This is a genomic window from Microbacterium sp. SA39, assembly GCF_000967865.1.
GTDB lineage: Bacteria > Actinomycetota > Actinomycetes > Actinomycetales > Microbacteriaceae > Microbacterium.
This window is the reverse complement of record NZ_JXRU01000031.1, coordinates 112905-206251: the sequence shown is the minus strand read 5'-3', so window position 1 is coordinate 206251 and position 93347 is coordinate 112905. Positions and strand designations below refer to the sequence as shown.

Here is a 93347-nt window from a genome sequence, read left to right as displayed (position 1 = left end):
TACGAATCGGAGACCCAACGACGCGCTGCCCTACCGGGCTGGATCCACTTCTACAATCATCACAGGCACCACTCCGCCGTCGGAGCCCCACCCATCAGCAGACTCAACAACCTGCCTGGACATCACAGCTAGTCCGGCGAGCAGCGCGATGACGCCGGAGACAGCCAAAGCCACGCGGATGGACTTGAAGAACGACTTCGTATCGGACAGTGGTTCGGACATGATGTGGACCCTTTCTGAGAGAATCCTGTGGGGATGCCCTCAGGGTAGCGCTCCGCGTTCGTCCGTGGGGGAGTACTCGGCCACGGCGTCTCAGATGGTCACCCCGTGACGCCCGGTGACGTGGAAGGATCATCTCGTGACTGCCGTGGACGACGCCCGCATTCGCGAGCTGGTCGTGATGCGGAAGGTGCGGGACCGCATCGACCGTGAGTATGCACGGCCGCTCGACGTCGAGGCGTTGGCCAGGGGAGTGCACATGTCCGCCGGGCATCTGAGCCGCCGGTTCAGGGAGACGTACGGGGAGTCTCCGTACTCGTATCTCATGACCCGCCGCATCGAGCGTGCGATGGCGTTGCTCCGTCGCGGGGACCTCAGCGTGACCGATGTCTGCTTCGAAGTCGGATGCTCATCGCTCGGCACCTTCAGCACGCGCTTCACCGAGCTGGTCGGTGTCTCACCCCGGGTGTACCGTGAACGCGCCGCCGACATCGCCGGCATCCCATCGTTCCAAGCAAAGCACGTGACCAGACCGATCAGGAATCGAGAAGCGCCGCGCACCGACGCGGACCTAGCGTGAACATCATGAAGATCAGCATCCACTACGCCTTCCTTCCACACACCGACGCCGACGCCGCGCTCGGGTTCTATCGAGACGCGCTCGGGTTCGAGGTGCGCAACGACGTCGGCTACGACGGGCTGCGCTGGCTCACGGTCGGACCGGCGGGGCAGCCCGAGACGTCGATCGTGCTGCATCCGCCGGCGACCGACCCCGGCATCACCGACACAGAGCGCCAGACGATCCTCGAGCTCATCGCGAAGGGGAGCTACGGAGCGCTCACCCTCGCGAGCGACGATCTCGACGGTCTGTTCGAACGCCTTGTCGAGACCGGTGCCGACGTCGTTCAGGAGCCGATGGACCAGCCCTACGGGGTGCGCGACTGCGCTTTCCGCGACCCAGCCGGCAACCTGCTGCGTATCAACCAGGCCGGCTGAACGTCAGCCCTGACAACGAAGGACTCCGATGATCTCCGCCGACCATCCCGCAGACAATCATGACCTGATTCGCGTGCAGGGCGCCCGCGAGAACAACCTGAAGGATGTCAGCGTCGACATCCCGAAACGTCGGCTCACCGTCTTCACAGGGGTGTCCGGGTCGGGCAAGAGCTCACTGGTGTTCGACACGATCGCCGCGGAATCGCGACGCATGATCGACGAGACCTACAGCGCGTTCGTGCAGGGGTTCATGCCGTCGGTTCCGCGCCCGGACGTGGATGTGCTCGAGGGTCTGACGACGGCGATCATCGTCGACCAGGAGCGTCTCGGCGCGAACCCCCGGTCGACCGTGGGTACGGTGACCGATGCGAACGCGATGCTGCGCATCCTGTTCAGCAAGCTCGGCACGCCGTACATCGGCGGCCCGACGGCGTTCTCGTTCAACATCCCCACCCAGCGGGCGAGCGGCGTGATGACGGGCCCGGGCGGCGAGAAGAAGATCGTGAAGGACGCGATTTACCTCGGCGGCATGTGCCCGCGCTGCGAGGGGAGGGGATCGGTGTCCGACCTCGACCTCGCACAGATCGTCGATGAGTCGAAGTCGCTCGACGAGGGCGCGATCATGGTTCCGGGCTACACCCCGGACGGATGGATGGTGAAGGGCTTCTCCGCATCCGGGTTCTACCCCGCTGACAAGCCGGTCGCCGAGTTCACCGAGAAGCAGCGCCATCTTCTTCTCTACGGCGAGGTGACGAAGGTCAAGATCTCGGGCATCAACATGACCTACGAGGGGCTGATCCCCAAGATCACCAAGTCGATGCTGTCGAAGGACCTCGACGCCCTGCAGCCGCACGTCCGCTCCTTCGTCGAGCGGGTCGCCACCTTCGCAGTGTGCCCGGAGTGCGACGGCACGCGCCTGACCGAGGGCGCACGATCATCGAAGATCAAGGGGATCAGCATCGCCGATGCCTGTCGGATGCAGGTGACCGACCTCGCCGCGTGGGTTCGGGACCTCGATCTTCCCGGCGCAGGGCCCCTCCTCGAGGCGCTCAGCGCGAATCTCGATGCGTTCGTGACACTCGGACTCGGTTATCTGACTCTGGAGCGGCCGTCGGGGACGCTGTCCGGGGGAGAGGCGCAGCGTATCAAGATGCTGCGCCACCTCGGTTCCTCACTCACCGACATCACCTACGTGTTCGACGAGCCCACCATCGGGCTCCACCCGCATGACATCCAGCGGATGAACACCCTGCTGCTGAAGCTCCGCGACAAGGGGAACACGGTGCTCGTCGTCGAGCACAAGCCCGAGACGATCGCGATCGGCGATCACGTGGTCGATCTCGGCCCCGGCGCCGGCAGCGCCGGAGGAGAGATCTGCTTCGAGGGCACGGTCGACGGTCTCAAGTCCAGCGGCACGCGGACCGGCGCGCATCTGGACGATCGTGCCCAGTTGAAGGATGCCGTGCGTGCGAGCGACGGAGCCATCGAGGTGCGCGGGGCGACAGCGAACAATCTGCAGAACGTCGATGTCGACATCCCCACCGGCGTGCTCACCGTCGTGACCGGTGTCGCCGGCTCGGGTAAGAGCTCGCTCATCCATGGGTCCGTGTCGCGCCGGGACGGCGTGGTGGCGATCGATCAGGGCGCGATCAAGGGATCTCGACGGAGCAACCCCGCGACCTATACCGGGATGCTCGAGCCCATCCGCAAGGCGTTCGCGAAGGCGAACGGCGTGAAGCCGGCCCTGTTCAGTGCGAACTCCGAGGGCGCGTGTCCGACCTGCAAGGGCGCCGGGGTGATCATCACCGAACTCGGATTCATGGATACGATCGAGACACCGTGCGAGGACTGCGGCGGCAAGCGGTTCCAGGCAGCTGTGCTCGAGTACAAGCTGGCAGGCAAGGACATCACCGAGGTGTTGGACCTCCCGGTGTCGGAAGCGTTGGTGTTCTTCTCGGACGGCGAGGCGAAGATCCCCGCTGTGACGGCGGTGCTCAGCCGGCTCGACGATGTCGGTCTCGGGTACCTGTCTCTCGGGCAGCCGCTGTCGACGCTCTCCGGCGGAGAGCGACAGCGGATGAAGCTCGCGATCCAGATGGGGGAGAAGGGCGACATCTACGTGCTCGACGAGCCCACGACCGGTCTTCATCTCGCGGACGTCGACAAGATACTCGGGCTGCTCGATCGGCTGGTCGATTCCGGCAAGACGGTGATCGTCATCGAGCACCATCAGGCCGTGATGGCGCACGCGGATTGGATCATCGACATCGGCCCGGGAGCTGGACATGATGGCGGGAAAGTCGTTTTCGAAGGCATCCCGAGCGATTTGGTATCCCAAAAATCCACGCTGACGGGGGAGCACCTCGCGGAGTACGTCAGGGGGTGAGTCGAACTCAGCTCAATGGCCCATTCCGAGGCGCCCCAGGGTTCCGGTGCGATTTCGTATCCAAAATCAAATCACGTCGGCGGCTACGTTCGGTGCGGAACGCGGAACGTCCCCACTCCGGTAGCGTCGACGCATGACTGGGTCATGCCGAGTCGAGACCCTCGTCGCGCTGACAGACTCCGATGCGGTGACAATCGAACGTCTGCTCCGGCAGCTGTCATCGTCGGCCATGTTCGACCGGCCCAGGATCGAGTGGAAGCTGAATCACGATGCCACCGAGCTGTTGGTCGCTCGGCTGAAAAGTGTGATCGTCGGCAGGGCGTCGGCCGTTGCACGCGGACTTCGATCGCTGGAATTGACATCGCGCCCATACCAAGAGGCTGCTCTGCGTCTTTACGCATCGGTGGGATTCGTTCCCAGAGACACCAACGTGCTGCGTTACACGCCGTGACGACGATGGGCACCTGACTGAAGTCAGACAGCTGGCTGTTCCACCAGAGCTAGTTCTGAGATAAGCCGATAATGCACATTATGTCAGTTTGAGTGGAAGATCTGCCTCATGTCGGTCGCTCCCCGCCGTGTCTCGGGTGGCGCGAACCGTGGGATCGGCACAGTCGGCGAACCCCAGAGGTGCTTCGAGACCCCTCACCGCACGGTCGTAGACGGGGTCGTAGTGCGGCAATCCTCGGGGATTGTCCGGATCAACCGAGAGCGTTGCGCTTCCGGCGCCCCCGGGGACGGTCGCATCGTCCGCGACCAGCGAGCTCGCAAGCCAGACACCCGCAGCAGTCGCCGTGACACCCGCTCCTGCGGCGATGAGGAAGCGCCGACGGGTATGCGCAGGGGGCTGCGCGCCGGAGTCGGGCATCTGGGGGTGCGGCATCCGCCTAATCAACACGCGCCGCACACTCCCCGGCGACCATCGCCCACGATCATGCAGTGGTGGACGATACGCGATAGCGCAGATGGACCTCGCTCGCGAACGCGGAGGTGTGCACGCGCTCGAGCCGCATGGACTTGCTCAGCCCCGCGAACAGCGACACGCCAGCGCCGAGCAGGATCGGCACGACGTGCAGCGCGATCTCGTCGACGAGGCCCTTCTCCAGGCACTGCCGAGAGACGCTGCCGCCGAGCACGCTCACCCACTTCTCCCCCGCTGCGCCCTTCGCTGTCGCCAGGGCTGCGGCTACATCTTCGACGACGAAATGGTAGATGATCCCGTTCCTCTCGATCGGCTCATGTGTGCTGTGTGTCAAGAGGAACACCGGCACCCCGAGGACGCCGCCGTACGGAATCTCGCCGTCCTCGATCGTCTGCGTCTTGTTCGCTCCGCCGACCACCGCGCCGATGTCTTCGACGATTCGGGCGACGATCGCCTCGTCCGCCGGATCGACCGGAAAACCATTCATCCACTCGACTCCCCCGTCCGTGTCAGCTATGAAGCCGTCCAGCGAGACCGTGGCGTGCACCAGTACCTTCGACATCGCTTCCTCCTGAAAGAGTTCGAACCAAGTGGTGAGTTATTCGACTCACCACTCGCACGCTATCCCCATTCACGTCATGAGTCAACCGACTCACCTTTACGGCATACTGGTGGAATGCCCCGCGAAATCTCCGCGTACCACCGCCAAGTGGCTGCCGACAATCGGGCCGCGATCCTCGAGGCGGCTACCGGCCTGTTCCTCGAGCACGGCTATGACCGCACGTCCCTCGCGAAGGTCGCCGATCGGGCCGGCGTATCGAAGGCCACCCTGTTCAAACAATTTCCGACCAAGGCCGAGCTCTTCGCGGCGATGGTGCTCGGAGCGGGCGACTCGGAGGTCTCAGAAGTTCCCGACCCTCCTGCCGGGGAATTTCACGCCGGCCTGCTCGGCCTGGGAATGGCATACGCGGAACTTCTCGCCCAGCCTCGGATCACGGACCTCATCCGCGCGGTGATCACCGAATCGGCTCGGTTTCCGGAGCTTCGCGCGCAGACCTTCGACTTCGGAACCCTCCCTGTGCTTCGCGCGCTGAGGAAGTTTCTCGAGGCTGCCGACGCGCGGGGCGAGGCGCGGGTCGACGACTTCGATGTGGCGGCGGCGCAGTTCCTCGGCATGATCGCGAACGTGGTGTTCTGGCCGCGCCTCGTCCACGTCGGCTGGTCCCTCACGGATGAAGAGGTCCGCCGCACCGTCGACGAGGCCACCCGGACAATCGTCGCTCGCTACGCCCTGTAGCCCGCGAGGAAGAGATCGATCGCACGCTCCACGGATGGCGCCGGACTACTGCGACGCCCAGGCTCCGAGTTCGTTTCCGCTGGGGTCGGCGAAGTGCAGACGCCGACCACCCGGGAACTCGTACGGCAGCTGCAGGATCGTGCCGCCCGCGGCGGCGATGCCGTCCATGGTCGCGTCGAGATCGTCCGAGTAAAGCAGGACGAGCGGCCCCCGGACGGTCTCGGTTCGTCGGCGACGAGAAGCCCGCCCACCTCGCCGTCGCCGTCTGGCGACGCGATGCCGGCATAACCCGGGCCGTAGTCGACGAAGGACCAGCCGAAGGCTTCGGTGTAGAACCGGGTCGCCGCGGCGAGGTCCGTCACGACGAGCTCGACGTAGTCGAGGGAGTGATGTACAGGTGGAGGCGTCATGCGACCACTGTAGTCACCGCGTCCGACACCAGCGCCGTGCGAGTTGCCCCTCGACCACAGGAGTAGCGTGGAACGGTGCCGCAGATCCCCCGCTCCCCCGTGTCGACCCCGGAGTGGCGGGCGTGGCTGGTCTGGACGGTGGGTGTCTCGGCATACGTCCTCGCGATCACCAACCGCACTTCGCTCGGCGCCGTCGGCGTCGAGGCGGCGGATCGCTTCCAGGCCGATGCCTCGACCCTCGCGCTCTTCGCGGTCGTGCAGCTGGCCGTCTACGGCGGCATGCAGATCCCGATCGGCGTCCTGCTCGACCGATACGGCTCGCGACCGATCATGACGATCGGCATGCTCCTGATGGCGGCAGGGCAGCTGACCATGGCCCTCTCCCCCAGCGTCGGCATCGCGATCATCGCACGCGTCCTGCTCGGCGCCGGCGATGCCGCCATCTTCCCGGCAGTGCTCCGACTCGTCGCTACCTGGTTCCCGGCGCAACGCGGTCCGATCATGGTGCAGTTCACCGGCATCGTCGGCCAGTCCGGACAGCTGATCGCTCTCGTCCCGCTCGCCGCCCTGTTGCACGCGACGACCTGGACCATCACGTTCGGCAGCATCGCCGGCCTCGGAGTGCTGTTCGCGATCCTCGTCTTCCTGATCGTCCGCAATCATCCGCCTGAGCGCACCGCCGACGTCACCGTGAACACCGACACTGGGGTCATCCGCGTCGTGACGTCGGCGATCGACACCGGCGTCGGCATCCGCGCGGCCTGGGCGCACCCCGGCACGAGACTCGCTTTCTGGTCGCACTTCACCGCCCCGTTCGCCGGCACCGCGTTCGTGCTCCTCTGGGGGATGCCGTTCCTGACTGCCGCACAGGGACTCGACACCGCCCATGCCGCCGGGATGATCTCGTTGTACGTCATCGTAGGCATGGTTCTCGGCCCGGTGATCGGAGACCTCTCCCGCCGCCTTCCGAACCACCGTTCGCTCGCCCTCGTCCTGCCGGCGGTGGGCATGCAGATGCTGGCGTGGATCGTCGTCCTCGCTCTGCCCGAACCCGCGCCGCTGTGGCTCCTCTACGTGCTCGCGGTGGCACTGGCGACCGGCGGCCCCGCGTCGATGATCGCGTTCGACCATGCCCGCACCCACAATCCCTCGCACCGGCTGAGCACGGCGACCGGAGTGACCAACGCGGGCGGATTCATCGCCGCGCTCATCGCGATCTTCCTGATCGGTCTGGTCCTCGATCTGCAGGGTGCAGGCACGCCCGAGACGTACACTCTCGACGCGTTCCGCATCGCCTTCCTCATGCCGATCCCCCTCTGGATCCTCGGCGTTACGTTCATCCTCATCGAGCGCAAGCGCACCCGCATCCGGATGGGCCTCGATCCCGAGCGGCGTCGCTGAGCGCTCATAGACTGAAGCATGGCTTCCGGCTTCACGTTCTCCGCTGACACCTCCCGCGTCGACCGAGCTCGGGTGCACGCCTGGCTGAGCGAGCAGGCATACTGGGCTGCCGGACGACCTCGTGAGCTGCAGGATGCCGCGATCGACGCATCCCGCAACTACAGCGTGTGGGACTCAGAGGGCGCGCAGGTCGCCTACGCGCGCGTCGTGACGGATGCCGTCACCTTCGCCTGGCTGTGCGACGTCTTCGTCGACGAGAAGGCGCGTGGCAACGGGGTCGCGAAGATGCTCATCGAGGGCGTCATCGCGGATCTCCAACCGCTCCCGGTGAAGAGGATCCTGCTGGCTACCGCCGATGCGCACGGTCTGTACGCCCGGTACGGCTTCGCCCCCTCGGAGAATCCGAACCGGTACATGATCAAGCACATGGCCGGCGCCTGATCCTCAGCGCCGCAGCGGCGTCCATCCCGGCGGCAGAGGGCCGTCGAATGCCGCGCGCTCGCGATCGATCAGCGCCGACCAGCCCTGTGCCTCCCCCGGCGTGTCGAACGCACCGCGGGCGAGACGCAGCCCGACGTCATCGTGATGCATGCGCGGCGCGCCGCCGCGGCGGACAGAGGCACGTACGCTCCAGGCATCATCCGCATATCCCCCGCCGCGGAACACGCGATAGTCGTCGTAGCGCGCCGGATCGAGCAGGTCCCAGCACCACTCCCACACGTTGCCGAGGGTATCGAACAGGCCGTGCAGGTTCGGGATCTTCCCTCCCACGTTCTGCGGCGCGCTGACGCCGTCGGCGCTCGTCCACGCGGCATCCGCGAGCGGCGCGTAGTGCGGTCCGACCGAGCCGGCCCGGCAGGCGTGCTCCCACTCCGACTCCGTGGGCAGGCGATAGCCGTCTGCCCTGACATCCCAGCTCACGTCCTCGCCGTCGAACAGGTAGACGGGATCGAGACCTTCCCACTCGGATGCCGCGTTGCAGAAGTGCACCGCGCGCAGCCAGCTGAGGTCGACGGCGGGGCGGGACGGATGCCGGAACGGAATCCCGAGCACGTCCGCCAGCTGCTCCTCGGTGACCGCGTATACGCCGATCTCGAACGGCTCGAGCTCGACGGTGCGCTGGAGCTTCCGGCGTGCGTCGTGCAGCGTGACCGACCCCGCGGGCAGCCAGGCCATCTCGATGTCGGTCACGCGCTCAGCTCGCGCCGAGGGAGCCCGAGGGAACGCGCTCGACCCACGTCGGGTACTTCGCGCCCCGCCCATCACCCGACGAGGTCCGGGTCACGCGGCGGCGCACCCAGGGGCCGACATGCTGCCGGTAGTACGCGATTCCGGACGGGCCCTTCCCGCCGCGCTCGCTCGGCGCCCACCACGTCTCCGGGGGTGCGAAACCCAGAGCATGGATCACCCGAGCAGCGACGCGGTGATGTCCGGCCGCATTCATGTGCAGGCGGTCCTCCGACCAATAGGCACCCTGGGCGAGCTCGCGGTCAGGCCAGTTCAGGGCACGGATCACGTCTGGCCGGTTCTCGACCCGACGAAGCACGGCTTCGGACAGCAGGTCGCCGCGACGCTGAACGAGCGAACCCATGGGCAGCTGGCCGCTCGGATTCGCGCCGGAGAGCATGATCATCGTGACGCCCTCCTCATCGCACCGCCGCAGAACACGGCTGAAGGCGTCGGCGATGTGCTCGAGGTCGGTGCGCGGACGCAGCATGTCGTTGCCACCCCCGTTGAACGAGAGGTGCGTGGGGCGCAGCGCGAGCGCCGGCTCCAGCTGCTGCTCGACGATCGGCCAGGCGAGCTTGCCGCGGATGGCGAGATTCGCATACTGGATCGGATGCCCCGCCGCGTCGGCCCAGCCCTGAGCTGCGAGATCCGCCCAGCCGCGCTCCCGGCCGTCGGGCAGGACGTCGCCCACCCCTTCCGTGAAGGAGTCTCCGATCGCCACGAAACGCACATCTGCCACCGCACAAGCCTATTCCCGTGCACGGACGTCGCGGCGCGTCAGCGATCGTCGAGTGCCACTCCGCCGCGATCGGCGAGACCCCACGCCGCGGCAGCCGCCACGATGAAACATGCCGCGAAGACGACGAACAGCAGCGGGGTGCCACCGGCGACGAGCAGCACCGGCACCGAGAGCGGCGCGACGATCGACGCGATGCGCCCGACACCGGCAGCCCATCCCGCGCCGGTTCCTCGGAGCGATGTCGGATAGGTCTCCGGCGTGACGGCATACAGGGCGCCCCACGCGCCGAGGTTGAAGAACGACAGCGCCATGCCGGACGCGATGATCGCGAACTCCGTCGTCGCAGTGCCGAAGAACACGGCGGCGACGGCCGATCCGACGAGGAACACGGACAGGGTCGCGCGGCGCCCCCAGACCTCGATGAGCCAGGCGGCGACCGCGTAGCCCGGCAGCTGCGCCAGCGTGATGATCAGGGTGAAGCCGAAGGATCTGACGAGATCGAACCCTGCATCCAGCAAGATGCTGGGGATCCAGATGAATGCCCCGTAGTACGCGAAGTTCACGCACAGCCACACCAGCCACAAGCACAGCGTCCGGACGCGGAACTCGCTGTTCCAGAGCGTCTGCAACCGCGCGCGGGCCGTGACGGCGATCGCGCGCGACGGCGGCTCCTTCCGGATGGCCGGGGCCGCGACGAGTCCGGCATCCGCTTCGAACGCCGAGACGATGCGGTCGGCTTCGGCGATGCGTCCGCGCGAGGCGAGCCAGCGCGGAGACTCCGGCAACCCCCAGCGGACGACGAGCGCATAGATCGCCGGGATGGCTCCGAGCGCGAATGCCCAGCGCCATCCGGCATCGGATGCCGGGATCACGAAGTAGCCGATGAGGGCCGACACGGTCCATCCGACCGCCCAGAACGCCTCGAGGATCACGATGAGCCTGCCCCGGATGCGGGCCGGCGCGAACTCGCTGACGTAGGTCGAGGCGACCGGCAGCTCAGCGCCGAGACCGAGGCCGACGAAGAACCGCAGCACAAGCAGAGCCGCGATCCCGCCCACGAGAGCGCTGGCGCCCGTCGCGATCCCGTAGATCAGCAAGGTGATCGCGAAGACCTGACGTCGACCGAGCCGGTCGGCCAGGAGTCCGCCGAGGGTCGCTCCGATCGCCATGCCGAGGAAACCGATCGACGCGATCCAGCCGGCATCCGTCTTCGTCAGGTCCCACTGCTGCGTGAGCGCCGCGAGGACGAACGAGATGAGTCCGACATCCATCGCGTCTAGCGCCCAGCCGATTCCGGAGCCGCTGAGGACGCGGAAGTGACGACGGGTGAAGGGCAGATCGTCGAGACGTTCGGCGAGCGACGCGCGGCTCGGCAGGACGGAGTTGGCCATGACCTCATCGTAGGACCGCGCGACGGCGCCCGGCCCTACGATGACGGCTCAGTTCCGCTCAGCCAAGAGCTTGCGCACCCGCGGGATCACCTCGGTGCCGTAGAGCTCGATGCTGCGCATCATGGCCTCGTGCGACAGGGTGCCGGTGGCGTACTTGAGATCGAAGCGTCCGAGCCCGAGCGTCGTGACCGTGTCGGCGATCTTCGCGGCGACGCGATCCGGCGAACCCGCGTAGATGGCGCCCTCGGGACCGACGTCGTTCTGGAACCGCGCCCGGCTGTAGGCCGGCCAGCCGCGCTCACCGCCGATCGTGTTGTTCATCGCCTCGAAGCCGGAGTACGCGGCATCCCACGCCTCGGCATCCGTCTCGGCGATGTGCCCGGGCGAGTGCACCGACACGGGATGGGATGTGGTCCCAAAGGATGCGACAGAGCGGTGATAGAGGTCGACGAACGGCTTGAATCGTCCCGCCGGTCCCCCGATGATCGCGAGCATCAGGCCGAGTCCGTGCCGTGCGACGCGCACGACCGATTCCGGGCTGCCGCCCACGCCTACCCAGGTGCGCAGGCCGTTCTCGGTCTTCGGGAAGACGTTCGCGTTCTCCAGCGAGGCGCGCATCGTGCCGGACCAGGTGACCGGCTCCTCCTTGAGGAGTTCGGTGAACAGCTCGAGCTTCTGCTCGAAGAGCGCCTCGTAGTCGCGCAGGTCAAAGCCGAACAGGGGGAACGACTCGATGAACGAGCCGCGTCCGAGCACCACCTCGGCGCGTCCGCCCGACAGTGCGTCGAGCGTCGCGAACCGCTCGAAGACCCGCACCGGGTCGTCGGAGGACAGCACGGTGACGGCCGTGCCGAGGCGGATGTGCTCCGTGCGCGCAGCTATCGCCGCGAGCACCATCTCGGGCGCCGAGACCGCGAACTCGGAGCGGTGGTGCTCCCCCACCCCGAAGAAGTCCACGCCGACGCTGTCGGCCAGCTCAGCCTGCGCCACGACGTTGCGGATCGTCTGCGCAGCGGTGAGAAGCTCGCCGTCGGCGTCTCGCGTGATGTCGCCGAAGGTGTCCAGCCCGAATTCGATGCTCATGTCATCCCTTTCCATTCAGGTGAATGAACAGTGCTCGGCTTCGCGGCATTCCCGCCGGACCGTCGCGTCAGCGCGGCAGAAGCGAGCTGCGCAGAGTGTCGAGTCCGACGCCGCCAAGATCGAGCGCGCGCTTGTGGAACTCCTTGAACGAGAAGGACTCCCCCTCCGCAGCGCGCACCGCATCGCGGATCTGCTCCCAGATGCGCTGTCCGACCTTGTAGGACGGCGCCTGTCCCGGCCAGCCGAGGTAGCGGTTCACCTCGAACTGCACGAACTGGTCCGACATGTTGACGTTGCTGCGCATGAACTCGAGAGCGTAGGCCGCGTCCCACGTGCCGGTTCCGTCGAGCCGGGGCTTGCCGAGGTGCACGCCGATGTCGAGAACCACCCGGGCCGCGCGCATGCGCTGGCCGTCGAGCATTCCCAGGCGGTCGGCGGGATCGTCGAGGTAGCCCAGCTGCTCCATGAGCCGCTCGGCGTACAGCGCCCAGCCCTCGGCATGACCCGAGGTGCCCGCGAGAAGTCGACGCCACGAGTTGAGTTCGGCGCGGTTGTAGACGGCCTGCGCGATCTGCAGGTGGTGCCCGGGCACGCCTTCGTGGAAGACCGTCGTCAGCTCGCGCCAGGTATCGAACTCGGTGACGCCCTCGGGGACCGACCACCACATCCGTCCGGGACGGGAGAAGTCGTCCGTCGGACCGGTGTAGTAGATCCCGCCCTCCTGGGTGGGCGCGATCATGCACTCGATTGTGCGGATGGCCTCGGGGATGTCGAAGTGCGATGCTCCGAGCTCGGCGACCGCGCGGTCGCTGGTCTCTTGCATCCACTTCTGGAGGGCGTCGGTGCCGACGAGCTTGCGGGCGGGGTCCGACTCCAGGTGAGCGACGGCTTCCTCGACGGATGCGCCGGGCAGGATCTCGTTCGCGATCGCCGTCTGCTCGGCGACCATACGCGCGAGCTCCTCGCGGCCCCACTCGTAGGTCTCGTCCAGGTCGATCGTGGCACCGAGGAAGCGACGAGAGTTGAGAGCGTAGAGCTCTCGTCCCACGGCGTCGTCGTCGTCCGCGACGGGCGCGAGTTCCTCAGCGAGGAAACGACGGAGCTCGTCGTACGCCACCCGTGCCGCCGCAGAGTTGTCGGCCAGCGTGCGCGCGAGGGATGCCGGAAGCTGTCCCTGGTCGGGACCACCCTCCGCGACGAAGGCCGCGAAGAATCCGTCGTCCGCCGTGTAGCGATCGATCTGAGTCGCGACCTCGACGACCTGACGCCGTGCCGGAGTGACGCCTTCGGCGATCCCCTGCCGCAGGGTCTCGGTGTAACCGCGGAGTGCGTCCGGCACAGCGGCGAGGCGCGTCGCGATCACACTCCAGTCGTCGGTGGTCGCGGTCGGCATCAGGTCGAACGCGGAGCGCACGTCCTGGGCGGCGGAGGCGATCACATTGAGGTCGCGCAGATGCCACTTCGCGTCGTGGAGCTCGAGGTCGAGACGGAGTTCCGCGCTCAGGTCGGTCTTGGTGACCTCGTCGATGGCATCCACGGGCTCGAGCGCCGACAGCTGATCGAGCGTCGCGCGGGTCGCCGCAGCGATCTCCTCATGACCGGCAGGGCTGAGGTCTCCGAAACGATCGTTGACCTCGTCCCGACCGATGTACGTGCCGAGGGTCGGTGCGAGGACAGCAATCGTGTCGACCCATTCATCGGCGACCTTGTCGATGGCAGACGGAGTGCGAGGAGCTGAAGTCATCCCTTCAGCCTAATCCCCGGCATCCGTTCGATATATCGGTTCTCCGCGCCGCCGGATCAGTGCGCCGCCTCGTTCCAGTCCGCGCCACGACCGACCTGCACGTCGAGGGGCACCCGCAGGTCTGCGGCGTCTCCCATGCGCAGCCGCACGATCTTCTCTACCGCGTCCCACTCGCCCGGGGCGACCTCGATCATGAGTTCGTCGTGGATCTGCAGCAGCGCGCGCGAGGACAGCTTCTCGGTGCGCAGGTCGTCGTGGATGTGCAGCAGCGCGATCTTCATGATGTCGGCCGCGCTGCCTTGGATCGGAGCGTTGAGCGCAGCCCGCTCGGCGTTCTCGCGCAGCACCCGGTTGGGGCTCGCCAGATCGGGGAACGGCCGACGGCGACCGAAGATCGTCTCGGTGTAGCCGACCTCTTTCGCCTTCATGACGGAGGCCCGCAGATAGTCGCGCACGGCTCCGAACCGCGCGAAGTACTCGACCATCAGCTGCTTCGCCTCGGACTGTTCGATGCGCAGCTGCTTGGAGAGGCCGAAGGCCGAGAGACCGTAGACGAGGCCGTACGACATCGCCTTCACCTTGGTGCGCATCGCCGAGGTGACTTCGCTCGGGTCCACACCGAACACCCGGGCACCGACGAAGCGGTGCAGGTCTTCGCCGCTGTTGAACGCCTCGATCAGTCCTTCGTCGCCGGAGAGGTGCGCCATGATCCGCATCTCGATCTGCGAGTAGTCCGCCGTGAGCAGGGCCTCGTATCCCTCCCCCACCTGGAACGCGCTGCGGATGCGGCGCGACTCCTCGGTGCGCACCGGGATGTTCTGCAGGTTCGGATCGGTGCTGGAGAGTCGCCCGGTCTGGCTCCCGGTCTGCACGTACGTCGTGTGCACGCGGTGGTCCGCGCCGATCGCCGTGTCGAGCGACTCGATGATCTGCCGCAGCTTCGTCGCCTCGCGGTGCTGCAGCAGGAGGCTCAGGAACGGATGCGGGTGCGTCTCCTGCAGATCGGCCAGAGCCGCAGCGTCTGTCGAGTAGCCAGACTTCGTCTTGCGGGTCTTCGGCAGCTGCAGGTCGTCGAACAGCACCTCCTGCAGCTGCTTGGGCGAGCCGAGATTGAATTCTCGGCCGATGGCGGAGAATGCCTCCTGGGCCAGCCCCTCGGCGCGGATGGCGAGTTCGCCGGAGAACGTCGAGAGAACCTCGTGCGAGACCGAGACGCCGGCGAACTCCATGTCGGCGAGGGTGATCAGCGTCGGCAGCTCGATGTCGTCGAGCACCTTGGCCACCGACTCCGGGATGTCTTCTCGGAGCGCGTTCGCGACGCGGATCGCGAACCAGGCCTCCTGCGAGGGGGTGGCGCCCTCGGTCTCGGGGACCAGCTGCGAAGGGTCGGCTTCCGGGAGCTTCTCACCGAGATAGCGCTCGACGAGATCGGCGAGCGTCTTGTCGGGGAAGCTCGGCCGCAGCAGCCAGCCCGCGAGGCTCGTGTCGTACGAGAGGCCGGCGAGGCGGATGTCCTGGCGCAGCAGCGTCTTCACCTGAGGCTTCGCGTCGTGCAGCACCTTGGGGCTCGCGGACTCGATCCAGTCGCGCAGCGCGTCGGCCGCGGCATCCGTCCAATCGGACTCCCGCAGGTCGGTGGCGGTCGCGACGCCGATGCGGACGGGCGCGCCACCCTGCGTGGTGATGCGCAGAGCGACGTCACCCTCCTGTGCCGCTGCCCACGCCGCGAGGTCGGCGGGAGCGACCTCGACGGGCTCGGGAAGGACGACGGCGGATGCCGGATCGTCTGCGACCTCGCCGGCCCCGACCGCCTCGAACACGCGAGGAAGCAGAGTGCGGAACTCGAGACGGGCGAAGATGTCGCGCACGGCCTGCGCATCGATCGGCGTCACCGCGAGATCGCCCGGGCCGAAGGGGAGCTCGACGTCGCGGAGCAGACGGTTCAGCCTGCGATTGCGCCGGACATCGTCGATGTGATCGCGCAGGTTGCCGCCAACCACGCCCTTGATCTCCCCCGCGCGATCGAGCAGCTCGTCGAGCGTGCCGAACTGGGTGAGCCACTTGACGGCGGTCTTCTCCCCCACCTTCGGCACGCCGGGCAGGTTGTCGCTGGTCTCGCCGACCAGTGCGGCGATGTCGGGGTACTGCTCCGGGCGCACGCCGTAGCGCTCCTCGACCGTGGTCGGGTCGTAGCGCTTCAGCTGCGAGACGCCCTGCACGTTCGGGTACAGGAGGGTGACCTTGTCGGTCACGAGCTGGATGCTGTCGCGATCGCCGGACACGACCAGCACGTCGAAACCCTGCTCGGCACCCTGCGTGGAGAGGGTCGCGAGGATGTCGTCGGCCTCGAAGCCCTCTTTCGTGAGCACCGGGATCGACATCGCGGCGAGGCAGTCCTGAAGGAGGGGGATCTGGCCGCGGAACTCCTGCGGCGTCTCGGACCGCGTCGCCTTGTACTCGGGATACTCGTCGGTGCGGAACGAATGACGCGAGGTGTCGAAGGCGATCGCCATATGCGTCGGCTTCTCTGCCTTGATGAGGTTCACCAGCATCGACAGGAAGCCGTAGATGGCGTTCGTATGCTGGTTGTCTTTCGTCGTGAAGTTCTCGACCGGAAGGGCGAAGAAGGCACGGTAGGCGAGCGAATGGCCGTCGACGACCATGAGGGTAGGCTTTGCGGAGTCCGTCACCCTGTCAGCCTAACGAGGACGACAGACACCCGCTGAGGAGGATTCATGAGCGACGTCTCGACGAGCGAAGGACTCGACTGGGCGACGGCCAGAGGGATGGGCGCACTCGCCCAGAAGATGGGCATGGAGTTCCTCGAGTTCAGCCTCGAGCGCTGCGTCGCCACGTTGCCGGTGGAGGGGAACACGCAACCCGTCGGACTCATGCACGGCGGCGCATACGTCGTGCTCGGCGAGTCGCTGGGCTCGATGGCCGCGAATCTGCACGCGGGACCGGGACGCCTCGCCGTCGGGGTCGACATCAACGCGACGCACACGCGCTCCGCCACCTCGGGTGCAGTGACCGGTGTCTGCACCCCCGTGCATCTCGGTCGCAGCATCACGGTGCACGAGATCGTCGTCACCGATGATCAGGGTCGCCGCTGCTCGACCATCCGCATCACGAACATGATCAAGCCCGCGCCCGAAGCCGGCTGACGCGCGACGCCGCCTGCCACCGGGGCCATCAGATCTCATGCTCCCAGAACGACCATGAACGCGTCCACGCGGCGCTGAACGCGTGGTCTCGTTCGAGGATGGCGATACGAGCGTTCAAGTCCTCGACCGTCGTGGGTTCCTGCATCTCCCACCGCTCTGGCGGATCGGCCACGAGTCCGATGTCCACGAGCCAGCCGATCCTGAGTTCGATCCGCTGCTCGGTGCCGTCCTCTTCGACGAAGGGGATGTCGACCACATCCGTGTCGTGCCTCTTCGCCAGCATCAGGGCGTATCGGCTCACGGCATCCGCGATGTCGTCTCCGGTGCGGAATGCGCCGAACGATGTGATTATCCGTTTCATGGGAGCCCCCGCGCTCGCTCAGATCGAAAGCGTCGGGGTCCGGGGCGCTGTCTGACGAGTCTACCGACGAGCGCCGCCGCGAGGGGTGCCCTTGACAGACGGAATCGGAGAACCTAGTCCAGCGACAGACGGCGATCGACGATCCGCCGCGCCACGTCGCTGAGCCGCTCGCCATGAGATCGGGCGTAGTTGCGGATGAGCGTGAAGGCCTCGTCGATCGCGACGCCCTGTGTGAACGAGACGACGCCCTTCGCCTGCTCGATCACGACACGACTGTTGAGTGCATGCTCCAGTTGTCCGCTGAGGGCTTCCGTCTCGCGGAGCGCCCGCTCATGGAGGATGCCGATGGTCGCGATATCTGCGAGAGCGCGGGCCACGACGAGGTCATCGTCGTCAAGGGTCCTGTGTCCGTCGCTGAGCAGCGTCAGCGACCCGATCGTCTTATCGCGCAGCCGCAGAGGAATGGAGACGATCCCGGTGAAGCCCGAAGCGACCGCGCTCCTGCGGAAGGCGTCCCACGCCGGCTCGAGAGTGTCGAAGTCCCACACGGCCACGGTCGACCCGGTGCGATAGCTCGTCGTGGCCGGACCTTGGGATCCGAGCAGAAGCGCCTCGACGATCCCGCCGGCCTCGCTGGTCGACGCGACGAGCTCGAGGTCACCGGCGGCGTCGGCGAGCAGGAGCCCCGCCGCCGACACATCCAGCTCGGCACGACAGGTGTCGACCAGCTCCTGCATGAGCTCGACCACGTCGTAGTCGTCCACCAGGGTGTCGGCGAGTTGCGTGAAGGTGCGCAGGAGTCGCCGGTCGCGATCGATCGCCTTCATGATCCGACCTCGATCGCTCCGCGGTCCTTCGTGAAGATCAGGCGTCCGGCGAGCACGTCGTCAGCCACAGACATCACGCTGCTCTCGGTCGCGAAAGCGCGACTCTGCAGCAGCAGGAGCGCGTCCTCGGCGTCGATGTCGAGCTGCGCCAGTACCACCCCGGTCGCCTGATGCACCTGACGCCGGGAGAACGGGGACAGAGTCGTCTCGTCCTGGAACTCCGTCGCCGCGATGCTGTCGCGCAGTACGCGTCGCGCGACCGCCGAGGCGAGAGCGCTCGCATGGCGGGTCTGCTCCCCGTCGAGGTCGAGGGGCACGCGCGAATAGAGATCGACGGCACCGAAGCGGAGACTCCCGAGTGTGAGCGGGAAGGCGAAGATCGACGCGATGTCTCGATCCTGCACCGCGCGCCCGAACGCCGGCCACCGCGCCGGGCCGCGAGCACCGCGGAGATCGGTCTCCTTCACGGGCGCGGCAAGTCGCAGCGCATCCCAGCACGGCCCCTCGCCCAGGTCGAACTGGAGCTCGTCCAGCCAGGCAGACGAGGTGTCGGTCGCGGACACCGTCTGGCTCCCGAGGAAGTCACCGAGCGTGGAGACGGATGCGCCCGTCACGGGCAGCACCGCGAGAAAGGAATGCGGCAGGGCCTTCACGTCGGTCGTCGGGTCATCGACACTGACCATCGCCATCCGGAATGCGTCTTCCACGGCATCCTCCCTTCTTCATTCACGCTAGCGCCGATCGCCGTCGTCCTCCAGCAGCTTCTGGAACAGCAGGTGATCCTGCCACTCCCCTGCGATCTGCAGGTACCGCGGCGCGAAGCCGATCTGTTCGAAGCCGTTCGAGGCGAGCACGCGTTGCGAACCGAGGTTGTGCACGAGCGTGGCCGCCTGCAGCCGATGCAGCCGGAGCTCTGTCCGCGCGTGGCGAGCGATGTGGCCGACCGCCCGGGTGGCGATCCCCCGCCCCTGCAGCGAGGCGTCCACCCAGTACCCGAGATCAGCGCTCCAGAACGCCCCGCGAACGATGTTGTTGAGGTTCATCCGTCCGCGGATCTCACCGTCGACGGATTCGATGACGAAGCGGATGCTGCGCCCCGACGCGGCATCCGAGACGCACTGCTGCGCGTGATGCTCCTGCGACGCTTCCGTGAAGAAGGCTACCGTGCGGGTCGGCTCCCACGGAGCGAGATGCTCACGGTTCGCGAGATAGGCACGCGCCAAGGCTGCACCGTCGCCGAGGCGTACCGGCCGCAGGATGTGCTCGGCGTCGAGCCGAAACACCCTTACTTCTTGGGCGCGAGCTGCTCGATGATCGCCTTGGCGACGTCCTGCATCGTCAGGCGACGATCCATAGACGCCTTCTGGATCCAGCGGAAGGCCTCGGGCTCGCTGAGCCCCATCTTCTCGTTGAGCAGGCCCTTGGCGCGGTCGACGAGCTTGCGGGTCTCGAAGCGCTCGACCATGTCGGCCACTTCGGCCTCGAGCGTGATGATCTGCTCGTGACGCGCGAGGGCGATCTCGATGGCAGGAAGCAGGTCGTTCGGGGTGAACGGCTTGACGACGTACGCGAGAGCGCCGGCTTCGCTCGCCCGCTCCACGAGCTCCTTCTGGCTGAAAGCGGTCAGCAGCACGACCGGGGCGATGTTGCCCTTGTGCAGCTTCTCGGCGGCGCTGATGCCGTCGAGCTGCGGCATCTTGACGTCCATGATGACGAGGTCGGGGCGCAGCTCGGTCGCGAGAGCGACAGCGGTCTCGCCATCACCGGCCTCACCGACGACATCGAAGCCGTTGTCGCGGAGGATCTCGACGATGTCGAGACGGATCAGCGATTCGTCTTCGGCGACGACGACGCGTCGCGGAGCGGATGCCGTGGGCTGCTCAGGCTGTTCTTCGTGCTCTGTCACAGAACCATCCTAGTGGAGCAGCCCCGTGACCGGCGGCGGCCCGGCGCTCGGTCCGGATCTCCTGCGCTAAAGTCGAAGGCGCGACACACGAGCCGGCGTGGCGGAATGGCAGACGCGGAGCACTCAAAATGCTTTGTCCGAAAGGGCGTGTGGGTTCGAGTCCCACCGCCGGCACACCTCAGTCAACCCCCTGTCACCCCGTCGAGGAGGTATCTAGCCTCGGCGCATGGCAGACATCTCAGTGGGCGATCGGGTCAGTTGGAACACGTCGCAGGGACGCACCCGCGGACGCGCCGTCGAGCGCAAGACGCGCGACTTCACCTTCGCGGATCAGAAGTTCACGGCATCCGACGATGAGCCGTCGTTCATAGTGGAGTCGGAGAAGTCCGGCGACAAGGCGGCTCACCGCGGCTCGGCTCTGCGCAAGCTGAAGTCGTAGCCGCGTCTGCGCGGCTACTCCGCCAGCACCGCCAGTTCCGCCAGCACCCGCGGATGCGCCAGGATGCGGAAGTGTCCCCCGGTGTCGAGCAGCACGTTCTTCGCGCCTGCCAGCTCGCTGCCCTCGGGGATGTGCGGATCGAATTGGGCGTAGATCGAGACGATCCGTGCGTTGACGGTGAGTTGCCGGGCGAGGCTGACGATGGAAGGGTCCTCCGGTGCGAACGCTCGGAGCGTCCCCACCGGGAACAATCGCGCGTACCGTGATCCGCCGAACGGCGTCGCGACGGCGAGCATCGATCGCACCCGTCCCGCCGCTCGTCCTGTCATGGCGAGCTTGCCGGCCAGGCCGCCCTTGCTGTGCGCGACGAGGATCACATCGTGCAGATCGTGCTTCTCGAGGAAGTCGGTCACGCTCTCCGCCATCTCCGCCACCGGACCCTGGTTCCTGCGTAGTGCGTCGACCACGTGAACGGGGTGGCCCCGCTCATGCAGGGCCGTGATCAGCGGCTGCATGAACCTCCAGGTCTCGTACACCCCGGGGAGCACCACGATGTGCGCTGCCTCGCCCGACGTGAAAGAACGCGCGTCGGCGCGATCGACCGTCGCTCGGACCTGCCAGTACCCGGCATACGCGTAGTCGGCGAGCCACCAGGCCGCGGCCTTCAACGGATTGATGATGCGCCCTCCGCCTCGGTCCTGGCGTGCATCTGCGCGGCATCCGGCCAGGCGCCCTTCGTATGGAACAGGATGCTGTTCGCCACGGCGCGCGGCGCCGACTGCTGGACGACATGATGGTGGTGAGGAATCTCGACCAGCCGTGACACTCGCGCCGAGTCCCGGAGACGGCGGCACCAGTCCCGCCCCGCGATCGGGTCTCTGCCGCCGCGCATCACGAGGACGGGAACCGTCAGGCCCCGGACCCGCTTCTCCGTCGGATACGCGAGCATGTGGCGCACCTGGCGGAGGTACCACGGAACGCCGCAGCGAAGGTAGTCGGTGAAGACGACGGTGTTGATCGACGGGCTTTCACCGAACGTGTCCATCGCCAGCCCACTCGCCTGCGCGGGCAGGGAACGGTGCCGCTCATCGGCGACGGGGCCGATCATCACGACCGCCGAAACGGCATCCGGTCGATGCAGGGCCGCTTCGACCACCCATTGCGCTCCCATCGAGTGCCCGATGAGGACCGCGCGACTCTCACCGAGGGTGGCGACGGCGTCGGCGAGTGCCCGGCCCAAGCTCATCACGTCGACCTCAGCATCGGCCGGAGGCTTCGGAAGGCCGGCGAACCCGGGGAGGTCGATCGAGACCACGCGGGTGGACTCGGCCAGCACGGCGTGCAGCCGGGACAGGTAGCGATGCGACATGCCGATCCCGTGCACCAGCACCATCAGCGGACGGGTGGACCCCGGCGGGCGCGGGCTCTCGATCAGGCCGAAGGCGAGTCCGGAGATGTCGATACGGCGGCGCTCTGAACTCATACGGCGAACCTACTCGACGCCTCCCACAGGCGGCAGCGGGTTGACTCGTGCCGACGGGCCGGTCACTTTCCTGAGGAACGCGGCATTCCCGGGAACAGCAGGAGAGGCGGGACCGAAGTCCCGCCCCTCTCAGCTGTCTGTCACCGGATCAGACGGTGGCTTCCTTGTAGATCGGCGCGGCGCCGTTCACGGCGTCGCCCACCTTGTGCACGCGGATGTCATTGGTCGAGCCGACGATTCCAGGAGGGGAGCCCGAGATCACGACGACCTTGTCCCCTTCCGCGGCGAGACCGTTGCTCAGCAGATAGTCATCGACCTGCAGGTACATGAGGTCGGTGTGCCGCACCATGTCGACGAGGGTCGACTGGATGCCCCACGTCAGAGCCATACGGCGGCGGATGTCGGGCTCCGGCGTGAACGCCAGCATCGGGATGCGTGAGCGCAGACGCGAGAGACGACGTGCGGAGTCACCCGATTGCGTGAACACGCAGAGGAACTTCGCGTCGACGAACTCGGCGACCTCGAGGGCGGCGAGGGTGATCGCGCCACCCTGGGTGCGCGGCTTGGTGGTGAGCTTCGCGATGCGCTCCAGGCCGTGCTCCTCGGTCGACTCGATGATGCGCGCCATCGTCTCGACGACCACGACCGGGTAGTCGCCCACGCTGGTCTCGCCAGAGAGCATGACCGCATCGGCGCCGTCGAGCACCGCGTTCGCGACGTCGGACGTCTCGGCACGCGTCGGGACGGGGCTGTTGATCATCGACTCGAGCATCTGCGTCGCGACGATGACCGGCTTGGCCATGCGGCGGGCGATCTCGACGGCACGCTTCTGCACGATCGGCACGGCCTCGAGCGGGAGCTCGACACCGAGGTCGCCGCGGGCGACCATGATCGAGTCGAAGGCGTCGATGATCTCTTCGAGCGCGTCGACGGCCTGGGGCTTCTCGACCTTGGCGATGACGGGGACCCTGACGCCTTCCTCGGCCATGATCTCGTGCACGCGGGTGACGTCGGACGCGTTGCGCACGAACGACAGCGCGATCAGGTCGGCACCGATGCGGAGACCCCAGCGGAGGTCGTCCTCATCCTTCTCGCTCAGAGCGGGGACGTTGACGGCGACACCGGGAAGGTTGATGCCCTTGTTGTTGGACACGGCGCCGGCCACGATGACCTTGGTGGTGACGACGACGCCGTCGGTCTCGATGACCTCGACGCGGACCTTGCCGTCATCGATGAGGAGGAAGTCGCCGGGGTTGACGTCTTGGGGCAGGCCCTTGAACGTCGTGCCGCAGATCTCCTTGTTGCCGATGATGTCTTCGGTGGTGATCTTGAAGATGTCGCCCTTGGCGAGCTCGTACGGACCGTTCTCGAACTTGCCGAGACGGATCTTCGGGCCCTGCAGGTCGACGAGGATGGCGACGGCGCGACCGGCGTCGTCGGCAGCCCGGCGCACGTTGGCGTAGTTGTTCTCGTGCACGGAGTAGTCACCGTGGCTGAGGTTCAGTCGGGCGACGTCCACTCCCGCATCGATCAGTGCGCGCACGGTCTCATACGTGGAAGTGGCGGGGCCCAGGGTGGCGACGATTTTCGCGCGTCTCAACAGATTCTCCAGAGTGAAGTGGGGGAAGGTAAATCAGGCGAGTGCCGCCGCTCAGCCTACGCGGGCTGGAGTCCGATCGCGACATCATGCGGGCGCACGGGCTCGGGCAGCACGGTGGTCCCCATCAGGAACCGGTCCACGTTGGCCGCGGCGGCGCGTCCCTCCGCGATGGCCCAGACGATGAGCGACTGTCCGCGACCGGCGTCGCCGGCGACGAACACACCGGGCACCGTCGACTCGTAGGTGGTTTCGCGACGGAACGCTCCGCGGTCGGTCACCTGCGGGAGGGTCTCCTCGGTGTAGCCCTCCTGCTCCGGTCCGGTGAAGCCCATCGCGATGAGCACGAGGTCGGCGGGGATCTCGCGCTCGGTGCCGCTCTTGGGCACCCGTCGTCCGTCGATGTACTCGGTCTCGGCGACGCGGAGCGCGCGCACCTCTCCGACATCGTTCGACAGGAACTCGACGGTGGAGGCGAGGAACATCCGCTCTCCGCCTTCCTCGTGCGCGGACGCCATCTCGAACAGGGTCGGCATCATCGGCCACGGCTGGTGGTCGGGACGCTCGGAGGCGGGCTGCTTGCCGATCGCGAGGTTGGTCACGCTCAGCGCGCCCTGGCGGTGCGCGGTGCCGATGCAGTCGGCCCCGGTGTCACCGCCGCCGATGACGATGACGTGCTTGCCCTCTGCGGTGATCTGATTGGTGACCTTGTCGCCGGCGACGGCGTGGTTCGACTCGACGAGGTACTCCATGGCGAAGTGCACGCCGTCGAGGTCGCGTCCGGGGATCGCCAGGTCGCGCGGCACCGTGGCGCCGGTGGCGATGACCACCGCGTCGTAGCGCGCGCGCAGGTCGGCCCAGGAGATGTCCCGGCCGATCTCGACGCCCGCGCGGAAGCGGGTGCCCTCCTCCTGCATCTGGCGGAGACGTGTCTCCAGCTGCCCCTTCTCCATCTTGAAGTCCGGGATGCCGTAGCGGAGCAGTCCGCCGATGCGGTCGTCGCGCTCGAACACCGCGACCGTGTGACCGGCGCGGGTGAGCTGCTGCGCAGCGGCGAGGCCTGCGGGTCCGGAGCCGACGACCGCGACCGTCTTACCGGTGAGGCGCTCGGGCGGCTCGGGCTCGACCCACCCCTTGGCGAAGGCCTCGTCGATGATCGAGACCTCGATCTGCTTGATCGTGACGGCCGGCTGGTTGATGCCGAGCACGCACGAGCTCTCGCAGGGCGCGGGGCAGAGGCGACCGGTGAACTCCGGGAAGTTGTTGGTCGCGTGCAGGCGCTCGATCGCCGCGCGCCCCTCTCCGCGCCAGGTCAGGTCGTTCCACTCCGGGATGAGGTTGCCCAGCGGGCAGCCGGAGTGGCAGAACGGCACGCCGCAGTCCATGCAGCGCCCGGCCTGGCGCTGCAGCACGGCCTTGTCGCCGCGCTCGTAGACCTCTTTCCAGTCCATGATGCGCACCGGCACCGGACGTCGTGCGGGAAGCTCCCGCTCGGTCACCTTCAGAAAGCCTTTGGGATCAGCCACCGGTCACCTCCAGGATGCGGTTCCACACGATGTCGCCGTCGGGATCGATCCCTTCGGCCACTGCTTCCTCCCGCATGCTCCGCACAGCGGCGAAGTCTCGGGGAAGCACCTTCACGAACTCCGCTGCGGACTTCTCGAAGTCCTCCAGCAGAGCGGATGCCCGGGGCGATGCGGTGCGCTCGACGTGAGCGGTCAGCAGGCTCCGCAGCACCTCGAGGTCGGCGCGGTCGAGAGGCTCGAGGAGGAGCTCTCCGCTGCCCAACGACTGCGCGTTCACCTTGGCGGTGTCCAGAGCGTGCACGTACGCGACGCCACCGGACATCCCGGCGCCGAAGTTGCGGCCCGTGGATCCGAGGATCACGGCGAGCCCGCCGGTCATGTACTCGAGCGCGTGGTCTCCCACACCTTCGACGACCGCGGTAGCTCCGGAGTTGCGCACGAGGAACCGCTCCCCCACGACACCCGAGATGAACATCGTTCCCGACGTCGCCCCGTAGCCGATGACGTTGCCGGCGATCACGTTCTCATGCGGCGCGATCGACGAGCCACGAGGCGGACGGATCGTGATGTCGCCGCCGGACAGGCCCTTGCCGACGTAGTCGTTGGCGTCGCCCTCCAGGCGGAGCACGATCCCCGGCGGCAGGAAGGCGCCGAGCGACTGCCCGGCGGTTCCATGCAGAGTGACGTCGATGGTCTCCTTGGGAAGCCCCGCCGCGCCGTGCCGCGAGGTGACCTGGTGGCCGAGCATCGTGCCGACGGCGCGTTCGGTGTTCGCGATCGGAAGCTCGACGACTACGGGCTCGCCGTTCAGCAGCGCACCCTTCGCGATGTCGATCAGCTGCACGTCGAAGTGCTTCTCGAGCTCGTGGTCCTGGGGACGGCCGCTGCGACGCGGCTCTCCTGCGGGGAAGACCGGGCCTTCCAGCACCGGGCTGAGGTCGAGGCCGTCGGCCTTCCAGTGGTCGACCGCGGCGTTCATCTCGATGAGGTCGGCACGTCCGACGATCTCGTCGATCGAGCGGTAGCCGAGCTCGGAGAGGATCTCGCGCACCTCCTCCGCGATGAACTCCATGAAGTTGACGACGAACTCCGGCTTGCCCGTGAACCGCTCGCGGAGCGCCGGGTTCTGGGTCGCGACGCCCACCGGGCACGTGTCCAGGTGGCAGACGCGCATCATGATGCATCCGCTGACCACGAGCGGAGCCGTGGCGAAGCCGAACTCCTCGGCACCGAGCAGCGCGCCGATGATCACGTCGCGGCCGGTCTTGAGCTGACCGTCGACCTGCACGACCACGCGGTCGCGCATGCCGTTGAGCATCAGCGTCTGCTGGGTCTCGGCCAGGCCGAGCTCCCACGGCGTACCCGCGTGCTTGAGCGAGTTCAGGGGGCTCGCGCCGGTTCCGCCGTCGTGTCCGGAGACGAGGATGACGTCGCTGAGCGCCTTCGCCACACCGGCCGACACTGCACCGATCCCGGACTGGCTCACGAGCTTGGTGTGGATCCGCGCCTCGGGGTTGGCCCTCTTCAGATCGAAGATCAGCTGCTTGAGATCTTCGATCGAGTAGATGTCGTGGTGCGGGGGCGGCGAGATGAGACCGACGCCGGCGGTCGCGTGGCGCGTACGAGCCACCCACGGATAGACCTTGGTCGGCGGCAGCTGCCCGCCCTCGCCGGGCTTGGCACCCTGCGCGAGCTTGATCTGGATGTCCTCCGCCTCGGTGAGGTAGAGGCTCGTGACGCCGAACCGGCCGGAGGCCACCTGCTTGATGGCACTGCGGCGCTCGGGGTCGACCAGACGATTGGCGTCCTCTCCGCCCTCGCCGGTGTTCGACTTGCCGCCGATCCGGTTCATCGCGATCGCGAGCGTCTCGTGCGCCTCCTGGGAGATGGAGCCGTAGCTCATCGCACCGGTCGAGAAGCGCTTGACGATCGCCGACACCGGCTCTACCTCGTCCAGCGGGACGGGCTTGCGGGTGCCGGTGCGCAGGCTGAAGAGCCCGCGCAGGGTCTTCAGCTCTGCCGCCTGATCGTCGACCATCTTCGTGTACTCGCGGAAGATGTCGTAACGACGCGTCCGGGTGGCGTGCTGCAGCTTGAAGACGGTCTCCGGGTTGAAAAGGTGCGGCGAACCGTCGCGGCGCCACTGGTACTCGCCGCCGGTCCACAGGCGCTCATGCGCCCGCGCCGCGGCATCCTCCGGGTACGCGTAGTCGTGGCGGGCCTGGTTCTCGGCGAAGATCTCCTCGATGCCGATACCGCCGAGCTTCGACTCGGTGCGGGTGAAGTAGGCGTCGATGAAGGCCTGGCTGAGACCGACGGCCTCGAACACCTGCGCGCCGGCGTACGACGACACGGTGGAGATGCCCATCTTCGACATGATCTTGAGCACGCCCTTGCCGAGCGCGTAGATCAGGTTCTTGACGGCCTTCTCCGGCGTGATGCCGGTGATGTAGCCGGTGCGCACCAGGTGCTCGACCGTCTCCATCGCGAGGTAGGGGTTGACCGCCGACGCCCCATAGCCGATCAACGTCGCGACGTGGTGCACCTCGCGGACGTCGCCCGCCTCGACGATGAGACCGACCTTCATGCGGTTCTCTCGGCGGATCAGGTGGTGATGAATCGCCGAGACCATGAGCAGCGACGGGATCGGAGTCAGATCCTTGTTCGAGTCGCGGTCGGACAGGATGATGAACTCCGCGCCGTTCTCGATCGCCTCGTCGACTTCGGCGCACATCTCGGTGAGCCGGTCGGCGAGAGACTCGGGACCCGAATCGAAGTGGTACAGGCCACGGATGGTGACGCTCGACCGGTCGGGAAGGGCCTTGTCGATATGGCGGATCTTCGCGAGCTCGTCGTTGTCGATGACCGGGAAGTCGAGCGACACCGTGCGCGTGTGCTCGGGACCCCACGACAGCAGGTTGCTCTCCGGTCCGAGACCGAGCTTGAGGCTCGTGACGACCTCTTCGCGGATCGAGTCCAGCGGCGGGTTCGTCACCTGCGCGAACTGCTGGGTGAAGTAGTCGAACAGCAGGCGCGGTCGCTTGCTGAGCACCGCGATCGGGGTGTCGGATCCCATCGCTCCGAGGGGCTCGACGCCGTTCTGCCCCATCGGGGTCAGCAGGATGCGGATCTCTTCCTCGGTGTATCCGAACGTCCGCTGACGGCGCGTGATCGACGCCGGCGGATGCACGATGTGCTCGCGCTCCGGGAGGTCGGCGAGACGTACCGCTCCGGCATCCAGCCATTCCTGCCACGGGTGCATCGTGGACAGGTCGCGCTTGATCTCCTCGTCCTCGACGATGCGCCGTTGGGCCGTGTCGACGAGGAACATCTTGCCCGGCTGCAGGCGGCCGCGGCGCTTGATGCGCTCGGGCTCGAACGTGAGGACGCCGGTCTCCGAGCCGATGACCACGAGTCCGTCGGTGGTCTCGGTCCAGCGGCCGGGGCGGAGGCCGTTCCGGTCGAGGGTCGCGCCGACGAGGGTGCCGTCGGTGAAGATGAGCGCGGCGGGTCCGTCCCACGGCTCCATCTGGTTCGAATGGTACTCGTAGAACGAGCGCAGCTCCGGCGTGATGTCGGCCTGCTTCTCGTACGCTTCCGGCACCATCATCATGATCGCGTGCGGGAGGCTGCGACCGGTGAGGCTCAGGAGCTCGAGCACCTCGTCGAACGAGGCGGAGTCGCTGGCGCCGTCGGTGCAGATCGGGAGGAGCGGCGCGACGTCGCCGAGCAGCTCGGACTCGAGCTGCGACTGGCGCGCGCGCATCCAGTTGCGGTTTCCGCCCACGGTGTTGATCTCGCCGTTGTGGGCGAGCATCCGCAGCGGCTGCGCCAAGGGCCACGACGGGAACGTGTTGGTCGAGTAGCGGGAGTGGACGACGGCGAGCTCCGACGCGAAGCGCTCGTCCTGCAGGTCGGGGTAGAACGGCTCGAGCTGGAGGGTCGTGACCATGCCCTTGTACCCGAGGGTGCGGCTGGACAGCGAGACGAAGTAGGCGCCGAGCTCGTGACCTGCGCGCTTGCGCAGCCGGTAGGCGACACGGTCCAGCGCGATCCCGGTGAGCGGAGCCTGCGCGTGGGTCGCGCCTCCTGCGCTCACGAAGAGCTGCTCGAAGGCCGGACGCGCCTCGTCGGCGAGCCTGCCGAGGTTCTCGTTGGCCGTCGGGACCACGCGCCACCCGAGGACTCGCAGGCCTTCGGCGCGGGCGATCTTCTCGATGCCGGCCTTCTGCTCGCGGCGGACGCTCGAATCCCGCGGCAGGAAGGCGAGCCCGACGGCGTACTCCCCCACCGGTGGCAGCTCGAAGTCCACGACCGCGCGCAGGAACTCGTCGGGCATCTGCGTGAGGATGCCCGCGCCATCACCGGTTCCGGCATCCGACCCGATCGCACCGCGGTGCTCGAGGTTGCGCAGCGCTTGCAGGGCGAGCGCGATGATGTCGTGTCCTGCCGTGCCACGCAGCGTCGCCACCATGGCGAGGCCGCAGGCGTCCTTCTCGAACGCCGGGTTGTACATGCCCTGCTTGGCCGGGAGGTTCAACCCGACCGGTGCGCGGAGGTCGCTCGATGCCATGCGGTACCGTCCTCAGATCTTCAGAGATGACCCGGGGACGTCATTGGCCGGGTGAATGCGGTGGGTCCTCGCGGACGGGAGGCTACCGGGTGCCTTCCGCGTCCGCGGGAGCGATGCTTGTGGCGCTGGCTCCTGCGGTGACTTCTTCGGCCGGAGGCTCACTCACGTCCACGAAATCGGGGGGATTGTCCTGCGATTCTACATCAGCGCCTTCGTCGCTCCGGCCGCGGCCCGGCTGATAGGGCGAGGGCTCGAGCCCGGGGTGGCGGCGCGTCTGCACGATGAGGATCGCGATGCCGACCACGATGCCGATGATGGCGGCCCAGACGTTGCTGCGGAGTCCGAGGATGATCTCGCTCGGATCGATGCGGATCGACTCCCAGACGACGCGCCCTGCGCTGTACCAGATGAGGTAGATCGCGAACAGGCGACCCCACTGGAAGAAGAGCTTGCGGCCGAGCCACAGCAGCACGATCACGCCGAGGCCGTTCCAGAGAACCTCGTAGAGGAACGTGGGGTGGAACAGCGTGCCCTCGGGCAGCCCGGGCGGGAAGGCAGAGTTGTCGGACGGGATCTCCAGCCCCCAGGGCAGGTCGGTGGGGAGGCCGTACAGCTCCTTGTTGAACCAGTTGCCGAAGCGGCCCATGGCCTGCGCCAGCAGGAGGCCGGGCGCGAGCGCGTCGGCGAACGTCCAGAAGCGGATGCCCGTCCAGCGGCATCCGAGGTACGCGCCGACAGCACCGCCGATGAGCGCACCGAAGATGGCGATGCCGCCCTCCCAGATCGCCCAGACCGAGCCGGGTTCGAACGGGTTCCAGGTGTTCTTGCCCTCGCCGAAGTAGAAGTTCGGGTGGGTCAGCACGTGGAAGATTCGCGCACCGATGATCGCGAGCGGCACGGCGAGGATCGAGATGTCGATCACGACCCACGGCTCCGCACCGCGCTTGGTCAGACGGTGGTTCGTGAGCAACGCGGCGACGATGATGCCGGCGATGATGCACAGCGCGTAGAAGTGGATCCGGACGGGCCCCAGGTCGATGTACGACACGGGAGGGCTCGGGATGCTGGTGAGCACGCCGTTGATGGTGCTGTGAAGCGCGAGAGGCATGAGTGCGATTCTAGTTCTCGTGATCGGGGCGTGCCGACGAGGTGCCGGAGGCCAGGTTTCGGGTGACTTCGACGAGTGCCGGGATGCCGCCGTCGCGCAGCGCGCGGACGAGGGCGGTACCGACGATGGCGCCGTCGGCGTACTCCGAGACACCGGCGATCTGGTCGGCGGTGGAGATGCCGATTCCGACGCAGGCGCGCACGGCGCCGTGCTCGCGGAGGCGGGCGACGAGAGTACGAGCTGCGCGATCGAGCTCGGTGCGCTCCCCCGTGATGCCCATGGTCGACACCGTGTAGACGAAGCCGGTCGAGGACTTCACGACGAGAGCGAGACGCTCGTCCGTCGACGTCGGGGCCGCGAGGAACACCCGGTCGAGGCCGGTGCGCTCGCTCGCCGCGATCCACTCGCCGGCCACGTCGGGAGTGATGTCCGGCGTGATGAGACCGGCGCCGCCGGCGGCGAGCAGGTCGTCGGCATAACGGTCCACGCCGTACTGCATCACCGGGTTCCAGTACGTCATGACCAGCACGGGGACGTCGGTCGCGGCGGTGATCGTGCGCACGGCCGTGAACAGGTCGGCCGTCTTGAAGCCGGCGGACAGAGCGGCGGTCGTCGCCTCCTGGATGACGGCGCCGTCCATCACCGGATCGCTGTACGGCGGACCGAGCTCGATGATGTCGACGCCGTTCTCGGCGAGGGCGATGGCAGCCTGGATGCTCGTCTCGAGGTCGGGGAAACCGATGGGCAGGTATCCGACGAACGCGCTGCGTCCGGCGTCGTGCGCGCGGGCGATCGCGTCTTCCACACGGCTCACAGCTGCGGCTCCCCCTTCGAGACGAGCTCCTCCGTGGGACTCTCGTCGGCGACGTCGTGTTCCAGAGCCTCGCGGTCGTACAGCTCGAAGTATCGCGCGGCGGTGTCCATGTCCTTGTCGCCGCGGCCGGAGAGGCAGATGGCGATGATGGCATCCGGCCCGAGATCGCGACCGACACGCAACGCACCGGCAAGGGCGTGCGCCGACTCGATCGCCGGAATGATGCCCTCGGTGCGGCTCAGCAGACGGAGCGCCTGCATGGCCTCGTCGTCGGTGGCCGGGATGTATTCGGCCCGCCCGATGTCGGAGAGCCAGGAGTGCTCGGGTCCGACACCCGGGTAATCGAGTCCGGCGGATATCGAGTGCGATTCGACGGTCTGACCGTCTTCGTCCTGCAGCACGTAGGTGCGTGAGCCGTGCAACACGCCGGGGCGACCGCGCTCGATGGACGCCGCATGGCGGGCGGTGTCGACGCCGTCGCCCGCCGCCTCGACGCCGTACAGCTTCACGCCTTCGTCGTCGAGGAACGCGTCGAACATGCCGATCGCGTTCGAGCCGCCGCCGACGCAGGCGAACACGGCGTCGGGAAGGCTGCCGACCTCGTCCAGCAGCTGGGCGCGGGCCTCTTCGCCGATGATCTTCTGGAAGTCGCGCACCATGGCGGGGAACGGGTGGGGCCCCGCGGCGGTGCCGAAGATGTAGTTGGTCGTCTCGACGGATGCCACCCAGTCGCGGTAGGCGTCGTTGATCGCGTCCTTGAGCGTGCGCGACCCGGACGTCACGGCCACGACCTCGGCGCCGAGCAGGCGCATGCGGGCGACGTTGAGCGCCTGACGCTCGGTGTCGACCTCGCCCATGTAGATCGTGCATTCCAGACCGAACAGAGCGGCGGCGGTCGCTGTGGCCACACCGTGCTGACCGGCGCCGGTCTCGGCGATGACACGGGTCTTGCCCAGCCGCTTGGTGAGCAAGGCCTGACCGAGGACGTTGTTGATCTTGTGCGAGCCGGTGTGGTTCAGGTCCTCGCGCTTGAGGAACACCCGGGCTCCCCCGGCGTGCTCGGCGAACCGCTTCACCTCGGTGATCGCAGAGGGGCGCCCGGCGTAGGTGCTCAGCAAGTGGGCGAGCTCGGCGCGGAACTCCGGATCCGCCACAGCCGCCTCGTACGCCACCGTCAGCTCGTCGATCGCGGCGATCAGCGACTCGGGCATGTAGCGCCCGCCGAAGTCGCCGAAGTAGGGACCGTGCTGGTCACGCAGGCTCACTTCGTCTCGCTCCGCTCGCTCAGTACGTCGCACGATGCCTCCAGGAAGCTCTTCAGGGTGGCGACGGGATCGCCGGTGACCAGCGCCTCGCCGATCAGGACGACATCGGCACCGGCGGAGCGGTAGTGCACGACGTCCGCCGGCGTGAGGACAGCCGACTCGGCGATCTTCACGGCCGTGTCGGGGATGCGCTCGACGAGCCGGCCGAACAAGTCGCGGTCGAGCTCGAGGGTCTTCAGGTCGCGGGCGTTGACACCGATCAGCGGGGCGCCGAGGTCGATCGCCGCCTCCAGCTCATCGTCGGAATGGGTCTCCACGAGCGGGGTCATGCCGAGCTCGCCGATGAAGCCGAAGAGATCCTGCAGAACCGCTGGCTCGATCCCCGCGACGATCAGGAGCACGAGATCGGCTCCGGCCGCACGGGCTTCGAGCACCTGGTAGCGGGTGGCGATGAAATCCTTGCGCAGCACGGGCAGCGACACGCGTGCGGTCACGGCCTCGAGGTCGGCGAGACTGCCGCCGAACCGGCGTTCCTCGGTCAGCACGCTGATCGCGGAGGCTCCGCCTGTCTCGTACAGCGAGGCCTGCAGTGCGGGGTCGGGGATGTCGGCGAGAGCGCCGCGCGACGGGCTGGCGCGCTTCACCTCGGCGATGATCTTCACCTGGTCGGCCGGCGCGAGGAACGACAGCGCATTCTTCGCGGCGGGACGCGCGAGGGCTTCTCGTTCCACGACCGCGAGCGGCCGGTCCAGAGAGCGACGCTCGGCGTCTGAGACAGCGCCGGCCGTCAGGTCGGCGAGAACCACTAGTGGGCCTTCGGCGAGTACTTGGGGCCCTTCACGCCGTAGCCGGCCTTCGACAGCGCCCAGCCCACGAGCGCGCCGATCGGGATGAGCGCGGAGGATATCCAGACAAGGGTCGGCGCCTCGAAGCAGAACGCGACGGTGCCGGCGGTGAAGCCGACGAGCATGATCACGACAGCGGTCCAGGCCGCAGGCGAGTGTCCGTGGCCGGGGTCGGCGATCGGGTTGGTCATGTTCTCCTCCGGGGGACGACGTGCGGGGCTGGTTCAGTCTATCGGGGTCACCGCGTGGGGTCGGTTCCGCGGGACAGCTCGTCCCAGGAATCGACCGCGTCCACGGGACCTTCGTGCTGCGCGGCTTCCGCGTCGGTACGGTAGCGCCGACCGCCCGCCTTCCAGCCCCGCCAGGTCAGCAGGACGAAGACGGACGCCGCGAGCAGGATGACCCAGCCGATCAGGGCGATGATCGGCCAGGCTGTGGGGACCACCTCCTGCACCATGTCCTGGAGCGCTGCTTCGCCCGCGAGCCCTGTCGCCTCGGCCACGGCCGGACCCACGGAACCGATGGGCGATGCGAGCATCTGAACGGTCGACCAACCCAGCAGAACGGAGGCCGCGCCGGCCAGCACCGCGAACACCACGCGGACGATCGGTGCGGCGATCGAGAGGGCGGCGCCGAGGGCCAGCACCGCGAGGCTCAGTGGCGCGAGCAGGACGAGGGCAGACGCGCCGGGGACGAGGATCGCCGCACCGGCATCCGCTCTTTCCACCGTCAGCCACGTCTGGGTCGACGAGATGATGCCGATGGCACCGGCGAGCAGGAAGCCCGAGACCGAGAGGGAACGACCGCGCTGCGCGAGGCTCACTGCTCTCCCGCTCCCACGGCAGCCTCGAGGTCGTGCGTGTCGAAGCATGTGTGCGTGCCGGTGTGGCAGGCGGGTCCGGTCTGCGCCACCTTGAGAAGGATGGCGTCTCCGTCGCAGTCGAGGCGCGCCTCGTGCACGACCTGGATGTTGCCGGACGTGTCGCCCTTCCGCCAGTAGATCTGTCGGGATCGTGACCAGTAGGTCGCGCGCCCTGTCGTCAGGGTGCGGCGCAGTGCCTCGGCGTCGACCCAGGCGAGCATCAGCACCTCCTGGGTGTCCCACTGCTGAACAATCGCCGGCGCGAGGCCGTCATCGTTGAAGGCGACCTGTGCGATGCGTTCCTCGATCGAAGTCACCGGACCAGCACTCCTTCCGCGCGCAGCGCGTCCTTGACGTCTCCGACGGTGAGCGCTCCGGTGTGGAACACGCTCGCCGCGAGCACGGCATCCGCTCCAGCCTTGATCGCCGGCGCGAAATCGGCGGCCTTGCCGGCGCCGCCGGAGGCGATCACCGGTACCGATGCGATCTCGCGCATAAGGCCCACGAGCTCGAGGTCGAAGCCATCCCGTGTGCCGTCCGCATCGATCGAGTTCACGAGGAGTTCGCCGGCACCGCGTTCGACGGCCTCCCGCGCCCATGCGACCGCGTCGAGCGTCGTGAGGGTGCGGCCGCCGTGGGTGGTGACGACGAATCCAGAGGGGGTGATGTCGGCGCGCTTCACATCGAGGGAGAGCACCAGCACCTGCGCGCCGAAGCGGTCGGCGATCTCGCCGACCAGGTCGGGACGCGCGATGGCCGCCGAGTTCACGCCCACCTTGTCGGCGCCGACCGAGAGCAGCCGCGCCACGTCATCGACGCTGCGCACTCCCCCGCCGACGGTCAGCGGCACGAAGACCTGCTCGGCCGTGCGCTGCACCACGTCGTAGGTCGTGGCCCGCGCATCGACGGTGGCAGTGACGTCAAGGAAGGTGATCTCATCCGCTCCCTGCGCGGCGTAGTGCCGCGCGAGCTCGACCGGGTCGCCCATGTCGCGGAGGTTCTCGAAGTTGACGCCCTTGACGACGCGTCCGTCGGCGACGTCCAGACACGGGATCACGCGGCTGGCGAGAGTCATCAGAGTCTCGCGTTGTGGATGGCGGTGACGAGGATCGCGCGGGCGCCGAGCGCGTAGAGCTCGTCCATCACGTGATTGACCCTGGTGCGCGCGACCATGACCCGCACGGCGACCCACTCCGGGTCCCGCAGCGGCGACACGGTCGGCGACTCCACACCGCCGGCGATCTTGACGGCGTCATCGAGCAGAGCCACCGGCAGGTCGTAGTCGATCATGACGAAGCGGCGGGCGACCATGACACCGCGCAGTCGACGCAGCAGTGTCTCCGACCCGTCGGCATCCGCGGGACCGGCTATGAGCACGGCCTCGGACTCGAGGATCACGGGGCCGAACACGTCGAGACCCGCCTGACGGAGCGTGGTGCCGGTCTCGACCACGTCGGCGACGGCATCCGCCACGCCCAGGCGCACGGCGGACTCCACCGCGCCGTCGAGCGGAACGAGGTCCACCGCGATGCCGCGCTCGTCGAGGAAGGCGTCGACGAGGCCCGGGTACGAGGTCGCGATGCGCAGACCGTCGAGCTGGGACACGTCGGTGTACCGGCCGGAGGGTGCGGCGAAGCGGAACGTGGAACCGGCGAAGCCGAGCGCCTCGATCTCGCGCGCTCCCGGCATCCGGGCGTCGAGGAGCAGGTCCCGACCCGTGATGCCGACGTCGATGGCACCGGACCCCACGTAGGTCGCGATGTCCTTCGGACGGAGGAAGAAGAATTCGACGTCGTTCTCGGCGTCGACGACGTGCAGGGTCTTCGGGTCACGGCGACCGGCGTAGCCGGCCTCCGCAAGCATGTCGGCGGCGGTCTCGGAGAGCGAGCCCTTGTTGGGAACAGCGATGCGCAGCATGGATGGCTTTCAGTTCGAGGGGATCGGAACGGAGCGCATCACAGATGTCGGTAGACGTCCTGCAGGCTGAGACCTTTCGCGATCATCATGACCTGCAGGTGGTACAGCAGCTGGGAGATCTCTTCGGCGGCTTCGTCGTCGGATTCGTACTCCGACGCCATCCACACCTCCGCGGCCTCTTCGACGATCTTCTTTCCGATCGTGTGCACGCCGGCGTCGAGCTCCGCGACGGTTCCGGAGCCCTCGGGTCGGGTCTCGGCCTTGGCGCTGAGCTCGGCGAACAGCTCGTCGAAAGTCTTCACCCGTCCAGGCTACCGGCTCGCGCGCGGTCCCTGAGCCGGGTGACGGCCGCCTCGATGTCGTCTGCACCGAAGACCGCGGATCCGGCGACGAAGGTGTCGGCGCCGGCCGCTGCGGCCATCTCGATCGTGCTGTCCGAGATGCCGCCGTCGACCTGCAACCACACCTGCGAGCCGCGGCGACGCGCCTCATCGGCCAGGGCGCGTAGCTTCGGCATGGTCTCGGGCATGAAGCCCTGCCCGCCGAAGCCCGGCTCCACGGTCATGACGAGGATCTGATCGAACTCCTCGAGGACGGAATAGAGACCGTCGGCGGGGGTGTCGGGCTTGATCGCGATCCCGGCCCGGGCTCCGATGTCACGGAGCCTGCGCGCGAGGGAGATCGGATCGGCCGCCGCCTCGAGGTGGAAGGTGACGCTCGCCGCGCCGAGCTCCGCATAGCCGGGTGCCCACTGATCGGGGTCGGTGATCATCAGGTGCACGTCCAGCGGGATGGGACTCGTCGCCTGAATGCGCTCGACCATCTGCGGGCCGAACGTGAGGTTGGGCACGAAGTGGTTGTCCATCACGTCGACATGCGCGAAGTCGGCCGTCGCGATCTTGGCGAGATCGGCCTGCATGTTGACGAAATCGGCGGCCAGGATGCTGGGGTTGATGCGCGGGGCGCTGGGGAGTTCCACGGTCCTAGTCTTCCTTCGCTGTCGTGTTCGGCGAGTCCGCGCGCCGGAGCAGCGCGAGGAACATGGCGTCGGTGCCATGACGGTGCGGCCAGAGCTGCGCGCTCCCGTTCGTCTGCCGCCCGTCGACGGCGAGATCGATCGGCGACTCGGCGAGGCCGGCGATCACCGCGCGCGCGTCGAGCTCGCTGATGTCGGTCCGGTCGCGCAGCACCTCCTGCACGACGCCGACGGTCTCGGCGAGGTGCGGAGAGCACGTGACGTACGCCACGATCCCGCCGGGTGCGAGGGCGTCCAGCGCGGCGGTGAGCAGATCCACCTGCAGCGGCACCAGGTCGGCAACGTCGGCCGGGGACTTCCGCCACCGCGCCTCCGGACGCCGACGGAGAGCCCCGAGCCCCGTGCACGGGGCATCGACCAGGATCCGATCGAACTCCCCTGCCCGCTGCGCCGCCAGCACGCGACCGTCCTGCTCGTGGACGACGACGTCACCGGGCACGGCGCGCAGAGCGTTCCGCACCAGCCGCGCCCGCGTCGGGACGACCTCGTTGGCCTCGAGCACGACGTCATGCCGGCGTGCGATCGCGGCGAGGAGCGCGGTCTTGCCGCCGGGGCCAGCACACAGGTCGAGCCACCGCTCCCCCGCGCGGATCGGCGTGGCCCCCGCCAGAGCGAGTGCGACGAGCTGCGAGCCCTCGTCCTGCACGCGGACCGTGCCGCCGGACGCCTCGACGGAGCGACGCGGATCGCCGCCCGGTGATCCGAACGCTGTGGCGGCGTAGGGGCGGCGGGGCTCGGCCGGCTCCGCGAGGCCCGGCAGCGCGACGAGCGTCACCTCGGGTGAGGCGTTGTCGGCCTCGAGCAGGGCCTCGAGCTCGTCCGCACGACCCTCCGCCGCGAGAGCGCGCCGCAGGGCCCGGATGATCCAGACCGGATGGGCCGACCGAAGTGCGAGCCGCTCGTCGTCGGAGCGTGCATCCTGCTCGATCCGCTCCTGCCATTGGCCGGGCGTCTCCCGCGCGATACGGCGCAGCACCGCGTTGGTGAAGCTCGATGCGCCGCGACCGGCGGCGATCGCGACCAGGTTCACCGACTCGTTCACCGCCGCGTGAGAGGCCACCCGGGTCGCGAGCAACTGGTGCACGGCGAGGCGGAGCGCGTCCAGGACGGCCGGATCGATGCCGTCCGTCGCGCGGTCGGCCGCCGTGGCGATGATGGCGTCGTAGAGGCCCCTGCGACGGAGCGTGCCGTAGGTCAGCTCGGTGGCGAGGGCCGCGTCCTGCGGGGTGAGCCCCGCCTCGGCGATGGCCGTCGGCAGCAGCAGGTTGGCGTAGGCGTCGGAGTCCGACACGGCGCGCAGCACGTCGTAGGCGACACGACGAGCCGGCTGCACCGAGCGGTCAGGACCGCGCCGTGCCGCGCGCTCTGCGTCGTGCGTGGGGCGGGCGCCCCCGCCTGATCGCGCCGGATTCCGACGCGGCGGTCGTCCGTGATCCGAGTGGCTCATGATCCGGCACGCAGCCCTTCCGTGTCACGCTGGCCCCGCCACCAGTCGACGGCGTTCATCGCTCCCTTGCCCGCCGGCTGGACGCGCGTGACGGCGAGCGGAGCGGATGCCGTGCCGACGAGCAGTTCTGATCTCCCGGCGACGATCTGACCGGGCTCGAGGGGGTCGGCGTCATGCGCCGGCGCCGCTTCGAGGATCTTGAGGCGCTGCCCGGCGACTGTGGTGTGTGCACCGGGTTCAGGAGTGACGCCGCGGAAACGAGCGAACACCTGGTCGAGAGACTGCGACCAGTCGAGCAGGCCGTCGGCGAGCGTCAGCTTGGGGGCGAGCGTCGGCTCTCCCTGCTGGGGAACGCTGCGGGCGCTGCCGTCCGCGATGCCTGCGACGACCTCGGCCGTCAGGTCGGCACCGTCCTGCGCCAGGGTCTTCAGCGCCTGATCCGCGGTGGCGGTCGGCGCGATGTCGATGGTGCGCATGGCGAAGACATCGCCGGCGTCCAGTTCCGGGACGAGCTGGAACACGCTCGCTCCGAGCTCCTGATCCCCCGCGATCAGCGCGCGCTGCACCGGGGCGGCTCCGCGCCACGCGGGCAGCAGCGAGAAGTGCAGGTTGATCCAACCGGCATCCGGAGCGGAGAGCAGCGGTTCGCGCACGAGGCCGCCGTACGCGACGACCACCCCGAGTTCCGGCCGCAGCGCGGTGATCTTCCCCGTGGCGTCCTCGTCGAGGCGCGCCGCACGGATCACGGGCAGCCCCAGCTCTTCGGCGGCCTGCGCGACCGGCGAAGGCGTCAGGACGCGCTTGCGGCCGAGTGGCGCATCGGGACGGGTCACGACCGCGACGACGTCGTGCAGCGTCGCCAATCGTTTCAGGGTGGGCACGGCAGCAGCGGGTGTGCCGGCGAAGACGAGGCGCATGAAGGTTCTCCGGAAGGGTCAGAGCTCTGGATCGAGGATATCGAGGCGCACGCTGAGGGTGCTCTTCGTGTTGCGTGCCCTGCCGCGGCGTCCGCTGACCGCCTCGGCGACCACCGCGGCACGCAGGACCGTGGCGACGCGGCTCCCCGCACCGTACTCGAAGCGCACCAGGGCGCGCACGCGAGGGGGGAGGTCATCGGAATCGACGGGGACGGGACCGAGGACCGCGTCGGACGGCAGTGCGAGCTCACCGAGCGCGATGAGGGCGCGGGAGACGGCCGCGGCAGAACCTTCGACGAGCGCCACCCGTGTCGTGGGCGGCATGTGCAGGGGCGCCCTGCTGTCGAGCTCGGATCGCGCGTATCCCGCCTGGTTCCAGGTTGCGAGAGCCAGCCCGACGGCGCCGCTCACGCCGACGAGGTGGATCGGCGCGCCCGGCGCTGCGAGGGCGGCGGCGTTGGACCACCAGCGCAGGCAGGCCTCGCCGACGCGGAGGTCAGGGGCCTGCAGCATCCGCGGTCCGTCGAGGAGCACCACGGCGCGATATCCGCCGACCGCGAGCGGCTCCGCGCCGCGGGTGGCGACGACCAGGGCGGGCTTCGCGTCGACTCGATCGACCGGATGGGCCCCGTCTGCCACGATCACCCGGATGCCGGCGAACGCGCGACCGAGCTCGTCTGCGGTCCGCTCACTCCCGGACGACGCGAGTCGGAGCTTCGTCGACGAGCACGCCGGGCACGCCCACGCCTGAGCACTGCGCCCGCACCACCCGCAGACAGGGACGGCGCCGCGGTGCCGGGCGCCCAAGGGACCACCGCAATGCGGGCACCGCGCCGGCGCACGGCATTCGGCGCAGACGAGCGAGGGCGAGAACCCCGGTCGTGACACCTGCACCAGCACCGGACCTTCGGCGGCGGCGTTGCGTGCCGCGAGGAACGCCGAGGACGGCATGCGCTGCGCCGTGGGCTGGTCCATCTCCTGCGGGGTGCTGAGCACCACCTTGGGAAGCACGCGGCGCTTCGCACGGACATCCCGCAGCCAGCCGTGGGCGACCAGCCGTTCCACGTCGGTCGTGCGGGTGTGTCCGGCGAACAGCAGGGCGGACTGCTCGAGCTCCTGTCGGAGCAGCGCCGCGTCCCGCGCGTTGACGTAGGGCGCGAGCTGTTCACCGAGCAGGGGATCGCCGTCGTCCCAGATCGCGACGAGACCCGCCTCGACGGGGGCGTACACGGCGGATCGGTTGCCGACCACGATGCAGGGCGCCTCCTCGAGGGTTCGGAGGAAGCCGCGGTAGCGATCGGGGTTCGTCTGACGGGAGTCGTATCGGACGACCGACTCCGCCGGGACGAGCGCGTCGAGCGCGGTCAGCAGGCGATCGAGGTCACGGTGGTCGGGCACGATGAGGATCGTCGACCGGCCCGAGGCAAGGGTGTGCGCGGCCGCGGCGGCGAGGAGCTCGGTCCAGGCCTCTCCCCCGTTCCGAAGCTGCGGGATGGCCTCGACCGCGGCCCGGCCCGCATCGTCCAGCACCGCCACCAGCCCGTCGTAGTCGTCGAGGACCGTACGGGCTCGCTCCGCCGACTCCTCCTCCACCGTCGGCACGGGGCTGTCCCGGGTCCACGCCTTCTCGACGCGCACCTGTCGCTTGGGGATCACCAGCCGCAGCACATCGGAGGCAGAGCCGGCAGCCCGATCGGCGACACGACGAGCGAGTCTGTTCAACCGCTCGGGCAGGACGGCGACCTCGGAGACGACGCTGTCTACCGCGGACAGGGGGCGGTCGGCATCATCCTCGGTGTCGATGTCGACGATGTATCCGTCGATCACCCGCCCGGCAGTCCGCAGGGGCACGCGCACGCGCACGCCGAGCGGGACATCGCCGAACTCCGCAGGAAGTGCGTAGTCGAACAGGCGGTCGAGCTGCGGCAGCGGCGAGTCGAGGAGCACGCGCGCGATGCGCCGGCTCTCGGAAGTCATCAGGACCGGGGCCCCATCAGAGTCCGGCGGCGCGGCGCAGCTCTTCCACGCGGTCGGTCCGCTCCCAGGTGAAGTCCGGCAGCTCGCGGCCGAAGTGGCCGTAGGCCGCGGTCTGCGCGTAGATGGGGCGCAGCAGGTCGAGCTGTTCGATGATCGCCTGCGGACGCAGGTCGAAGACCTTCTCGATCGCCGCGATGATCGCCTCATCGGTCACCTTGCCGGTGCCGAAGGTCTCGACGTACAGCCCCACCGGGCGTGCGACGCCGATCGCGTAGGCGACCTGCACCTCGAGACGGTCGGCGAGACCGGCCGCCACGGCGTTCTTCGCGACCCAGCGAGTGGCGTACGCGCCGGAGCGGTCGACCTTCGACGGATCCTTGCCGCTGAACGCGCCCCCGCCGTGGCGGGCTGCCCCGCCGTAGGTGTCGATGATGATCTTGCGGCCGGTGAGGCCCGCATCGCCCTTCGGGCCGCCCGTGACGAAGGGCCCCGCGGGGTTGATGTAGTGCGTCACGTCGCCGAGATCGAGGCCCGTCGTCGCGAGGATCGGGTCGATCACGTGCTCGCGCACCTGCGCCTTCAACTCGTCCTGCGAGATCTCGGGGTGGTGCTGCGTGGAGAGGACGATGGCGTCGACGGTCTTCGGCGTGAAGCCGTCGTAGCCGAGGGTCACCTGCGTCTTGCCGTCGGGGCGGAGGAAGGGCAGCAGGCCGCTGCGACGCACCTCGGTGAGGCGCTCCGCGATGCGGTGAGCCGTCCACGCGGCCATCGGCATGAGCTGCGGGGTCTCGTTCGTGGCGAAGCCGAACATGATGCCCTGATCGCCGGCACCGAGCCCATCGAGCGGATCGATCGAGGATCCGTCCCGATGCTCCTGTGCGTTGTCGACGCCGTGCGCGATGTCGGACGACTGCTCGCCGACCGACACGCTGACACCGCACGAGTCGCCGTCGAAGCCGGTCTCGCTGGACGTGTAGCCGATCCCGTTGACGACCTGCCGGACGATGGTGGGGATGTCGACGTACGCCTCGGTGCGGATCTCTCCGGCGACGTGCACGAGCCCGGTGGTGACCAGCGTCTCCACCGCGACGCGCGAACCCGGGTCTTTCGCGAGGAGCCCGTCGAGGATGCTGTCCGAGATCTGGTCGCAGATCTTGTCCGGATGCCCCTCGGTGACGGACTCGGACGTGAACAGACGCAGGGCGCTCATCGATGCTCCAGAACGGGGACGGACGGTGGGAGGGGTGATGCCCCCATTCTGGACCGTGCCGCCGACAGTGCGGCGGTCACGATCGGGAATGTCACTCTGCGTGACGCAGGCGGAGCTTGTCCTCGTTGATCTCGTGCAGCGCGATCGTGAGCGGCTTGTCCTCGACGGACGAGTCGACGAGCGGGCCGACGTTGTCGAAGAGGTTGCCCTCGTGCAGGTCCGAGTAGTAGTCGTTGATCTGACGCGCGCGCTTGGCGGCGTAGATCACGAGCTCGTACTTCGAGTCGACGCGGTCGAGCAGGTTGTCGATGGGGGGATCGATGATGCCGTTGGTGTGGTGTCCGGCCATGGTGGGACCTCCAGATCAGGCGACGGATTCGTCGCGAAGACGGTGCAATAGGCGCGCGAGGTGACTCAGCGCGCAGAGCCTGAGGACAATTCTACGACCTCGCGGGCCGCAGCGGCGACGTCCTCGTTCACGATGAGGTGATCGAACTCGTTCTGAGCCGCCAGTTCCACCTTCGCCGTGCGCAGTCGCCTTGCCCTCTCCTCGGCCTCTTCCGTGCCGCGGCCGACCAGTCGCTGCACGAGTTCGTCCCAGCTCGGCGGGAGCAGGAAGATGAGGGTCGCGTCCGGCTCGGCGCGGCGCACCTGACGCGCACCCTGCAGGTCGATTTCGAGAAGAACCGTCTTGCCCTCAGCGAGAGCGGCATCGATCGGCGCACGCGGCGTGCCGTACCGCGAGCGGTTGTGCACCACAGCGTGCTCGAGCAGCTCGTCGTCGGCAATCAGCCGATCGAACTCGGCGTCGTCCACGAAGTAGTAGTGGACCCCGTCGATCTCGCCGGGACGCGGCGGGCGCGTCGTCGCCGACACCGAGAGGTGGATCTCCGGGTTGTGCTCGCGGATGTGCGCCGCGACCGTGCCCTTGCCGACGGCGGTCGGACCGGCCAGCACGAGCAGCCGGCTGCGTGCCCCCCGCGGCTCGAGGACGGGGAAGCGGCCGTCGAGCCACTCCTCGAGCACGACGCGCTGACGGGCGCCGAGACCGCCGAGGCGCTTGACCGGTGAGATGTGCAGCTCATCCAGGACGCGATCGCGCTTTCCGGCACCGATGGCGGGCAGAGCGAGGAGGAAGTCGGTGATCCGCATCGAGCCCTCGACCGAATCCGCATCCGCCGTCGCACGGTGCAGCACAGTCTGGGGCGTCACGACGCGCATGGTCAGGTCGCGCTTGAGCGATGCCCTGGCGCGTCTCCGTTCCACGGCTCGGCGGGCGGCCGCAGCGCGGTCGACCTCGGGGACGGTCCGACGCGATTCAGGCACTGACGACCTCCCGGTATTCGGCGGCACGTGCATCGATCGCCGCCCCCAGTCCTGCGGGACCCGCGGAGAGGATGCTGCGGCTCTCGCTCGCGATCACTGCTCCCGACATCGCCCCGAACCGCGCACGCAGCTCAGCCGGCGTCGCGCCCTGGGTTCCGAACCCGGGGGCCAGGATGGGTGCGACGGGCGCGAACGGCGCGATACCGGCGTGTGCCCAGTCCACGGTGGCGCCGATGACGAAGCCGAAGCTCCCCCACGCGCCGGCATCCGATGCGGCTCGATTGCGCTCAGACACGTGGGCGATGATCTCCGCAGAGACGGTGGCCCCGGATGCCCCGATCGCACGCTGCAGGCCTGCGGCCTCCGGATTGCTGGTCGCGGCGAGCACGAAGAGTCCCTTGCCGTGCGTCGAGGCGAGGTCGAACGCGCCGGCGAGGGCGCCCACCCCGAGGAAGGGGTTCACGGTGAGCGCGTCGGACTCCAACGGCGACCCGGGGGTCAGCCACGCCGCGGCGTAGTCGTCCATGGTCGAGCCGATGTCGCCGCGCTTGGCGTCGGCGATCACGAGCAGGCCGGCCGCACGCGCGGCCGCGATCACCTCTTCGAGTGCCGCGATGCCCGCCGATCCGAACCGCTCGAAGAACGACACCTGCGGCTTGACGACGCCGACTCGGCCGGCCGCCGCCTCCACGACGCGCAAGCCGAACTCGCGCACTCCGCCGGCATCGCCGGTCAGTCCCCACGCCGCGAGGAGCGCGGCATGCGGGTCGATCCCGACGCAGAGCGGACCCTGCGTACGCAGGGTCTCGCTCATCCGCTCGCCGAAGGTCTGTGTCACAGCGCGGCCGCCCGGTCGATCGCGTACTCCTGGAGGCTCTTGACCTGGAAGCCCTCGTGCGCGGCATCCATCCCGCTCACGGCGGCGCCCAGCACGGCCATGGTCGTGAACAGCGCCTTGTCGGCGGCGACCGCCGCCGCACGGATCTCGTAGCCGTCCGCTCGCGCCGCGCCGCCCGACGGCGTGTTGACCACGATGTCGATGGACCCCTCGTTGATGAGGTCGACGATGTTCGTCGCTCCGGACTCCTGGGTGGCGCTGTACTTCTCGACGACGGTCACCGCGATGCCGTTGCGCGACAGTATCTCGGCGGTGCCCTCGGTGGCCACGATCGTGAAACCGAGCTGCTGGAGGCGGTGTGCGGGCAGGATGACGGCGCGCTTGTCCGAGTCCGCGACCGAGATGAACACGGTCCCCGACGTTGGCATGCCGCCGTAGGCCGCCGCCTGGCTCTTCGCGAACGCCGTCGGGAAGTCGCGGTCGATGCCCATGACCTCACCGGTCGAGCGCATCTCCGGACCGAGGATCGAATCCACCGTCTTGCCGTCGGCGGTGCGGAAGCGCTTGAACGGCAGCACGGCCTCCTTCACCGAGACGGGCGCATCGAGCGGGACGCGCGATCCGTCCTGCTGGGGAAGCATGCCCTCGGCGCGCAGCTCGGCGATCGTGGTGCCGGTCATCACTCGGCTCGCCGCCTTCGCCATCGGAATGCCGAGTGCCTTCGACACGAACGGCACGGTACGGCTCGCACGCGGGTTGGCCTCGATCACGTAGAGCACGCCTGCGCTGATCGCGAACTGCACGTTCAGCAGACCGCGCACGCCCACGCCCTTCGCGATGGCGAGCGTCGCCTCACGCACCCGATCGACGTCGGTGCGGCCGAGCGACACAGGCGGCAGTGTGCAGCTGGAGTCACCGGAGTGGATGCCGGCCTCTTCCAGGTGCTCCATGACGCCGCCGATGAACAGCTCGTGCCCGTCGTAGAGCGCATCGACATCGAGCTCGATCGCGTCGTCCAGGAAGCGGTCGACGAGCAGAGGCTTGCCCTCCTCGATGATCACCTCGCCCGCGGTCCGGACGAAGTAGTCGCGCAGCGAGGCGGTGTCGTAGACGATCTCCATGCCGCGACCGCCGAGCACGAAGCTCGGACGCACCAGCACCGGGTAACCGATCTCCTCGGCGATGCGCACCGCGCCGTCGGCGTCGATCGCCGTGCCGTTGCGCGGGGCCACGAGACCGGCCTCATCGAGCAGGCGGGAGAAGAGCTCGCGCTCCTCCGCGAGGTCGATGGCCGCCGGGCTCGTGCCCAGCACCTGGTAGCCGGCTGCCTCGATGCCCTTGGCCAGGCCGAGCGGGGTCTGACCGCCCAGCTGGCAGACGACGCCGAGGATCGTGCCGCTGGCGGCTTCGGCGTCGAGCACCTCGAGCACGTCTTCGAGCGTCAGCGGCTCGAAGTACAGGCGGTCGGACGTGTCGTAGTCGGTCGAGACCGTCTCGGGGTTGCAGTTGATCATGACGGTCTCGAATCCGGCATCCGACAGCGCGAAGGACGCGTGCACGCAGGAGTAGTCGAACTCGACGCCCTGGCCGATGCGGTTGGGACCGGAGCCGATGATGACGACCTTGGTGCGCTCCGAGGGCTCGACCTCGGTCTCGAAGTCGTAGCTCGAGTAGTGGTACGGCGTGAGCGCGGGGAACTCCCCGGCGCAGGTGTCGACCGTCTTGTACACCGGGCGGATGCCCAGGCCGTGACGGATGCCGCGCACCTCGGGCTCCGTGGTGCCGCGGAGCTCGGCGAGCTGCGCATCGGAGAAGCCGTGCTCCTTGGCGTAGCGGAGCGTCGCGGCATCCAGCTCGGGCGCCGTGCGCACGATCTCGGCGACCTCGTTGATCAGCACGATCTGGTCGAGGAACCACGGGTCGATCGCCGTCGCGTCGAACGCCTGCTCGACAGTCGCGCCCTTGCGCAGCGCCTGCTGCAGCGTGACGATGCGGCCGTCCGTGGGGATCTTCGCGATCTCGAGCAACTCGTCGACCGTGCGGTCCTCTGTGCCCCAGTGGAAGCTCGAGCCGCGCTTCTCCAGAGACCGGAGGGCCTTCTGCAGCGCCGTGGCGTAGTTGCGGCCGATGGCCATCGCCTCGCCGACCGACTTCATGGTCGTGGTGAGCGTGGCGTCGGCGGCCGGGAACTTCTCGAACGCGAAGCGCGGAACCTTCACCACGACGTAGTCGAGCGTGGGCTCGAAGCTCGCCGGGGTGACGCCGGTGATGTCGTTCGGGATCTCGTCGAGGCGGTAGCCGAGTGCGAGCTTCGCGGCGAGCTTCGCGATCGGGAAGCCGGTCGCCTTCGACGCGAGCGCGCTCGAGCGCGAGACGCGCGGATTCATCTCGATCACGATGATGCGGCCGTTCGCGGGATCGACCGCGAACTGGATGTTGCAGCCGCCGGTGTCGACGCCCACCGCGCGGATGATGTCGATGCCGATGTCGCGCATCTTCTGGTACTCGCGGTCCGTGAGGGTCAGCGCCGGGGCCACCGTGATCGAGTCTCCGGTGTGCACGCCGACGGGGTCGACATTCTCGATCGAGCAGACGACGACCGTGTTGTCGGCCGTGTCGCGCATGAGTTCGAGCTCGTACTCCTTCCAGCCGAGGATGGACTCCTCCAGAAGCACCTCGGTGGTCGGTGAGTCGCGGAGGCCGGCCCCGGCGATGCGACGCAGGTCGTTCTCGTCGTAGGCGAAGCCGGAACCGAGGCCGCCCATCGTGAAGCTCGGGCGCACGACCAGCGGGTAGCCGAGCTCGCCGGCCGCTGCCAGCACCTCGTCCATCGTGTGGGCGATGCGGCTGTCGGCCACGTCCGCCCCGGCATCCAGGACGAGCTGCTTGAAGATCTGGCGATCCTCGCCCTTGTTGATCGCCTCGAAGCTCGCGCCGATGAGCTCGACGTCGTATTTCTCGAGGATCCCGTGGTTGTGCAGCTCGATCGCGGCGTTGAGCGCCGTCTGACCACCGAGCGTCGGAAGGATCGCATCAGGGCGTTCCTTCGCGATGATCGTCTCGATGACCTGCCAGGTGATCGGCTCGATGTACGTCGCATCCGCGAAGTCGGGATCGGTCATGATCGTCGCGGGGTTGGAGTTCACCAGGATGACCCGGACGCCCTCCTCGCGGAGCACGCGGCACGCCTGGGTGCCGGAGTAGTCGAACTCGCAGGCCTGGCCGATGACGATCGGGCCGGAACCGATGACGAGGACGGAATTGATGTCGTCGCGCTTGGGCATTACTTGCTGTCCTTCTGCGTCGCGACCACGAGGTCACGGAACCGGTCGAAGAGGTAGTTGGCGTCGTGCGGGCCGGCGGCGGCCTCGGGGTGGTACTGCACCGAGAAGGCCGGGATGTCGAGCGCGCGGAGGCCCTCGACCACGTTGTCGTTGAGCCCGACGTGGCTGACCTCGACCTTGCCGTAGCCGTGCGGGCTGTCGAACGAGCCCTCGAGGGGCGCCTCGACCGCGAAGCCGTGGTTGTGCGCGGTGATCTCCACGCGCCCCGTGGTCTTGTCGAGGACCGGCTGGTTGATGCCGCGATGGCCGAACGGCAGCTTGTACGTGCCGAGACCCAGCGCCCGGCCGAGCAGCTGGTTGCCGAAGCAGATCCCGAAGAACGGGAGCCCGTCGTCGAGCACCGAGCGGAGCAGTTCGACGTGATCGCCGGATGCCGCGGGGTCGCCGGGGCCGTTGGAGTAGAAGACCGCGACCGGGTCGATCGAGCGGATGTCGTCGATCGTCACGCTCTGCGGAAGCACATGCACCTCGAAGCCGCGGGCGGCGAGGTTGTCGATCGTGGCCTGCTTCACGCCGAGATCGAGCACGGCCAGGTTGCCTATCTTCTCCCCTATCGCCGTCGTGATCTCGGCGACATCCACCGACACCTCGGCGGAGAGGTTCCGACCGGCCATCTGGGGCGCTTCGCGGACGATCCGCAACTGTTCATCGGCGTCGAGCTCGGCATCCGAACCGGAGAAGATCCCCCCGCGCATGGAGCCCGCCGAGCGGATGTGGCGGGTGATCGACCGGGTGTCGATGCCGCTGATGCCGACGATCCCGTCTTTCACGAGGATCTCGTCGAGCGAGGCGTTCGCGCGCCAGTTCGACACGACACGCGAAGGGTCGCGGACGATGTAGCCGGCGACCCAGATGCGCCGAGACTCGGTGTCCTCGTCGTTCATGCCGGTGTTGCCGATGTGCGGCGCCGTCTGCAGCACGATCTGGCCTGCGTACGACGGGTCGGTGAGCGTCTCCTGGTAGCCGGACATTCCGGTGGCGAACACCACCTCGCCGAGGCTGCGACCGCGCGCTCCGTAGGCGCGACCGGTGTGACGGGTGCCGTCTTCCAGGACGAGGACGGCGGTTTCGGGCAGGGAGGTCATCGTGTGGCTCCTGTGTCGGGGGCGGCGCTGTCGTGCGAAGGCGTGACGAGCCGCTGCAGTTCAGAGATGAGGGTGTCGGGGTCGCCCGTGGTCAGGCGCAGATACGAGTCCACGACGGTGTCGTCGTCGGCGTTCCAGGCGACGCGGATCAGTCCGCCGCGCTCGACCACTCGATCGATCGTCACGGTGGCCCGGTCGACCTGCACCAGACGGCTGCTGGCGAGGAAGACCGTCGGCGAACCGTCGAGGCAGAGGGCGATGCCGCGATCCGTCGTCGCCAGCTCGCCTCGGGCGCGATACGTCAGCGGCGAGACCGCCAGGCGCTCCAGCGGCTGATCGTGACGCGTGGTCGAGACGTAGAGCACCTCGTCGCGCCGCGCGACCTCCGCGTGCTCGGGGACGCCGAGGGGCGCGGTGAGACCGGAGTCGCGTCGCAACCGTCGTCGCCAGGCGAACAGCATCGCGAGCAGCATGAGGACGGCCACGGCGATCATGACCGCGATGGCGAGTTCGCGGCTCACGCGTTCAGCTCCTCGACCAGGATGCCGCCGTCGACCGTGAGCCGTCCGCCGTGCACCGTGAACTGCACACGACCGGGCAGCGCCCGCCCGAGGTAGGGCGAGTTCACGCTGCGACCATGCAGGTCCGCCTCGGTGAACACCCCGTCGACGGACGCGTCGTAGAGCGTGATCTGCGCAGGGCGCCCGACCTCGAGAGGCGTGCCGTGGCCCGCGAGTCGACCGATTCGGGCAGGGGCGGCGCTCATGACCCTGGCCACGTCGGACCAGCCGATCAGCCCGGTCTGCACCATCGACTGGTGCACGACGCGCAGCGCGCTCTCGAGTCCGACCATGCCGTTCGCCGCCGCCTGCCACTCGCAGGCCTTGTGCTCGCTCGGGTGCGGGGCGTGATCCGTGGCGACGATGTCGATCGTGCCGTCGGCGAGCCCTTCCCGCACGGCGAGAACGTCTTCCTCCCGACGGAGCGGCGGATTGACCTTGTAGCGGGCGTCGTATCCGCGGACCAGTTCGTCCGTCAGCAGCAGATGATGCGGCGTGACCTCGGCCGTGACGGCGATGCCGCGCTTCTTGGCCCAGCGGATGATGTCGACCGAGCCGGCCGTGGAGAGGTGGCACACGTGCAGCCGTGAGCCGACGTGCTCGGCCAGCAGCACGTCACGCGCGATTATCGACTCCTCGGCGACCGCGGGCCAGCCGGCGAGTCCGAGCTCTGCCGAGACGGTGCCCTCGTTCATCTGGGCTCCCTCGGTGAGACGCGGGTCCTGTGCGTGCTGCGCGATCACTCCGTCGAAGGACTTCACGTACTCGAGCGCGCGACGCATGATGAGCGGGTCGAACACGCAGAAGCCGTCGTCGCTGAAGACGCGCACTTGCGCTCGCGAGCCCGCCATCGCGCCGAGCTCGGCGAGACGGTCGCCCTTCTGACCGACCGTGACCGCGCCGATCGGCTGCACCGTGGCGTAGCCGGCGGCCTCGCCGAGAGCGAGTTCCTGCTCGACGACGCCAGCGGTGTCGGCGACCGGAGAGGTGTTCGGCATGGCGAACACAGCGGTGAAACCGCCCGCCGCCGCCGCCCTGGTGCCGGTGAGGATGGTCTCGGATGCTTCGTAGCCGGGCTCGCGCAGATGCGTGTGCAGATCGACGAGCCCCGGCAGCGCGACGAGCCCGTCGGCGTCGATGACACGGGCACCCGTCCGGCTCAGGCCGGAGCCGATCTCGGTGATGGCACCGCCCTCGATGATGATGTCGGCGCTCTCCGCACCGAGCAGCCGTGCGCCGGTGATGACGAGGGTCTCGCTCACAGGTCTCCCCCTCGTTCGTCGTCTCGTTCGCCTGCCAGGAGCAGGTACAGCACCGCCATGCGCACGGATACTCCGTTCGCAACCTGTTCCAGCACCGTCGAGCGGGTGGAATCAGCTGCTGCGGAGGAGATCTCCAGCCCGCGGTTCATGGGTCCGGGGTGCATCACAATGCTACCGTCCGGAAGGCTGGCCACACGCCGTGCGTCGAGACCCCAGCGGCGCGAATACTCCCGCTCAGTCGGGAAATACGCGGCGTTCATCCGTTCCAGCTGGATACGCAGCATCATCACCGCGTAGGGGTCCGTGGCCAGCGCCTCGTCGAGGTCGTAGACGACACGGACGGGCCAGAGCGACACGTTCTGCGGGACCAGCGTGGGCGGCGCCACCAGTGTGACCTCGGCGCCCAGCGTGGTGAGCAGCCACACGTTCGAGCGGGCGACCCGCGAGTGCAGCACATCCCCGACGATCACGACCCGGAGACCGGCGAGGTCACGCCCGCGACTGTCCGCGCCGAAACGGCGCTTGCGGATCGTGAAGGCGTCGAGCAGCGCCTGCGTCGGATGCTCGTGCGTGCCGTCACCGGCGTTCACCACGCCGGCCGAGATCCAGCCGCTGGTCGCGAGAGTCTGCGGAGCGCCGGAGCCGGGATGCCGGATGACGACGGCATCCGCTCCGATCGCCTCCAGTGTCTGAGCCGTGTCCTTCAGGCTCTCCCCCTTCGAGACGCTCGATCCCTTGGCGGCGAAGTTGATGACGTCTGCCGAGAGCCGCTTGGCGGCTGCCTCGAACGAGATGCGAGTGCGCGTCGAGTCCTCGAAGAAGAGGTTCACGACCGTCTTGCCGCGCAGCGTCGGGAGCTTCTTCACCTCACGCGACTGCGTGTCGGACATGTCCTCCGCGATGTCGAGGATGCGCAGGGCGGTCGCCCTGTCGAGCGTGCGGGTATCGAGAAGATGCCTCATTCGCCGATCGCCACCTCGTCGGCCCCGTCGTTCTCGAGGAGGCGCACGTTGACGCGCTCGGAGCGCGCGGAGGGGATGTTCTTGCCGATGAAGTCGGGCCGGATCGGGAGCTCGCGGTGGCCGCGGTCCACGAGGATCGCGAGCCGCACGACGGCGGGGCGTCCGATCGACTGGATCGCGTCGAGGGCGGCGCGGATGCTGCGACCGGAGAAGAGCACGTCATCGACGAGGACGACCGTCTTCCCGTCGATCCCGCCATCGGGGATGTCGGTGGGATGCGGCGACCGGGTGGGATGCTTCGACAGGTCGTCCCGGAAGAGCGTCACGTCGAGAGCACCGACCGCGACCGGGGTCTGGGCGATCTCTCCGATCAGTCGCGCGAGGCGGTGGGCGAGAGTTACGCCGCGGGTCGGAATGCCCAGCAGGACGAGGTTCTCAGCCCCTCGATTCGACTCGAGGATCTCGTGCGCGATACGGGTCAACGCCCGCGATACGTCGGCTTCGTGCAGCACGATGCGTGCGCTCATCAGCCGCTCCCTTCTCCGCCTCACAGGACGGTGTTAAAGGTTGCTTGTCCCGCCAGTCTATCCGAGCAGGTCAGACTCCGACGACCTCGACGCCCCGCGAACGTGCCACGTCGGCGAGTCGACGGTCGAAGGTGGCGAGGGTGGCGCCGAACGATTCCGCTGTAGCGAGGACGGCGCAGTCAGGAAGCTTCATCGATGAAGCAGCCCGCAGGCGGGCGATCCGCACGGGCTCGTCGACACTCTCCTCTCGCCGAAGCAGTCCGAGCGAATCGATCCTCGCAAGGTCCTCTCGCTCGGTGCCCACCCGCGCAGGATGCACCAGCGCTTCTGCAAGGGTCAGGGGATGGATCAGGAGATCGTCCTCGGTATCAAGGATCTCGAACGCGGCGTCTCGATGAACGTCTTCGACGGCCAGGTGCGCGATGAGCACCCCGGCATCCAGGACGATCACTCCGGCCAGTCCTTTCGGAGTTCTTCGAGATACCCGGGAGGGTAGGCGATCGTCCCACGCGTCGCTTCGAGCGCCGCCCGTCGCGCCGCCCTCTTCGCCGACCGCTTGGCTGCCAGCGTTTCAGCGCCGAGCCCGGCGAGTCTTGCGACGAGCTCTGACTTCGGCAAGCCGGGCCACTCCGTCTCCGCGAGTTCCAGCGCATCGCGAAGGTGCACGGTCTGCGTGACCTGGATCCGCGTCAACGTTGTAGGCATGACGCAAGAGTACCACCGATCAGCTGCGGTGGTACAGGTCAACTGGCTTCCTGCAGCACCGGGTCGGTGACGTCGTCGATCTTCGTCGACCGGATCGGGTGGCCGCTGGTCGACAGGCACCGGCCGGTCTTCAGGTCCCACTTCCAGTCGTGCATGCTGCAGGTGAGCACGCCGTCCTCGTCGACCTTGCCGGTCTTCGTGAGGTCCGCGCGAAGGTGCGGGCACCGGCGCTGCACGACCCAGGCGCCGACCTGGGCATCCTCGGTCTGGTCGGTCTGCTCTTGGTACCAGTTCTCGACGTACTCGATGCGGTCGACGGAGAGGCACTTGAGGAACGTGGTCAGGAACTCGTTGAACTTGCCGCTGCGGCCGACCTGGAACTGCATCGACAGGAAGATCGAGTTCGACCAGTCGATCTCCCGGTCGCGGATGTTCGTCGACACGAGATCGGCGGGGATCGTGTACCAGTAGATGCACTCCTCCCCCGCGTATTCACGGACCTTGGCGCGCGGGAAGTCGACGACCATGTCGAGCTCGCCGATCTGGAAGCGCACGGCTCCGCCGACGCCGAGGCGGATGGTGCGCGACTTCTTCAGCAGCGGCTCCCACCACGCCTTCAACGTCTCGAGCATCTCGGCCGGCGGGATGATCTCCGCGCGGGAGGCCTCCTCGTCGCGGATCTCCTGCTGACGGCTCGCGCGCTGCGACTCGAGGTAGTCCCATTTCTCGTCGAAGATGTGGGCGATCTCGGCATCCGTGTACAGCGACTGCTCGGTGGTGACGGAGGGGCCTTCGACGGTGACGACCGTGCCAGGGACGAAGAGGTGCCCGTCGTACTGCGGAGCCAGCTCCTTCATGTGAGCGAGGAACTGCTTCTGATCGGTGAAGATCGACTCGCCGTTGCGGCCCACGCCGTTGAAGTCGAAGAGGTCGTCTCGCAGGAACATCGGCGGACCGGCCATCGGGAAGACATGCGTCGCGTCGACCTTCTCGATGTAGTACATGGCGCGCTTGTTCTGCGCGTCACGCTTGAGCTTTGCGAAGTTCTGCTTGGCATCGAGCGGCAGGTCATAGACCATCGGCCACCAGATCGCCCCGGACACCTGCGTGAAGTAGGCGTCGGGCTTGCCGAAGCCCAGCAGTTTCTCGAGATCCAGCGGATGCGAGTCGTTCTGATTCAGCACCGATGCGGTGCCGTCGTCGACGCTCAGCGACGAGTCGCCGATGGGGCCGTCGCTCGGCGCGCGCAGCGGCGTGATCATGATCTTGAGGTCGCCGCGCTGGATGATCTCCCCCGCCGGGGCGTAGGTGATGTTCGTGTAGCCGAGCGCGCGGATGTCGCGCTCGAGGTCGTCGATCGGATACTCCGGCAGAAGGACCTCGATGTCCTTGCGGACGTATCGCTCGAGCAGCCTTGGATCGAAATGGTCCCGGTGCCGGTGCGAGATGTAAAGGAAGTCGGCGTCACGTCCGAAGCGCTCCCAGTCGAGTCCGCGGTTGTCGGGGAATGGGAACCAGGAGCCGAAGAACGAGGGTCCGAGGACGGGGTCGCAGATGATGTTCCCGCCGACCGTCTCGATGAACATCCCGGCGTGGCCGAGTCCCGTGATCCGCATTGCATTCCTCTCGAAAGTGAACCGTCCGATTCTATCGGCGGCCCCCTGGGCGCTGGCGGAGACCAGCCGTGAGTAATGACTCAGTCGTCGAAGAGCCCGCGGATGTCGTCCGCGGTGAGAGACCTCGCGAACAGTTCCTCGTCGTCCATCACCGCTGTGAACAGGCGCGCCTTGCGCTGCTGGAGCTCGCGCACCTTCTCCTCGATCGTCCCTGACGCGATCATCCGATAGACGAAGACCTGGCTGGTCTGGCCGATGCGATGGGTGCGGTCGATCGCCTGCGCCTCCGCCGCGGGGTTCCACCAGGGATCGAGCAGGAACACGTAATCGGCTTCCGTGAGCGTGAGGCCGAACCCGCCGGCCTTGAGGCTGATGAGGAAGACGACCTGCTGTCCCGCTCTGAACCCGTCGACGACGTCCTGCCGGCGGCGCGTGGATCCGTCGAGATGGGCGTAGGGGATGCCGGCGGCATCGAGGCGCGCGGCAGCGAGGTCCAGGAACGACGTGAACTGGCTGAAGACCAGCGCCCGGTGCCCCTCCGCCTGCAGTTCGATGACCCGCTCGAGCAGCGTGTCGAGCTTGCTGGAGCCGATGTCGGCATCTGCCTCGTCGACGAGTTCGGGTGCGAGGCTCAGCATCCGCAACAGGGTCAGCGAACGGAACACGATGAACCGGTTCCGGTCGAGGTCGTCGATCAGGCCCAGCACCTTCTGCCGCTCGCGCTGCAGCACGATGTCGTAGACCGCACGATGCGCGGGGCTCAGCTCGACCTCGAGCACCTGCTCCTGCTTGGGCGGGAGATCGGACGCGACGAGCTCCTTGGTGCGCCTCAGCATCAATGGGCGGATTCGACGGCGCAGCTGCGCCAGGCGCCGCTGGCGGAACTCGCCGCCCTCCTCGTTCTCGGGGACCTTGCCCTTCTCGATCGGCTGGATGTAGCGATCGCGGAACTTCCGCGCTGAGGGGAAGAGCCCGGGTGCCGCGAGCTTCAGTAGGGACCACAGCTCGGAGAGGCTGTTCTCCATCGGGGTTCCGGTGACCGCGTACGTGACATCGGCGCGGAAGGTCGCGATGGCGCGATGGAGCTTGGTCTTCGGGTTCTTGACGAATTGCGCCTCGTCGAGGATGAGACCCGCCCACTCGATCCTTCCGAACTCCTGCTCGTCGAGGCGCGCGACCGTGTAGGAGCTCACGACGATGTCGACGGATGCCGCGGCGTCGGCGAGCACGCCGCCGCGGGTGCCGCTCGTGGTGTCGACGATCGCGACCCGGAGTTCCGGGGTGAACCGCCGGGCCTCCGTCTTCCACGTGCTCAGGACCGAGGTGGGAGCCAGCACGAGGAACGGCCGCTTCTCCCCCGTGTCGCGGGTGTGCTGGACGAAGGCCAGCAGTTGCAGGGTCTTTCCCAACCCCATGTCGTCGGCGAGGATGCCGCCGAGCCTGTGGCGCCACAGGAAGACGAGCCAGTCGAAACCCGACTTCTGATACGGACGGAGCTCCGCATCGACGGACGCGGGCAGCGGCGTAGCCGGCACACCGGTCGCCGCGCGCAGCCCTTCGGCGGTCGAACGCCAGCTCACGGCCGGCTGCGACTCGTCGGCGAGGTCCTCGAACTCCTCCCAGAGATCGGTCTGATACCGGCTGATACGCGGTCCCGTCTCCCACTCGCCGAGCTCCCCCGCCTCCTCGATGAGCTCGCGAAGGCGATCCAGGGCGGGGTGACTCAGTGAGAAGTATCCGCCGTCGGAGAGGAGCAGCTTCTTCTTGCCCCGACTGAGCGCGGTGAACAACGGACCGAACGGGATGTTCCTCCCGTCGATGGTCACGATGATGCCGAGATCGAACCAGTCGGCGTCCGTCGACTCGACGGTGGTCACCTTGACCTCGGGATCGCCCTGCAGCTCGCGGTACGCCTTTCGCGCACCGGTCGTGACGACTCGCACCCCGGCCGACTCGAGCGCAGGGACCACCTGGGCGACGAAGGCCGCCGCGTCTATGTCGTGGAAGGAACCCGCGGGCGAGAACCGCTTCGTGGTGTGCTCCTGCCAGACGGTCTCGAGCGCCGCCCGTCTCACTGCTTCGGCCGCCGGGTCGCGCACGGCGGCCGGACTCGAAGCGAACGGTACCGTCCCGAACCCCCGGTAGTCCCAGGTGAACGAATAGCTGACGACGTCACCCGTCTCGAAGGCGACGTCCAGAACAGGCTCGGGCGCGGGGATCTCCGGGAGAGACACGTCGCCGACGGTCTGAACGGTCGCGCGTCGCGCGAGAAGCGGGTACGCCTCCGCGACGAACGCCGTCTCCTCGTCAGCCGGGATGACGAGCGGCCGCTGCGCATCGAGCAGTGCGCGCACCTGCTCGCTGAGCGCGACCTCGGCGAGGGTGATCCGCATCCGGCTGCCGACCAGGACGGCGGAGTACACGCCGGTGCGCCCGATCGGATGCACGTCGCTCGCGGCGACGGTTGCGCCATCGACCGTGACCAAGGCCGCGACGGTCAGCGCTCCGGTCTCGTCGCGAGCGATCGTCGCTGTGACGTCGGCCGTCTCGGCGAGGTGGACCGTCGCGGTCTTCTGGCTCGCGACCAGCGGGATGCCCAAGTCGGCACCGGCACGCAGATGCGACCACAGCAGCCCTGACTCGATCTGATCCACGACGAGCCAGTCACCGGCATTGCCGGAGAGCAGCGAGTCGCGCGAGATGCTGAGCAGGTCGCCGAACCACCGGGTCTGGAGCCGGCCGAACTGGGCGACGTCGCGCCGCACGAGGTCCCAACCCGCCTGGCCCTGGATCCATGCCCCGGTCTGCTGGCTGCGCATGAGCGGGCGGATCGCGAGAAGAAGCTCGCCCGTCGATCTGGCGAGGTCGCGGGGAGTCGCCGGGCGAACCGCGCGAGGAGCCCAGTGGTTGTCGCCACGAGGTGCACGGTGGCGCAGTTCGACGCCGAGCGCGAGCGGACGAGTCTGCGCCGCGGCGGTCGTCGCCACCAACGCGCGCCATGACAGCGCGGTCGGCTCGACGAGCGCGGGAGCCGGGGCGACGGACTCGACGGTCCTCGCGCCGTCCTGCTGCGCGTACGAGTGCACGTTCGAGGCGAGCAGCGCTGCGACGACGTGCTTGCACGCCGAGCGCACGGGACAGGAGCAGCGCGTCGAGCGGACGTGCCTCTTGCCGTTCGATGACACGAAGCCCACCTCGACGAGATACTCCGCGTCGTTGCTGCCCTTCACATGGGCTTCGAGCGCCTGCCGATCCTCATCCCAATCGAGGTCGAGGACGTTGCCCTCACGGAAGTAGGCGAGGCCCCGCGCGTAACCACCGGCATCCGTGATCTGCATCAGGTCGCGGAGGTCGACGCGGGGAGCGGGCATGCCGACATCCTTCTCGCGGCATCCGACATGCGTGCCGCGACGCGGGTGGATCAGGAGGCGCGGGACACCCTCGCGAGGACGCCGTGCACGAACGCGCCGGAATCGTCGGTGGAGAACTCCTTCGCGAGTTCGACCGCTTCATCGATGGCCACAGCCGTGGGCACCTCGTCGTTGTGCAGGATCTCCCAGACGCCGATGCGCAGCAGAGCGCGATCGACCGCCGGCATCCGCTCGATCTTCCAATCACGGCTGTGCGTCGTGATCTGCTCGTCGATCTCGTCGCGCTGGTCGATGATGCCGTCGACGATCTCTCTGGCGTAGAGCCAGGAGGCCTCTCGCGACGGCTCGCTCGCTGCGCGCTTCGCCTCGGCGGCCAGGGTCACCGAGAGATCATCGCCGCGGACGTCGGCGGAGAACAGGATGTCGAGAGCGCGCTTTCGCGCCTTCGTGCGGGCGCTCACGCCTTACTTCTCGCGACCGAGGTAGTCACCCGTGCGGGTGTCGACCTTGATCTTCGTTCCGGTCTCGACGAACAGCGGAACCTGCATCTCGTAGCCCGTCTCGACCGTCGCGGGCTTCGTGCCGGCGGAGGAACGGTCGCCCTGCAGACCGGGCTCCGAGTAGGTCACTTCGAGGATGACCGACGCCGGGAGGTCGATGTACAGCGGGTTGCCGTTGTTGAGGGCGATGGTGACCTGCTGGTTCTCGAGCAGGAAGTTCTTCGCATCCCCCACGGTCGCCGCAGGCACGGTGATCTGGTCGTAGTCGGAGGTGTCCATGAACACGAAGCTGTCACCGTCCGCGTACAGGTACGTGAAGTCACGACGATCGACGTTCTCGATCTCGATCTTGGCGCCGGCGTTGTAGGTGCGGTCGACGACCTTGCCCGACACGACGTTCTTCAGCTTGGTCCGCACGAAGGCGCCGCCCTTGCCGGGCTTGACGTGCTGGAACTCGATGACGTTCCAGAGCTGTCCGTCGATGCTGAGAACGACGCCGTTCTTGATGTCTGCGGTAGATGCCATGCGCTGAGAGTTCCGTTCCTGAGTCTGTGGGTCCGGCCTCTCCCCCGCGATTCAGGCAGGGCCGACAGTCGATTCTACGGGATACCGGACGCCGAGCCCGATTCTGCTCTGCTGCGTCGGGGCTCAGAACCGCGCGATGAGCTCGCGCACGGCATCCGCGTACCCGTCGACGCCGCGACCGATGACCCGCACCGCCGCGACATCGTGGAGGTACGAGTGGTGGCGGAACTCCTCGCGCGCGTACACGTCGGAGATGTGCACCTCGGCGAAGGGCAGTGAGACTCCGGTGAGCGCGTCGCGAAGCACGACCGATGTGTGCGTGAGTCCGCCGGGATTGATCACGATGCCGGCGCAGTCCGCGCGAGCCTCGTGGATCGCATCGATGAGGACGCCCTCGTGGTTGCTCTGAATCGCCCGCACCTGGTAGCCCAGCGATTCGGCGACCTCGGCCGTGAGCCGCTCGACATCGGCGAGCGTGGATGTGCCGTACATCTCGGGCTCGCGGGTGCCGAGCAGGTTGAGGTTCGGCCCGTTGACCAGGAGCAGCCGCGCGTTCGTCGTCACGGTGACACCCTATCCGCGGGGGTGAGCGAGCGACTCGTCCGGACGATCGTCACGCACCGACCTCCTGATAGGCCGCGAAGAGCAGGGATTCGTCCGGAGCCTGCAGCACGGTGGGCTTGCCGATGTCGTCGAGCAGGATGAACCGCAGCATCCCGCCACGGCTCTTCTTGTCGCGCTGCATCGTGGCGAGCAGCTGCGGCCAGGCGCCCGCGCGATACGACGTCGGCAGGCCGAGCGATTCCAGGATCGTGCGGTGCCGCTCCGCCGCGGCATCGGACAGACGGCCGGCGAGCCGCGAGAGCTCGGCGGCGTAGAGCATGCCGATCGAGATCGCCGCGCCGTGCCGCCATTTGTAACGCTCGGCGTGCTCGATCGCGTGGCCGAGCGTGTGGCCGTAGTTGAGGATCTCGCGGAGCCCCGCCTCGCGGAAGTCGTCCGAGACGACCTCGGCCTTCATGTCGATCGCCAGCTCGACGGCGCGACGGAACTCATCGGTCGTCGTGTCCACGGACCTTGCGGGATCCGCCTCGATGATGTCGAGGATCTCGGGTGCCCAGATGAACCCGGCCTTCACCACCTCCGCGAAACCGGCCGTGGCTTCGTTCGGACTCAGGCTGGCCAACTCGTCGAGGTCGCCGACGACAGCCGCGGGCGCCCAGAAGGCACCGACCATGTTCTTGCCTTCGGCGGTGTTGATGCCTGTCTTACCGCCCACTGCGGCGTCGACGAGGCCGAGCACGGTCGTGGGCACCTGCACGAGTTGCACGCCGCGCAACCAGGTCGCCGCGACGAAGCCAGCGAGGTCGGTCACCGCTCCCCCGCCGTAGCCCACCACCGCGTCGCTGCGGGTGAAGTCCGCCTGGCCCATGACCTGCCAACAGAACGCGGCGACCTCGATGCGCTTGCCCTGCTCCGCGTCGGGGACCTCGGCCAGCAGCACCTCGCGCGGGCCGTTCTCCGTGTCGGCGAGCAGCCGTTCCCGCAGCTCGGCCGCGCGTGCCGCCAGCGTCGGCGGGTGCACGACCAGGATCTTGCGGACGGTCGGCGCGAGCGCGGCGGACACCCGATCCAGCACACCTCGTCCGATGGTGATGTCGTAGGCGTCGTTCCCGGTCACGCTGATGGTCGTCGTGCTCATCGCTGCTCTCTCCTCCATGCCACGATCTCGTCGGCAATCCTCTGCATCGGCCGACGCGACGTGTCGAACGTCGTCGAGGCCACCTCGTCGTACCAGTCCCGGCGCTCGTCGAGGATCCGCACCCACCGCTCGAGCGGGTCCTCCCCCGCGAGCAGAGGGCGGTTGTTCCCGCGAATGCGGTCCGCGACCGCGTCTGCGCTCACAGTGAGGAAGACGACCGGATGCTGTCGCAACATCTCTCGCGTGCCGGCATCCGTGACCGCTCCGCCGCCGAGGGAGATCACGCCGCCCTCCGAGAGAGCGGCAGCAACGGCGGCACGCTCCAGCTCGCGGAAGTGGGTTTCCCCGTGCGCGGCGAAGATCGCCGGTATCGGGCCGTGCTGCGCGACGATGCGCTTGTCGGTGTCGATGAATCCGACACCGAGTCTGCGGGCCACGCGCCGGCCGACACTGGTCTTGCCGGCGGCCATCGGGCCGACCAGCACCAGCGTGAGCGGATCAGCCTCGCTCGTCATGCGCGATGAGCGCCGCCTCGGACGCGGGCGTGGTGCGAAGCTCCGCAGGGATGGCGGCGAGGTACCCGTCGAGGTTGCGACGCGTCTCACGGACGCTGTCACCGCCGAACTTCTCCAGCACCGCGTTCGCGAGCTCGACGGCGACCATGGCCTCGGCGACGACGCCCGCTGCGGGGACGGCGCAGACGTCGGAGCGCTGGTGGTGCGCGGTCGCGTCCTCGCCGGTGGCGACGTCGATCGTGCGCAGCGCGTGCGGGACGGTGGCGATGGGCTTCATCCCGGCACGCACCCGAAGAACGGTGCCGGTGGACATGCCGCCCTCCGTGCCGCCGGCGCGGTCGGAACCGCGCGAGATCCCGTCCGTGGTCGCGAACAGCTCGTCATGGGCCGCAGACCCGCGTCGGCGCGTGGTCTCGAAACCGTCACCGACCTCGACGCCCTTGATGGCCTGGATGCTCATCAGTGCCTGCGCGAGACGCGCGTCCAGGCGGCGGTCCCAGTGCACGTGAGAGCCGAGTCCCGGCGGGAGTCCGTAGGCGAGCACCTCGACGATGCCGCCGAGGGTGTCGCCGTCCTTCTTGGCATCGTCGACCTCGGCGACCATCAGCGCAGAGGTGGCGGTGTCGAAGCACCGCAGCGGATCGGCATCCAGCGCATCGACATCGTCGGGCGTCGGCAGCGCCGAGCCCTCGGGCACGCGAACGGGACCGATCGAGAGTGTGTGGCTCACCAGACGGATGCCGAGCTCGCTGAGGAAGGAGCGTGCCAGCGCGCCGAGCGCGACCCGGGCGGCCGTCTCTCGGGCACTCGCGCGCTCGAGGATCGGTCGCGCCTCGTCGAAGTCGTACTTCTGCATGCCCACGAGATCGGCGTGGCCGGGTCGGGGACGCGTGAGCGGGGCGCTGCGTCCGCGCGACTTGTCAGTAAGCTCGACGGGCTCGGGGTTCATGACCTCGATCCACTTCGGCCACTCGGTGTTGCCGATGCGCAGCGCGATCGGGCTGCCGAGCGTCTTCCCGTGACGTACGCCACCCGAGATCGACAGCTCGTCCTGCTCGAACTTCATGCGCGAGCCGCGGCCGTAACCGAGCTTGCGACGGGCGAGGTCGGCCTGGATGGCCTCGGAGGACACCGGGACGCCGGAGGGCAGACCCTCCATGACGGCGATCAGTTCTGGGCCGTGCGATTCGCCGGCCGTGAGCACGCGGAGCATTGCTCCAGTCTCCCATGCGATCGGGGCGGTCTGGTGCCGCGTGTCGTCGGGTCCGTGCGGTTCAGAGCACGGAGTGGTTCAGAGTACGAGTGGTTCAGAGTGCGGCGCGCATGGCCGCTAGGACCTCGGCCTCATCCGCCAGCGGGACGAGCGGGTCGCCGTGACGGAAGATCCTGATCTGTCGCACCGCCTGATGGAGCAGCATCCCGAGCCCGGAGACGACGGTGCCTTCGCCCCAGGCGACAGCGAGTGCCGAGGGCCAGGGGGCATAGGCCGCATCGAAGAGCGTGCCGCCGCGGGCGGACAGCAGCGCAGCCGTCTCCGGCGGAAGCGCGGTTCCGCTCGGGAGCGTCGCGATCGTCAGCTCGGCAGCGAGGGCAGGCTCTCCGAGCGGCCGCGCGTCGACGCGCACGCCCGCATGCGCGCCCAGCGCGACGAGTCCCGCGGCGCGATCGGGCCTGCGGGCCGCCACCTCGATCCGCTCTGCTCCGATTTCGGTCGCCGCGACGAGAGCGGATGCCGCCGTGGCGCCCGCACCGAGGATGCGGACGCTGCCCACCTCGGCGATGCCGGCTTCGCGCAACGCATCGATGATCCCGCCGACATCCGTGTTGAATCCCGCGATGATCTCGCCGAGCAGAAGCGTGTTGACCGCGCCCGTCAGCTCGGCGTGCGCATCACGCCTCGTCGATGCGCGGAATGCCGCCTCCTTCAACGGCATCGTCAAGGAGAGGCCCCGCCAGCTCGAGTCGAGCCCGCTCAGCGCCGGAGCGAAGCCGCTCGCCGTGACCTGTCGACGCCCGTACTCCCAGTCGAGGCCGAGCACGCGGTACGCGGCCGCGTGCAGGTCCGGGGACTTCGAGTGCGCGATCGGGTCTCCCCAGACGGCCAGACGGGTGACGGTCACTGTCTCAGCAGCCGCCGTCGGGATTGGCGCGGCACCATTCCCGCCACTTCTCCACTCCCTGCTCGTGCTCGGCCAGGGTCTCGGAGAACTGGGTCTCCCCCGTGGCCAGATTGATCGTGACGAAGTAGATCCATGGGCCGTCGGCCGGGTTCATCGCCGCGTCGATCGCCGCGTAGCTCGGGCTCGCGATCGGGGTGACCGGGAGTCCTGTGTTGACGTACGTGTTCCAGGGGTTGTCCTCCGCGAGAGCCTCGGCCGAGCTCGACACGACTCCTTCGTGGAGCGAGCCGTAGCCGTACTGCGCCGTCGAGTCCATCTGCAGCAGCATGTCGATATCGAGACGGTTCTGAATCACGCGCGAGACCTTGGCGAAGTCGTCGAGACGTCCCTCGCGCTGGATGATCGAGGCGATGGTCAGCACGCGCTGGCCGTCTGCTTCGGGGACGCCGGCCTCCGCGAGCGCTTCTCGGGTGCGATCGACCATCCGCTGGATGACCTGCGCGGCGGTCACCTCCGGATCGAACGTGTACACCGCCGGGAACAGCCACCCCTCGAGGCTCTGCGCGGTGACACCGTACACCGACGGGTCCGCGACCGCCGCCTCGAAGTCTGCGAGCGGAAGGCCCAGGGTCTCCGCCATGCCCGGGAGGGAGGACTCGATCGTTCCGCCCTCGGTGACGGACACGGCGTTCTCGAGCTTGTTCGCATCGTCCTCGAGCGCCGCGAGGGCGGCCTCCGCCGTCATCTTCTCCTGCAATCGATAGACACCGGGGTAGAAGGTCACCGCGAGGTTCTCGCCGACGAGGTAGTCGTAGAACACGTCCTCGCTCCGGGTCACCCCGGCCTCGAAGAGAGCCGTCGACACCGGTCCGCCGGTGTCACCCTCCTTGATCGTGACGAGGGTCTCGCCGGTCGCGATGCCGGCCTCCCAATCCTTCGGCGCACCCCAGCCCATCGCCTCGCTGATCTTGTCGCCGTAGGTGTTCCAGACCCAGAGACCCCCGGCGGCGATACCGCCGAAGATCACGAGCACGATGATCAGGGCGATCAGACAGCCCTTGCGCCGCTTCTTCTTGGGGCCCTTGGCGACGACGTGATCGTCGGGTGCAGCGAAGAGATCGTCCAGTCCGCCGCCCAAAGGGGGCGCAGGATCGGATGCCGAGGATGCGGTCGCCGTCGCCGTCGCCGGCGCAGAAGCGGCAGCGGGAACGGCGTCATCGACGGCGAAGAGGGCCTCTGCCCCGCCATGCTCGCGCCGTGTCGGCTCGCCGTCTTCCGACGCTGCATCCGATGAGTCCGTCTGGGCCGGATCCAGCGGTCCCGAGGGCTGACCGGCCGCCTCACGGGCCGCGCGGCGGGATCCCGGCGTCGGCGCGCTGTTGTCGACGGTCGGGATCTGACGCGTCGGGGTGGGAAGGTTCTCGAACAGGTCGCCCAGGCGGGCGTCCGGATCGTGCTGAGGGGAAGCACTCTCACGTTCGGACATGTTCAGGCGGGCTCCTCGTCAACCGGGATGATGGCACCGGCCGGGTTTCCGGTGCTCTTCTCCGTGTCGATCGCCTGCTGCAGAAGCACAACGGCGGCGACCTGATCCACAATGCTACGAGACTTCTTCTGTGAGCGCCCGGAGGAACGCAGTGCCGCGTGGGCGCTGACGGTGCTGAGACGCTCGTCCACCAGCCGTACGGGCACGCCGCTGCGCTGCTGCAGAGTCGCCGCGAACTCGCGCGCGTCCGTCGTCGACGCGGTGTCGTCTCCACGCATGTTCACCGGAAGCCCGACGACGAACTCGAGGAGGTCGAGGTCTCCCGCGATCTCCAGGATGCGGTCGATCGACGATTCTCCGCGCGGAACCGTCTCCACGGGAACCGCCAGCATCCCGTCCGGGTCGCATCGCGCCACTCCGACACGGGCTCGACCGACGTCGATGCCGAGGCGCACCCCGCGGCGGAACCCGCTCACGCTGCGCGCAGCTCCTGGGCGATGGACTCCAGCGCCGCAGGCAGCGCCGAGGAGTTCGTGCCGCCGCCCTGGGCCACGTCATCACGTCCGCCGCCACCGCCGCCGAGCACGCCCGCGGCGCGCTTGGCGAGCACGCCGGCCTTCGCGCCCGCCCTGCGGGCGGCGTCGTTGGTCGCGACCACCACGACGGGCCGACCGTTGACGATGGCGCCGAGTGCGACGACCGATGCCTCGGACCCGAGACGGTCGCGCACGCCGATCACGAGTTCGCGCACATCGTCGGCGGATGCCACGTCGCCCAGTGACTGCGCGGCGAGGTGGAAGGCTCCGACACGTTGCGCGGCATCCGCGACAGCCGGAACCTGACCGGCACGCTCTTTGGCCTCGAACTGCGCGATGCGCTTCTCCGCGGCCTTGAGGCTCGCCGCGAGATCGGCGATCCGCTCGGGCAGCTGCTCCCGTGGGGTCTTCAACGACGCAGTGAGCTGCGAGACGAGCGCACGCTCCGCCGCGAGCTCGCGGAACGCATCCGCGCCGACGAGCGCCTCGATCCGCCGGTTGGATGCTCCGACCGACGACTCTCCGACGACGCTGACCAGCCCGATCTCGGCGCTCGTGCCGACGTGGGTTCCGGCGCACAGCTCGCGAGACCAGGGGCCCCCGATGTCGACCATTCGCACGACGTCGCCGTACTTCTCGCCGAAGAGCGCCATGGCCCCGGCTTCCTTCGCCTCGTCGAGCGAAACGATGCGCGTGGTCACTTCGAGGGCGTCCTGCACGGCACGGTTCGCGATCTCCTCGATCTCGGAACGCGTCTCGCCGGAGAGTGCCTGCGACCAGGAGAAGTCGAAGCGCATGTAGCCGGCGCGGTTGAGGGAACCGGCCTGCGTGGCCGTCGGGCCGAGGGTGTCGCGGAGTGCCGCGTGCACGAGGTGCGTGGCAGAGTGCGCCTGACGGGCCGCTCGGCGGTTCGCGGCGTCCACGACGGTGGTCGCCGCATCGTCCACAGCGACCGTGCCGCGCGTGACCTCGACGGTGTGACTGATCAGTCCCGGTACGGGGCGCTGCACATCGAGCACCTCGAGCTCGAAGCCCGGGCCGACGATCGTCCCCTTGTCGGCGACCTGACCGCCCGACTCCGCGTAGAGAGTGGTCTCGGCGAGGACGACCTCGGCGATCTGTCCCTCGGATGCGCTGCGCACGACGGCGCCATCGACGAGGATGCCGAGGACGCGGGACTCGACTTCGAGGGCCGTGTAGCCGTCGAAGCCGGTTTCCCCGAGCGAGCGCAGGTCGCGATAGACGGAGACATCGGCGAGCTGACGCTTGCGGTTGCGCGCGTCGGCCTTGGCTCGCTGGCGCTGCTCCTGCATGAGCGAGTCGAAGGCCGCGCGGTCGACGTCGAGGCCGGCCTCTTCCGCCACCTCGAGCGTCAGGTCGATCGGGAAGCCATAGGTGTCGTGCAGGAGGAAGGCCTCCGGGCCGCTGAGCGTCATCCCTCCGCCCTGCTTCGTCTGGTCGAGAGCCAGATCGAGGATGGTGGAACCGGACGCGAGCGTGCGACGGAAGGTCTCCTCCTCCGCCATCGCCGAGGCCGACAGCGTCGACCAGTCCTTCTCGAGCACCGGGTAGGCGGACTTCATCGCGTCGCGCGACGTGGCGAAGAGCTCGGCGAACACGGGCTCATCCACGCCGAGGAGGCGCATGGAGCGCACCGTGCGGCGCATCAGGCGGCGCAGGATGTAGCCTCGCCCCTCGTTCGAGGGACGCACGCCGTCGGAGAGCAGCATGAGCGAGGAGCGCACGTGATCCGCGATGACACGGAAGCGCACGTCGTCCTCATGCGAGGCGCCGTAGCGGCGACCGGAGAGCTCGACGGCGCGGTCGAGGACCGGGCGCACCTGATCGCTCTCGTACATGTTGTCGACGCCCTGCTTGAGGAACGCGACGCGCTCGAGCCCCATGCCCGTGTCGATGTTCTTCTGCGGCAGCTCTCCGACGATGTCGAACTCGGTCTTGCCTCGGATGTTCTCGATGAAGTCCTGCATGAACACGAGGTTCCAGATCTCCAGGAACCGCGAGTCGTCGGCGGCGGGGCCGCCATCCTTGCCGTAGGCCGGGCCGCGGTCGAAGAAGATCTCAGAATCCGGGCCGCCCGGACCCGGCTGGCCGGTGTTCCAGTAGTTGTCCGCACGTCCCAGGCGCTGGATGCGCTCGGGCTTCAGCCCGATGATGTCGCGCCAGATGGCTTCGGCCTCGTCGTCCGTCTCGTAGACGGTGACCCAGAGGTCTCTCTCGTCGAAGCCCAGACCGCCGTCGCTCTCCGAGCTGGTCAGCAGCTCCCACGCGTAGCGGATGGCTCCCTCTTTGAAGTAGTCACCGAAGGACCAGTTGCCGAGCATCTGGAAGAACGTGCCGTGGCGTGCCGTCCGGCCGACTTCCTCGATGTCGTTCGTGCGGATGCACTTCTGCAGGTCCGCGAGACGAGGATGCGGAGCGGGGACGACGCCCGTGAGGTACGGGATCATCGGAACCATGCCGGCGACCGTGAACAGAAGGGTGGGATCGTCGCTGACCAGAGAGGCCGACGGGACGATGACATGGTCGTTCTTCTCGAAGAAGTCGAGGTAACGCTGCGCGATCTCCGCAGTTTTCATAGAGTGCCGGGTGTCCTTGCGTGAGGATGCCGCACCGGGGCGCGGCGTTGGTTCAGTTGTCGCCCGGCTCCGTGAGCCGTGCCTCCTGCTCGCGGTAGGCGTCGCCGAGGGCTGCGGTGAACCCGTTGATCCGGGCGTCCACCTCGGCGAGGATGTCGTGACCACGCGGGTCCTTGTCCATGAAATGAGCCACGACGAAGCCGCCGATCAGGCCGATCAGGAACCACCGCATGTTCTTCATGTCACCATCCTTGACCTTGTCCGCGAAGGCGCGGTCTCTCCATCGTAGGCCGAAACGACAGAAGGCGTCGGGTCACCCCGACGCCTTCTGCGATTCGCTGGAACGCTGGATCAGCGAGCTGCGTAGTACTCGACGACGAGCTGCACTTCACAGGTCACGGGGACCTCGGCGCGCTTCGGACGACGGAGCAGACGCGCCTGGAGCTTGTCGAGCTCGACCTCGAGGTAGCCCGGAACCGGGGGAAGCACCTCGGCGTGACCGCCGGCTGCTGCCACCTGGAAGGGCTCGGTGCCCTCGCTCTTGGGCTTGACGTGGATGAGCTGGCCCGGCTTCACGCGGAACGACGGGCGGTCGACGAGCTGGCCGTCGACGAGGATGTGACGGTGCACGACGAGCTGGCGAGCCTGTGCGGTGGTGCGGGCGAAGCCCGAACGCACGACGAGCGCGTCGAGACGCATCTCGAGGAGCTCGACCAGGTTCTCACCGGTCAGGCCGTCCTGACGACGTGCCTCGTTGAACGTGTTGCGCATCTGCTTCTCGCGGATGCCGTACTGCTCGCGCAGACGCTGCTTCTCACGCAGACGGACGGCGTAGTCGCTGTCTGCCTTGCGCTTCGTGCGGCCGTGCTCACCCGGAGCGTAGGGACGCTTCTCGAGGTAGCGGGCGGCCTTCGGGGTGAGCGGGATGCCGAGGGCACGGCTGAGCCGGACCTTGCGGCGGTCCTGGGACTTCGTGGTCACGAAGTTTTCCTTCCGATGACGTGGTCGCGTCTTTCACGACTCACGGACGTATCGTCCGCGTTCTGCCTGAGGGCGCACGCCGGGGCGCCGTGAAGGTGGGGTGTGAACGAGGAGATGCCCGAAAACTCGGTTTCGAGCCGCTCAAGTCTAACAGATCGCCGGATGCGTCAACGATCACCCAGGATGCGGCGGATCCGCTCGAGCCGCGCGGCCACGTCACGCTCCGCCCCGAGCGACTTCGGTTCGTAGTAACGCCGACCGTCGAGCTCGTCCGGCAGATACTGCTGCGGCACGATGCCGTACTCGCTGTCGTGCGAGTAGACGTAGCCCTTGCCGTGCCCGAGCCGCTTGGCGCCCGGGTAATGCGCGTCGCGCAGGTGCAGGGGCACACGCCCGAAGCCGCCCTTGCGGATGTCGGCGATCGCGGCATCGATACCGACGTAGGCGGCGTTGGACTTCGCGGTCGTGGCGAGGTACACCGTGGCCTCGGCGAGCGGGATCCGCCCCTCCGGCATCCCGATGAAGGCCACGGCGTCGGCGGCGGCGACCGCGATCACGAGACCCTGCGGGTCGGCGAGCCCGACATCCTCGGATGCCGAGATCACCAGCCGGCGGGCGATGAAGCGGGGGTCCTCCCCCGCTTCGATCATGCGCGCGAGGTAGTGCAGTGCCGCGTCGGGGTCGGACCCCCTGATCGACTTGATGAACGCGCTGATGACGTCGTAGTGCTCGTCGCCCTGACGGTCGTAGCGCAGCAGCGCCTTGTCGACGGCCTGAGAGACGTCGTCGGCGGAGACGGTCGGCACGGCGGCCTCGCCGGCATCCTTATTCTTCTTCTTCCCGCCGGCTTTCGCCTCGGTGGAGTGCGAGACGGCGACGGCGGCCGCCGCCTCGAGGGCGGTGAGCGCTCGGCGCGCGTCTCCGGAGGAGAGTCGGATGAGCGCGACGCGCGCCTCGTCGCTCAGCACGACGGAACTGTTGAGACCGCGGGCATCCGTCACCGCCCGGTCGATCAGCACGCCGATGTCATCGTCGGTGAGCAGCTGCAGAGTGAGCAGCAGAGACCGCGACAGCAGCGGGGAGATCACCGAGAAGGAAGGGTTCTCGGTCGTCGCGGCGATCAGGATCACCCAGCCGTTCTCGACACCCGGGAGCAGCGCATCCTGCTGCGCCTTGGTGAACCGGTGGATCTCATCGAGGAAGAGGATCGTCGTCTGCCCGTAGAGGTCTCGCTGGGTGATCGCCTCCTGCATCACCTCGCGTACGTCTTTCACCCCTGCGGTGACCGCGGAGAGCTCGACGAACCGGCGTCCGGAGGAGCGCGCGATGGCCTGCGCCAGTGTGGTCTTCCCGGTGCCGGGCGGCCCCCACAGGATCATCGAGACCCCGCCGGGCGACGTCGCATCCGGGTCGGCCAGCGCGACGATGGGTGATCCCGCGCGAAGCAGATGCCGTTGTCCCGCGACCTCGTCGAGCGAGATGGGGCGCATGCGCACGGCGAGGGGCGTCTGCCCGGAGAGCAGCGCGGCAGGAGACGTCATCGTTCCAGGCTACTGGCGGGTCCCGACACTCAGTCCCCGCTCAACGCCGCGGTCCGCCGACGGTAGGCTCTGAGGCGACGTCGCGCACAGTGGCAGGGATGGGAGATCGAGGCATGGCCGCACGCGGTTCGAGGAGCACGAGGCAGGAGCGCGTTCAGGCTGAACGCCGCACACGCCTGCACACCGCGCGCACGATCTGGCACCAGGGGCAGATCCGCCGCCGAACTCGTGACAACGTCGTGGCAGCGGTCGTCGGCTCCCTGATCGTGCTCGCCGCCATCGGCAGTCAGGTCGTGCACGCCCAGGTCACCGCACCGGAGCCCACGCCGACGCCGACCGTCGAGCCCTCGACCTCACCTTCCGAGGCACCGACCGAGACGCCGATGCCCATCCCCTCCGACACTCCCGCCGCGGAGTAGCGCGCCGCTTCGTCAGTACTCCAAAACGGCGAGGCGGTATCCGCGCTTGACCACGGTCTGCACGAGCTCCGCGCCGCACAGCGACTCCCGCAGCCGCGCCACGGCGACCTCGACCGCGTGACCGTTGCGGTCCCCGCCCGGTAGCACCCGGGCGATCTCTGCTCGCGAGAGTACGCGTCCTCCGGCCATGAAGAGCGCCTCGATGAGTCCCGCTGCAGTGCGCGACAACGGCAGGAAGCGCGCATCGAGCAGCACGCCGCCGCTGCGCACCTCGAGTCGTCCGGCATCCGTCTCCACCGACGGCGCGCGACCTCCGCCGAAGTGCGCGATCACGCAGCGCGCGAGAGAGCCGAGGCGTCCGCGGTCGGCGATCGTCGTCGGCAGACCGGCCGCCACGAGCGGGCCGGCCGTGATGGGCCCGACGGCCGCGAGGAGCAGCCTTCCGGCCGCCGCACGACGACGGATGTCGTCGAGCACTCCGGCTTCCTCCGCGACGGCGAGCCAGGATGCCGCGCCCGGGGCCGAGGTGAACAACACGGCGTCCGCTTCGCCTGCCCCCGCCTGCCGGGCGGACCGGCGGACGACCTCGGGGTCCGGGGGCGGACCCCAGCGATAGACGGTCACGCTCACGACCTCCGCGCCCGCCTCGGCCAGAAGCTCGTCGAGCCCGTCGGAGCCTGCGCCATGGTGCTGCACCACGATCCGCTTCCCGGAGATCCCGGAAGCGAGCAGGTACTCCCCGACCTCGGCCGACGTCTCCGACTCCGCGACCCAGTCGGCGGCGAAGCCGGCCTGCTGGATCGCGCCATGGGCCTTGGGGCCGCGGGCGACGAAGTGCGCGCCGCGCAGAGCGGCCACGATGCCCTCGTCGAGACCGTGCTCGTGCGCGGCGTCCATCCATCCCCGGAATCCGACGCCGGTGGTGACGACGACGATGTCCGGCGGTGCGGCGATGAGCTGTTCGGTCCGGCGCATCAGCTCGACGTCGTCGGCGTTGGCGACGATGCTCAACGCCGGTGCGCGATGCACCTGCGCGCCTCGCCGTTCGAGCGCGGTGGCGAGATCGACCGAGCGGCGGTCGGCAGCGACGATGATCGTGCAGCCCGCGAGGGCGGAGTCGAGCGTGGGTGTGTTCGTCACGCGGAGCTCTCCGCGAACTGGTGCGATGTCGGCAGGAGGAGGCCGGCGCGGGCGACGTCGCCGATCACGATCACGGCGGGATTGGTCACCTCCGCGTCGCTCGCGTCAGCCACGATGGCGCCGAGGGTGCTCCGCACGGTCCGCTGCCGCGCCGTATGCCCGTTCTCGACGATCGCGACCGGGCGGTCGGCGGGGATGCCGTGATGGAGCGCGGCCTCGACCAGACGCGGAAGCGCCGCGACGCCCATCAGCACCACCGTGGTCACCGACCTGTCGGCGAGCGATGCCAGCGTGCTGTCGGTGAACGGCCCCTGACCGTTCACCACGTGAAGAGCGGATGCCACCCCTCGATGCGTCACCGGGATGCCGGCCGCCTGCGGAACCGAGATCGCGCTGCTCACTCCGGGAGTCACTGACACGGGGATCCCCGCCGCCTCGCACGCGAGCACCTCCTCGCCTCCCCGGCCGAGGACGAAGGGGTCGCCGCCCTTCAGACGGACCACTCGCTTTCCTGCGCGCGCGTGGTCCACGAGCAACGCGTTGATCTGTGCCTGCGGAACCGGGTGGTGGCCGGGGCGCTTGCCGACATCGATGACGATGACGTGGGGCGCGAGCTGCGTGCGCACCTCGTCGGCGGGTCCGAGCCGATCGGCGACCACCACGTCGGCCTCCGCGAGCAGGCGATGCGCACGGAGGGTCATCAGATCCGCAGGTCCCGGGCCACCGCCGACGAGATCGACGCGCCCCACACGCGTCGATCCGCCGCTCGTCCATGATTCCGCCGTCCTCCTCCGGCGGAACCCGAACATCACTCGCCCCTCTCCCCTGCGGTCGCGCTGGCGGAGACGTCGACATGCACGTCATCTCCGATCACCACGACCGGCCAGACGCGCAACGCGGCATCCGCCTTGCCCTGCGTCTCGAGGCAGACGCCCGTGCGCAGATCGAAGACCTGCTTGTGCAGCGGGGACGCGACCGTGGGAGCATCGCCGCGACTGCCGACGATGCCGCGCGAGATCACGTTGGCGCCGCTGTACGGGTCGAGGTTCGAGACGCCGTACACCGTTCCGTCCGGGAGCAGGAACAGCGCCACCTGCTCGTCGCCCAGGAGCGCTGCGCGACCGCGCTCCACCTCCAGGTCGGCGACCGTGCACACCCGCACCATCGTCTGCTCCGCGATCAGATCCGTCATCGCCGTACCTCCAGTGCCGTGCCGGCGATCAGGATCGCACCCGACCGCCGCTCCTCGGCCGTCGCGGGCCTGACCTGTCCGCGCTCGGCCACGTAGCCCAGCGAGGGATCCGGCGTGTCCGCGGCGTTCACGAACGAGCGGAACCGCTCGAGCTTCTGCGGATCCCGCAGGGTCGCCGCCCACTCGTCCTCGTACCGCTCCACATGGATCGACATCGCGGCATCGAGGTCGTCGCAGATCCCGAGGCTGTCGTCGAAGATCACCGCACGGAGGCCGTCGAGCCCGCCCTCGAGGTCTTCGCACCACGGGGCCGTGCGCTGCAGGCGATCGGCCGTGCGGATGTAGTACATGAAGAAGCGGTCGATCGCGCGGATTAGTCCGTCGTCGTCGAGGTCGGAGGCGAGCAGCTGCGCGTGTCGAGGCGTGAACCCGCCGTTGCCGCCGACGTACATGTTCCACCCGTTCTCGGTGGCGATGACGCCGACGTCCTTGCCGCGGGCCTCGGCGCATTCACGGGCGCATCCGGACACCCCGAGCTTGAGCTTGTGCGGCGCGCGGAGTCCGCGGTAGCGCAGCTCGAGCTTCACCGCCATGCCCACCGCGTCCAGGACCCCGTAGCGGCACCAGGTCGAGCCGACGCACGACTTCACCGTGCGCAGGGACTTGCCGTAGGCGTGACCCGACTCGAACCCGGCGTCGACCAGGCGCTCCCAGATCAGCGGCAGCTGCTCGAGCCGGGCTCCGAACATGTCGATCCGCTGGCCGCCGGTGATCTTCGTGTAGAGCGCGAAGTCCTTCGCGATCTGGCCGATCGCGAGCAGGCCGTCCGGAGTCACCTCGCCGCCCGGCATCCGGGGAACCACCGAGTACGTGCCGTCCTTCTGCATGTTCGCCATCACGTGGTCGTTCGTGTCCTGCAGGGTCGCGTTCTCCCCGTCGAGCACGTGCGCACCCACGAGCCCCGACAGGATGCTGGCGATCGCCGGCTTGCAGATGTCGCACCCGCGACCGCGTCCGAACCGCTCGACGATCGAACTGAAGGTGGACAGCTCGGCGACGCGCACGGCATCGAACAGCTGGCGGCGCGACATGTCGAAGTGCTCGCACAGCGCATTCGACACGGTCTGGCCGAGCTTGGTCAACTCCTGCCCGACGACCTTCTTCACCATCAGCACGCACGAGCCGCAGGTCGCGCCCGCCTTGGTGCAGCCCTTGACGGCCGCCGCATCGCGACATCCCTCCTCGTGCACGGCCTGACGGATCCGTCCCGCGGAGACGTTGGAGCACGAGCAGACGACGGCCTCGTCCGGAAGCTCGCCACCGGGTGCCTCGTTACCGCCTTCCGGAAGAAGGTATGCGGACGGGTCGGCACCGAGCTTCGCACCCACCAGGGGCCGCAGAGAGCCGTACGCGCTGGCGTCGCCGACCAGGATGCCGCCGAGCAGCGTCTGCGCATCGTCGGAGAGCACGAGCTTCTTGTAGACGCCGGCCACCGGATCGGCGTAGACGACGTCGAGCGCGTCGGGCGTGCGGGCGAGAGCGTCGCCGAAGCTCGCGACATCCACGCCGGACAGCTTGAGCTTGGCCGACTCGTCGTATCCGGGGAAGCTGGCCTCTCCGCCGAGCAGCCGGGTCGCCGCGACCTCCGCCATCGCGTAGCCGGGTGCCACCAGGCCCACGCATCGGTCGTCGAAGTTGGCGACCTCGCCGATCGCGAGGATGTGCGGATCCGACGTCGAGCAGCGCTCGTCGATGAGCACGCCACCGCGCGGATGCACGTCGAGTTCGGCGTTGCGCGCCAGCTCGTCGCGGGGCCGCACGCCCACGGTGAAGACCACGACGTCTGCGCGCTGGAACGACCCGTCCTGGAACTCGAGAGCCGTCACGGCTCCCGACTCGTCAGGGTCGAGCCGCGTCGTGCGCGCCTGAGTGCGCACCGTGATGCCGCGCGCCTCGAGCAGGCGCTTCAGCATCCCGCCGCCGGCCTGATCCAGCTGCGCCGACATCAGCCGGTCGGAGTACTGCACGACCGTCGTGTCGACGTCGAGTCCCTGCAGCGCACCGGCCGCCTCCAGTCCCAGCAGGCCGCCGCCGATGACCGCGCCGCGCAGAGGGCGCCCGAGCTGGCGCGAGCGCGCAGTCACGAAGTCACGCAGCGACTGGACGTCGTCGAGCGTCCTGTAGACGAAGCAGCCCGGCAGGTCGGCGCCGTCCACAGCCACCCGTGCCGCGTAGGAGCCGGTCGCGAGGACGAGCGTGTCGTACTCGTACTTCCGACGTGAGCGGGTGCGCACGGCTCGCCCCGCACGGTCGATGCGCAGCACGCGGTCGTTCGAGAGGAGACGCACACGAGCGTCCCTGAAGACGGAACGGTCGAGTTCCAGGTCGTCGGGCGACGCGCCCGCGAAGAAGCTGGTCAGGCCGACACGGTCGTAAGGGCCGCGACCCTCGTCACCGATCACGGTGACCCGGACGTCGGCGTCGGCTCGGCTGAGCAGACTCTCCACGAACCGGTGCGCCACCATGCCCGCTCCGACGACGAGGATCTCGTGCGGCGTGGATGCGGTGTCGTTCATGGGGCTCCTGTCGACCGGGGGAAGTGTCGTGTTGGCGACGATAGGAGCGCCGTGTTTCCCGGACAGGACGCTGCATGTTTCGCCCGTCGAACGATCTCCTCACAGATCGGTAACGGTGATGTGAGAAAGGGCGCGACCTCACCGGCGACCCGCGGGCGTACTAGGCTGAGCCTCGTCCTTTCCGCCTCCCGCGGCCCTACCGCGCAAGGAGAATCACCGTGTCTGCCACCGAGCCGTCGAAGCCGACTCCGCCCGTTCCCGCACCCCCCGCCGTTCCGATGCCTCGAAAGGCGCCGAACCCGGCCGCCGTCGCCCCGGTCGCTCCGGCACCGGCAGCATCGTCGTCGTCCGCAGAATGGGGCCGGGTCTCCGAAGACGGCACGGTCGAGGTGCATGAAGGGGACGACTGGCGGGTCGTCGGCCAGTACCCGGACGGAACGCCCGAGGAAGCCCTCGCCTACTTCGTTCGCAAGTTCGACGACATCGCCTTCAAGGTTCACGCGCTCGAGCAGCGTCACCAGGCCGGCGGCGCGTCCGCTAGCGATCTGGCCAAGCAGGCCGGCCACCTCATCGACGAGGCGACGGATGCCGCCGCCGTCGGCGACCTCGCCGGCCTCCGCGATCGACTGAACGCGCTCACCGCATCGCTGTCGGAGGCGACCGAGCAGGAGGCGCAGGCGGCCAAGGAGCTCGTCGACAGGGCGATCGCCGAACGGACGGTGCTCGTCGAGCGCGCCGAGGCCATCGCCGCGCGCGACCTCAGCAAGGTGCAGTGGAAGCAGGTCACCGCCGAGCTCGGCGAGCTGTTCGACGCCTGGCAGGCGCAGCAGCAGAACGGCCCGCGCCTGTCGAAGGGCATCTCGCAGCAGCTCTGGAAGCGATTCCGAGACGCGCGTGCGGTCGTCGACAAGCAGCGCCGGGCCTTCTACTCCGAGCTCGACGACACGCACAAGCTCGCCCGCGATGCCAAGACGCGGCTGGTCGAGCGCGCCGAGGCTCTCGCGCCGCGCGGCACCGACGGCATCCCGGCCTACCGCACGCTCCTCGACGAGTGGAAGGCTGCCGGACGCGCTGGACGCAAGGCAGACGACGCCCTCTGGGCGCGCTTCAAGGCAGCCGGCGACGCTCTGTACGCCGCCCGCGCCGAGCAGTCTGCGGCTGAGGAGGCCGAGTCCGCCCCGAAGATCGAGGCACGCGAAGCCCTCCTCGAAGAGGCCAAGGCCGTCGCCGACGAGTCGAACATCAAGCGTGCTCGCGCGATGCTCACGCGCATCCAGCAGCAGTGGGACGAGCTGGGGCGCGTCTTCCCCCGCGAGAAGGAGCGTGCTCTCGATGACCGCCTCCGCGTCATCGAGCAGGCGTTGAAGGCCCGCGAAGAGGTCGACTGGAAGAAGAACAACCCCGAGACCAAGGCCCGTGCGAACGACATGAGCTCGCAGCTGCTCGAGGCCATCGAGAAGCTCGAGGCAGAACTCGCCGCCGCCGAGAAGGCCGGCGACAAGAAGGCCGCCAAGACCGCGGCCGACGCCCTCGAGGCACGACGCACCTGGCTCAACGCGCTCGGCGGCTGACCCGGTTCTCCACAGTTCGTTCCACCTCACACGCACGCGGGGTGCATTCCGCCACACTGGCCGGATGCACCCCGCCTTCCTGTATCTGCCCGGCGCGCGCCTCAGTCAGGCTGAGCTGAGCGCCGCTCGGATCGACGGACACCTCGTGGAACTCGGCGAGGCCTACGTCCCGGCCGACCTCGTCGAGACCGCAGACGCGCGGGCGAGCACCCTGGCTTCGCTCGTGCAGCCGGGCACCGCGGCATCCGGTCCCACGGCGGCCTGGATCCACGGCGCCGGCGACGCCCCGCCCGCGGTGCACCATGTGAAGCGCTCCGTTGATCGCAGGCTTCGGCCGCGGACCAGTGGCCGGCTCGTCTATCACGACACGCTGCTCGCGGCATCCGATCTGCAGATCCTCGGAGACATCGCCGTGTCCACTCCGCAGCGCACCCTGCTCGACCTCGCCACCGCGCTGCATCGGGACCCGCGGGTGCTGCCATGGATGGACCAGCTCGCGCGCGCCTTCCCCGGTCTGGCGGCCGAGAGCGCCACCACCCTGAGATCCCTGCGGCGCGTGCCCGGAAGCCGAGCCGGCTCGGCAGCGCTGGAGCGCCTGGCTGTCAGGACGATGTGACGCGGTACACGTCGTAGACAGCGTCGATCCTCCGCACCGCGTTGAGCACGCGATCCAGATGCACGGCGTCGCCCATCTCGAAGACGAACCGGCTCAGCGCCAGACGCTCGTCGTTCGTCGTGACGGTCGCCGACAGGATGTTGACGTGATGCTCGCTCAGAACTCGGGTCACGTCCGAGAGGAGACCGGAGCGATCCAGCGCCTCGACCTGGATCTGCACGCGGAAGACGCTCTTGGTCGTCGGTGCCCAGGACACCTCGACGAAGCGATCCTGCTCGGCGCTCAGCGCCTTCACGTTGACGCAGTCCGCGCGGTGCACGGACACGCCGCTGCCTCGGGTCACGAAGCCGACGATCGGGTCGCCCGGCACCGGCGTGCAGCACTTCGCGAGTTTGACCAGGATGTCAGCGGCGCCGCGCACCAGCACACCGGAGTCCCCGGAGCGAGGTTCGCGGGTCGGGACACTGCCGGGAAGATCGATGGTCCCGGTCGCCGGGTCGGCCGCGGCGACGAGCGCCGTGACCTTCTCGAGCACGGACTGCGTGGAGACATGCCCCTCGCCGACGGCGGCGTACAGCGCGGTGACGTCTTCGTAGTGGAGCTGGTGGGCGACCTCGGCGAAGGAGTCCTGGCTCATCAGCTTCTGCAGAGGCAGGTTCTGGCGGCGCATCGCGCGGGCGATGGCCTCCTTGCCCTGCTCGATGGCCTCTTCGCGACGCTCCTTGGTGAACCAGCCGCGGATCTTGTTGCGGGCGCGGGTGCTGGCGACGAATCCGAGCCAGTCCTGGCTGGGACCGGCATCCGGGTTCTTCGAGGTGAACACCTCGACGACGTCGCCGCTCTTCAGCTCTGATTCGAGCGGGACCAGGCGGCCGTTGACCTTCGCACCCATGGTGCGGTGGCCGATCTCGGTGTGCACGGCGTACGCGAAGTCGACGGGGGTCGCGCTGGCGGGCAGACCGATGACGCGGCCCTTCGGCGTGAAGACGTAGACCTCTTTGGCGCCGATCTCGAAGCGCAGCGAATCGAGGAACTCACCGGGATCGGCGGTCTCGGCCTGCCAGTCGGAGATGTGCGCCAGCCAGGCCATGTCGGTGTCGGAGGCGCGGACCTCGGTCTTTCCGCCGCCGTTCATCCGCTCTTTGTACATCCAGTGCGCGGCGACGCCGTACTCCGCCTGCTGGTGCATCTCGTGCGTGCGGATCTGGATCTCGACCGTGCGGCCGGCGGGACCGATCACGGTGGTGTGCAGCGACTGGTACAGGTTGAACTTCGGTGTCGCGATGTAGTCCTTGAACCGGCCGGGCAGCGGTGTCCAACGGGCGTGGATCGCGCCGAGCACGGCGTAGCAGTCGCGCACCGAGGCGACGAGCACCCGGATGCCGATCAGGTCGTAGATGTCGTCGAATTCGCGGCCCCGGACGACCATCTTCTGGTACACCGAGTACAGCTGCTTCGGGCGCCCGACGACCTTGCCACGGATGCGCAGATCGCGCAGGTCCTCGTCGATCTCCTCGACGACCTGAGCCAAGTACTTCTCCCGCTGTGGTGTGCGCTGCGCGATGAGGCTGTGGATCTCGTTGTAGATCTTCGGGTGCAGGACGGCGAACGACAGATCCTCGAGCTCGGACTTGATCGCCTGGATACCGAGGCGATTCGCCAGCGGCGCGTAGATCTCCAGCGTCTCCTTGGCCTTCTTCGCCGCCTTCTCCGGCGGCACGAAGCCCCAGGTGCGCGCGTTGTGCAGGCGGTCGGCGAGCTTGATGAGGAGCACGCGGATGTCCTTCGACATCGCCACGATCATCTTCCGGACCGTCTCGGCCTGCGCGCTCTCGCCGTACTTGACCTTGTCGAGCTTGGTGACGCCGTCGACCAGCATCGCGACCTCGTCACCGAACTCGGCCGTGAGGTCGGTCAGCGCGTAGCCCGTGTCCTCGACCGTGTCGTGCAGAAGTGCGGCCGCGATCGCCCGCGGGCCGAGGCCCAGTTCGGCGAGGATCTGCGCGACGGCGAGCGGGTGCGTGATGTACGGTTCGCCGCTCTGGCGCTTCTGGCCCTCGTGCTTCTCCTTCGCGACGCCGTACGCGCGCTCGATGACGGGGAAATCGCCACGCGGGTGGTTGGCTCGGACTGTGCGGATCAGATTGTCGAGGTCGTTGATCCGGGATGCGCGCGAGAAGATGCGGGGCACCAGTCGTCGCAGACTGGAACCCTGCGACGACGTCTGCGGCTCCGCCATCCACTCACCTCCCGAATCTTCTCATCTTACGCGTGCTGTGCGGGACGAGCTCCCGCGGTGAGGGAACGATCAGGCGTTGACGGAGGCCTTGCTGCGCGCCTCGCGGATGCGCGCGTTTCGCTCCTTCAACTGCGGCTCGTTCTCGCGGAACAGCGAGTACAGCGGCGCTGCGACGAACAGCGTCGAGTACGTCGCGACGAGGATGCCGACGAAGATCGACAGCGAGATGTCGGTGAGCGACTCGGCGCCGAGCCAGAACGCGCCGATGAAGAGCACCGCGCCGACAGGGAGGGCCGCGACGACCGAGGTGTTGATGGAACGAACCAGCGTCTGGTTCACTGCCAGGTTGACGGATTCGCCGAACAGCCGGGCGGACTTCTCGCCGTCCTCTGTCGTGTTCTCTCGGATCTTGTCGAACACGACGGTGGTGTCGTACAGCGAGTACGAGAGGATCGTCAGGAATCCGATGACGGCGGCGGGCGAGATCTCGAAGCCCGCCAGCGCATAGACGCCCACCGTGATGACGAGCACGTCGAGCAGACCGATGATCGCCGCGGCCGACATCTTCCAGGTGCGGAAGTAGATCGCGAGAATGAGGAAGGTCAGCGCCAAGAAGATGGCGAGCCCCCAGAGGGACTGCTTCGTGACGTTCTCGCCCCAGGCCGGGCCGATGAACGACGACGTCACTTCCGCCGCTTCGACCTCGTAGGCGTCGGCGAGGGCTACACCGACCTGCTCCGTCTCATCGGCGCTCATCTGATCGGTCTGCACGCGCACATCGCGATCGTTGACGATCACGACCTTCGCGGCGGCACCAGGGACGACCGACTGCACGGCTTCGGTCGCTGTCTCCTGATCGAGGCTGTCGGGTGCCTGCACCGTGAACTGCGAACCACCGGTGAACTCGATGGAGAACTGGACCGGACGGAACAGCGGCACGAGCGCCGAGCCGACGACGAGCGCGATGGCGATGATGAACCACAGGCGGCGCTTGCCGACGAACGGGAAGGAGGTCTTTCCCGAGTAGAGGTTGTTGCCGAATTCACTCATGGAAGGCATCAGGCGTCTCCCTCCTTGGTTCCGTTGGTGGCACTGTCGTCGTCAGCGGGTCTACCTCCCGCGAGGGCTTCCGCGCGCTTGCGCTCGGCGATGGTCTGTCGACGATCGGCCTCACCGCGGGCGCGGGCGTTCTTCGCACCGCGTCCCGTGGTGGTGCTGGAGACCTCGCGGAACTGCGACCGACTGCGGTAGACGGCGCCGAGGGCCTCGGGATCGAGCCCTGACAGCTTGTGTCCACCGCCGAAGAAGCGCGTGCGAGCCAGGAGCTGCATCACGGGGTGCGTGAAGATGACGAAGATGAACACGTCGATGAGCGTCGTGAGACCCAATGTGAACGCGAAGCCCTTCACCGTGGAGTCCGCGAGGATGTAGAGCACCACGGCCGCGAGGATGTTGATCGACTTCGAGATGTAGATCGTGCGCTTCGCCCGACCCCAGCCGTCTTCGACCGCCGCGGTGATGGACTTGCCGTCGCGCAGCTCATCTCGTATTCGTTCGAAGTAGACGATGAACGAGTCGGCAGTGAATCCGATCGACACGATGAGGCCGGCGACACCCGCGAGCGAGAGGCGGAAGCCGAGGCGCCAGGCCAGGATGCAGATGATCACGTATGTCAGCACGGCCATCACCGCGATCGACGCGATGATCACCGTTCCGAGCGCTCGATACACGATCAGCGAGTAGATGGCGACGAGCGCGAGACCGATGAGACCCGCGATGAGTCCGATCTGCAGCTGCTGCGTGCCGAGCGTGGCCGAGATGGTGTCGGAGCTCAGCACGGTGAAGCTGAGCGGCAGAGCACCGAATTTCAGCTGATCGGCGAGCGTCGTCGCGCTCTCCTGCGTGAAGCTGCCCGAGATGCTGGGGCGACCGTCGAGGATCACGCCGTTCATCCGCGGAGCACTGAGCACGTCGCCGTCGAGCACGAAGGCGAACTGGTCGCGAGGCGCCGCCCCCGCGATGCGGTTCTGGTTCAGCCGCGTGCTGACCACGCCGAAAGCGTCGCCGCCCTCACCGCTCATCGTCAGCTGCACGAGCCAGGCGCCCGACTGCGGGTCGCGTCCGGCGGTCGCGTCCGTGATGGCCGTGCCGTCGAGCTCGGCCGGACCGAGCAGGTACTTCTGGGTGTCATCGGGCGAGCAGGCGATCACCGGCTGGTCCTTCGGAGCACGGGCCGGGTCGTTGTCCGGGTTGGCGCAGTCATAGGCCGCGAACTCGGCGGCGAGCTTCTCGGTCACCCAGGCCGTGTCGCTCGCGTCCGTGGGCTGCGCCGTCGGCGTCGCGTTGAGCGACGGATCGGGCGACGGGAGGGGGGTCTCGATGCCGTCTTCGCCGACGAATGTCGTCGCAGTGGCAGCGGTGGTCTGGAGTACCGGACGGAATTCGAGCTGCGCACTGGACTGGATTCGCTCCCGCGTCTGCTCGTCCGCCACGCCCGGGATCTGGACGACGATGTTCTGTCCGCCCTCGGTGGTGATGTCGGCCTCGGCGACACCCGACGCGTCGACGCGCTGCCGGATGATCGCCGCCGCCTGGTCGAGCTGCTCGGCGCTCGGCGCCGCGCCGTCCTCGGTCTCAGCACCCAGAACGATTTGAGTACCGCCCTGGAGGTCGAGCGCGAGCTCAGGCGACCACGAACTCACCGCTTGCCCGTCGGCAACCTTGATGACGTAGACGCCCAGCGCGTTGATGCCGAAGAGCACGCCCGTCACGAGGAGCAGGCCGAGAAGGACCCGCCAGGCATGACGGACCGGAGAGGATGAAGCCACGTGTGTTCAGCTTTCTGAGATGCCGGAGATGCGGGAAGCAGCGCTGGCGGCGGTCTTACTTGTCGTCTGCATCCCGCTCGAGGCGGGCGCGCGTCTCCTCGGGCGTCTCGATCGCCGGAGCGTCGGCTGCTGCGGCGGGACGTTCGTCGAACGCGACGACCGGCGCGTCTGCGACCTGAGCCTCGTCGGCGGGCGCATCCACCAGTGCGTCCTCGACCACGACGTCCTTGGGCTCGACGATGCGGAGGATGGCCTGGCTGTGCACCTCGATGATGGTGCCGGGTGCGATCTCGACGAGGGCCGGGGAGTCGAGATCCTCCGGGTCGTACGCGACGATCGTGCCGTAGATGCCGCCCTGGAGCAGGACCTTGACGCCGGGAACGGTCTTGGTCGCCTTCTCCTCCTGTTCGGCCTTCATCTGCTTCGTGCGCTTGCGCGTGTTGAAGATCATGAAGACGAGGAGGACGGCGAGGAGGCCGAAGAGGAGGAATTCCATGGGCATGGGGGAAGCGCCTTTCGCAGGTGCACGCACCAGCCTTTGGGCGCACAGAGGTATCCGGGAAGTCTTCAGCGATTATAGGTCATCAAGACGAAGCGTCCCGTCCGGATGCGGCACGCCGAGGTGTGCGTACGCCTCCGGCATCGCCACCCGGCCGCGCGGAGTGCGCCCGAGAAAACCGATGCGGACGAGATACGGCTCGACGACGCTCTCGACCGTCTCGCCCTCTTCGCCGACCGCAACCGCGAGCGTGCTGAGTCCAACCGGTCCCCCGCGGAAGCGTCGGACCAGTGCCTCGAGCACCGCACGGTCCAGCCTGTCGAGACCGATCGCGTCGACGTCGTACAGCTCCAGCGCGGCACGGACGTCGTGCATGGTCGCCGAGCCGTCGCCGTGCACCAGCGCGTAGTCGCGCACGCGGCGGAGAAGGCGGTTCGCGATCCTGGGGGTGCCACGCGAGCGGCGCGCGATCTCGGCCAGCGAATCCCGCGGGATCTCGACGCCGAGCACGACGGCCGATCGCTCGATGACCTGCTCGAGCTCGTGCTCCTCGTAGAACTCGAGGTGTCCGGTGAACCCGAACCGGTCGCGCAGCGGGTTCGGCAGCAGGCCCGACCGGGTCGTCGCCCCCACCAGCGTGAAGGGGGCGAGTTCCAGCGGGATGCTGGTCGCTCCGGCGCCCTTTCCGACCATGATGTCGATGCGGTAATCCTCCATCGCGAGGTACAGCATCTCCTCGGCGGAGCGCGCCATGCGGTGGATCTCGTCGATGAACAGGACCTCGCCGGGGACGAGGCTCGACAGCAGCGCGGCGAGATCGCCGGCGTGTTGGATCGCGGGGCCGCTGGAGAGCCGCAGGGGCCGCTCGCTCTCGTGCGCGACGATCATGGCGAGCGTGGTCTTGCCGAGCCCGGGCGGGCCCGCGAGAAGGATGTGATCGGCGGGGCGGCTCTGGATGCGCGCGGCTTCGAGCAGAAGCTGCAGCTGACCCCGCACCTTCTGCTGGCCGACGAACTCGCTGAGGCTGGTGGGGCGCAGCGCGCCCTCGATCGCGAGCTCGGTGTCGTCGGCCGGCTCGGTGGCGTCGCGGGCGTCAGACACGCGCCTGGCCCCCCTGCGCCGGTCCCAGCAGCGCGAGCGTGTGTCGCAGCAGGGAGGAGACCGAGCCGCGCTCGGCATCCGTCGCGTCCGCCGCGGTCTGGGCGGCCGCCTCTGTCGCGACCTTCTCCGACCAACCGAGGCCGATGAGGGCTGCGGCCACCTGCGAGACCACGTCGGTGCCCGGGGAGGCCGCGTTCCTCTTCGGAGTCGCCGTCGGGTGCACCTTCCCGGCGAGCTGCAGCACGATGAGCTTCGCTGTCTTGGGCCCGATGCCGGAGACGCGTCGGAACGGTGCGTCGTCCTCGGCGTTGACCGCGTCAGCGATCTGATCGACCGTGAGATGCGAGAGCACCCCCAGGGCCGACTTCGGGCCGACGCCGGTCACGCTGATCAAAAGGCCGAAGATCTCCAGCTCATCGCGCTCCACGAATCCGAAGAGCGAGAGCGAGTCCTCACGGACGATCAGGCTCGTGTGCAGCCGGAGCTGCTCGCCCACGGTCGCGGTGTGCGCGACATCCGCCGGCACGGCGACCGAGAAGCCGACTCCGCCCACCTCGATGACGACCTGATCGGATGTCGCATGCAGGACGACACCGTGCAGAGAGGAGATCATCCTCTCAGCCTAGAGCGTGACTCGTAGCTATGTTCGAGCGACACGCTCGGCGGCGGCCCAGGCGCGCTGCGCCGGGGTGAGCGCCCCCTGCGCGGCGACCGCACCGCCGCGTCGCCACGCGTGGCACAGCGCGATCGCGAGGGCGTCCGCGGCATCCGCCGGCTGCGGCGGTGCGTCCAGACGGAGGATCCGAGCGATCATCGCCTGCACCTGGCGCTTGTCGGCGGAGCCGTAGCCCGTCACCGCCGCCTTGACCTCGCTCGGTGTGTGAGTCGCCGCGGGGAGTCCGGATTCGGCGGCGATCAGCAGAGCGACGCCGCTCGCCTGGGCGGTGCCCATCACGGTGTGCGTGTTCTGCTGCGCGAAGACCCGCTCGACGGCAACGGCATCCGGCCGATGTTCGGCGATCGCATCACGGATGCCGGCGGCCACGATCGCGAGCCGGTCACCGATCTCCGCATCGGGAGACGAGCGGATCACGCTCACGTGCACGAGCGTCCCGCGTCGTGACCGGTCGACGTCGACGATGCCCACGCCGCAACGTGTGAGGCCGGGGTCGATACCGAGCACGCGCAGGGAGGAGGTCACTCCCCCAGGCTAAGCCGGGCGGCGGCGGAGGGGCGTCAGGCTCGCCTCAGGCGTCGTCGTTCTCGAGCTCGGCCTGCACGTCAGCCGACAGATCGAAGTTCGTGAAGACGTTCTGCACGTCTTCGCTGTCTTCGAGCGCGTCGATGAGGCGGAAGATCTTCCGCGCGGTGTCGGCGTCGATCTCGACCTTCAGGTTCGGGACGAACTCGACGTCGGCGGACTCGTAGTCGATGCCGGCTTCCTGCAGCGCGCTGCGGACCGTGACCAGATCGGTGGCGTCCGTGATGACCTCGAAGCCCTCAGCATGCGGCTCGATCTCCTCGGCACCGGCCTCGAGCACGGCCAGCATGACGTCGTCCTCGGTCGTGCCCTCCGAGCCGACGACGATGACGCCCTTGCGACTGAAGTTGTAGGCCACGCTGCCCGGGTCGGCGAGGGTGCCGCCGTTGCGGGTCAGGGCGGTGCGCACCTCTGCGGCCGCTCGATTCTTGTTGTCGGTCAGACACTCGATCATGAGGGCGACGCCGTTGGGTCCGTAGCCCTCGTACATGATCGAGGTGTACTCGACGGCCTCGCCGCCGATGCCCGCGCCGCGCTTCACCGCGCGGTCGATGTTGTCCTTGGGGACAGAGGTCTTTCTCGCCTTCTGCACCGCGTCGAACAGGGTCGGATTGCCGGCCATGTCGGCGCCGCCGAGCTTGGCTGCGACCTCGATGTTCTTGATGAGCTTGGCCCACGACTTCGCCCGGCGGGAGTCGATGATGGCCTTCTTGTGCTTCGTGGTCGCCCACTTGGAATGCCCGGACATGGTTCTCCGCTCGTCGTATCCGCCCGGAGCTCGCACCCAAGGCGTCGTCCAGTCTAATCCCGAGGGTCGCGGCCTTCGAGCAGGACCGGGACAACGCATGCCCTGGCGCGGGGCGACCGGCGGGTGTAGTCCTGATCCATGGACGCCACTCCCCCTGATGATCGGTCGCGTGCGCTCGACGCCGCGCACCACGCCGCGCTGGCATTCCTGGACACGGTCGACGAGCGACCGGTCTGGCCGCGAGCCTCCTTGGACGACATGCTCGCCGTGTTCGGAGGCCCGTTGTCCGAGGACGGCGTCGATCCCGTAGCGGTGATCGAGGAGATGGCAGCGCACGCCGATCCTGGGCTCGTCGCGATCCCCGGCGGCAGGTTCTTCGGTTTCGTGATCGGGGCGACGCACCCCGCCGCGCTGGCCGCGGACTGGCTCGTCTCGGCGTGGGATCAGAACTCGGGCTCGTCGACCCTCACCCCCGCGACCGTCGCGATGGAGAGAGTGGCCGGGCAGTGGATGCTCGACCTGTTCGGCCTGCCCGCATCCGCCAGCGTGGGCTTCGTGACGGGCGGACAGCTCGCGAACTTCACCTGCCTCTCGACGGCGCGCGTCGCCGTACTCGGCCGAGCGGGATGGAACCTCGCCGAGCGCGGACTCCGCGAGGCTCCTACTCTGCGGTTCGTCGTCGGCACAGATCGGCACGGGTCGATCGACCGGGCCGCGCGCTTCCTCGGGATCGGACGCTCAGAACTGATCGTCGTCGACACCGACGACCAGGGCAGGATGCGTCCGGATGCCCTGGAGGCAGTCCTCGCCGACGGTGAAGGCCCGGTGATCGTCTGCCTGCAGGCCGGAGAGGTGCACACCGGGGCTTTCGACGACTTCGCCGCGCTCATCCCGATCGCGAAGCGGCACGAGGCCTGGGTGCACGTCGACGGGGCCTTCGGCCTGTGGGCCGCGGCATCCGCTTCCCTGAGGTCGCTGACCTCCGGGATGGAGCAGGCCGATTCCTGGGCCACGGATGCACACAAGACGCTGAACGTGCCGTACGACTGCGGGATGGCGATCGTGCGGGATCCCGCCGATTCGATCGCCGCGTTCCGCACCGGCGGGGACTACCTGATCTACTCGGGCCTGGATCCGTGGGATGTCACCCCGGAGCTGTCACGACGCGCACGGGGCGTTCCGGCGTGGGCCGCGATGCGGAGCCTGGGACGGTCGGGGATCGCGGCGCTCGTCGACCGGCTGCACGCGAATGCGGTCGCGATGGCGCAGGGACTTTCCTCGATCGCGGAGATCGAGATCCTGAACGACGTCGACTACACACAGGTCATGTTCTGCGCGGGATCGGATGCTGCGACCCTAGCCCTCGGCGCGGCGATACTGAACGACGGCACGGCGGCCGTGACGGGCGCCGAGTGGCGCGGACGCGCAGCACTCCGATGCTCGATGTCGTCGTGGGTCACGACTCCCGACGACATCCATCGCACGGTCGAGGCGATCCGCCGGCTGGTATCTCGCTAGGCGGACAGGCCCGTGCGCGCTCGCACCCGATCCAGGAAGCGCACGTGGAAGCGCTTCTCCCCCGTGATCTCGGGGTGGAAGCTCAATCCCAGGAGGCCGCCCTGTTCGACGGCGACCACGCGTCCGTCGGGCAGCGCCGCAAGGACCTCGGCGGCAGGACCGACCGACTCGACGACGGGACCGCGGATGAAAGCGGCGCGCACCGGCCCTTCACCGAGTTCGGGCACGACGAGCTCGGCCTCGAACGACTCGACCTGACGGCCGAACGCATTCCGGCGCACCACGGCGTCGATGCCGCCGAAGGACTCCTGTCCGTCGATCGCATCCACGATCGAGTCGGCGAGCATGATGAGCCCGGCGCAGGTGCCGAGCACCGGCATCCCACCGGCGATCGCGGCGCGGATCGGCTCCTGCATGCCGAAGATGCGCGACAGCTTGTCGATCACGCTCGACTCCCCGCCGGGGATGACGAGACCGTCGACGGCCGCAAGCTCTTCCGGGCGCCGAACCAGCATGACGTCGGCCCCCAGTTCCGCGAGCAGGGCGGCGTGCTCGCGCACGTCGCCCTGCAGCGCGAGGACGCCGACCCTGGGGCTACCAGCCACGCTCGGCGAGGCGGTGCGGGGCCGGGAGGTCGGAGACGTTGATACCGACCATGGCCTCGCCGAGTCCGCGCGAGGCCTCCGCCACGATCTTGGGGTCGTCGAAGAAGGTGGTCGCCTTGACGATCGCCTTCGCGCGCTCGACCGGGTTGCCCGACTTGAAGATGCCGGAGCCGACGAAAACGCCGTCGGCGCCGAGCTGCATCATCATCGCGGCATCCGCGGGGGTGGCCACGCCACCGGCGACGAACAGCACGACGGGGAGCTTGCCGGTCTCGGCGATCTCGGCGACCAGCTCGTACGGCGCCTGCAGCTCCTTGGCCGCGACGAACAGCTCGTCTTTCGGCAGGGCGGTGAGTGCGGCGATCTCGCCGCGGATCTTGCGGATGTGCTTCATCGCCTCGGAGACGTCGCCGGTGCCGGCCTCTCCCTTGGAGCGGATCATCGCCGCGCCTTCGTTGATGCGACGGAGCGCCTCGCCGAGGTTCGTGGCACCGCAGACGAACGGGACCGTGAAACCGAACTTGTCGATGTGGTTCACGTAGTCGGCGGGCGAGAGCACCTCGGACTCGTCGATGTAGTCGACGCCCAGCTCCTGCAGGATCTGCGCCTCGACGAAGTGACCGATGCGCGCCTTGGCCATGACCGGGATGGAGACCGTGTCGATGATGCTGTCGATCATGTCGGGATCGCTCATGCGCGAGACGCCGCCCTGGGCGCGGATGTCGGCGGGAACGCGCTCGAGCGCCATGACGGCGACGGCGCCGGCATCCTCGGCGATCTTGGCCTGCTCGGCGGTGACGACGTCCATGATGACGCCGCCCTTGAGCATCTCGGCGAGGCCGCGCTTGACGCGCGAGGACCCGGTGGTGGTCTGGTCTGTCATGAGGACTCCTGTCGGGCACACCGCTGTCGGCGGTCAAAGTCGGTATTGATCTAGGCCAAACATAGCACTGTCCGAAACGACTTAGAATCGTCGGGAGGACACGAGAGGACTCATGAGCGACGACATCACTGGAACGACCGCCGCGGACATTGCCGACAGCGTGCGCGGGCTCCGTGATCGCGGCATCCTGCGTCCGGGAAGTCCGCTGCCGCCGGTCCGTGAACTCGCCACACGACTCGGGGTGAACCGCAACACCGCCGTCGCCGCCTACCGTCAGCTCGCTCAGGCCGGACTCGTCGTCTCGCGCGGCCGGGCCGGGACCGTGGTGACGGGGCACGAGGCCGTCGCACAGGAGGGCTACGCCGCCGACACGGTGCTGCGCGACGTCGGCACGGGCAACCCGGACCCGCGCCTGATCCCCGACCCCTCACCTGCGCTGATGAACATCGCGAGCAGGCCCGTGCTCTACGGCGAGCCCGTGATCGATCGCGGTCTGGAGGACTGGGCACGGAACTGGGTCGCCGCCGACCTCCATGCGGACTTCCGCATCACGATCACCAGCGGCGCCGTCGATGCCGTCGAGCGCCTGCTCGCCCAGGCTCTGATGCGCGACGACGCGGTCGCGCTCGAGGACCCGTGCTTCCTCGCCAGCATCCACACCGTGCGCCTCGGCGGCTACCGTGCCGTCGCCGTGCCGGTGGACGACCAGGGCATGACGGTCGACGGCCTCCGCGCTGCTCTGGACGCCGGGGTCCGCGCCGTCATCTGCACTCCCCGCGCCCAGAACCCGACGGGCGCGAGCCTCACCGCCGAACGCGCCGCTGAACTCCGCGCCGTGCTGGCCGATCATCCGTACGTGCTGATCATCGAGGACGACCACTTCTCGATGCTGTCGCAGCGACCGTACAAGTCGCTCATCGGGCCGGGGCATCGCCGATTCGCCCTCGTGCGCTCGGTCTCGAAGTTCCTCGGCCCGGACATGTGCCTCGCGATCGCCGCCACCGACGCGGAGACCGCCGAGCGGCTGGCGATGCGCCTCAGCCCCGGCACGACGTGGGTGAGCCATCTGCTGCAGCGCCTCGCGCTCACACAGCTGACGGATCAGACGGTGACCGCCGAGGTCGCCGCTGCGGCCGCACACTACGCCGAGCGCAACGCCGCTTTCGCGGCAAGACTACGAGAGCACGGGATCGAGGCACCGGCATCCGATGGGCTGAGCCTGTGGATCCAGCTGCCGCGACCCGCCAGGGAGGTCGCGGAGCGGCTGATGCGGCGCGGCTGGCTCGCCCGCACCGGCGACGAGTTCGCGCTCGACGATCGTGCCGAACCCTCACACCACCTGCGCCTCACCGTGCACGACCTCGACGATCAGGATGCCGCGACACTCGTCGCCGACCTGGTCGCCGCCGCTCGATGATCACCTGCCGCGACCTGCGGCTCGCCCAGAATGAAAGGATCGAGGAATGAAGATCCTCTCCATCCAGTCAGCCGTCGCCTACGGCCACGTCGGCAACTCCGCCGCGGTGTTCCCGTTGCAGCGCATCGGCGTCGAGGTGCTGCCGGTCTACACGGTGAACTTCTCGAACCACACCGGCTACGGCGCGTGGCGCGGCCCGCTCATCGACCCGGCCGATGTCCGCGAGGTCATCACCGGCATCGAGGACCGCGGCGTCTTCGGACAGATCGACGCCATCCTCAGCGGCTACCAGGGCGGCGAGGGTATCGGCGACGTCATCATCGACGCCGTCGCGCGCGTGAAGGCGGCCAACCCGAACGCCGTGTACGCGTGCGACCCCGTGATGGGGAACGCGAAGTCCGGATGCTTCGTCGCACCCGCCATCCCGGTCCTGCTGCGCGAGCGCGTCGTCCCGGTGGCCGACATCATCACGCCGAATCAGTTCGAGTTGGGCTTCCTCACCGAGACCGATCCCGACACGCTCGAGTCCACCCTCGCCTCGGTCGACCTCGCCCGTGCCATGGGACCCCGCACCGTGCTCGTCACCAGCGTGGAGCGACCCGACCGGGAAGACGGAACGATCGAGATGCTCGCCGTCGACGACGAGGGCGCGTGGATCGTGCAGACCCCGCACCTTCCGATGAAGGCCAACGGCTCCGGCGACGTCACCGCGGCGCTCTTCACCGCGCACTACGTCGAGACGGGCAGTGCGCAGACGGCGCTCGAGCGCACCGCCTCCAGCGTCTACGACCTGCTCAAGGCCACGCTCGACTCCGGTGAGCGCGAGCTGCAGCTCGTCGAAGCCCAGGAGTTCTACGCGCACCCGCGGATGCAGTTCACCGCGCGCCAGGTGCGCTGACCGTCTACTGGGTCCCTGAGCCTGGTCGAAGGGTACTCCGCGGGCGCTTCGACAAGCTCAGCGACCTGAGGGTGCTCAGCGGGGCCAGGCGTCCGCCACGGCCTCGCGCACCTCGCCGAGCAACTGCGGCAGCGCCTTCGTCTTCGCGATGATCGGGAAGAAGTTCGCGTCCGACGTCCACCGCGGCACGACGTGCTGGTGCAGGTGGCCGTCGACGCCGGCACCCGCGACCGCGCCCTGGTTCATGCCGAGGTTGAAGCCGTCGCAGCGGGACACCTCGCGCAGCACCCGCATCGCGGTCTGCGTGAGAGCGCCGATCTCGGCGACCTCTTCCGACGTCGCCTGGTCGTAGGTGCCGATGTGCCGATAAGGGCAGACCAGCAGGTGACCGGAGTTGTACGGGAACAGGTTCAGCAGCACGTATGCCGTCTCGCCGCGCGCGACGATCAGACGATCGGCATCCGCGTGCTTCGGCGCTTCACAGAACGGGCATTCCTCGCGCAACGGCTCGGGTCCCGCCTGAATGTACGCCATCCGGTGCGGGGTCCACAGTCGCTGGAACTCGTCGGGCGCCCCCGCGAGCAGACTCCCGTCTTCTGCCGAGGTCACACCAGATCCCCCGCCGTGTGCACGAGAGCGTGCGAG

Annotated in this window: 90 protein-coding genes, 1 tRNA gene and 2 pseudogenes (1 of these 93 only partly in view); 17 read left to right on the top strand and 76 right to left on the bottom strand. The window is 68.4% G+C overall.

What is annotated here, in order from left to right:
• The 5 genes and pseudogenes from RS85_RS19460 to RS85_RS19230 form a co-directional block, all read left to right on the top strand.
• Positions 1-132, top strand: a pseudogene (locus tag RS85_RS19460) (IS481 family transposase); the annotation flags it as partial.
• A 268-nt stretch (positions 133-400) separates the two neighbouring features.
• Complete coding sequence (locus tag RS85_RS07705; RefSeq protein WP_046012865.1) at positions 401-799, top strand: helix-turn-helix transcriptional regulator; 399 nt, start codon at positions 401-403, stop codon at positions 797-799.
• A 5-nt stretch (positions 800-804) separates the two neighbouring features.
• Entirely contained in the window at positions 805-1215 is a 411-nt protein-coding gene (locus RS85_RS07700; protein WP_046012864.1) for a VOC family protein, read from the top strand.
• 28 nt (positions 1216-1243) lie between these two features.
• The gene (locus RS85_RS07695; RefSeq protein ID WP_046012834.1) at positions 1244-3601 is read left to right on the top strand and encodes an ATP-binding cassette domain-containing protein; all 2358 of its coding nucleotides are present in this window, start codon (positions 1244-1246) and stop codon (positions 3599-3601) included.
• A 133-nt stretch (positions 3602-3734) separates the two neighbouring features.
• Positions 3735-4052, top strand: coding sequence for a hypothetical protein (locus RS85_RS19230; protein WP_152642360.1), 318 nt, complete (start codon positions 3735-3737; stop codon positions 4050-4052).
• 481 nt (positions 4053-4533) lie between these two features.
• On the opposite strand, the gene RS85_RS07690 is transcribed toward RS85_RS19230, so the two are convergent.
• Positions 4534-5085, bottom strand: a complete 552-nt coding sequence (locus RS85_RS07690) for a dihydrofolate reductase family protein (RefSeq protein WP_046012833.1) — start codon at positions 5083-5085, stop codon at positions 4534-4536.
• Between the two features lie 114 nt (positions 5086-5199).
• Here RS85_RS07690 and RS85_RS07685 point away from each other — a divergent pair, with 114 nt between their 5' ends.
• On the top strand, positions 5200-5820 hold the full coding sequence (locus tag RS85_RS07685; protein WP_046012832.1) for a TetR/AcrR family transcriptional regulator: 621 nt from the start codon (positions 5200-5202) through the stop codon (positions 5818-5820).
• 45 nt (positions 5821-5865) lie between these two features.
• On the opposite strand, the gene RS85_RS20130 is transcribed toward RS85_RS07685, so the two are convergent.
• Both RS85_RS20130 and RS85_RS19980 read right to left on the bottom strand, forming a co-directional pair.
• Complete coding sequence (locus tag RS85_RS20130; RefSeq protein ID WP_268748003.1) at positions 5866-5988, bottom strand: VOC family protein; 123 nt, start codon at positions 5986-5988, stop codon at positions 5866-5868.
• A gap of 107 nt (positions 5989-6095) precedes the next feature.
• A pseudogene (locus tag RS85_RS19980) lies at positions 6096-6230 on the bottom strand (VOC family protein); the annotation flags it as partial.
• 75 nt (positions 6231-6305) lie between these two features.
• Here RS85_RS19980 and RS85_RS07675 point away from each other — a divergent pair.
• Both RS85_RS07675 and RS85_RS07670 read left to right on the top strand, forming a co-directional pair.
• Entirely contained in the window at positions 6306-7631 is a 1326-nt protein-coding gene (locus tag RS85_RS07675; protein ID WP_046012831.1) for an MFS transporter, read from the top strand.
• Between the two features lie 18 nt (positions 7632-7649).
• Positions 7650-8072: a GNAT family N-acetyltransferase gene (locus tag RS85_RS07670; RefSeq protein ID WP_046012830.1), complete on the top strand. Its 423-nt coding sequence runs from the start codon at positions 7650-7652 to the stop codon at positions 8070-8072.
• Positions 8073-8075: 3 nt separating this feature from the next.
• Here the strand turns inward: RS85_RS07670 and RS85_RS07665 are convergent, their stop codons facing one another.
• From RS85_RS07665 to polA, 6 genes are all read right to left on the bottom strand, one after another.
• Positions 8076-8822 (bottom strand): formylglycine-generating enzyme family protein, encoded by a 747-nt coding sequence (locus RS85_RS07665; protein WP_200894801.1) that lies wholly within the window; start codon positions 8820-8822, stop codon positions 8076-8078.
• Between the two features lie 4 nt (positions 8823-8826).
• The gene (locus tag RS85_RS07660) at positions 8827-9591 is read right to left on the bottom strand and encodes an SGNH/GDSL hydrolase family protein (protein ID WP_046012862.1); all 765 of its coding nucleotides are present in this window, start codon (positions 9589-9591) and stop codon (positions 8827-8829) included.
• Between the two features lie 47 nt (positions 9592-9638).
• Complete coding sequence (locus RS85_RS07655; RefSeq protein WP_046012829.1) at positions 9639-10991, bottom strand: MFS transporter; 1353 nt, start codon at positions 10989-10991, stop codon at positions 9639-9641.
• Positions 10992-11039: 48 nt separating this feature from the next.
• The gene (locus RS85_RS07650; RefSeq protein ID WP_046012828.1) at positions 11040-12074 is read right to left on the bottom strand and encodes an LLM class flavin-dependent oxidoreductase; all 1035 of its coding nucleotides are present in this window, start codon (positions 12072-12074) and stop codon (positions 11040-11042) included.
• A gap of 67 nt (positions 12075-12141) precedes the next feature.
• Positions 12142-13818, bottom strand: a complete 1677-nt coding sequence (locus tag RS85_RS07645) for a DUF885 domain-containing protein (RefSeq protein ID WP_046012827.1) — start codon at positions 13816-13818, stop codon at positions 12142-12144.
• Positions 13819-13874: 56 nt separating this feature from the next.
• Entirely contained in the window at positions 13875-16508 is a 2634-nt protein-coding gene (gene polA / locus RS85_RS07640) for a DNA polymerase I (protein ID WP_046012826.1), read from the bottom strand.
• A 45-nt stretch (positions 16509-16553) separates the two neighbouring features.
• Here polA and RS85_RS07635 point away from each other — a divergent pair, with 45 nt between their 5' ends.
• Positions 16554-16982 (top strand): hotdog fold thioesterase, encoded by a 429-nt coding sequence (locus RS85_RS07635; RefSeq protein WP_046012825.1) that lies wholly within the window; start codon positions 16554-16556, stop codon positions 16980-16982.
• 28 nt (positions 16983-17010) lie between these two features.
• Here the strand turns inward: RS85_RS07635 and RS85_RS07630 are convergent, their stop codons facing one another.
• The 5 genes from RS85_RS07630 to RS85_RS07610 form a co-directional block, all read right to left on the bottom strand.
• Entirely contained in the window at positions 17011-17343 is a 333-nt protein-coding gene (locus RS85_RS07630) for a hypothetical protein (protein ID WP_046012824.1), read from the bottom strand.
• A 113-nt stretch (positions 17344-17456) separates the two neighbouring features.
• On the bottom strand, positions 17457-18170 hold the full coding sequence (locus RS85_RS07625; protein ID WP_046012823.1) for a GAF and ANTAR domain-containing protein: 714 nt from the start codon (positions 18168-18170) through the stop codon (positions 17457-17459).
• A complete protein-coding gene (locus RS85_RS07620) occupies positions 18167-18877 on the bottom strand; it encodes a GAF and ANTAR domain-containing protein (protein ID WP_152642359.1) in 711 nt (236 codons plus the stop codon). The genes RS85_RS07625 and RS85_RS07620 overlap by 4 nt, the downstream gene beginning before the upstream one ends.
• Positions 18878-18901: 24 nt before the next feature.
• On the bottom strand, positions 18902-19453 hold the full coding sequence (locus tag RS85_RS07615) for a GNAT family N-acetyltransferase (RefSeq protein WP_046012822.1): 552 nt from the start codon (positions 19451-19453) through the stop codon (positions 18902-18904).
• Between the two features lie 2 nt (positions 19454-19455).
• Positions 19456-20076, bottom strand: a complete 621-nt coding sequence (locus RS85_RS07610; protein ID WP_046012821.1) for an ANTAR domain-containing response regulator — start codon at positions 20074-20076, stop codon at positions 19456-19458.
• Positions 20077-20167: 91 nt separating this feature from the next.
• Between RS85_RS07610 and RS85_RS07605 the strand changes: the two genes are divergently transcribed.
• Positions 20168-20250, top strand: a tRNA-Leu gene (locus RS85_RS07605).
• Between the two features lie 52 nt (positions 20251-20302).
• The gene (locus tag RS85_RS07600) at positions 20303-20515 is read left to right on the top strand and encodes a DUF2945 domain-containing protein (RefSeq protein ID WP_046012820.1); all 213 of its coding nucleotides are present in this window, start codon (positions 20303-20305) and stop codon (positions 20513-20515) included.
• A gap of 14 nt (positions 20516-20529) precedes the next feature.
• Here RS85_RS07600 and RS85_RS07595 read toward each other — a convergent pair whose 3' ends face one another.
• From RS85_RS07595 to RS85_RS07370, 46 genes are all read right to left on the bottom strand, one after another.
• Complete coding sequence (locus tag RS85_RS07595; RefSeq protein ID WP_235282371.1) at positions 20530-21183, bottom strand: esterase/lipase family protein; 654 nt, start codon at positions 21181-21183, stop codon at positions 20530-20532.
• The gene (locus RS85_RS07590) at positions 21180-21998 is read right to left on the bottom strand and encodes an alpha/beta fold hydrolase (RefSeq protein ID WP_046012819.1); all 819 of its coding nucleotides are present in this window, start codon (positions 21996-21998) and stop codon (positions 21180-21182) included. The genes RS85_RS07595 and RS85_RS07590 overlap by 4 nt, the downstream gene beginning before the upstream one ends.
• A gap of 148 nt (positions 21999-22146) precedes the next feature.
• Positions 22147-23598, bottom strand: coding sequence for a pyruvate kinase (gene pyk / locus RS85_RS07585; RefSeq protein WP_046012818.1), 1452 nt, complete (start codon positions 23596-23598; stop codon positions 22147-22149).
• Between the two features lie 56 nt (positions 23599-23654).
• Entirely contained in the window at positions 23655-25121 is a 1467-nt protein-coding gene (locus tag RS85_RS07580) for a glutamate synthase subunit beta (RefSeq protein WP_046012817.1), read from the bottom strand.
• Entirely contained in the window at positions 25114-29694 is a 4581-nt protein-coding gene (gene gltB, locus RS85_RS07575) for a glutamate synthase large subunit (RefSeq protein ID WP_046012816.1), read from the bottom strand. The genes RS85_RS07580 and gltB overlap by 8 nt, the downstream gene beginning before the upstream one ends.
• A gap of 82 nt (positions 29695-29776) precedes the next feature.
• Positions 29777-30802, bottom strand: a complete 1026-nt coding sequence (gene lgt, locus RS85_RS07570) for a prolipoprotein diacylglyceryl transferase (protein WP_046012815.1) — start codon at positions 30800-30802, stop codon at positions 29777-29779.
• A gap of 10 nt (positions 30803-30812) precedes the next feature.
• Positions 30813-31616 (bottom strand): tryptophan synthase subunit alpha, encoded by an 804-nt coding sequence (gene trpA / locus RS85_RS07565; RefSeq protein ID WP_046012814.1) that lies wholly within the window; start codon positions 31614-31616, stop codon positions 30813-30815.
• On the bottom strand, positions 31613-32881 hold the full coding sequence (trpB, locus tag RS85_RS07560; protein ID WP_046012813.1) for a tryptophan synthase subunit beta: 1269 nt from the start codon (positions 32879-32881) through the stop codon (positions 31613-31615). Before trpB ends, trpA begins: the two co-directional genes overlap by 4 nt.
• A complete protein-coding gene (gene trpC / locus RS85_RS07555) occupies positions 32878-33687 on the bottom strand; it encodes an indole-3-glycerol phosphate synthase TrpC (protein ID WP_046012812.1) in 810 nt (269 codons plus the stop codon). Before trpC ends, trpB begins: the two co-directional genes overlap by 4 nt.
• Entirely contained in the window at positions 33687-33917 is a 231-nt protein-coding gene (locus tag RS85_RS07550) for a DUF6704 family protein (protein WP_046012811.1), read from the bottom strand. Before RS85_RS07550 ends, trpC begins: the two co-directional genes overlap by 1 nt.
• A gap of 47 nt (positions 33918-33964) precedes the next feature.
• Complete coding sequence (locus tag RS85_RS07545; protein ID WP_052703475.1) at positions 33965-34549, bottom strand: Trp biosynthesis-associated membrane protein; 585 nt, start codon at positions 34547-34549, stop codon at positions 33965-33967.
• A complete protein-coding gene (gene hisI / locus RS85_RS07540) occupies positions 34546-34905 on the bottom strand; it encodes a phosphoribosyl-AMP cyclohydrolase (RefSeq protein WP_046012809.1) in 360 nt (119 codons plus the stop codon). Before hisI ends, RS85_RS07545 begins: the two co-directional genes overlap by 4 nt.
• Positions 34902-35663, bottom strand: a complete 762-nt coding sequence (gene hisF / locus RS85_RS07535) for an imidazole glycerol phosphate synthase subunit HisF (protein WP_046012808.1) — start codon at positions 35661-35663, stop codon at positions 34902-34904. Before hisF ends, hisI begins: the two co-directional genes overlap by 4 nt.
• Entirely contained in the window at positions 35663-36505 is an 843-nt protein-coding gene (gene hisG, locus RS85_RS07530; protein WP_046012807.1) for an ATP phosphoribosyltransferase, read from the bottom strand. The genes hisF and hisG overlap by 1 nt, the downstream gene beginning before the upstream one ends.
• 38 nt (positions 36506-36543) lie before the next feature.
• The gene (locus RS85_RS07525; RefSeq protein WP_046012806.1) at positions 36544-36807 is read right to left on the bottom strand and encodes a phosphoribosyl-ATP diphosphatase; all 264 of its coding nucleotides are present in this window, start codon (positions 36805-36807) and stop codon (positions 36544-36546) included.
• Entirely contained in the window at positions 36804-37484 is a 681-nt protein-coding gene (gene rpe, locus RS85_RS07520) for a ribulose-phosphate 3-epimerase (protein WP_046012805.1), read from the bottom strand. Before rpe ends, RS85_RS07525 begins: the two co-directional genes overlap by 4 nt.
• Before the next feature lie 4 nt (positions 37485-37488).
• Positions 37489-38988 carry an RsmB/NOP family class I SAM-dependent RNA methyltransferase gene (locus RS85_RS07515; RefSeq protein ID WP_082087532.1) on the bottom strand — a complete coding sequence of 500 codons (1500 nt, stop codon included), beginning with the start codon at positions 38986-38988 and terminating at the stop codon, positions 37489-37491.
• Positions 38985-39905, bottom strand: a complete 921-nt coding sequence (fmt, locus tag RS85_RS07510; RefSeq protein WP_046012803.1) for a methionyl-tRNA formyltransferase — start codon at positions 39903-39905, stop codon at positions 38985-38987. The genes RS85_RS07515 and fmt overlap by 4 nt, the downstream gene beginning before the upstream one ends.
• Positions 39906-39923: 18 nt before the next feature.
• Complete coding sequence (locus RS85_RS07505) at positions 39924-41882, bottom strand: hypothetical protein (RefSeq protein ID WP_046012802.1); 1959 nt, start codon at positions 41880-41882, stop codon at positions 39924-39926.
• A 16-nt stretch (positions 41883-41898) separates the two neighbouring features.
• Entirely contained in the window at positions 41899-43092 is a 1194-nt protein-coding gene (metK, locus tag RS85_RS07500) for a methionine adenosyltransferase (RefSeq protein WP_046012801.1), read from the bottom strand.
• A 91-nt stretch (positions 43093-43183) separates the two neighbouring features.
• Positions 43184-43441, bottom strand: a complete 258-nt coding sequence (gene rpoZ / locus RS85_RS07495) for a DNA-directed RNA polymerase subunit omega (protein WP_042536631.1) — start codon at positions 43439-43441, stop codon at positions 43184-43186.
• A gap of 65 nt (positions 43442-43506) precedes the next feature.
• A complete protein-coding gene (gene gmk / locus RS85_RS07490) occupies positions 43507-44451 on the bottom strand; it encodes a guanylate kinase (RefSeq protein ID WP_442921930.1) in 945 nt (314 codons plus the stop codon).
• Positions 44411-45256: an orotidine-5'-phosphate decarboxylase gene (gene pyrF / locus RS85_RS07485; protein ID WP_442921929.1), complete on the bottom strand. Its 846-nt coding sequence runs from the start codon at positions 45254-45256 to the stop codon at positions 44411-44413. The genes gmk and pyrF overlap by 41 nt, the downstream gene beginning before the upstream one ends.
• Positions 45253-48540 carry a carbamoyl-phosphate synthase large subunit gene (carB, locus tag RS85_RS07480; RefSeq protein WP_046012799.1) on the bottom strand — a complete coding sequence of 1096 codons (3288 nt, stop codon included), beginning with the start codon at positions 48538-48540 and terminating at the stop codon, positions 45253-45255. The genes pyrF and carB overlap by 4 nt, the downstream gene beginning before the upstream one ends.
• On the bottom strand, positions 48540-49685 hold the full coding sequence (carA, locus tag RS85_RS07475) for a glutamine-hydrolyzing carbamoyl-phosphate synthase small subunit (RefSeq protein WP_046012798.1): 1146 nt from the start codon (positions 49683-49685) through the stop codon (positions 48540-48542). Before carA ends, carB begins: the two co-directional genes overlap by 1 nt.
• On the bottom strand, positions 49682-50206 hold the full coding sequence (locus tag RS85_RS07470; RefSeq protein ID WP_235282370.1) for a PH-like domain-containing protein: 525 nt from the start codon (positions 50204-50206) through the stop codon (positions 49682-49684). The genes carA and RS85_RS07470 overlap by 4 nt, the downstream gene beginning before the upstream one ends.
• On the bottom strand, positions 50203-51507 hold the full coding sequence (locus RS85_RS07465) for a dihydroorotase (RefSeq protein WP_046012797.1): 1305 nt from the start codon (positions 51505-51507) through the stop codon (positions 50203-50205). The genes RS85_RS07470 and RS85_RS07465 overlap by 4 nt, the downstream gene beginning before the upstream one ends.
• On the bottom strand, positions 51504-52469 hold the full coding sequence (locus RS85_RS07460; RefSeq protein ID WP_046012796.1) for an aspartate carbamoyltransferase catalytic subunit: 966 nt from the start codon (positions 52467-52469) through the stop codon (positions 51504-51506). The genes RS85_RS07465 and RS85_RS07460 overlap by 4 nt, the downstream gene beginning before the upstream one ends.
• Positions 52466-52996 (bottom strand): bifunctional pyr operon transcriptional regulator/uracil phosphoribosyltransferase PyrR, encoded by a 531-nt coding sequence (pyrR, locus tag RS85_RS07455; protein ID WP_046012795.1) that lies wholly within the window; start codon positions 52994-52996, stop codon positions 52466-52468. The genes RS85_RS07460 and pyrR overlap by 4 nt, the downstream gene beginning before the upstream one ends.
• Before the next feature lie 70 nt (positions 52997-53066).
• Positions 53067-53447 carry a type II toxin-antitoxin system VapC family toxin gene (locus RS85_RS18960; protein WP_052703474.1) on the bottom strand — a complete coding sequence of 127 codons (381 nt, stop codon included), beginning with the start codon at positions 53445-53447 and terminating at the stop codon, positions 53067-53069.
• On the bottom strand, positions 53444-53701 hold the full coding sequence (locus RS85_RS07445; RefSeq protein ID WP_152642358.1) for a hypothetical protein: 258 nt from the start codon (positions 53699-53701) through the stop codon (positions 53444-53446). The genes RS85_RS18960 and RS85_RS07445 overlap by 4 nt, the downstream gene beginning before the upstream one ends.
• A gap of 38 nt (positions 53702-53739) precedes the next feature.
• Positions 53740-55317 carry a Rieske 2Fe-2S domain-containing protein gene (locus RS85_RS07440; protein WP_046012793.1) on the bottom strand — a complete coding sequence of 526 codons (1578 nt, stop codon included), beginning with the start codon at positions 55315-55317 and terminating at the stop codon, positions 53740-53742.
• Between the two features lie 80 nt (positions 55318-55397).
• Complete coding sequence (locus tag RS85_RS07435) at positions 55398-58688, bottom strand: DEAD/DEAH box helicase (RefSeq protein WP_235282369.1); 3291 nt, start codon at positions 58686-58688, stop codon at positions 55398-55400.
• A 50-nt stretch (positions 58689-58738) separates the two neighbouring features.
• Complete coding sequence (gene nusB / locus RS85_RS07430; protein WP_046012792.1) at positions 58739-59149, bottom strand: transcription antitermination factor NusB; 411 nt, start codon at positions 59147-59149, stop codon at positions 58739-58741.
• 3 nt (positions 59150-59152) lie between these two features.
• Entirely contained in the window at positions 59153-59713 is a 561-nt protein-coding gene (efp, locus tag RS85_RS07425) for an elongation factor P (RefSeq protein ID WP_046012791.1), read from the bottom strand.
• 123 nt (positions 59714-59836) lie between these two features.
• Complete coding sequence (gene aroQ / locus RS85_RS07420) at positions 59837-60277, bottom strand: type II 3-dehydroquinate dehydratase (RefSeq protein ID WP_046012790.1); 441 nt, start codon at positions 60275-60277, stop codon at positions 59837-59839.
• Positions 60278-60326: 49 nt separating this feature from the next.
• Positions 60327-61415, bottom strand: coding sequence for a 3-dehydroquinate synthase (gene aroB, locus RS85_RS07415; protein ID WP_046012789.1), 1089 nt, complete (start codon positions 61413-61415; stop codon positions 60327-60329).
• Positions 61412-61930 (bottom strand): shikimate kinase, encoded by a 519-nt coding sequence (locus RS85_RS07410; protein WP_046012788.1) that lies wholly within the window; start codon positions 61928-61930, stop codon positions 61412-61414. Before RS85_RS07410 ends, aroB begins: the two co-directional genes overlap by 4 nt.
• The gene (gene aroC / locus RS85_RS07405; protein ID WP_046012787.1) at positions 61914-63143 is read right to left on the bottom strand and encodes a chorismate synthase; all 1230 of its coding nucleotides are present in this window, start codon (positions 63141-63143) and stop codon (positions 61914-61916) included. Before aroC ends, RS85_RS07410 begins: the two co-directional genes overlap by 17 nt.
• A 94-nt stretch (positions 63144-63237) precedes the next feature.
• A complete protein-coding gene (locus tag RS85_RS07400; protein ID WP_235282368.1) occupies positions 63238-64050 on the bottom strand; it encodes a shikimate dehydrogenase in 813 nt (270 codons plus the stop codon).
• Positions 64051-64054: 4 nt separating this feature from the next.
• Positions 64055-65536, bottom strand: coding sequence for an endolytic transglycosylase MltG (gene mltG / locus RS85_RS07395; protein ID WP_046012785.1), 1482 nt, complete (start codon positions 65534-65536; stop codon positions 64055-64057).
• Positions 65537-65538: 2 nt separating this feature from the next.
• Positions 65539-66012 (bottom strand): Holliday junction resolvase RuvX, encoded by a 474-nt coding sequence (gene ruvX, locus RS85_RS07390; protein ID WP_046012784.1) that lies wholly within the window; start codon positions 66010-66012, stop codon positions 65539-65541.
• A complete protein-coding gene (alaS, locus tag RS85_RS07385) occupies positions 66009-68669 on the bottom strand; it encodes an alanine--tRNA ligase (RefSeq protein ID WP_046012783.1) in 2661 nt (886 codons plus the stop codon). Before alaS ends, ruvX begins: the two co-directional genes overlap by 4 nt.
• A gap of 52 nt (positions 68670-68721) precedes the next feature.
• Positions 68722-68910 (bottom strand): hypothetical protein, encoded by a 189-nt coding sequence (locus RS85_RS07380; RefSeq protein ID WP_046012782.1) that lies wholly within the window; start codon positions 68908-68910, stop codon positions 68722-68724.
• A gap of 110 nt (positions 68911-69020) precedes the next feature.
• Positions 69021-69650 (bottom strand): 30S ribosomal protein S4, encoded by a 630-nt coding sequence (gene rpsD, locus RS85_RS07375; RefSeq protein WP_046012781.1) that lies wholly within the window; start codon positions 69648-69650, stop codon positions 69021-69023.
• A gap of 167 nt (positions 69651-69817) precedes the next feature.
• The gene (locus tag RS85_RS07370) at positions 69818-71191 is read right to left on the bottom strand and encodes a replication-associated recombination protein A (protein ID WP_082087530.1); all 1374 of its coding nucleotides are present in this window, start codon (positions 71189-71191) and stop codon (positions 69818-69820) included.
• Between the two features lie 113 nt (positions 71192-71304).
• On the opposite strand from RS85_RS07370, the gene RS85_RS07365 reads away from it, so the two are divergent.
• Positions 71305-71610, top strand: a complete 306-nt coding sequence (locus RS85_RS07365; protein ID WP_046012780.1) for a hypothetical protein — start codon at positions 71305-71307, stop codon at positions 71608-71610.
• A gap of 12 nt (positions 71611-71622) precedes the next feature.
• On the opposite strand, the gene RS85_RS07360 is transcribed toward RS85_RS07365, so the two are convergent.
• The 4 genes from RS85_RS07360 to nirB are packed head-to-tail and all read right to left on the bottom strand — an operon-like array spanning position 71623 to position 76518.
• Complete coding sequence (locus RS85_RS07360; protein WP_046012779.1) at positions 71623-72750, bottom strand: uroporphyrinogen-III synthase; 1128 nt, start codon at positions 72748-72750, stop codon at positions 71623-71625.
• A complete protein-coding gene (cobA, locus tag RS85_RS07355; RefSeq protein ID WP_082087529.1) occupies positions 72747-73559 on the bottom strand; it encodes a uroporphyrinogen-III C-methyltransferase in 813 nt (270 codons plus the stop codon). The genes RS85_RS07360 and cobA overlap by 4 nt, the downstream gene beginning before the upstream one ends.
• The gene (nirD, locus tag RS85_RS07350) at positions 73559-73942 is read right to left on the bottom strand and encodes a nitrite reductase small subunit NirD (protein ID WP_046012778.1); all 384 of its coding nucleotides are present in this window, start codon (positions 73940-73942) and stop codon (positions 73559-73561) included. Before nirD ends, cobA begins: the two co-directional genes overlap by 1 nt.
• A complete protein-coding gene (gene nirB, locus RS85_RS07345; RefSeq protein ID WP_200894800.1) occupies positions 73939-76518 on the bottom strand; it encodes a nitrite reductase large subunit NirB in 2580 nt (859 codons plus the stop codon). The genes nirD and nirB overlap by 4 nt, the downstream gene beginning before the upstream one ends.
• Before the next feature lie 218 nt (positions 76519-76736).
• Here nirB and RS85_RS07340 point away from each other — a divergent pair, with 218 nt between their 5' ends.
• The gene (locus RS85_RS07340) at positions 76737-78089 is read left to right on the top strand and encodes a DUF349 domain-containing protein (RefSeq protein WP_200894799.1); all 1353 of its coding nucleotides are present in this window, start codon (positions 76737-76739) and stop codon (positions 78087-78089) included.
• A gap of 64 nt (positions 78090-78153) precedes the next feature.
• Complete coding sequence (locus RS85_RS07335; RefSeq protein ID WP_052703472.1) at positions 78154-78705, top strand: type IV toxin-antitoxin system AbiEi family antitoxin; 552 nt, start codon at positions 78154-78156, stop codon at positions 78703-78705.
• Here RS85_RS07335 and RS85_RS07330 read toward each other — a convergent pair.
• The 8 genes from RS85_RS07330 to RS85_RS07295 form a co-directional block, all read right to left on the bottom strand.
• Positions 78692-80944: a RelA/SpoT family protein gene (locus RS85_RS07330; protein ID WP_046012777.1), complete on the bottom strand. Its 2253-nt coding sequence runs from the start codon at positions 80942-80944 to the stop codon at positions 78692-78694. The genes RS85_RS07335 and RS85_RS07330 overlap by 14 nt on opposite strands.
• A gap of 69 nt (positions 80945-81013) precedes the next feature.
• Complete coding sequence (secF, locus tag RS85_RS07325; RefSeq protein ID WP_046012776.1) at positions 81014-82003, bottom strand: protein translocase subunit SecF; 990 nt, start codon at positions 82001-82003, stop codon at positions 81014-81016.
• The gene (gene secD / locus RS85_RS07320) at positions 82003-83772 is read right to left on the bottom strand and encodes a protein translocase subunit SecD (RefSeq protein WP_046012775.1); all 1770 of its coding nucleotides are present in this window, start codon (positions 83770-83772) and stop codon (positions 82003-82005) included. The genes secF and secD overlap by 1 nt, the downstream gene beginning before the upstream one ends.
• Before the next feature lie 55 nt (positions 83773-83827).
• Positions 83828-84274 (bottom strand): preprotein translocase subunit YajC, encoded by a 447-nt coding sequence (locus RS85_RS07315; RefSeq protein ID WP_327037202.1) that lies wholly within the window; start codon positions 84272-84274, stop codon positions 83828-83830.
• A gap of 72 nt (positions 84275-84346) precedes the next feature.
• Positions 84347-85372 carry a Holliday junction branch migration DNA helicase RuvB gene (gene ruvB / locus RS85_RS07310; RefSeq protein ID WP_046012773.1) on the bottom strand — a complete coding sequence of 342 codons (1026 nt, stop codon included), beginning with the start codon at positions 85370-85372 and terminating at the stop codon, positions 84347-84349.
• Positions 85365-85985 carry a Holliday junction branch migration protein RuvA gene (gene ruvA / locus RS85_RS07305; RefSeq protein WP_046012772.1) on the bottom strand — a complete coding sequence of 207 codons (621 nt, stop codon included), beginning with the start codon at positions 85983-85985 and terminating at the stop codon, positions 85365-85367. Before ruvA ends, ruvB begins: the two co-directional genes overlap by 8 nt.
• Before the next feature lie 27 nt (positions 85986-86012).
• Positions 86013-86573 carry a crossover junction endodeoxyribonuclease RuvC gene (ruvC, locus tag RS85_RS07300; RefSeq protein WP_046012771.1) on the bottom strand — a complete coding sequence of 187 codons (561 nt, stop codon included), beginning with the start codon at positions 86571-86573 and terminating at the stop codon, positions 86013-86015.
• A 46-nt stretch (positions 86574-86619) separates the two neighbouring features.
• Positions 86620-87381: a YebC/PmpR family DNA-binding transcriptional regulator gene (locus RS85_RS07295; protein ID WP_046012770.1), complete on the bottom strand. Its 762-nt coding sequence runs from the start codon at positions 87379-87381 to the stop codon at positions 86620-86622.
• 138 nt (positions 87382-87519) lie between these two features.
• Between RS85_RS07295 and RS85_RS07290 the strand changes: the two genes are divergently transcribed.
• A complete protein-coding gene (locus RS85_RS07290) occupies positions 87520-88899 on the top strand; it encodes a pyridoxal phosphate-dependent decarboxylase family protein (RefSeq protein ID WP_046012769.1) in 1380 nt (459 codons plus the stop codon).
• On the opposite strand, the gene pdxT is transcribed toward RS85_RS07290, so the two are convergent.
• A complete protein-coding gene (gene pdxT / locus RS85_RS07285; protein WP_046012768.1) occupies positions 88896-89504 on the bottom strand; it encodes a pyridoxal 5'-phosphate synthase glutaminase subunit PdxT in 609 nt (202 codons plus the stop codon). The genes RS85_RS07290 and pdxT overlap by 4 nt on opposite strands.
• Positions 89494-90387, bottom strand: coding sequence for a pyridoxal 5'-phosphate synthase lyase subunit PdxS (pdxS, locus tag RS85_RS07280; RefSeq protein WP_046012767.1), 894 nt, complete (start codon positions 90385-90387; stop codon positions 89494-89496). The genes pdxT and pdxS overlap by 11 nt, the downstream gene beginning before the upstream one ends.
• A gap of 112 nt (positions 90388-90499) precedes the next feature.
• Here pdxS and RS85_RS07275 point away from each other — a divergent pair, with 112 nt between their 5' ends.
• Together RS85_RS07275 and pdxY are read left to right on the top strand one after the other, a co-directional pair.
• A complete protein-coding gene (locus RS85_RS07275; RefSeq protein WP_046012766.1) occupies positions 90500-91804 on the top strand; it encodes an aminotransferase class I/II-fold pyridoxal phosphate-dependent enzyme in 1305 nt (434 codons plus the stop codon).
• Between the two features lie 46 nt (positions 91805-91850).
• Positions 91851-92702, top strand: coding sequence for a pyridoxal kinase PdxY (pdxY, locus tag RS85_RS07270; RefSeq protein ID WP_046012765.1), 852 nt, complete (start codon positions 91851-91853; stop codon positions 92700-92702).
• Between the two features lie 75 nt (positions 92703-92777).
• Here the strand turns inward: pdxY and RS85_RS07265 are convergent, their stop codons facing one another.
• Together RS85_RS07265 and thrS are read right to left on the bottom strand one after the other, a co-directional pair.
• A complete protein-coding gene (locus RS85_RS07265; RefSeq protein ID WP_046012764.1) occupies positions 92778-93311 on the bottom strand; it encodes an HIT family protein in 534 nt (177 codons plus the stop codon).
• Positions 93308-93347 carry the final stretch of a threonine--tRNA ligase gene (gene thrS / locus RS85_RS07260; RefSeq protein ID WP_046012850.1) on the bottom strand. It continues 1907 nt past the right edge of the window, so the window shows 40 of its 1947 coding nt (coding positions 1908-1947); its start codon lies off the right edge, out of view; the stop codon is at positions 93308-93310. The genes RS85_RS07265 and thrS overlap by 4 nt, the downstream gene beginning before the upstream one ends.

What these genes read in the sequence shown, in the direction of transcription:
- RS85_RS07705 (WP_046012865.1), top strand. Translation starts at nt 401, where the DNA reads ATGCGGAAGGTGCGGGACCGCATCGACCGTGAGTATGCACGGCCGCTC.
- RS85_RS07700 (WP_046012864.1), top strand. Translation starts at nt 805, where the DNA reads ATGAAGATCAGCATCCACTACGCCTTCCTTCCACACACCGACGCCGAC.
- RS85_RS07695 (WP_046012834.1), top strand. Translation starts at nt 1,244, where the DNA reads ATGATCTCCGCCGACCATCCCGCAGACAATCATGACCTGATTCGCGTG.
- RS85_RS19230 (WP_152642360.1), top strand. Translation starts at nt 3,735, where the DNA reads ATGACTGGGTCATGCCGAGTCGAGACCCTCGTCGCGCTGACAGACTCC.
- RS85_RS07690 (WP_046012833.1), bottom strand. Translation starts at nt 5,085, where the DNA reads ATGTCGAAGGTACTGGTGCACGCCACGGTCTCGCTGGACGGCTTCATA.
- RS85_RS07685 (WP_046012832.1), top strand. Translation starts at nt 5,200, where the DNA reads ATGCCCCGCGAAATCTCCGCGTACCACCGCCAAGTGGCTGCCGACAAT.
- RS85_RS20130 (WP_268748003.1), bottom strand. Translation starts at nt 5,988, where the DNA reads ATGGACGGCATCGCCGCCGCGGGCGGCACGATCCTGCAGCTGCCGTAC.
- RS85_RS07670 (WP_046012830.1), top strand. Translation starts at nt 7,650, where the DNA reads ATGGCTTCCGGCTTCACGTTCTCCGCTGACACCTCCCGCGTCGACCGA.
- RS85_RS07655 (WP_046012829.1), bottom strand. Translation starts at nt 10,991, where the DNA reads ATGGCCAACTCCGTCCTGCCGAGCCGCGCGTCGCTCGCCGAACGTCTC.
- RS85_RS07650 (WP_046012828.1), bottom strand. Translation starts at nt 12,074, where the DNA reads ATGAGCATCGAATTCGGGCTGGACACCTTCGGCGACATCACGCGAGAC.
- RS85_RS07645 (WP_046012827.1), bottom strand. Translation starts at nt 13,818, where the DNA reads ATGACTTCAGCTCCTCGCACTCCGTCTGCCATCGACAAGGTCGCCGAT.
- RS85_RS07635 (WP_046012825.1), top strand. Translation starts at nt 16,554, where the DNA reads ATGAGCGACGTCTCGACGAGCGAAGGACTCGACTGGGCGACGGCCAGA.
- RS85_RS07630 (WP_046012824.1), bottom strand. Translation starts at nt 17,343, where the DNA reads ATGAAACGGATAATCACATCGTTCGGCGCATTCCGCACCGGAGACGAC.
- RS85_RS07625 (WP_046012823.1), bottom strand. Translation starts at nt 18,170, where the DNA reads ATGAAGGCGATCGATCGCGACCGGCGACTCCTGCGCACCTTCACGCAA.
- RS85_RS07600 (WP_046012820.1), top strand. Translation starts at nt 20,303, where the DNA reads ATGGCAGACATCTCAGTGGGCGATCGGGTCAGTTGGAACACGTCGCAG.
- RS85_RS07590 (WP_046012819.1), bottom strand. Translation starts at nt 21,998, where the DNA reads ATGAGTTCAGAGCGCCGCCGTATCGACATCTCCGGACTCGCCTTCGGC.
- gltB (WP_046012816.1), bottom strand. Translation starts at nt 29,694, where the DNA reads ATGGCATCGAGCGACCTCCGCGCACCGGTCGGGTTGAACCTCCCGGCC.
- lgt (WP_046012815.1), bottom strand. Translation starts at nt 30,802, where the DNA reads ATGCCTCTCGCGCTTCACAGCACCATCAACGGCGTGCTCACCAGCATC.
- RS85_RS07550 (WP_046012811.1), bottom strand. Translation starts at nt 33,917, where the DNA reads ATGACCAACCCGATCGCCGACCCCGGCCACGGACACTCGCCTGCGGCC.
- hisF (WP_046012808.1), bottom strand. Translation starts at nt 35,663, where the DNA reads ATGACTCTCGCCAGCCGCGTGATCCCGTGTCTGGACGTCGCCGACGGA.
- hisG (WP_046012807.1), bottom strand. Translation starts at nt 36,505, where the DNA reads ATGCTGCGCATCGCTGTTCCCAACAAGGGCTCGCTCTCCGAGACCGCC.
- RS85_RS07515 (WP_082087532.1), bottom strand. Translation starts at nt 38,988, where the DNA reads ATGAGCCACTCGGATCACGGACGACCGCCGCGTCGGAATCCGGCGCGA.
- fmt (WP_046012803.1), bottom strand. Translation starts at nt 39,905, where the DNA reads ATGCGCCTCGTCTTCGCCGGCACACCCGCTGCTGCCGTGCCCACCCTG.
- RS85_RS07505 (WP_046012802.1), bottom strand. Translation starts at nt 41,882, where the DNA reads ATGACTTCCGAGAGCCGGCGCATCGCGCGCGTGCTCCTCGACTCGCCG.
- metK (WP_046012801.1), bottom strand. Translation starts at nt 43,092, where the DNA reads ATGAGCGCCCTGCGTCTGTTCACGTCCGAGTCCGTCACCGAGGGGCAT.
- rpoZ (WP_042536631.1), bottom strand. Translation starts at nt 43,441, where the DNA reads ATGGCCGGACACCACACCAACGGCATCATCGATCCCCCCATCGACAAC.
- gmk (WP_442921930.1), bottom strand. Translation starts at nt 44,451, where the DNA reads ATGCACGTGCCGCCGAATACCGGGAGGTCGTCAGTGCCTGAATCGCGT.
- carB (WP_046012799.1), bottom strand. Translation starts at nt 48,540, where the DNA reads ATGCCCAAGCGCGACGACATCAATTCCGTCCTCGTCATCGGTTCCGGC.
- carA (WP_046012798.1), bottom strand. Translation starts at nt 49,685, where the DNA reads ATGACCTCCCTGCCCGAAACCGCCGTCCTCGTCCTGGAAGACGGCACC.
- RS85_RS07460 (WP_046012796.1), bottom strand. Translation starts at nt 52,469, where the DNA reads ATGAGGCATCTTCTCGATACCCGCACGCTCGACAGGGCGACCGCCCTG.
- pyrR (WP_046012795.1), bottom strand. Translation starts at nt 52,996, where the DNA reads ATGAGCGCACGCATCGTGCTGCACGAAGCCGACGTATCGCGGGCGTTG.
- RS85_RS07445 (WP_152642358.1), bottom strand. Translation starts at nt 53,701, where the DNA reads ATGCCTACAACGTTGACGCGGATCCAGGTCACGCAGACCGTGCACCTT.
- RS85_RS07440 (WP_046012793.1), bottom strand. Translation starts at nt 55,317, where the DNA reads ATGCGGATCACGGGACTCGGCCACGCCGGGATGTTCATCGAGACGGTC.
- RS85_RS07435 (WP_235282369.1), bottom strand. Translation starts at nt 58,688, where the DNA reads ATGCCCGCTCCCCGCGTCGACCTCCGCGACCTGATGCAGATCACGGAT.
- efp (WP_046012791.1), bottom strand. Translation starts at nt 59,713, where the DNA reads ATGGCATCTACCGCAGACATCAAGAACGGCGTCGTTCTCAGCATCGAC.
- aroB (WP_046012789.1), bottom strand. Translation starts at nt 61,415, where the DNA reads ATGAGCACGACGACCATCAGCGTGACCGGGAACGACGCCTACGACATC.
- RS85_RS07410 (WP_046012788.1), bottom strand. Translation starts at nt 61,930, where the DNA reads ATGACGAGCGAGGCTGATCCGCTCACGCTGGTGCTGGTCGGCCCGATG.
- aroC (WP_046012787.1), bottom strand. Translation starts at nt 63,143, where the DNA reads ATGCTCCGCGTGCTCACGGCCGGCGAATCGCACGGCCCAGAACTGATC.
- mltG (WP_046012785.1), bottom strand. Translation starts at nt 65,536, where the DNA reads ATGTCCGAACGTGAGAGTGCTTCCCCTCAGCACGATCCGGACGCCCGC.
- alaS (WP_046012783.1), bottom strand. Translation starts at nt 68,669, where the DNA reads ATGAAAACTGCGGAGATCGCGCAGCGTTACCTCGACTTCTTCGAGAAG.
- RS85_RS07380 (WP_046012782.1), bottom strand. Translation starts at nt 68,910, where the DNA reads ATGAAGAACATGCGGTGGTTCCTGATCGGCCTGATCGGCGGCTTCGTC.
- RS85_RS07370 (WP_082087530.1), bottom strand. Translation starts at nt 71,191, where the DNA reads ATGACGTCTCCTGCCGCGCTGCTCTCCGGGCAGACGCCCCTCGCCGTG.
- RS85_RS07365 (WP_046012780.1), top strand. Translation starts at nt 71,305, where the DNA reads ATGGCCGCACGCGGTTCGAGGAGCACGAGGCAGGAGCGCGTTCAGGCT.
- cobA (WP_082087529.1), bottom strand. Translation starts at nt 73,559, where the DNA reads ATGTTCGGGTTCCGCCGGAGGAGGACGGCGGAATCATGGACGAGCGGC.
- nirD (WP_046012778.1), bottom strand. Translation starts at nt 73,942, where the DNA reads ATGACGGATCTGATCGCGGAGCAGACGATGGTGCGGGTGTGCACGGTC.
- nirB (WP_200894800.1), bottom strand. Translation starts at nt 76,518, where the DNA reads ATGAACGACACCGCATCCACGCCGCACGAGATCCTCGTCGTCGGAGCG.
- RS85_RS07335 (WP_052703472.1), top strand. Translation starts at nt 78,154, where the DNA reads ATGCACCCCGCCTTCCTGTATCTGCCCGGCGCGCGCCTCAGTCAGGCT.
- RS85_RS07330 (WP_046012777.1), bottom strand. Translation starts at nt 80,944, where the DNA reads ATGGCGGAGCCGCAGACGTCGTCGCAGGGTTCCAGTCTGCGACGACTG.
- secF (WP_046012776.1), bottom strand. Translation starts at nt 82,003, where the DNA reads ATGCCTTCCATGAGTGAATTCGGCAACAACCTCTACTCGGGAAAGACC.
- RS85_RS07315 (WP_327037202.1), bottom strand. Translation starts at nt 84,274, where the DNA reads ATGCCCATGGAATTCCTCCTCTTCGGCCTCCTCGCCGTCCTCCTCGTC.
- ruvA (WP_046012772.1), bottom strand. Translation starts at nt 85,985, where the DNA reads ATGATCTCCTCTCTGCACGGTGTCGTCCTGCATGCGACATCCGATCAG.
- RS85_RS07295 (WP_046012770.1), bottom strand. Translation starts at nt 87,381, where the DNA reads ATGTCCGGGCATTCCAAGTGGGCGACCACGAAGCACAAGAAGGCCATC.
- RS85_RS07290 (WP_046012769.1), top strand. Translation starts at nt 87,520, where the DNA reads ATGGACGCCACTCCCCCTGATGATCGGTCGCGTGCGCTCGACGCCGCG.
- pdxS (WP_046012767.1), bottom strand. Translation starts at nt 90,387, where the DNA reads ATGACAGACCAGACCACCACCGGGTCCTCGCGCGTCAAGCGCGGCCTC.
- RS85_RS07275 (WP_046012766.1), top strand. Translation starts at nt 90,500, where the DNA reads ATGAGCGACGACATCACTGGAACGACCGCCGCGGACATTGCCGACAGC.
- pdxY (WP_046012765.1), top strand. Translation starts at nt 91,851, where the DNA reads ATGAAGATCCTCTCCATCCAGTCAGCCGTCGCCTACGGCCACGTCGGC.